This is a genomic window from Cellulophaga sp. 3_MG-2023, from assembly GCF_030546975.1.
Lineage (GTDB): Bacteria > Bacteroidota > Bacteroidia > Flavobacteriales > Flavobacteriaceae > Cellulophaga.
In genome coordinates, this window is the sequence record NZ_JAUOPS010000002.1 from 57672 (window position 1) to 173014 (window position 115343).

General features: G+C 31.7%; 125 protein-coding genes (2 of these 125 cut by a window edge). 19 read left to right on the forward strand and 106 right to left on the reverse strand.

The annotated features are described in order from the left end of the window. From Q4487_RS05080 to Q4487_RS05110, 7 genes are all read right to left on the reverse strand, one after another. Window positions 1-887: the 5' portion of a DNA/RNA non-specific endonuclease gene (locus Q4487_RS05080; protein ID WP_303541175.1), read on the reverse strand. Its footprint begins 529 nt before the window's first position; 887 of the gene's 1416 nt are visible here — the first part of the coding sequence; the start codon lies at window positions 885-887; its stop codon lies off the left edge, out of view. A gap of 174 nt (window positions 888-1061) precedes the next feature. Continuing rightward, window positions 1062-1709, reverse strand: coding sequence for a M23 family metallopeptidase (locus Q4487_RS05085; RefSeq protein WP_303541173.1), 648 nt, complete (start codon window positions 1707-1709; stop codon window positions 1062-1064). 36 nt (window positions 1710-1745) lie between these two features. Next, window positions 1746-2681, reverse strand: coding sequence for a hypothetical protein (locus Q4487_RS05090; RefSeq protein ID WP_303541171.1), 936 nt, complete (start codon window positions 2679-2681; stop codon window positions 1746-1748). 16 nt (window positions 2682-2697) lie between these two features. Further along, window positions 2698-3195, reverse strand: a complete 498-nt coding sequence (locus Q4487_RS05095) for a hypothetical protein (RefSeq protein WP_303541169.1) — start codon at window positions 3193-3195, stop codon at window positions 2698-2700. A gap of 32 nt (window positions 3196-3227) precedes the next feature. Then, window positions 3228-3836, reverse strand: coding sequence for a hypothetical protein (locus tag Q4487_RS05100; protein WP_303541167.1), 609 nt, complete (start codon window positions 3834-3836; stop codon window positions 3228-3230). Window positions 3837-3985: 149 nt separating this feature from the next. Beyond that, window positions 3986-4339 (reverse strand): hypothetical protein, encoded by a 354-nt coding sequence (locus Q4487_RS05105; RefSeq protein ID WP_303541163.1) that lies wholly within the window; start codon window positions 4337-4339, stop codon window positions 3986-3988. Between the two features lie 40 nt (window positions 4340-4379). Further along, on the reverse strand, window positions 4380-6299 hold the full coding sequence (locus Q4487_RS05110; protein WP_303541161.1) for a hypothetical protein: 1920 nt from the start codon (window positions 6297-6299) through the stop codon (window positions 4380-4382). Between the two features lie 338 nt (window positions 6300-6637). On the opposite strand from Q4487_RS05110, the gene Q4487_RS05115 reads away from it, so the two are divergent. Together Q4487_RS05115 and Q4487_RS05120 are read left to right on the forward strand one after the other, a co-directional pair. Beyond that, window positions 6638-7147, forward strand: coding sequence for a LemA family protein (locus Q4487_RS05115; RefSeq protein ID WP_303541159.1), 510 nt, complete (start codon window positions 6638-6640; stop codon window positions 7145-7147). 1 nt (window position 7148) lies between these two features. Then, window positions 7149-8327: a DUF3137 domain-containing protein gene (locus Q4487_RS05120; protein ID WP_303541157.1), complete on the forward strand. Its 1179-nt coding sequence runs from the start codon at window positions 7149-7151 to the stop codon at window positions 8325-8327. Between the two features lie 95 nt (window positions 8328-8422). Here the strand turns inward: Q4487_RS05120 and Q4487_RS05125 are convergent, their stop codons facing one another. The 22 genes from Q4487_RS05125 to Q4487_RS05230 form a co-directional block, all read right to left on the reverse strand. Beyond that, complete coding sequence (locus tag Q4487_RS05125; protein ID WP_303541155.1) at window positions 8423-8992, reverse strand: hypothetical protein; 570 nt, start codon at window positions 8990-8992, stop codon at window positions 8423-8425. A 111-nt stretch (window positions 8993-9103) separates the two neighbouring features. Then, entirely contained in the window at window positions 9104-9796 is a 693-nt protein-coding gene (locus Q4487_RS05130; protein ID WP_303541153.1) for a hypothetical protein, read from the reverse strand. Between the two features lie 20 nt (window positions 9797-9816). Then, window positions 9817-10665 carry a hypothetical protein gene (locus Q4487_RS05135; RefSeq protein ID WP_303541151.1) on the reverse strand — a complete coding sequence of 283 codons (849 nt, stop codon included), beginning with the start codon at window positions 10663-10665 and terminating at the stop codon, window positions 9817-9819. A 199-nt stretch (window positions 10666-10864) separates the two neighbouring features. Continuing rightward, window positions 10865-11413 carry a hypothetical protein gene (locus Q4487_RS05140; protein WP_303541149.1) on the reverse strand — a complete coding sequence of 183 codons (549 nt, stop codon included), beginning with the start codon at window positions 11411-11413 and terminating at the stop codon, window positions 10865-10867. A 95-nt stretch (window positions 11414-11508) separates the two neighbouring features. Next, window positions 11509-12372, reverse strand: a complete 864-nt coding sequence (locus Q4487_RS05145) for a hypothetical protein (protein WP_303541147.1) — start codon at window positions 12370-12372, stop codon at window positions 11509-11511. 260 nt (window positions 12373-12632) lie between these two features. After that, window positions 12633-13799 (reverse strand): hypothetical protein, encoded by a 1167-nt coding sequence (locus Q4487_RS05150; RefSeq protein WP_303541145.1) that lies wholly within the window; start codon window positions 13797-13799, stop codon window positions 12633-12635. Window positions 13800-13880: 81 nt separating this feature from the next. Beyond that, complete coding sequence (locus Q4487_RS05155; RefSeq protein ID WP_303541143.1) at window positions 13881-14600, reverse strand: suppressor of fused domain protein; 720 nt, start codon at window positions 14598-14600, stop codon at window positions 13881-13883. 309 nt (window positions 14601-14909) lie between these two features. After that, on the reverse strand, window positions 14910-16640 hold the full coding sequence (locus Q4487_RS05160; protein ID WP_303541141.1) for an FAD/NAD(P)-binding protein: 1731 nt from the start codon (window positions 16638-16640) through the stop codon (window positions 14910-14912). Window positions 16641-16779: 139 nt separating this feature from the next. Continuing rightward, window positions 16780-17508: a tRNA-uridine aminocarboxypropyltransferase gene (locus Q4487_RS05165; protein ID WP_303541138.1), complete on the reverse strand. Its 729-nt coding sequence runs from the start codon at window positions 17506-17508 to the stop codon at window positions 16780-16782. Between the two features lie 70 nt (window positions 17509-17578). Further along, complete coding sequence (locus Q4487_RS05170; protein ID WP_303541136.1) at window positions 17579-18439, reverse strand: glycerophosphodiester phosphodiesterase family protein; 861 nt, start codon at window positions 18437-18439, stop codon at window positions 17579-17581. 114 nt (window positions 18440-18553) lie between these two features. Then, window positions 18554-19150, reverse strand: a complete 597-nt coding sequence (locus tag Q4487_RS05175; protein WP_100896644.1) for a hypothetical protein — start codon at window positions 19148-19150, stop codon at window positions 18554-18556. A gap of 146 nt (window positions 19151-19296) precedes the next feature. Further along, a complete protein-coding gene (locus Q4487_RS05180; RefSeq protein WP_303541133.1) occupies window positions 19297-20115 on the reverse strand; it encodes a CPBP family intramembrane glutamic endopeptidase in 819 nt (272 codons plus the stop codon). Window positions 20116-20226: 111 nt separating this feature from the next. Beyond that, window positions 20227-20814 (reverse strand): hypothetical protein, encoded by a 588-nt coding sequence (locus tag Q4487_RS05185; RefSeq protein ID WP_303541131.1) that lies wholly within the window; start codon window positions 20812-20814, stop codon window positions 20227-20229. Window positions 20815-21045: 231 nt separating this feature from the next. Next, on the reverse strand, window positions 21046-21609 hold the full coding sequence (locus Q4487_RS05190; RefSeq protein ID WP_303541129.1) for a hypothetical protein: 564 nt from the start codon (window positions 21607-21609) through the stop codon (window positions 21046-21048). Window positions 21610-21848: 239 nt separating this feature from the next. Continuing rightward, the gene (locus Q4487_RS05195) at window positions 21849-22211 is read right to left on the reverse strand and encodes a hypothetical protein (protein WP_303541127.1); all 363 of its coding nucleotides are present in this window, start codon (window positions 22209-22211) and stop codon (window positions 21849-21851) included. Between the two features lie 176 nt (window positions 22212-22387). Then, entirely contained in the window at window positions 22388-22936 is a 549-nt protein-coding gene (locus tag Q4487_RS05200) for a hypothetical protein (RefSeq protein WP_303541126.1), read from the reverse strand. Between the two features lie 126 nt (window positions 22937-23062). Continuing rightward, window positions 23063-23977 (reverse strand): DUF4238 domain-containing protein, encoded by a 915-nt coding sequence (locus Q4487_RS05205; RefSeq protein WP_303541124.1) that lies wholly within the window; start codon window positions 23975-23977, stop codon window positions 23063-23065. Window positions 23978-24179: 202 nt separating this feature from the next. After that, window positions 24180-24683, reverse strand: coding sequence for a hypothetical protein (locus tag Q4487_RS05210; RefSeq protein ID WP_303571880.1), 504 nt, complete (start codon window positions 24681-24683; stop codon window positions 24180-24182). A 411-nt stretch (window positions 24684-25094) separates the two neighbouring features. Next, window positions 25095-25547: a hypothetical protein gene (locus tag Q4487_RS05215; RefSeq protein WP_303541119.1), complete on the reverse strand. Its 453-nt coding sequence runs from the start codon at window positions 25545-25547 to the stop codon at window positions 25095-25097. A 188-nt stretch (window positions 25548-25735) separates the two neighbouring features. After that, window positions 25736-27937 (reverse strand): PepSY domain-containing protein, encoded by a 2202-nt coding sequence (locus tag Q4487_RS05220; protein ID WP_303541117.1) that lies wholly within the window; start codon window positions 27935-27937, stop codon window positions 25736-25738. Window positions 27938-27944: 7 nt separating this feature from the next. Further along, window positions 27945-28430, reverse strand: coding sequence for a DUF2271 domain-containing protein (locus Q4487_RS05225; RefSeq protein ID WP_303541115.1), 486 nt, complete (start codon window positions 28428-28430; stop codon window positions 27945-27947). Window positions 28431-28436: 6 nt separating this feature from the next. Continuing rightward, window positions 28437-29912, reverse strand: a complete 1476-nt coding sequence (locus Q4487_RS05230; RefSeq protein WP_303541113.1) for an ankyrin repeat domain-containing protein — start codon at window positions 29910-29912, stop codon at window positions 28437-28439. Window positions 29913-30130: 218 nt separating this feature from the next. On the opposite strand from Q4487_RS05230, the gene Q4487_RS05235 reads away from it, so the two are divergent. Then, the gene (locus tag Q4487_RS05235; protein ID WP_303541111.1) at window positions 30131-30490 is read left to right on the forward strand and encodes a hypothetical protein; all 360 of its coding nucleotides are present in this window, start codon (window positions 30131-30133) and stop codon (window positions 30488-30490) included. A gap of 3 nt (window positions 30491-30493) precedes the next feature. Here Q4487_RS05235 and Q4487_RS05240 read toward each other — a convergent pair whose 3' ends face one another. Further along, window positions 30494-31471 carry an AraC family transcriptional regulator gene (locus Q4487_RS05240; RefSeq protein WP_303541109.1) on the reverse strand — a complete coding sequence of 326 codons (978 nt, stop codon included), beginning with the start codon at window positions 31469-31471 and terminating at the stop codon, window positions 30494-30496. A gap of 124 nt (window positions 31472-31595) precedes the next feature. Between Q4487_RS05240 and Q4487_RS05245 the strand changes: the two genes are divergently transcribed. Continuing rightward, window positions 31596-34022: a TonB-dependent receptor gene (locus Q4487_RS05245; protein ID WP_303541107.1), complete on the forward strand. Its 2427-nt coding sequence runs from the start codon at window positions 31596-31598 to the stop codon at window positions 34020-34022. 20 nt (window positions 34023-34042) lie between these two features. Next, window positions 34043-35410, forward strand: coding sequence for a hypothetical protein (locus Q4487_RS05250; protein ID WP_303541105.1), 1368 nt, complete (start codon window positions 34043-34045; stop codon window positions 35408-35410). Between the two features lie 78 nt (window positions 35411-35488). On the opposite strand, the gene Q4487_RS05255 is transcribed toward Q4487_RS05250, so the two are convergent. The 12 genes from Q4487_RS05255 to Q4487_RS05310 form a co-directional block, all read right to left on the reverse strand. Next, window positions 35489-36181, reverse strand: coding sequence for a hypothetical protein (locus tag Q4487_RS05255; protein ID WP_303541103.1), 693 nt, complete (start codon window positions 36179-36181; stop codon window positions 35489-35491). A 111-nt stretch (window positions 36182-36292) separates the two neighbouring features. Beyond that, window positions 36293-36625: a hypothetical protein gene (locus Q4487_RS05260; RefSeq protein WP_100896663.1), complete on the reverse strand. Its 333-nt coding sequence runs from the start codon at window positions 36623-36625 to the stop codon at window positions 36293-36295. 451 nt (window positions 36626-37076) lie between these two features. Next, the gene (gene folE, locus Q4487_RS05265) at window positions 37077-37739 is read right to left on the reverse strand and encodes a GTP cyclohydrolase I FolE (RefSeq protein ID WP_198519453.1); all 663 of its coding nucleotides are present in this window, start codon (window positions 37737-37739) and stop codon (window positions 37077-37079) included. Then, the gene (locus Q4487_RS05270) at window positions 37732-38136 is read right to left on the reverse strand and encodes a MerC domain-containing protein (protein ID WP_232732648.1); all 405 of its coding nucleotides are present in this window, start codon (window positions 38134-38136) and stop codon (window positions 37732-37734) included. The genes folE and Q4487_RS05270 overlap by 8 nt, the downstream gene beginning before the upstream one ends. Window positions 38137-38297: 161 nt before the next feature. Further along, window positions 38298-38666, reverse strand: a complete 369-nt coding sequence (locus Q4487_RS05275; RefSeq protein WP_303541098.1) for a hypothetical protein — start codon at window positions 38664-38666, stop codon at window positions 38298-38300. A gap of 233 nt (window positions 38667-38899) precedes the next feature. Further along, complete coding sequence (locus Q4487_RS05280; RefSeq protein ID WP_303541096.1) at window positions 38900-39883, reverse strand: hypothetical protein; 984 nt, start codon at window positions 39881-39883, stop codon at window positions 38900-38902. 26 nt (window positions 39884-39909) lie between these two features. Next, a complete protein-coding gene (locus tag Q4487_RS05285) occupies window positions 39910-40401 on the reverse strand; it encodes a hypothetical protein (protein WP_303541094.1) in 492 nt (163 codons plus the stop codon). A gap of 294 nt (window positions 40402-40695) precedes the next feature. Continuing rightward, window positions 40696-41952 (reverse strand): hypothetical protein, encoded by a 1257-nt coding sequence (locus tag Q4487_RS05290; protein WP_303541092.1) that lies wholly within the window; start codon window positions 41950-41952, stop codon window positions 40696-40698. A 559-nt stretch (window positions 41953-42511) separates the two neighbouring features. Beyond that, complete coding sequence (locus Q4487_RS05295) at window positions 42512-42829, reverse strand: hypothetical protein (protein WP_303541090.1); 318 nt, start codon at window positions 42827-42829, stop codon at window positions 42512-42514. A 40-nt stretch (window positions 42830-42869) separates the two neighbouring features. After that, entirely contained in the window at window positions 42870-43067 is a 198-nt protein-coding gene (locus Q4487_RS05300) for a hypothetical protein (protein ID WP_198519454.1), read from the reverse strand. A gap of 10 nt (window positions 43068-43077) precedes the next feature. After that, entirely contained in the window at window positions 43078-43425 is a 348-nt protein-coding gene (locus Q4487_RS05305) for a hypothetical protein (protein ID WP_303541088.1), read from the reverse strand. Beyond that, window positions 43425-43754 carry a YtxH domain-containing protein gene (locus tag Q4487_RS05310; protein ID WP_100896674.1) on the reverse strand — a complete coding sequence of 110 codons (330 nt, stop codon included), beginning with the start codon at window positions 43752-43754 and terminating at the stop codon, window positions 43425-43427. Before Q4487_RS05310 ends, Q4487_RS05305 begins: the two co-directional genes overlap by 1 nt. Window positions 43755-43935: 181 nt before the next feature. On the opposite strand from Q4487_RS05310, the gene Q4487_RS05315 reads away from it, so the two are divergent. After that, window positions 43936-44112 (forward strand): hypothetical protein, encoded by a 177-nt coding sequence (locus Q4487_RS05315; protein WP_157811150.1) that lies wholly within the window; start codon window positions 43936-43938, stop codon window positions 44110-44112. A gap of 288 nt (window positions 44113-44400) precedes the next feature. Here the strand turns inward: Q4487_RS05315 and Q4487_RS05320 are convergent, their stop codons facing one another. The 10 genes from Q4487_RS05320 to Q4487_RS05365 all read right to left on the reverse strand — a co-directional run bounded on the left by Q4487_RS05320 (window position 44401) and on the right by Q4487_RS05365 (window position 56402). Beyond that, window positions 44401-45219, reverse strand: a complete 819-nt coding sequence (locus Q4487_RS05320) for a universal stress protein (protein ID WP_100896675.1) — start codon at window positions 45217-45219, stop codon at window positions 44401-44403. A gap of 22 nt (window positions 45220-45241) precedes the next feature. Next, a complete protein-coding gene (hemN, locus tag Q4487_RS05325) occupies window positions 45242-46603 on the reverse strand; it encodes an oxygen-independent coproporphyrinogen III oxidase (RefSeq protein ID WP_303541081.1) in 1362 nt (453 codons plus the stop codon). An 86-nt stretch (window positions 46604-46689) separates the two neighbouring features. Further along, entirely contained in the window at window positions 46690-47739 is a 1050-nt protein-coding gene (locus tag Q4487_RS05330) for a lactonase family protein (protein WP_303541079.1), read from the reverse strand. Window positions 47740-47841: 102 nt separating this feature from the next. After that, window positions 47842-49212 carry an L-fucose:H+ symporter permease gene (fucP, locus tag Q4487_RS05335; RefSeq protein ID WP_303541077.1) on the reverse strand — a complete coding sequence of 457 codons (1371 nt, stop codon included), beginning with the start codon at window positions 49210-49212 and terminating at the stop codon, window positions 47842-47844. 192 nt (window positions 49213-49404) lie between these two features. Then, window positions 49405-50814 (reverse strand): rhodanese-like domain-containing protein, encoded by a 1410-nt coding sequence (locus tag Q4487_RS05340; RefSeq protein ID WP_303541075.1) that lies wholly within the window; start codon window positions 50812-50814, stop codon window positions 49405-49407. Between the two features lie 65 nt (window positions 50815-50879). Further along, window positions 50880-52604 carry a SulP family inorganic anion transporter gene (locus Q4487_RS05345; protein ID WP_303541073.1) on the reverse strand — a complete coding sequence of 575 codons (1725 nt, stop codon included), beginning with the start codon at window positions 52602-52604 and terminating at the stop codon, window positions 50880-50882. A gap of 72 nt (window positions 52605-52676) precedes the next feature. Continuing rightward, window positions 52677-53462 (reverse strand): aldose 1-epimerase, encoded by a 786-nt coding sequence (locus Q4487_RS05350; protein WP_303541071.1) that lies wholly within the window; start codon window positions 53460-53462, stop codon window positions 52677-52679. Between the two features lie 26 nt (window positions 53463-53488). Then, window positions 53489-54076 carry a sugar O-acetyltransferase gene (locus Q4487_RS05355; RefSeq protein WP_303541069.1) on the reverse strand — a complete coding sequence of 196 codons (588 nt, stop codon included), beginning with the start codon at window positions 54074-54076 and terminating at the stop codon, window positions 53489-53491. An 11-nt stretch (window positions 54077-54087) separates the two neighbouring features. Further along, window positions 54088-55068 carry a PLP-dependent cysteine synthase family protein gene (locus Q4487_RS05360; protein ID WP_303541067.1) on the reverse strand — a complete coding sequence of 327 codons (981 nt, stop codon included), beginning with the start codon at window positions 55066-55068 and terminating at the stop codon, window positions 54088-54090. Between the two features lie 92 nt (window positions 55069-55160). After that, window positions 55161-56402 carry an ABC transporter permease gene (locus Q4487_RS05365; protein WP_303541065.1) on the reverse strand — a complete coding sequence of 414 codons (1242 nt, stop codon included), beginning with the start codon at window positions 56400-56402 and terminating at the stop codon, window positions 55161-55163. Window positions 56403-56405: 3 nt separating this feature from the next. On the opposite strand from Q4487_RS05365, the gene Q4487_RS05370 reads away from it, so the two are divergent. Further along, window positions 56406-57641 (forward strand): DUF1343 domain-containing protein, encoded by a 1236-nt coding sequence (locus tag Q4487_RS05370; protein ID WP_303541045.1) that lies wholly within the window; start codon window positions 56406-56408, stop codon window positions 57639-57641. Here the strand turns inward: Q4487_RS05370 and Q4487_RS05375 are convergent. The 3 genes from Q4487_RS05375 to Q4487_RS05385 all read right to left on the reverse strand — a co-directional run bounded on the left by Q4487_RS05375 (window position 57638) and on the right by Q4487_RS05385 (window position 59541). Next, entirely contained in the window at window positions 57638-58468 is an 831-nt protein-coding gene (locus tag Q4487_RS05375; protein WP_303541044.1) for a sterol desaturase family protein, read from the reverse strand. The genes Q4487_RS05370 and Q4487_RS05375 overlap by 4 nt on opposite strands. A gap of 63 nt (window positions 58469-58531) precedes the next feature. Beyond that, entirely contained in the window at window positions 58532-59026 is a 495-nt protein-coding gene (locus tag Q4487_RS05380; protein WP_303541300.1) for a YkgJ family cysteine cluster protein, read from the reverse strand. Continuing rightward, window positions 59026-59541, reverse strand: a complete 516-nt coding sequence (locus Q4487_RS05385; RefSeq protein WP_303541043.1) for a DUF2059 domain-containing protein — start codon at window positions 59539-59541, stop codon at window positions 59026-59028. The genes Q4487_RS05380 and Q4487_RS05385 overlap by 1 nt, the downstream gene beginning before the upstream one ends. A gap of 60 nt (window positions 59542-59601) precedes the next feature. Here Q4487_RS05385 and Q4487_RS05390 point away from each other — a divergent pair, with 60 nt between their 5' ends. Then, a complete protein-coding gene (locus tag Q4487_RS05390; protein ID WP_303541042.1) occupies window positions 59602-60318 on the forward strand; it encodes a bifunctional 2-polyprenyl-6-hydroxyphenol methylase/3-demethylubiquinol 3-O-methyltransferase UbiG in 717 nt (238 codons plus the stop codon). A gap of 73 nt (window positions 60319-60391) precedes the next feature. Beyond that, on the forward strand, window positions 60392-61195 hold the full coding sequence (locus Q4487_RS05395; RefSeq protein ID WP_303541041.1) for a hypothetical protein: 804 nt from the start codon (window positions 60392-60394) through the stop codon (window positions 61193-61195). 12 nt (window positions 61196-61207) lie between these two features. Here Q4487_RS05395 and Q4487_RS05400 read toward each other — a convergent pair whose 3' ends face one another. The 5 genes from Q4487_RS05400 to Q4487_RS05420 are packed head-to-tail and all read right to left on the reverse strand — an operon-like array spanning window position 61208 to window position 64987. After that, entirely contained in the window at window positions 61208-61636 is a 429-nt protein-coding gene (locus Q4487_RS05400; protein ID WP_100896691.1) for a VOC family protein, read from the reverse strand. 10 nt (window positions 61637-61646) lie between these two features. After that, window positions 61647-62489: an alpha/beta fold hydrolase gene (locus tag Q4487_RS05405; RefSeq protein WP_303541038.1), complete on the reverse strand. Its 843-nt coding sequence runs from the start codon at window positions 62487-62489 to the stop codon at window positions 61647-61649. Between the two features lie 32 nt (window positions 62490-62521). Beyond that, window positions 62522-62890, reverse strand: coding sequence for a cupin domain-containing protein (locus Q4487_RS05410; protein WP_303541036.1), 369 nt, complete (start codon window positions 62888-62890; stop codon window positions 62522-62524). Window position 62891: 1 nt separating this feature from the next. Continuing rightward, window positions 62892-63437: a hypothetical protein gene (locus Q4487_RS05415; protein ID WP_100896694.1), complete on the reverse strand. Its 546-nt coding sequence runs from the start codon at window positions 63435-63437 to the stop codon at window positions 62892-62894. Window positions 63438-63478: 41 nt separating this feature from the next. After that, on the reverse strand, window positions 63479-64987 hold the full coding sequence (locus Q4487_RS05420) for a helicase HerA-like domain-containing protein (protein ID WP_100896695.1): 1509 nt from the start codon (window positions 64985-64987) through the stop codon (window positions 63479-63481). Window positions 64988-65155: 168 nt separating this feature from the next. On the opposite strand from Q4487_RS05420, the gene Q4487_RS05425 reads away from it, so the two are divergent. After that, the gene (locus Q4487_RS05425) at window positions 65156-65803 is read left to right on the forward strand and encodes a 7-carboxy-7-deazaguanine synthase QueE (RefSeq protein WP_232732649.1); all 648 of its coding nucleotides are present in this window, start codon (window positions 65156-65158) and stop codon (window positions 65801-65803) included. A gap of 66 nt (window positions 65804-65869) precedes the next feature. On the opposite strand, the gene Q4487_RS05430 is transcribed toward Q4487_RS05425, so the two are convergent. The 7 genes from Q4487_RS05430 to Q4487_RS05460 all read right to left on the reverse strand — a co-directional run bounded on the left by Q4487_RS05430 (window position 65870) and on the right by Q4487_RS05460 (window position 73322). Next, window positions 65870-66727: an esterase family protein gene (locus tag Q4487_RS05430; protein WP_303541031.1), complete on the reverse strand. Its 858-nt coding sequence runs from the start codon at window positions 66725-66727 to the stop codon at window positions 65870-65872. A gap of 116 nt (window positions 66728-66843) precedes the next feature. Beyond that, window positions 66844-67305 carry a GyrI-like domain-containing protein gene (locus Q4487_RS05435; RefSeq protein ID WP_303541029.1) on the reverse strand — a complete coding sequence of 154 codons (462 nt, stop codon included), beginning with the start codon at window positions 67303-67305 and terminating at the stop codon, window positions 66844-66846. A 42-nt stretch (window positions 67306-67347) separates the two neighbouring features. Next, a complete protein-coding gene (locus tag Q4487_RS05440) occupies window positions 67348-68073 on the reverse strand; it encodes a YafY family protein (RefSeq protein ID WP_100896700.1) in 726 nt (241 codons plus the stop codon). Then, window positions 68074-69039 (reverse strand): sulfurtransferase, encoded by a 966-nt coding sequence (locus Q4487_RS05445; RefSeq protein ID WP_303541027.1) that lies wholly within the window; start codon window positions 69037-69039, stop codon window positions 68074-68076. A 153-nt stretch (window positions 69040-69192) separates the two neighbouring features. Next, entirely contained in the window at window positions 69193-70080 is an 888-nt protein-coding gene (locus Q4487_RS05450) for a bifunctional 5,10-methylenetetrahydrofolate dehydrogenase/5,10-methenyltetrahydrofolate cyclohydrolase (protein WP_100896702.1), read from the reverse strand. A gap of 49 nt (window positions 70081-70129) precedes the next feature. Then, a complete protein-coding gene (ffh, locus tag Q4487_RS05455) occupies window positions 70130-71470 on the reverse strand; it encodes a signal recognition particle protein (protein WP_100896703.1) in 1341 nt (446 codons plus the stop codon). Between the two features lie 133 nt (window positions 71471-71603). Further along, complete coding sequence (locus Q4487_RS05460; protein WP_303541023.1) at window positions 71604-73322, reverse strand: hypothetical protein; 1719 nt, start codon at window positions 73320-73322, stop codon at window positions 71604-71606. A 116-nt stretch (window positions 73323-73438) separates the two neighbouring features. Here Q4487_RS05460 and Q4487_RS05465 point away from each other — a divergent pair, with 116 nt between their 5' ends. From Q4487_RS05465 to Q4487_RS05475, 3 genes are all read left to right on the forward strand, one after another. Then, a complete protein-coding gene (locus Q4487_RS05465; protein WP_303541021.1) occupies window positions 73439-73951 on the forward strand; it encodes an RNA polymerase sigma factor in 513 nt (170 codons plus the stop codon). Window positions 73952-74046: 95 nt separating this feature from the next. Continuing rightward, window positions 74047-74955 carry a FecR family protein gene (locus tag Q4487_RS05470; RefSeq protein ID WP_303541019.1) on the forward strand — a complete coding sequence of 303 codons (909 nt, stop codon included), beginning with the start codon at window positions 74047-74049 and terminating at the stop codon, window positions 74953-74955. Window positions 74956-75049: 94 nt separating this feature from the next. Beyond that, window positions 75050-77470: a TonB-dependent receptor gene (locus Q4487_RS05475; protein ID WP_303541016.1), complete on the forward strand. Its 2421-nt coding sequence runs from the start codon at window positions 75050-75052 to the stop codon at window positions 77468-77470. On the opposite strand, the gene Q4487_RS05480 is transcribed toward Q4487_RS05475, so the two are convergent. The 39 genes from Q4487_RS05480 to rpsL form a co-directional block, all read right to left on the reverse strand. Next, on the reverse strand, window positions 77467-78279 hold the full coding sequence (locus Q4487_RS05480; RefSeq protein ID WP_303541014.1) for a zinc-dependent peptidase: 813 nt from the start codon (window positions 78277-78279) through the stop codon (window positions 77467-77469). The two genes, Q4487_RS05475 and Q4487_RS05480, sit on opposite strands and share 4 nt — an antisense overlap. 15 nt (window positions 78280-78294) lie before the next feature. Further along, window positions 78295-80067, reverse strand: a complete 1773-nt coding sequence (gene argS / locus Q4487_RS05485) for an arginine--tRNA ligase (RefSeq protein ID WP_303541012.1) — start codon at window positions 80065-80067, stop codon at window positions 78295-78297. Between the two features lie 59 nt (window positions 80068-80126). Further along, window positions 80127-81059, reverse strand: coding sequence for a citrulline utilization hydrolase CtlX (ctlX, locus tag Q4487_RS05490; RefSeq protein WP_303541010.1), 933 nt, complete (start codon window positions 81057-81059; stop codon window positions 80127-80129). A gap of 18 nt (window positions 81060-81077) precedes the next feature. Next, window positions 81078-81989, reverse strand: a complete 912-nt coding sequence (locus tag Q4487_RS05495) for a dimethylarginine dimethylaminohydrolase family protein (protein ID WP_100896711.1) — start codon at window positions 81987-81989, stop codon at window positions 81078-81080. 121 nt (window positions 81990-82110) lie between these two features. Further along, the gene (locus Q4487_RS05500; RefSeq protein ID WP_303541006.1) at window positions 82111-83394 is read right to left on the reverse strand and encodes a citrate synthase; all 1284 of its coding nucleotides are present in this window, start codon (window positions 83392-83394) and stop codon (window positions 82111-82113) included. Between the two features lie 238 nt (window positions 83395-83632). Next, window positions 83633-84925 carry a phosphopyruvate hydratase gene (gene eno, locus Q4487_RS05505; protein ID WP_100896713.1) on the reverse strand — a complete coding sequence of 431 codons (1293 nt, stop codon included), beginning with the start codon at window positions 84923-84925 and terminating at the stop codon, window positions 83633-83635. 136 nt (window positions 84926-85061) lie between these two features. Next, entirely contained in the window at window positions 85062-86168 is a 1107-nt protein-coding gene (gene carA / locus Q4487_RS05510) for a glutamine-hydrolyzing carbamoyl-phosphate synthase small subunit (RefSeq protein WP_303541003.1), read from the reverse strand. Window positions 86169-86278: 110 nt separating this feature from the next. Continuing rightward, complete coding sequence (gene rplQ / locus Q4487_RS05515) at window positions 86279-86767, reverse strand: 50S ribosomal protein L17 (RefSeq protein WP_100896715.1); 489 nt, start codon at window positions 86765-86767, stop codon at window positions 86279-86281. A 36-nt stretch (window positions 86768-86803) separates the two neighbouring features. Continuing rightward, window positions 86804-87796: a DNA-directed RNA polymerase subunit alpha gene (locus tag Q4487_RS05520; protein ID WP_072303176.1), complete on the reverse strand. Its 993-nt coding sequence runs from the start codon at window positions 87794-87796 to the stop codon at window positions 86804-86806. A gap of 16 nt (window positions 87797-87812) precedes the next feature. Next, on the reverse strand, window positions 87813-88418 hold the full coding sequence (gene rpsD, locus Q4487_RS05525) for a 30S ribosomal protein S4 (protein WP_100896716.1): 606 nt from the start codon (window positions 88416-88418) through the stop codon (window positions 87813-87815). A 97-nt stretch (window positions 88419-88515) separates the two neighbouring features. Further along, window positions 88516-88908 (reverse strand): 30S ribosomal protein S11, encoded by a 393-nt coding sequence (gene rpsK / locus Q4487_RS05530; RefSeq protein WP_013621735.1) that lies wholly within the window; start codon window positions 88906-88908, stop codon window positions 88516-88518. Window positions 88909-89007: 99 nt separating this feature from the next. Next, on the reverse strand, window positions 89008-89382 hold the full coding sequence (rpsM, locus tag Q4487_RS05535; RefSeq protein ID WP_013621734.1) for a 30S ribosomal protein S13: 375 nt from the start codon (window positions 89380-89382) through the stop codon (window positions 89008-89010). 2 nt (window positions 89383-89384) lie between these two features. Further along, the gene (ykgO, locus tag Q4487_RS05540) at window positions 89385-89501 is read right to left on the reverse strand and encodes a type B 50S ribosomal protein L36 (protein ID WP_013621733.1); all 117 of its coding nucleotides are present in this window, start codon (window positions 89499-89501) and stop codon (window positions 89385-89387) included. A 1-nt stretch (window position 89502) separates the two neighbouring features. Then, window positions 89503-89718 carry a translation initiation factor IF-1 gene (gene infA / locus Q4487_RS05545; RefSeq protein ID WP_013305172.1) on the reverse strand — a complete coding sequence of 72 codons (216 nt, stop codon included), beginning with the start codon at window positions 89716-89718 and terminating at the stop codon, window positions 89503-89505. 3 nt (window positions 89719-89721) lie between these two features. Further along, window positions 89722-91065 carry a preprotein translocase subunit SecY gene (gene secY, locus Q4487_RS05550; RefSeq protein ID WP_100896717.1) on the reverse strand — a complete coding sequence of 448 codons (1344 nt, stop codon included), beginning with the start codon at window positions 91063-91065 and terminating at the stop codon, window positions 89722-89724. Between the two features lie 14 nt (window positions 91066-91079). Further along, window positions 91080-91532: a 50S ribosomal protein L15 gene (gene rplO, locus Q4487_RS05555; protein WP_100896718.1), complete on the reverse strand. Its 453-nt coding sequence runs from the start codon at window positions 91530-91532 to the stop codon at window positions 91080-91082. 16 nt (window positions 91533-91548) lie between these two features. Beyond that, a complete protein-coding gene (gene rpmD, locus Q4487_RS05560; RefSeq protein WP_013621730.1) occupies window positions 91549-91728 on the reverse strand; it encodes a 50S ribosomal protein L30 in 180 nt (59 codons plus the stop codon). Between the two features lie 10 nt (window positions 91729-91738). Next, a complete protein-coding gene (gene rpsE, locus Q4487_RS05565; protein WP_100896719.1) occupies window positions 91739-92263 on the reverse strand; it encodes a 30S ribosomal protein S5 in 525 nt (174 codons plus the stop codon). A 6-nt stretch (window positions 92264-92269) separates the two neighbouring features. Next, complete coding sequence (gene rplR, locus Q4487_RS05570; RefSeq protein ID WP_100896720.1) at window positions 92270-92623, reverse strand: 50S ribosomal protein L18; 354 nt, start codon at window positions 92621-92623, stop codon at window positions 92270-92272. An 11-nt stretch (window positions 92624-92634) separates the two neighbouring features. Further along, the gene (gene rplF, locus Q4487_RS05575; protein ID WP_100896721.1) at window positions 92635-93177 is read right to left on the reverse strand and encodes a 50S ribosomal protein L6; all 543 of its coding nucleotides are present in this window, start codon (window positions 93175-93177) and stop codon (window positions 92635-92637) included. 19 nt (window positions 93178-93196) lie between these two features. Beyond that, entirely contained in the window at window positions 93197-93595 is a 399-nt protein-coding gene (gene rpsH / locus Q4487_RS05580) for a 30S ribosomal protein S8 (protein ID WP_100896722.1), read from the reverse strand. A gap of 72 nt (window positions 93596-93667) precedes the next feature. Then, window positions 93668-93937, reverse strand: a complete 270-nt coding sequence (rpsN, locus tag Q4487_RS05585; RefSeq protein WP_013621725.1) for a 30S ribosomal protein S14 — start codon at window positions 93935-93937, stop codon at window positions 93668-93670. A gap of 1 nt (window position 93938) precedes the next feature. Further along, window positions 93939-94490 carry a 50S ribosomal protein L5 gene (rplE, locus tag Q4487_RS05590; RefSeq protein ID WP_100896723.1) on the reverse strand — a complete coding sequence of 184 codons (552 nt, stop codon included), beginning with the start codon at window positions 94488-94490 and terminating at the stop codon, window positions 93939-93941. A 2-nt stretch (window positions 94491-94492) separates the two neighbouring features. Next, window positions 94493-94807, reverse strand: a complete 315-nt coding sequence (gene rplX / locus Q4487_RS05595) for a 50S ribosomal protein L24 (protein WP_198519455.1) — start codon at window positions 94805-94807, stop codon at window positions 94493-94495. Window positions 94808-94818: 11 nt separating this feature from the next. Beyond that, complete coding sequence (gene rplN, locus Q4487_RS05600) at window positions 94819-95187, reverse strand: 50S ribosomal protein L14 (protein ID WP_034642780.1); 369 nt, start codon at window positions 95185-95187, stop codon at window positions 94819-94821. A 1-nt stretch (window position 95188) separates the two neighbouring features. Next, window positions 95189-95446 carry a 30S ribosomal protein S17 gene (rpsQ, locus tag Q4487_RS05605; RefSeq protein WP_072303188.1) on the reverse strand — a complete coding sequence of 86 codons (258 nt, stop codon included), beginning with the start codon at window positions 95444-95446 and terminating at the stop codon, window positions 95189-95191. 13 nt (window positions 95447-95459) lie between these two features. Beyond that, window positions 95460-95651 carry a 50S ribosomal protein L29 gene (gene rpmC, locus Q4487_RS05610; protein ID WP_100896725.1) on the reverse strand — a complete coding sequence of 64 codons (192 nt, stop codon included), beginning with the start codon at window positions 95649-95651 and terminating at the stop codon, window positions 95460-95462. An 18-nt stretch (window positions 95652-95669) separates the two neighbouring features. After that, window positions 95670-96089: a 50S ribosomal protein L16 gene (rplP, locus tag Q4487_RS05615; RefSeq protein ID WP_013621719.1), complete on the reverse strand. Its 420-nt coding sequence runs from the start codon at window positions 96087-96089 to the stop codon at window positions 95670-95672. A 20-nt stretch (window positions 96090-96109) separates the two neighbouring features. Next, window positions 96110-96826 (reverse strand): 30S ribosomal protein S3, encoded by a 717-nt coding sequence (rpsC, locus tag Q4487_RS05620; protein ID WP_013621718.1) that lies wholly within the window; start codon window positions 96824-96826, stop codon window positions 96110-96112. 9 nt (window positions 96827-96835) lie between these two features. Beyond that, complete coding sequence (gene rplV / locus Q4487_RS05625; RefSeq protein ID WP_013621717.1) at window positions 96836-97243, reverse strand: 50S ribosomal protein L22; 408 nt, start codon at window positions 97241-97243, stop codon at window positions 96836-96838. 3 nt (window positions 97244-97246) lie between these two features. Next, window positions 97247-97525, reverse strand: a complete 279-nt coding sequence (gene rpsS, locus Q4487_RS05630; protein WP_072303192.1) for a 30S ribosomal protein S19 — start codon at window positions 97523-97525, stop codon at window positions 97247-97249. A 12-nt stretch (window positions 97526-97537) separates the two neighbouring features. Next, window positions 97538-98362: a 50S ribosomal protein L2 gene (gene rplB / locus Q4487_RS05635; RefSeq protein WP_100896726.1), complete on the reverse strand. Its 825-nt coding sequence runs from the start codon at window positions 98360-98362 to the stop codon at window positions 97538-97540. Between the two features lie 9 nt (window positions 98363-98371). After that, complete coding sequence (gene rplW / locus Q4487_RS05640) at window positions 98372-98662, reverse strand: 50S ribosomal protein L23 (protein WP_100896727.1); 291 nt, start codon at window positions 98660-98662, stop codon at window positions 98372-98374. Between the two features lie 7 nt (window positions 98663-98669). Then, on the reverse strand, window positions 98670-99299 hold the full coding sequence (rplD, locus tag Q4487_RS05645; protein WP_100896728.1) for a 50S ribosomal protein L4: 630 nt from the start codon (window positions 99297-99299) through the stop codon (window positions 98670-98672). Next, window positions 99299-99916: a 50S ribosomal protein L3 gene (gene rplC / locus Q4487_RS05650; RefSeq protein WP_100896729.1), complete on the reverse strand. Its 618-nt coding sequence runs from the start codon at window positions 99914-99916 to the stop codon at window positions 99299-99301. Before rplC ends, rplD begins: the two co-directional genes overlap by 1 nt. A 160-nt stretch (window positions 99917-100076) precedes the next feature. Continuing rightward, window positions 100077-100382 carry a 30S ribosomal protein S10 gene (gene rpsJ, locus Q4487_RS05655; RefSeq protein WP_013621711.1) on the reverse strand — a complete coding sequence of 102 codons (306 nt, stop codon included), beginning with the start codon at window positions 100380-100382 and terminating at the stop codon, window positions 100077-100079. Between the two features lie 10 nt (window positions 100383-100392). Beyond that, window positions 100393-102525 (reverse strand): elongation factor G, encoded by a 2133-nt coding sequence (gene fusA, locus Q4487_RS05660; RefSeq protein WP_100896730.1) that lies wholly within the window; start codon window positions 102523-102525, stop codon window positions 100393-100395. A 2-nt stretch (window positions 102526-102527) separates the two neighbouring features. Further along, window positions 102528-103004, reverse strand: a complete 477-nt coding sequence (gene rpsG, locus Q4487_RS05665; RefSeq protein ID WP_072303198.1) for a 30S ribosomal protein S7 — start codon at window positions 103002-103004, stop codon at window positions 102528-102530. A 26-nt stretch (window positions 103005-103030) separates the two neighbouring features. Further along, entirely contained in the window at window positions 103031-103405 is a 375-nt protein-coding gene (gene rpsL, locus Q4487_RS05670) for a 30S ribosomal protein S12 (RefSeq protein WP_013621708.1), read from the reverse strand. Window positions 103406-103709: 304 nt separating this feature from the next. Between rpsL and Q4487_RS05675 the strand changes: the two genes are divergently transcribed. The 6 genes from Q4487_RS05675 to rlmB all read left to right on the forward strand — a co-directional run. Next, window positions 103710-106883 carry a SusC/RagA family TonB-linked outer membrane protein gene (locus tag Q4487_RS05675; RefSeq protein WP_303540981.1) on the forward strand — a complete coding sequence of 1058 codons (3174 nt, stop codon included), beginning with the start codon at window positions 103710-103712 and terminating at the stop codon, window positions 106881-106883. Window positions 106884-106893: 10 nt separating this feature from the next. Next, window positions 106894-108261 (forward strand): SusD/RagB family nutrient-binding outer membrane lipoprotein, encoded by a 1368-nt coding sequence (locus tag Q4487_RS05680; protein WP_303540980.1) that lies wholly within the window; start codon window positions 106894-106896, stop codon window positions 108259-108261. A gap of 379 nt (window positions 108262-108640) precedes the next feature. Next, complete coding sequence (locus tag Q4487_RS05685; RefSeq protein WP_303540978.1) at window positions 108641-111898, forward strand: SusC/RagA family TonB-linked outer membrane protein; 3258 nt, start codon at window positions 108641-108643, stop codon at window positions 111896-111898. An 11-nt stretch (window positions 111899-111909) separates the two neighbouring features. Then, a complete protein-coding gene (locus Q4487_RS05690; protein ID WP_303540976.1) occupies window positions 111910-113337 on the forward strand; it encodes a SusD/RagB family nutrient-binding outer membrane lipoprotein in 1428 nt (475 codons plus the stop codon). A 26-nt stretch (window positions 113338-113363) separates the two neighbouring features. Next, window positions 113364-114521, forward strand: coding sequence for a hypothetical protein (locus tag Q4487_RS05695; RefSeq protein WP_303540974.1), 1158 nt, complete (start codon window positions 113364-113366; stop codon window positions 114519-114521). 178 nt (window positions 114522-114699) lie between these two features. After that, a protein-coding gene (rlmB, locus tag Q4487_RS05700) for a 23S rRNA (guanosine(2251)-2'-O)-methyltransferase RlmB (RefSeq protein ID WP_303540972.1) crosses the window boundary here: on the forward strand, window positions 114700-115343 show its 5' portion. The gene runs 94 nt beyond the window's last position; 644 of the gene's 738 nt are visible here — the first part of the coding sequence; the start codon lies at window positions 114700-114702; the stop codon falls past the right edge of the window.

Here is a 115343-nt window from a genome sequence, read left to right on the forward strand (position 1 = left end):
GTTGCTTTAAAAAAACTACTTGGTAAATCTTGATCTGATTTAAAACAGTTACAACGTGTTGCTGTTCCTGTCCAAGCTGTGCTTAAATGCCAACTAACCCAATTTGGGGTTCCGTTACTATTGTTATATGACAATGCAAAATCTGGTTTAGACAAAAAATAGTTATTGGCTGTACTTGCTGCATTAGATGGGTTACCAAAAGTGATATTACTATCTATATCTGGGTTTGTATTATTTAGTGGAGCTGCATCTATTTCTATATTATCTATATTAATTCTGCTACTACCACCAGATATTTTAAAAATTCCGTAGCGTACACTTGTGGTATCGTTAACCTGAAATGTAACTGTATTTAATGTGGTTGAGTTTGATGTAACTGTTGCTCCTACTAAGTACCAAGAGGCTCCATTATCATAAGACGCCATTAGCCTCCAGTCTGAAGCACCGTTGGTACCATAAACAGCGTGGCGTATACGAACAGTACTTGCGCCATTATCCATATTAAAATTCATTACAGCATAACCATTATTTCTAATGCGTATAGATTTACTACCATATTTTCTGTCGTTTGCTAATGAACCAATAAGCGCATCGTTTAAATACCATATACCAGAAGAAGGTATATTAACAGTATTGGCTGCGTAACTACCCTTAGAGGCAGACTCAAAGGTTTCCATAAAACTCTCTGTTTTTTGAGATTTAGAAATGTGCTTATGAGATCCGTGATTGTCTTGGTTATAACTTTTTACGTCTAGTTCTCCGTTTATAACTATTGTTTGCGGATTGTTAGGCTCATAAACTTGACTAGAATCGTCTGTTGTACAGCTACTAATTAGTAATGATGCTAATACAACTACATAGGTAAACTTAAATTTTGAATGTTTCATTAAAGTAGGTTTTAAATGATTGGGACATCAAATGTAGTCATTTACCTACTTTAAATATGTTTTTACTTATAGTTTAACATTAATATTTTATCATCTTAACATTTAGCATAACACTACATATCAGACATTTACAACAAAAAAGAATTATATATGTAACTGGCAAACAAATTACACTTACCTATTTTTATTTATAAATTTAGTTGGATCTAAATAGCCTTTTTTAGTATTTGAATATCCTGGGCCTACTGGTAAATTTATATCTTCTCTTACCTCTAAATGTAAGTGCGCTAAATATTGACCATCTGCATTGCCAATTGTTGCTATTTTTTGTCCTTTTTTAGCAAACTCCCCTTTTTTAACTATAATAGTATTGCAGTGTGCGTATAACGACTCTACTATTTTACCATCTGCTTTAAGGTGCCATACTCTTATTATTTTTCCCCAACCACCTCCTATATCTTCTGCAAAGTTTACATAGCCATTTGCTATGGAATAAATGGGATCTCCTAGGTCTGTGTTGCCACCAGTAACGGCATTCCAGTCGTCTCCTAAATGGTTATTTTCTCCAAATACTTGCGCATTGTAATACCCTTTTGCATTTGGTTTACCAACAGGGAAATTAAAATTAGTTGCTATATAGTCTGTTTTACTTTTAAATATATTTTTAACCTCTTGCTCTTTACTTAGGATAGGCACAACCTGCTCTTTTACTTGCTCTTGTTTTTGCTTGTTCTGTTCTTGTTTTTCTTGACCTTTAGAAAAAGTACAAGCAGCGCATAGTAGTAATAGTAGTGTATATTTTAGAGGTCTATAATTTATCATATTAAATTAGCCAAGCGGTTCTTATAGGTTTAAATATTATTTTACATCCTTAGATTTTATTACACCGTTTGTGCTCTTATATTTTTTGTATGAGTTAATTTTTCCTGTATCATAAACATATTCATCATAATAATCTTGTGTAATATGATACACAAAATAATGTCCTTGAAACGGTTTATTATTTTTGTATTTACACGTCACAAATTTACCCGTAAACGGATTTAAACTTTTTTTTAGGGTAAGAACATCATTTACAAATGTATTTTCTGTTATTAATTCACCTTCATAAAATATGCTTTGTACTCCGTCTTTTTTTTTGTCCTTGTAATGGGTATGTGTAACTTGTAACCAACTCTTTTTAATATCTAATCCATTTATAGGTTCATTATCTTTATATATACCAAATCCTATTTTATTGCCCTTACTAGTGTACCAATACACGCTATCCTTTTCTTTACCATATACTGTTGTAGCTAAAGGGTAAAAATCGTTTGGTGACAAAAATTCTATTCTCTTGGCCGTTACACCATTTTTATACAAATATTTAACTGTTGCAGCCTTATATATACCATTGTATACATCGCCATTTTTATATTCACTAGTATATTCTATTTTACCGTTTTTTAAATAAACCGTAGTTTTTCCTTCTAATATTCCGTTGACATAGTTAGCTGTATTTGTTTTTCTTCCTTTTTCATCATAAAAGGTAATTTTACCTTCCATAACTTCTTTTTCTAGGTTAGAAAAATGACCGTTCATTTGTAGCACACCATTTATAAAATAGTCTTTTACGTGAAAAAGAGAATCGTTTTTTTTGGTTACAAGCCTATAAAATTCAGCTTTATCCTTGGTTGTTTGTTTCCAATTCTTATCAAAATAAATTTTTGATTGGCTATAGGTATTCTGAAAAAGAAACAAGCATACAAATACCATTACAATTTTTTTTAGACCTCTGGTTTTTATATTATTCATTGTAATTCTTTTTTATTTAAATTGATAGTCCTTCTAAATTTACCTCATCTATAAGTTTCACTAGCTCATACTTTTTAAGCAAGAAAATTAAATACTTCCCCATTTGTTTAGAACAGCTACTTTTATAGTTATTTTTATTTTGAACATCTTCTACATCTATATTTCCTGTAATTGAAGAAATACGTACTTGAGCTGCTATTTTACCTTTGTAATACATTAGAAACACTAAATTGTAATGATGCAACAATGCTCTAGATTGATCGTATGATTCTGGCCTTTTCAGCTTTCTTATAAATATATCTTGGTCTTTTTTACTTAAAAAAGCATAACCTAATTCTTTTTTGTATTCCTTAACTTTTGTTCCTGGAGTAGACATTTCTTTAGACTGTATATTCCAAATTGAAAACTGAATACTATCTACTGCAACGGGTATTAAATTTTGTTTAGGTTTATCTACTTGAGAAAAACAAACTGAAGAAATTAATAACAAACATAAAATTAGTATCTGTTTCATATTTTATAAATTAGTTAAAAACATCTATTTCTTTACTTAAATACCAAACTATCTTGTGGTTTACACTCTTGATATGCTTTAAACATTGTAATATAATTTACAACACCTAATTCATTATAAAGAAACAATATTCTAGTTTTTTTAAAACAATATTCCAATGAATAGTTACTTTCACTAATAGGTTTTCCCAGTTTTTCTTTTACTTCTACTATGTTAGACTTACCTAGTATAATTCCGTTATAAAACTTTGCTTTTGCATTGTCTAATTTTATGTTAGTTAATACTTGCTCTTTAGGTTCTGGTGTACTTTCTACCCAGCTTTTATTAAAATTTAATTCTATACCTAAAGTATCATTTTTAATAGTAGTACTAGAGCTCCACATTGGACTAGAATTTCCACAGCTTAAACTACCATGTTTAGTTTCTGTAAAAGCTACTTGGTTTTTCTTTTTAAAACCTGAGTAGGTTAAAGTGTCAATTTTTAAATAAGATATTGTAAAGTCTTTATTAATTAGTAAAGTATCAGTCAACTTTACACTATAATTAGCTTCTTGTTTTTCTGTTTCTATAACTTCTTCTTTTCCTTTATTACCACAAGAAAGTAATAATAAAAGCAGTATACAAAGTATGCTATTCTTCATTTAACTAATTGTTTTTAAATGTCTAGGGTAACACCTATCAATTCTAATTAAAACAATAATAAGTAGACTTTTTAAGTCAACATAGCGGCAATTAATATTCGTAAGGGTGTGTTGTATATTTAAACTGGTTATTTAAGTCCTTTTGAGTTCTACTCTTTAATAACTCCGCCTAGCAGTATGCCAACCACGCCTGTAATTATATAGAATGGCAATCCTAAAAGTAAAAACACAGAAAAATCTTTCCAATTACTTACAGAGCATATTATTAAAAATAATAGTGTCGAAAAAAAAGGGTAAAAAAAAAGTTTTAGTTTAGATCTATATATACCCGTAGTTGCATAACAAACAGGTATTAAACTTATAATAACAGGTGCAACAAAAGTGAATATAAAGTTCTCAATAGAAACATCAAAACTCTCTTTTAAAACTCTTAAAACAACTCCGTAAAGCACAGCTAAAAGTATACCTGAATAACTTTGTATTTGTATCTTTTTTATAAGCATAGTTCTAAAATTAACTACTTACTCTGCTATAAACTTATTCTTAAAACTGACTAAGCTGCTCCATAAAATACTTTTTTAATGCATACAAACGAGAAGTTAAATTAGTATTTACCTCTTCTGTATTTGATATTTCTGTAATGATATACAAATAAAGCTCTAGATCATTTTTATCTAATTTATTGTTAACCTCATCTCCAAAAATTAATTTTCTTAAGGCTGCTGTTTTGGTAGAAGTTGTACTCTCTTTGTTATTTCTTTTTATACGCTCTAAATTTTCAATAAGATTTTCAACCATAAGATCTCCATTTTTAAAATCTTTTATGGCATACGCATTTTTTGCAATAGATGAAATCATAAAACTAATATCTGCGTAAAGGTCTTTTGGATAAAAATTTGTAAATGCATCTAGCACCTCTTTACATCTTTTAATATCTCCTGTTTCTTTGTAATGATTAGTGAGGGTTTCAAAAGAAGATGTATAATTTATTAAAACAGAAAGCTCAGTTTTTGAGCTATTTTTAGTGTTTTTATGATATTGAAACTCATCTACTAAAATAGCATAGGTTTTATCTGCATCTATACCTGCTACATAATTATCATTTTCTATTTTGTTTTTAGGATTAGCTGTTATTTTATATGCAAAACCAGATTTCTCTAAATAGTTAGACACTACAGGCAACTCATTAAATGTACAGTAAACAGGTCTTGTTTTTATATTTGACGCTATAATATCTAACGCAAGTAATTCTCCCTTAACTATATAATTTGTTTTATACTTAAGTTTTAAGGTATCTTGATTTATAGCAATAGCTATTTTATTTGTAGACAATTTAGCATTCTCTTTTGCTTTTTTATAAACTACAGATGAGTCTTTTGCATTTATTAGTTGTAGTGTACTTTTTAAATCTAAATACTTATTATCATTTTTATCCTTATCGAAAACCACATAAGACAAATTCTCTTTTGCATATGCATCTGGTTTTAGTGTAAGCCTAATTGGTGATGAAGCCAAAACCATATCATCTCTTAAATGGTTTACATAACTATTTTGGTTTAGTAAACTTGTATTTACAATAGCAACGTCTTGGCGGTGTTTTAGCTTTGCTTGTGCGTACATAAACGGAAATGTATCATTATCTCCTGTGGTAAATAAAATAGCATTAGGTTCTAAAGAGTTTAAATAGTTCTTTGCATAATCCATAACAAAATCTGTGTACAAACCATCTGGCAAAAATGCTAAAGCCTCTACCTGGTTTTGGTAAATACTAAGGTTTAAATAAGCATCAACATACTCGTTATCTAATTTATTACAAATGGTACCTACAACTGTTGGATAATCTGGATTTTTTTGACAAAGTATGGTATAATTTTCTATAGCCTTTTCTTCATAATTAATATATGTTTTAAGCTGCTCTTTTGTAAATTGATTTTTACCAGATTCTAAAAATTTAAATTGTTCTTTAGTATCTCCAAATTCATAACTATTGTTTAATAAATGACTTGCACTGGCACTGTATGCTCTTCCTAAAGCATAGTATTCTAAATCTGTTAAGTCCTTTTTGTGCTCTAAAAAAGCAATAACATCTTTAGCCCAACCCACATAACCATAATAAGGCAACACATTAAATCTTTCTTTATAGTAATAAGTTAAATGATAATTAGCATACTCGGCATTTAACGCTTTACCTTTAGGAAAATTTAACTCTTGGTATGTATTGTTAGAAGCACTCCAGAACAAAGTTGTTTTTTTATAATCATTAGTATCATAATTATACTCTTGAATATAGTAACCCTCTTGTTTTTTAACAAATCTAATCTCATCTGTACCCTGCTCCTTCCGTAGATCATAACTTGTAAAGAACGTAGTTACTACATCATCAAAAGAAGGAAATTTATGTTGTGCGCTCTTGCAGCTAACACAAAAAATGAAACACAATAAAAGAATGCTTTTTTTAATCATTTGAGAAATGTATTTTTTTAAATATATTTTTTAACGAATACCAATACTAACAATAGCAAAGCAATTACCAAAATAGCAATTAATATTCGTAAGCGTCTGTTATATATTTAAACAATACTGTTTGCTGCGCTTAATAAAGCTAAAAACAATGTTGCTTAAATTAAAGTTATAATCATAATTGTAGAAGAACTATAATTGTTTATTCTTAACCAAAAAGAAAGAAACTTCTTATAATTATTGTTGTGCAATCTAAGTAGGTTTTATAAATTGACAATTTATTTTAAAACTAAACTAACTGAAAAAATTAAACAGAATAGCACAACTAATATTTTAATATAATGATTTGGACTTACAATAGAATAGTTAAATATAAAAACCACATTAAATTTTCTAAACAAAACATAGACGTACAACTTAAAAAAAGGTTTGAAGCTTTACCCAATATAGCAACTACTGTAAAAAAGTACTTAAGCCACGAAAATGAGATTCATACAAAAATTACTAAGCTAAGAAGCAACTACACCACTACAACTGGTTCTGAAAAAATAGCAGTAGAAAATCAACTTTCTAAATTACTTGGTAATTTATCAATCAGTTTTGAGAATTATCCAGAATTAAAATCTAACGATTCTGTTATTCACTTACAACGATCTATAAATGAGTTTGCAGAACAAATTTCAGCTTCACAAAGAGCATATAACAACTCTGTACTAACCTACAATGACGCTATCTCTACTTTTCCAAGTAATATAATTGCCTCAATTTTTGGGTTTAAAGAAGAAATTTATTTAAAAATTATTTCTGATGAGCAAGAAAGAGAAAACCCTAACATAAACAACCTGTTGTAATATGAACCAATTTACAGAACACTTTAACAAGGTAAAAGCAAAAGCTAAATTTGTTAAACCTCCTTCTAACATTTCAATTATTATACCTATAATTTTAATGCTTTCCTCTGTATTTACTTTTTTTGTATTTATTATCTGTTTGTTAATATATTTAATTGTTTCCATATTAACATTTGACAATGATTTTATAGGAAGTTTGACTTTTATAACTTTTACCTACTCTATAGTAGCTACTGTTATTGCAATAGTAATTTTTAAGTCTTACACTAAACAAAAACAAAGGTTTAAAAACACTAATATCTATCGCAGAGAATTTAAAATAAATATTTTACCACAAATAATTGCGTCTAAATACAGCAATATAAATTACCAGTTTGATGGAATGATTGATGAAGAAAAAATTATAGAATCTTCCTTTTTTTCTCCAAAAGTTTTAGACGATTTAAAAGAAAGATGGTTTTTCGGAGATGATTATTTTTCAGGTAAAATTAAAGATGTAGATTTTGAGTTTTGTGAGTTGTATTACAAATCAGAAGGGATGACTAATTTGGGTTGGGGCATACTTGTTTTAGCTTTAATTTTGCCTGTAGCTCTTTTACCAGAAATTCCGACACCTGTTTTTGATGGACTAGAAAATATGGCTGAATCTATTGAGCCAGTAAACAACTCCAATAACACTCCCAAAACAATAGATAAGACTAAAGTAGATGAGAGGGCATTTTTGTATGGCAAACAAACAAATTTTAGAGGTCTTTTTTTATTTGCTGATTTTCACAAAAATTTTGAAGGTACTGTAAACATTAAAACCAGAAAAAAGTTTAGTAAAAAAATGTTTGCTAAAGACCAACTTAAAACTATTAGAGTAGAAAACAGCGTTATTAACAAAAAGTATAAAATTACCACTACCAATGAACAAATGGCATACTATGTTTTAAGTCCTAAAATTATTGATGCTATAGACCGATTAAACAAAAAATTAGGCGAAAAACTATCTATGACATTAAAAAATGGCAAACTATATTTAATAATGCCAATGAGTAATGATTTGTTTGAGAATATAACTATTAAAGAAAAACATATAAAAGTAAATTCTGTTGAAGAAATACAAAACGAATTAAATATTATTGCCGACTTAATTAATGAACTTGATCTTAATACTAAAATATGGTCTAAAGCATAAATTAGATTTTAAATAAATTCTAAAAAGGTAGTCAACAACAGAAAATTTGTTAAACTACCTTTTTTATTGCTATAACTAATTGCTAAACTTAATTATCAGGCTATTTTAATTACTCTACATTTTTGGCATAATGGGTAACTTTCTAGTAAGGGTTTTATGCGAGTATGCATCTCGTTAAAACTTTCTCCATACAAATAAAGAGCTGTTTCTTTGCCCTCCCAATAACTAGCAATATGTCCTGTTTTAAAATCGCCCAATAAACGCTCTATTTCCTCGTACACATAATTTACATCACAGTTTTGATAAACTTCATCATCTAAATCTGTACTATTTAAATACAGTCCTAAACCTTCTTGTTTTCCTAAAGGAATGTTTTTAACATCCTTATTTTCTTCTTCTGGGTATATAATTAATTTTGATCCAATAGGCGCTAACATAGCTTCAACCGCTTCAATAATTTTTTTTATATTCTCGTCAGAACTATCAGAAATACTTAATTCAATATCACAAGATTCTATTTCTCCGTTTGGAGCTTGTAAAGTACCTCCACCAGTAGTTTCTGCCTTAAAGTCTAACGTATCTAATATTTCTTGTAATGCATCCTCTAAATCATGACGGTGCATTGGCTGTAATTTTGCGTTTAAATTTAATGTCAAATTTGTCATACTGTCTACTATTTATTTAGCCAATAATAGTAATAGTAATCAAACTACTAAAGCGGCAATTAATATTCGTAAGCGTGTATTCTATATTTATAACAAAATTATTTACCACTCTTAATAACTTATCTCCCTAACTTCTAGTTTACCTATATCGTTTTTATTAAGAGAATTTTCAGACAATCTTTTGGTCCAATTACCATTTTTATCAAATGCTAAATACTTGTATTTTATATTAGATATAGTATCCTTATTTTTATTTATGGCTACTTCGTTTTTAATAAATTTATCATCTGTATAATAATAAAAATGTGAATCTATTTTATCTCCGTTTACAAGAGTTACTTTAGAAAACCTATCATTTTGCTTTTCAACTCTAATAGAAAATAATAACTCGCCATTAGTAGCAAAAGATTCCTCTAAAATTAAAGAATCAGACACATACTTTATTATGCTCTTGTTGCGTAAAATATTGTCTTTGCTATAATGAAAAGATTCATAGTTTTTATCTTTAGTATACTTAGTTGTTGTGCTACTAGTTCTGTTATTTTCTGCGTTTAAAGTAATAGATTTTGTAAACCTTCCTAAACTATCAAAACTAACAATTACGGTATTTAACAGACTAAGTTCATCTTCTTTAATTACGCTACTACTAAAATTAGCCTTATATGTTTTTTCTTTTAGAGATTTAGCTATACCTGTAAGTTCAAATCTATTCCATTCACTTGTAGTTTCGACTTGTTTTTGCTGATTTACAAAAGCACAACTTAATAGCAAAATTAAAAGTAACGTAATTAACAACTGCCTCATTATTTGTTTTTAATGTTATATTACTTCTTTTTAAAATGAATGTATTTTTCTCCGCAATCATTTAACTTCACATAATAATTCATTGCATTACCGTAATTCTGAATTGTTAATTCTCCTGGACTATATTGACCCTCTACACCAAGTGTACGCTTGCCTATTTTTTTTAGCGCTGCATACTCTTTTTCTTTTTCGGTATCCTCTTCAGGCAAAGCAACATCAAAATAATCTTCAGCGTATTCAATCTCTGTTAGGTTAATATATAAACCTTCATCCCTATAAAAATTAAGCTTCCCTTTTAAATTTCGTTCTTTAGATTTATAGCTGTAGTAGTACTCGCCTTTAGACTTTGTTAACGTAAGAGTTAGGTTGCACACCTCATTGTAATATTCCCCCAGTATGTCTACTGGTAACGGAGTTACTTTTTTAGCTGCTTGTGTTAAAACTAAAGGGTATTCTTTTTTGTTTTCTGCATTTACCCAAACCCCTTTTATGCCAGAATCTTCAATTTTTCCTTTTAAAATAGCCAGTGTATCATTTTTATAATTTAGCTCGTATGCAAGTAAGCTATCTGCTACAACTGTACCTACTACTTTTATATCTACACCTATTTTTTTGTAATAATAAAACCCATTTATATGGCCTTCCTTATTATCTAAGTTAAAGGCTACCTCTAAATTGTTGTTTATTTTTCCGGTGTAGCTTCCTAAACTTATTTCTTTATTTAGAGGTTTAGATGGTTCTTGTTTTGCATTGGTCTCTTCCGTTTTATTAGAAGTAACTTCTGTAGTTTTAGTGTCTTCAGTTTTTGCTTTTTTGTCTGCACAAGAAACTAAAAATACTGTAAGTGCTGTAAGTAGGATTTTTTTCATTTTAAATAAATATTTAGATTACCGCAATATAAATTATAATTGTATTTATATATTACTATTAATATTATTTTTTAAACAAACTTGCCTTACTATAATAATCTGTATCGTAAATAAAAGATTTAATAATAAATTAAACTAGTATCAATAATAGCATTATTCCTTTATTGTAAATTGCCTTTCATTAAAAAAAGACTGTTAATTACCTTAAAACTCCTCTAGCAAATAAAAAAATACCTATAGCAGTTACACTAAAAGAAACTATACTATTTCCTGCTTTATATATCAATAATAGGCCTATAAGTAATAATACTATACCAACAATTCTGTTGGCTTTAAACTTCTTTTCTGCTTTTTCTACTTTCTCTTTTAATTCTGGTGCAACTTCAAACATATGTTCCTGAAAGTTATTTATCAGATCTACAATGTTATCAGAACTATTTGCAAGTTTATCCTGAAACTCTTTATCGCTTTTTTCTTTTTCATTTAAAGCATCTGTCAATTCGTTTTGCAAACCTCTTATTACTGCTTCATCCTTAAAAACAGTTAACTCTTCTACTGTAAATTTATCTATATTGTAAAGTATTATGCTTAACAAATCTTCCTTAGATAATTGTTTAACTGAGTCTATTACACTTCCCTTTCTTGCATTATTAGCTTCTATAGCATCAGCTAATTGCTCCTCTAGACCTCTTTTATGTATTTCTTCTGTATAGGCTCTGCGCTCATCATTACACAAGTCTCTATGCAATAAGCTACCAAAAAGTACTTCATTAGAAGTTTTTTTAGAATACTTTTAAAATCATTATAGTTCATAAGTAAGAATTGGTTTAGAAAAGTATAAGTCTACTTTACAGATGTAGAATAATACTTTCTAATTTGCGATAATCTAAAGATGCAAAAAACATAAAGAGAAAAGACCCCTAAAACAATTAAAATTGCAATACTATTTAAACTGTTAGAATCATTAAGTATGTATGCAAAAAAAGAAGCAAATACAATGGCATTTATATAGCCAACAGGCTCTAGATACTCTATTATTTTTTTATCGTAAAATTTAGTCTTAACCACTTTTTTTAACATTACTAAATAAACGTAATATGATATTCCACTTAAAAATAATAAAATAACAATTGCCTTAATTGATACATCTTCATATATACTAAAAAGCTTTTCTTTACCCGCCGAAACTGCAATAACAAATGAAGCTGCTGTTAGTAATCTGGTTGTAAAATAAAGAATAAACCATTTTTTTGGTTTATGGCTAAATTTTAAATATTCATTTTTATTCATAGTCCCATTTAGTAATTCACTGTAATGATGCATTAACATATCGTTTGTTAATTTCATTTCATAAATACCTTCCTTGTAGGCACTATTATTAGCATCATTATAATCAGAAACCCAATTTGTTAAGCTACTATCATCAATTTTTAAAAAGGATTGAGCTTGCTTCTCTTTAAGTTCTAGAAAGTCTGACTTTTCTTTAAAATAAAATATAAGACTAATGTTTATAAACGAATAAGAGTCATTAAAATTTAAGCAGATAATTAATGAACTATTTTCTAGATATACACAAGTATCATTAGAATTGTCTATTTTTTTTGCTAGGTTTTGATTAACTGAAAACTTGTACTTTTTAATTACTTCTTTAAAATTTATTTTTACATTTTCAACCAATTTTTTTTTATTGTATTCTATTACCTGCATATATTCTATCCTTAAAAACTAATTAATTTTCCTACAATATAAAACAATTTCTATAGTGTTTTTAGTAAGGTGAAGTTTTTAGATAAAATGCACCAAATCTTTTTATAAAAAAATAGTTCTAATTTTATTTTTAATCCGTTGTATTGGTTGAAAGCAAAAACCAAAAGTTTGTTTTACTAAATAGTCAATGTTAATTTTATCTAGTTTTATTTTTTGATTTTATATTAAAAAATAAAATAGGGTTTGTGAATAAATATAATTTATTTGGCTACAGATTTTAACTCTGCTATATCACTCTTATTAAAAAAGGATTTAATTTTTTTAATAAAACCCATTTTCAGGTTTAAATTAAGCTCTTTTTTACTACGTATTTCTATGTTGTATTTCTTTGATAATTCACTTAAGTATTTATGATAAGTTCTGTTTAAAACTAGAGAATTAGCACCATCTTCATTAGACATAATTATATCTAAATGATTTTGTTTAAAGTGAAAATTACTTAAATCTATATCTTGGATAATGTTAGCTAATAAAAAACGGTTTTTTACCAGTTTAATTCCTTCATCAGTTTCTTGTAACCTTACAATTATTCCTTTTTTTAGTTTACCAATTTTAGTATTAGTTAAAACCAAAATTGATAGGTTTTTCCCGTCTGTTAACTTTGTTTCTTTGCTTTTAAATATATTTAGTATAGGATAAACAATTAAATATTTTGTTTTATTAATTAGCCTTATTGATCGTTTATAAAAAAATAAAGAAATTAAAAACATTACAACTGCTATAATGACCGAAGTTATAGGACTAACAATACTAATAATTATAAAAATTGCTGCAATAGCAATTTTTGCAATCTCTAAAACAGCATCTATAAATGGTATTGGTGATAAAAAAATTAGAATATCTATAAAAAACTTAAACGCCATTACAACTACTAAAAAATATAAAGAGACACCTAAAATTAATAACGTTTTAAAACTAATTGATAAAAACCCTGCCTGGTAAACAACTTCATTATGTACTGGGTCATTAGAAATAAATGTTGGAGCTAAAATAACTATTGCATTAATTATTAAAGCTGCTTTGTTTGAAAGGTATGTGTCTGCTAAACCAATAGTAGCAGTAGCTTTATTGGTTTTAAAAACTGTACCTACTAATGATGTAAAGAAAAATAGTATACCAAATAAGCATAAAACTATCCAACTACTAAAAAAAGGATTTGTTCCTACATAATCGTTATGAAAACCTACTTTTGAGCAAACCGATGTTAAAAAAACGGTTAAATAAGGGTTAACACCCATTGGTGCTAATTGTGCAAACTGCTCTACCAAAGCTGTGTTTTGACTTAATGTTTCTTGCGCATCTAAACTTTCTGTTTGAGCCTGTAGCAACAAAGGAAGCATAATTAAAACTAGTATAATTTTTTTCATATTAATTATCTATTATATCTGTTATATTTTTTTATCGCTTTTTGTATTAAAAAGCACTTTACTTACTCTAATTTTTAGAATTTAAAATATTCCTAATATCTTTTTTCTTTTAGCGGTGTTAGGCCTATCCACACTAACAATATCATTTACTTTAAATTTATCAAACCCATCAAATAATGCTTCAGTTCCTTTTTTAAGCTTGAGGCTTACCTCTTCTTGGTATAAAGGAATTAGTGCATAAAAGTTAATTGATTTATTTTTTAATTTTAATGTAAAAAAGTCATCTCCAAAAATTACAGAAGGCAATAAAATAGTTGTATTCAATTTAGTATTTTCTGCGAAAGGTTTAGCTGGGTTTCCATTAGGAATTGTATGTCCGTAACCTAACCAAGTACTATATTCATGCGGAAATCTTGCTAAATATTTTAGTAGTCTTATTGGCCAATAATTTTTTTCATCTTTAAAGTCTTCCTCTGAAATTTTCCACTCTTGAGGTAAACATATACTCAACTCTGCATATTCACAGTTAGTAACACCCTCCGGAGTTTCCATAGGTTTATCACTCATTCCTGATGTTACTAATGTATGGTAAGGAAACTCTTTTGTTGGCTTAACCCAATGAACATCTATATGAACTTGGTCTGAAACTAATTCATGAAAAACCATATCTATTTTTCCTATGTGTTTTTCTATGTGGTCAGATATTTTATTTATTGAAGATTCTCCGGAAGCTATTTCAAATTCTTTTTTTTGAGATTCATTATACCTATAAATTGGTTGTCCAGATTCTGATTTTTCCATTTCTATTAATTATATATACAAGGCAAATTACAAACTAATTTTCCTACAATATATAACTTTTTTTATAGTACGGATATTCGCTACTGCGTTCTAGGTAAAATTGTAAGAATTATAAAACCCCATAAACAAATATGTTTTTGGGGCTCATGATTTTTAATTAATTATTACTTTAATATTTTGGTTTTTAGATTCTTATTTTAGTTATTTTTTACGCATTTATATTCGTTTTATATAAACCTAAAAGACAAAAACCGTAACTATCCAAAATGTTAACTTTTAAGATATACACACTCTAATACATTTTTTGCTTTATTTTTTTTTAACAGCTGCTTTTGCCCATTCTATAGGTCTATCTCCAAAGCATTCTAATATAGCATCTACGCCTATAACAGTTCCCTTGGCTAACCTACCAAGTAAGGCTATTGGTAATATATTATCTGTGGTTTTTTCTACAAGATAGCCTTCTTTAGTTGTGTGTACTCCAAGATTATCGTTTACTATTTTTATAGACTCGTTATGAAGCAAACTTTTAACTAAGTCAGATTTAACTGCTGTAATATCTGGAGCATCTAATACCGAATTTACCATTATATTGGCAACTATACTTTTATCTTTAGATTTTAAAACCCACCCATTATTAGACAACTCAATTTCGGGATTATTCACAAAATCTAAATTTAAAATACCAGCTTTAACCAACGCCAACATTTGCTGTATACTTTCTACCGGCGGACCATAGGAGTATCTTTTAATTTCTTCATCTAACTTTATAATTTTTGCAAAAACACTATTGCTGCAATTATTATAAGATAACTGCTTATATATTGATGGCTGACAATGCCTCCAAACCTGTCCAACACAAAAGTCTAAACTTATTGCATTTGTAGCTGTAGCCATACCTATATAACTATTAAGTAAGGCCACAATTGGTGTTGCTGTAGGTAATAGTAAGCTATGCTTGTAATTCTGATTCGTTATCCATTTAAATGCGGCTTCTTCAACCTGCTTAAGCGTGTAGTTTTGAGCTTCTAATATATGTGGTAATGAGACATAAATACTTGCAACAATAGGCGCTATAGCAGATACTAAAAAATCTACTCCTGTAGCATTACTTTGCGCTGTTTTATCTCCTATCTCTTTTTCAAAATTATAAATCTGTTCATCAGATGGTTTATATAAATCATCAATGTTTTTATTTAATGGCTTAGGAACTGGAGGCAAACCATCTAAAGAAAAAGGTACTATTACAGTATTTACATTTTTACCTGTATTAAACTGACACTTTTGGGTACGTTCTTCTGTAATTTTAAAAGTACCTTGCTTGGCAACTGCTGCCCTCATCACATCTAACATAGCTAAACCAAAACCTCTAACTCCTACTGTTGTTTTATTTTGTGTATTAGTAACATCTATATAATTTTTAACAGGGTAAGGATCTAAAAAAAGCTTTACGTTGGTATTGTTTTTAAAGTTACTATGCCATTTAACCAATTGTTTTGTAACATAAGTTGGTTGGTGACCTATGGTAAGTAATACCTCATCCAAATTAGTATAGGCTTTATTACGAGTAGTTATACTAACTTTAGCATTATTTTCTATTTGTATTTTGGTTACTTTTTGCTGGTATAAAAAAGCCGTTTTATGAAGTAACAGGGGTGTTATAAATGATGTAAAACGTTGCTTTAAGTACGCTCCTATTTTTGCTCTTGGCGGGTATGTATCTGCTTCGGCACCATCTATTTTATCATCGTTTAAATTTGCCCATTGGTGGTAACAAGAAAAACCTGGAATAGTAATCCCATTGTATACTACCTCATCTCTTTTAGGCAACGTAAGTATACGTTCTGTTATATTTATCCAGTTAGATTTTACTTGCTCTGTATTGTATACTTGTCCGTTTCCAAAATCACCTGTTTCTTCAAACAGTAAAAGTTCTACTAAAGTTGAGCTTTCTGTAATACTTAATTGCGTTATAAAATTTTCTGCAGCATACAACCCTCTAGGACCTACACCAATTATTGCTAATTTTTTCTTATTCACCTTTAACTGTTTACTTGTAGTTGCGTTATTCTTTTTTTTAGTAAGATATCTATAAAAACACTTACATCCTTACTTCTAATAATTTATAACTATTAAATTTAACTCATAAAAAACCAACTAAAGGTAACAATAGAAGAAACTAATCTTCACTTTCAAAAATAATATTTCGCTCAGTGCTTTTCTTGTACATATCTTTAACAATAAGCTTATTACCCATAGTTAAATTGTAGTTTTCACTACTAGGGTTTAGCATATAATCTAGTTGATGCGCTATCATTTTTTCAAAAGGAATAAGAAAACTATCAGTATTACATTCTTCTAAACCACCTTGTTTAAGCAAATTTAAAACGGTGTAGACAGACTCAATAGTACTAAGACAAAGAGATTCTGGCTGCTGTTTAATAATAAATTTTGATTTAATTTTGTTATCAAAACTTACCCTTTTTAGCTCTTGCAAATTTTTACTTAGTTTAAGCATTTTACGGGCACAAGGCCAAGTACCATCTAAAATAAAAATGTATGGAGTATTACCCATAAATGTACTCACATCAGCACTTTTTCTTGTAGATAGGTTAAAACTATCTTTACCAGGATACAGTAAATAAGAAGCACTATTTTCTGTGTTTAGTATTTCATTTACACGTGCATTAGTAGTAAAATCTACACCTACTATAATCTCAGAATTTTTAAGCTGAAGACTAGTCATTAGTCCTGTTCCGTTTTTTTCTTTTTTATACTCCTTAGGGTGCATAAGAATAACAAAACGAGTATTGGTTTGCAATGGGCTAATGTGTGTACAAATACAAGTGCTTTTGGGGTTCATGCACTTGTAACATTGTACTCTTGTTTTTTTTGTTTCTATATGCAAATTGGTTGCTTATTTTTTTAATTTTTGACAAACATTATTAGTTAAACCAAATTTTAAATAACTACTAATGCTACTTTGTAATAGCCTTTTGTACTTCCAATGCTCTATCGGCAGCAAAAATATCAATTCCAAGTTTAGCCCATTCTTTATAAAGATGATCTCCTTTTGCTGCGGCTTGTTTATCTAAGTTACCTAAAGTACCTAACATACACATAACACCTTTTTCATGTAGTTTTTTATATAACAAAGGGTCAGATAACCTTGTTCCTGTAAAAGCAACCATATTTTTCCATGGTATACCAGAATTAGCTGCTCTGTTAAACTCTTCCATATTTCTAATACTAACAGATAGTACTACCTTAGGATTTAGTTTATATAGTTTTTGAGCTGTTTCCATTGAGTAGGTAATTATGACCGACTGATTTAAAGCATTGTTTTCTTCTATAAAATGCAATACCTCTTCAGGGTCTACACTTCGTTTAATATCTACAGTAAGTATGGCATTATCTTTTTTTGCCCAATCTAGTACATCTTTAAATAACGGAATTTTAAAATCTACAATAGAGTCAAAATTATCTTTTAGTTTAAGTTTAGATAGCGCTTCCCAGTTGTTTTGGTCTACCCTACCAGAGCCTGTAGATGTTCTATCTAACGCATTATCATGCATTAATAACAAAACTCCATCTTTACTTTTAGCCACATCAATTTCAAATAGTGCATTAGGTATGTACTTTTTAATGTACTGCATTGTTTCTAAACAATTTTCTGGATAACCTACATAACCTTTTCCTCCACGGTGAGCACTAACTAATAGCTCACGATTCTCTTCATAACTAAAGTAAGTTTGTAACGTTTTCTCCTGTATATTTTTTACTTTACACCCAATTAATAGAAATGAAATTAATAGAATAGGAATTAATAGTTTTTTCATCTTTTTTTTAAATAGTATTAGATTATCTGCCTGTAACAGGTTTTTATTTTTATGCTTGTATTAGAAAAGCATGACTAGTTGTAAACAATACACTTTTAGTGCTACCCTAAAAAACTAATCTTTAACTTTAATAACTATAAAAATATTTTTTTTTTCATCTTTTATAATTTTGTTTTTTGAAAAACGACCAATAATTTCAACCATAGTATTATTTTTAAATAATTCTTCTGTATGTTTTTTTCCTTCTCTAAATTTCACTTTTGATTTTGATAAAGCCAAAACTGTAATATTTTCATTAGAAATATTCACCTCACCAGTTTCATCTTTTAAAATAAAGGGATTACAAATAAATTGATTAGATAAAGTTACATATCTTGGTCTAAAACCACTCATATTACGTTTTAATTTTTCTACTTTATGGTAATAACCAATACATTTTTTTTCTTTTAAGGTAGAATATATAGGTTCTATATATAATGCTTCTCCTTTAACTTTAACCAAACCTTCTTTAAGTTCGTTTATTTTAGAATAATCTAACTGATTACGTATTTTATCTAATTTTATATTTTTAATTAAGAGAAACATAACTAAGTAAATTAGAATAATAAAAAAAGTAGCTATAAAACCAATAATAAAACCAAAATAATCTGTTAGCGAAACTATAAGAACTATTATTAGTATTGAAGATAATATGTTTTTGACATTATTCATAAAGTTAACATTATATATATTATGTTTTTTTAAAAAAATCTAAAAATGCTTTTTTAGAATAACTCAGCGTAAATTTTTCTATTGGTTTATTCTTTTTCTCCAAAACTACCCCAGAGCATCGGTATAAATATATACACACCTTTGGGTTAAGTCCTAATATCCTCATTACATTTAGGTTTTATTAGTTGTCTTATTTTCCTAACACTCATAATAGTTATCAAAATTCCAAAAAGAACCAATGCCCAATACGTAAACCCATAATTCAGGTTATATAACCAATCATAAAACGGTTCACCATAAACTGAATATAATATTGAACAAAAGTTATTAAAAAAATGAATGACTATTAAATAAATAATGTTTTTAGTTTTTATATAAATTAGACAAGCTATTATTCCATAGACGAAAGTTGGAATTAGGTTGCTTGGAGTTTCAAAATGAATTGCAGAAAAGCATAAGCTTGAAATTAGTATTGAAGGCCAAACCTTATTATATTCTAATAGTTTAATAAATAATAATTTTCTAAAAAATAGCTCTTCAAATATCGGTGCAATTATTATTGCTGATAAATTGAAATATAGAAAAAAGGGAGTAAATCCGTAAAATTTATTTGAATGTATATTAATTTCAGAAGTACTGTAGTAATCTATTATTTTATCTAAATCAAATATTGGTTGCCACGTGAAACCAAGTCCAATTACAATAATTAATAGATAAGGAAATATTGCAAAATTCAATTTATTAATATTGAAAACTTTCTTTAATTTTGGTCTTGGTTTCCAAAAAAGATAAAAAATAATAAAGTAGGAAATCAGACTTCCAAAAATTACAACAGAATAAAAATGGTCATTAACCCCTTCTCCAAATAGCTCTGTAAATTTATAAAGTCCAATTAACCCGAGTGAAGGGATATAGCTTATTACGAGAAATAATAGTGTTATTAGTATGGCTTTGGGGATTTTCAATATTCTAGTGGTTTATAAAATTATAGCTAGCCTCGTTGTGTATGATTAGTTGCGTGGTTAAACCCTTTTTTCATAATTAAGTGTTTAATACAATATACATTTATCCGTATCCTATTTTTTAAATTCCACTTCCGAGTTTTCTAAGATGTTAAAGGTAAACTCATAAAAGTTTTTTGTTGTAGAAACTTTTTTATGACTAAATTTATACTCTGATTCTTCTCCTTTTTTAGTAGCTTGAATTGTTATTTCTTGTGTAACACTTTTTTCTTTTTTCCAGTTTTTTGTAGGTCTAATAGAAATACTAGAAATGGTATAATATTCAAATTCGTCATCACTCTCTTTTTTAATATAATTAATAGCATTTGTAAAGGCTACATCTACATCGACGTCTGGTAGTTCTTCCCAAGTTGCTGTGTAGTATAATTTTTCATTTAGAGGCCTTTCTTTTTTTGGTTCTGATAATCCTTCACTATTTAGTTTTTGTGAATAAGTAGTACTATTATCTACATATTGAATTCTAATAGAACTCGGAAAGTCATAGGTTAAATCCCCTGAGGCATCAATAGAAATATCACTAAGCTGTTTGCCTTTAACTACTTCTGCTATCTGTTCATATGTTATCAATTTTGGTTCTGAAGAGCAAGAATGCATAAATAATGCTGCTAAAAATAATGTTGCTAATGTGTTTATTTTTTTCATCTTAAATTGCTTGTTTTGATTATTATTGTTTTTTTATCGATTTATAATTTTTAGTACAACCTGTTTGTATATTAAATTGTTACTAACGGCTCGGCTATGGTCAGTGCGGAATTAAATTAGTATTTATTTTAGGTTTGGCACTGGCTTTAGCAGTTCCAAGTGGATTTGGACATAGTCTCCCGAATTGTAGGGATGCCGTAATTGAGGTTATAAATTGTTGTGTATAGTTTTTTATCCATATTCAAACCAAATTGTTTCTGAATTTCGGTCAATTGCATAGTCAATAAATCTTTTGAAATTCCGCAAGTCTTGTCCAAAATTATTTCCAATATAACCTTCTCCTTTGTCTTTATTGAAGTCCGAAAAATAGTATTTAGAGTTCATTGAGTCAAAATCCGTTTTTATTAATCTTTCGTATAGATTATCAATGTTTTTCAGTTTATTGATTAAATTTTCTACAAGAACTTTTACTTGGTTTATATTTCCATTTAAATCTTCTTTTCTCTTTTCGAAATCAGACTTTAAACGTTCCTTTTCTTCTTCATTTTCCGCAAACTCAATCATATCCACTTCTTCCTCTTCGCTTGGGTATTCTGTCATTTTGTACAAATGAGATATATTGATATTCGTTATTTCTCCAATTTGGTCAAATTCAGGTGTGTGTTCAACTACTCCTGGTCTGCACATTAGATTACAAAATTCCCTGCTCAGAGAATAGATATTTCTATTTTCAAAGTATTCTGACGTGATTACTTCAATATCATTATTTACCCTTAAACTAATGTCTAATCCCATTTTCTCAAATTATGCACAACGTCTCGGCTATGGTTAGTACGGGAATTAAAAAACGATTAATTTCCGATTTAGCACTTAGCCAAAACTTTTTATTTTGTTTTATCTTTTCTTTTTTAAAGCCAAATCAAAAGATTTGGCGGACTTGGTTAAAAGCACTATACTTTGGGTTAAGAACAAACGCCCTATGTTTTTTTTATATATTGTTGTGTGTTTTCGTATTTTTATGACAAATTAATATTCTATAAGTCACATTCAAAATTTTCAGGCTTCCAGATAATTGTTCCGTTTTGAAGAATATTAAATGGGATGTTTTCTTGATCTTTTCCTATAATCCCTATATTTTTTCCAGTACAATCTTTGACAGGAATTACAGAGTTAATCCTAGGATTACAGTTATTGAATATAAAGATAGTTTGATTTTCATATGTATTTTGAACAACTGACTCATATTTCCCAAGTGATTCAATTTCAGATTTTAGCCAATCTAAATCTTCAATAGGGTTTTCAGTAGAGCAAATTAATTCAGTGCTTTTATCATCATCACTATTTGAACAAGAGATGAATAATATTAAACAAAATGATAAATAAATCAATGATTTCATAAATATATAGTTTTCTTTAAGATGTTATTTTTTAAAATGGTTGCGCTAATGAAACACAACTAGTTAGTAACAGCAATTAACTGCATTTATTCAGCCATATTGGAGGCATAAACACATAAAAAAACTATGAACATATTTGCTCATGGGTTTAGTTCTCTTACTTGCTAAGATTTAAATTAGGTACTAGCCTTCTCATTTATATATTCTAAGTAATCTTCTTCTAGCTTATCTATTTCTGCAATCAAAAAATCGTATATGTTACCTTCAAATATTTCAATATCAGTTTCGTCATATTTGTCGTGTTCTATGGTTATAACCCCATTATTTGTGTAAGCTCTATAGCCATTTCCTGTTTTCTTAAAAAACATCTGCCCAAGGGTTTTCTCTTTACACTCTAATGCCTCTTGGTTTTTCTCTTCATAAGTCATCCAATCTGGGGTATCTTCATCCATAGATAAACCGTAAACAAAAAAGCCATACCCAAATTTCCAAGCAGGCATAACGTCATACATTTTTGGCCTTCTCCACACCTCTTCTTTCACCTCAAAAAGTAAGGTTCCAAATGTTATTAAAAAATCTTTTACATCTTCACTAAATACATAACCACTACTTTTTTCGTAAGCTAAAATTTGACCTAAAGTTGAGGGATTCTCTACAGAACCAAGTACTACAAAATCATCATTTAGTTTATTTTTACGCTCCCAAAAAGTTTCTTTAGTTGTCATATATTGATTTTACTTTGTTTAATATAGTTCTTTGTTCCTCAACTTTTTTTAAATTATTCAACTCTAAGTTCAATCGTTCCTTTTATTATTTCACAGTCTTCATAAAGTGTAAGTTGTGTTAATTCTTTATTTTTCTGGAAAAACTCTGTTGATAAATTCGTTTAATGTCTTTTCATTGCTGCAATAAATATTGGCGGTTCTGTTTACAGCTGATCCATAATTTAATTGAAATATTTCCTCAGAATTAATCTTTTGATAGGAAATTCTATTGGCCGCCTCAAAGAATTCAGGGTTATGAAAACCTAAAGCGAGTTTTGGTGAAATTGGAATAAAATGATAAAGATCATCAATATATTTTGTATCAAAGAAAGCTTTGTTTTTATCTACACTGTATCCTGGTGCATCTGTTGTAATAAATATATCTTCTTTTTCTTTTGGACTATAAATAACTATATTGTAATTGACTACTCGATTTAAAACCGACTTAAAAACAACATTATCGTTAGAATGCAGCCTCAGTATTGAATTGTTATGAAGTTCCTTTGGCTTTGGAATACTCGATAAAAGATAATTAATAACTGACTTAGCCCTTCGACTCAATTGAGGATTATCTATTTTTTCTATTTCAGAGCTCAATTCATCAATACTCTTATTATACTGTTCATTAATTTTTTCTTGAGTGTAACCTTTCCTGAATCTAGGATTTCTTGATTTCATACTGAGTAAAAAAAAGGCCAAATCAGGGATTTGCTGGACACTCAATAATTGCTTATCCGCCTTTTCAACAATATCTTCAATAAAGTGTTTTTCATACCAAAAAGCATTACGTTCAATGACATCTATATTTAATTTGTGATAATCGGCTATTCTTGAATCTAAATTATAAAAGTCCCCATAAAAACATATCGAATTGATATGATACTTTTTAGGTTGACTCCATTTATTACCTGCTTCAAAAAATTGTGTCGCGAAAATTTTTTCCGTGCCAGATACAGAGAAATGCTTCAGGTAAGATTTTGGTACATAATGTTGGTTTTCCATTTTGATCTATTTTACCTAACGGTCTTTTTATGAAACGTAGCGTATAAATAAACGCTAACTTTTCGGATTAGCACAGAGCCGAATTCTTATATTTTGTTTTTTCTTTTCCTTGTTAAAGCAAAATTTTTAAGATTTTGCGGGCTTTATAAAAATACACAAACCTTTCGGTTAAACACTTATTAGCTATGTTTTATACACCGTGTTACAAAACGTTTTCTTTGTATTTTTTGCCATTATATTTTAATTGAGTTGATTGAGATGTTACCTTTTCTTTGTAATCACAGTCTCCATTTTCGTTCTCAAAGTTTTTTGTCGTGGTAATTTTGTTTTTTACTAAAATATCATAATAACCGTTTGTTTTATTTGATGATAGAATCAATACTTTGTTTTCATCTATAAATTCTCCAGCACAGTTAGTATCCCATTCACCACCATAATCCATTACATCATAACTGTCTAAAATTTTTATTAACTTGTTTTTAGATTTTATAAATAACGAAATAGTCGTGTTACTATATGGATTAGGTTTAGACATTCCATAATAATTTACTCGTATTCCAAAAGCTCTTTTTTCTTCTGAGATTTGGTAAGGTGCAGTATCTATTATAATTTCTGATAAAACTACAGCATCAGACGTCCAATTATTGGTTTTAGAACTTTCATAATATTGATTTTTAATCTTTCCTGTTTTACTGTCAACTATCAAAATATAACTGTTAAGTTCAAAAAAATAGTCATCTTCGTCTTCATTAGAAATTTCAGGAATGACTACAATAGTTTCAGACTGATTGTTTGGGATAGTTTTATAAGTAAATAATTCCCTTTTAATTTTTGATTTGTCTAAATCGAGTTGTTCGGAAACAATTTTAATGAAATCGATATCTTGAGCAAATGAAAATGTGTTTGTAAAAATAAAGAATGTTAAAATGCAGTATTTCATTTCTTATGTTTTGTAACGGTCTCGTATAACCGTCAGTTACGAGTTAATATGCGTTAATTTTCGGTTTGGTACTGACGTTAGTAATTCTATGTGGATTCGGACGTAGTCGAATCCACCGTAAATGCGGTTATACATTGTTGTAGCCAGTTTTTTGATTAATAATTATCCTTCAAGAAATTATTTTTTTGAAATTTTAAAATCTTTACGATACGTTTCAAATATTGGAGATAAATCAGCTTCCAACATTCTTTCTATTACCCTTCTATCAATTTCTTTATTAATTTCAATGAAGTAAAGATCCAACTCTCCATTGTATTTCTTGAAAAAGGAAAACCATTCAAATGCTTTTTTGGGATTTGGATCAATAGATTCTATAAAATGTTGTTTTGTTCTATCATATATTGATTTAGCCTTACCTACATATAAAATCTTTCCTTGATACTTATAAAGATACAAACCACTAATTTTGGATCCACCTATAATGTCTTTAAGGAATTTATATGTTTTTCGTTTATCTTCATCATTATCCATTAAAACTTTACCATGAATTATTTTTGTATGTTTCCAATAAACCTCTATTGGGTAAATTTTTATTTCTTTAAGAAAATCTGTATATGAATATTCTTTCATAATTAATAATGGAATGGTATTAGTAAGTTTTAATTGGCTACAACTAGTTAATAAACACAATAATTACATTTCTCCTACAATATAAAACATTTTTTGTAGTACAATTATGTAAATGTGTAATTGGGTTTAAAAAGAGTATTAATGGCACAAAAAAACCGTAACATACGGTTACGGGTTTTAATTTGTTTTTAATAGCAGTCCATTAAAATATGGCCTTTGTTTTGGTAGTAACTCAGTGGCTTTTTTAGGTGGTTTTTACAAATGGTATCTAAAACCGTAGTAACTTCTTTTTGCATACCTATAGAGCCGCAAATTAAAATATAGCCTTTGTTATTAATAAGTTGGGCAACTTCTTTACCATTTGCCTCTAACAGGTTTTGTACGTATACTTTTTGGGCTTGTTCTCTAGACAATGCCAAATGTAAAGAGGTTAGTTTGCCTGCCTGCTGTTGTTCTTCTAATTGGTTTTTGTACAGCTCAAAAGATGCTGCTGTACGCCCACCCCAATACAGATGTAATTTTTTGTGTGCTGTGTTTTGGCGTATCATCCCTAAATAAGGACCAATACCTGTACCAGTTGCTATTAACAGGGCTTCTTTTGCTTTTTTAGGCAAATGAAACGCTTTGTTTTTTACTATACCACAGCTTATTTTGTTGCCAACAGCAAGGTTTTGTAACCTATTAGACACACTTCCTTTTTGGTGACGTTTAACGCTTATAACAAGCTCGTTTTTTTCCCACTTACCAATAGAATACAATCGTTCTCTCTGGTCTTTTTCGCCCAAAATAGAGAGTAAATCTCCAGAGGTAAACTTCACTTTTTCTACTGGTTTTAAGTATATACAAAAAGTATCGTCCGGATTATTTTCTGCCTTGGTGTGTTTGGTTACGGTAAAAGTATAGGTTTTACGTTTCTTTTTACCACCAATGGCTTTTGGTAAACTTATATTTAAATTTTCTTGCTTACTCCACGCTAACAACCACTGGTTAAAAGATTCTAAACTTTGGTTGTTTATGGTAAACACATCTGCCAAACGGTTATTGTTGGGGTGTGCTTGCAACATAGTATCTACATCATAAGCAAATTTGCAATAGTCTGGGTATGCTAAAGAGCCAAAACCTACAACCGAGTAGTTAAACTTTGCACCTTGCTGGTGTGTGTTTAAAAGTGCTTTAAACTTTTTGGCATTTGTTGGCGCTTCTCCTGTACCGTAGGTAGAGGTCATTACCACCAAATGCTGCATATTTTTATAGCTTTTATAGCTGTTTAGTTCTGCTAAATATGCTTTTTTACCCAAACGCAGTAACTCCGAGTATAATGCGTTGGCAAAATAAAAGGTGTTTCCGTTTTCAGATCCTATAAGAATAACATAATCACAGTCGTCCTTTTTGTATTTGTTTTTAATTCTAGATTTTCTACGTTGCAACGTTATGCTAAAGCCCGAATACATAAAAAACAAAATACCAATAGAAGCCAATAACAAAACTATACTCCATACTATACTCCCCTGCCCTGTATGAAAAAGTGTGCTGTAATACGTTAATATTACATAAAACGGATAGTTAACCTGACTAACAATATCACCATTAAATTGGTTTACTAAATACTCCTTGTCTGTTAATTGTAGTAAAAAGTAACTTTCTGGAAAAGGCGCAAAAGGATATTCTATTTTACGAACCTGAGATAATTTAGTGTCTTTAAAAACTTTAAAATCTGCTACAGGAATAACTGGTTCTTCTGCAAACAAGGTGTCTTCTTGGTGTACTATTTTGGCAGATGGCAGTACAGAAAATTGTTCTAGAGATAAATACACGCCTGTTAGCGTTATAACTAAAATAGGAATTAGCAACCATTTACCAAAAAGAGTATGGTAATACGGATTAAAATTTTCTTTAACAATAGGTTTAAAAAAGCCTGTAACACCACCTTGCTTTTTTAGAATTAGAAAAATTCCGCTAATGCTTATTAAACATAGTAATAATGAAGACAAGCCTACAAAAAACCTGCCTATACCTTTTAAAAATAAGGAGCGGTGTAATGTGGTTGCAAACTTAAAAACTGCGCTAGACTCTTTAGGTGTGCCTAAACTATCTCCTGTTTTTGGGTCTATGTATATTATTTTATCTGTACCATCTTTATCTATTACAGATGCAGTAACCCAGCTATTTTTATCAATTTCTACAGAGATAACCTCTGCATACTTTTGCTGTAATGTGCTTGTAAATTCTGCAACGGTAACTTGGTCTAAATCTCCCGTAGTATATGGCTGTATGCGATTGCTAATTGGCTCTAACGCTAATACAGAACCCGTTACAGCTGCCAATAAAATAAAAATAGAAGAAGATACAGCCAACACAAGGTGACTGTATCTCCAAACTGATAATGTCATAAATTAATTATTTCTGTGGTAACATACGTATGTAACGGATGTAACCAGTACCATCTACTTTGCTGTTTACACTGGCAGAAGTAAGCTCAAAAGTTACATCGTCCTCCACATATTTTTGATCCTCAACAGCAGTTTCAAAACGTATTTTGTAGCCACTGTTTATTTTATCGTCATCAATTTTAATAACCTTAATAGCACGTTCTCCACCACTAATTGTTGCTCCTGTAATAGCATCTATACTTGGTTTCTTTTTTTCAAAAAAGTTGTACCATTTGGTTAAATCATGGTACCACTCAGGATCATCTCCCAATACATTTAAAGTCTCTACGTATTTACCTTCTGCATCTAATAAAGAAACTACAACGTAAGCACCCTCACCCTCGTAATTTTTTAACTGAATCATACATTTATATTGGCTAGTTTTAGGTGCCGCTGTAAAAGCTGCCATAACAAACAAACCTAGTATTGCTATAATTGCTACTTTAAATTTCATTACTTATTATTTTAAAAATTCAATTTTGTTTTTGTTCAATAATTCGTTCTCAGAAGCTAAGTCGTACACCGTTTCTTCAAACTCTGTTACAGCATCTTTTTTAGCTCCAATACTAATTAAATACTTAATTAAGTCTACATTATTAGTTGTCATAGCTGCCAAATGTAAAGGAGTAAGTCCGTTTGCATTTTTAGCATTAACATCAATCTTTAATGGTGTAATTTTAGCTAATAAATCTTTATTATTTTTAGCAACAGCCAAGTGCAAAATATTGTTTTTACCTTCTTGTACGTGAGCCATATTTAAACCTTTAGCACTTAATAAATTCCACTTTTCTGTAAACGCCTTTTTATTTCTTTTAGAGTAAGAGTTTACCAAGTAGTATGCCAAATTGTTTCCTTTTTCATCTACTACATTAACAGCAGCGCCTTTATCTATTAAATAAGTAACTACATCTGCACCATTATAATCAACAGCATTAGTTAATGCCGTTTTACCATCTTTATTTTTAGCGTCTAAATTTTTAACTCCAAAAAACTTAACTACATCTAAACTGTTGCGTCCAGCTGCATACATTAGCGGAGTATTACCTTTTGCATCTGCTTGGGTTGTGCTAACTCCTTTATCTATAAAGTAATTAAAAATAGCATTGTCTTTGTTACGGCCAGCCAAATTGTGCATTGGAGTAACACCATTGTTATCTGTAACATTTGGGTTAATACCTAAGCTCTCTAAATACTTATAAAACGCTAAACTATTACCAGGACCTCTACCGCCTTCTGTAGCTACTAAAATAGCATTACTACCGTCTGCATTAGTATCTTTATAAGCAACTCCTTTTTTAATTAACTGCTCTATAATTGCTTTGTTACCTATACGTGCAGCATAATCTACAGCGTTATGCCCTTCTTTATCTGTATGGTTTAGGTCTAATCCTTTTTTTAAAAAGTAATTTAAATCTTTAAGATCTTTAGCACCACCAATTAATTTTAAAATAGCATTTGCACCTTTAGGAGAAGTCTCTGTTATTTTAGCGCCATTTGCTAGTAATAAATCATATAATTCAGGATTAGTTTGTCCGCCACCGGCAGCAAAAAGTAATACAGTACTACCTTTATCATCTACAACATCTGTTTTTGCACCAAGTTTAATTAGCTTTTTCATTAACGGCAAATTGCCTTTCATAGCTGTCCAAAATAAGTAAGTACGCCCGTCATGTGTAATTTTATTTACATCATTACCTTTTACACTTAATAGGTAATCTACAACCTCTGCAGATGCACCAGCTAAAATAGCATTTGTAGTAGCATCAAAATTATTAGAGCTTAATGCCGTAGCACTGTTACCTGCAGCCTCTTTTTCTTGCACATCTTTAACTGTAGTATTTGGCTTAAAAAAACCACGAGACCAAAAAACATTTGCGTCTTGTGCGGCAATAGTACCTACAAACAGTAGTAAAACAAGTGTTGTAATTTTTTTCATTTTGATTGTATTTAGATAAATAAAGCTTATTTGTTTATTTAGATTTAGTATTGATAAGGCGCAAATATAAGAACTATTTTTATTTAGAATGATTAAAAATAGATTTTTTATTCAACAATTTTGCAAGGAAGATTACTGTTGTAAAATATGATATTACTTTTAAGTGTTTACATTTGTATACAAACAATAACTTACGGTAAAGCTAAATTATTACGCCTATGAAGATTGAAGAATTACCTGGCACCTATGCTATAATGGGAAACAACCAAAATGCCGAAAAAACAACTTATAAAGGCACACTAGTTTTAGCTTTAGATACAAATAAGCGTATAAAAGCAAAATGGTTAATAGGTAATGAGCAGTACCAATTAGGAACCGGCTTTTTTAAAGACAATATTTTGGTAATTAACTTTAATTACAAAGGCGAAGATAATGCTACCTACAAAGGTGTTGTGGTATACAAATGTATTAGCAAAGATATTTTAGATGGCTTTTGGTCTGAGAAATACGGAAACCCAAATTACTTAGGCGAAGAACGCTGCTTTAGATTAAAAGAAGAACAGGAATTGGTGAATTAGTGGTTACTTAATTAACTTACTTGGTAAATAACCTATAGTTTTTTTAAAAGCTGCCGTAAAATGTTGTGGATTAGAGTAACCTACCTCGTAAGATACCTCTGCAATAGACATACCTTCTTCTTGTATCAATTGTCTGGCTTTGTCCATTCGTAATTGAGTAATATGCTTAAAAATGGTGGTTTTGTATACTTTTTTAAAATCGCTTTTTAGTTTTGTGGTATTAAAACCCGCTATTTGAGATAAGCCAATTATAGTTAATTTGCTTTTTAAATTTAACCTACAATATTCTTCTACCTTTACAATTGCTAAGTAATCTGCTTTTGGTAGTTTTTTGCTTTCTACAACTGGTTTGGTCTTATCCATTAAAAAATCTACAATTAAAATGGCAAGTCTACTTTGTATATAGTTATGTTTTAAATCTCCTACATACGTACAGTTTATAATTTCGTTTATTTGGTTTCTTAATTTTAAAGGTATTCGCTTGCTCTTTTTAAAGTAGCTAAAAAAATGATCTATATTTAATTTGGTATGCAAACCGTCTATATTAGTTTGGTCTGCTTTACCTATTAACTTCTCTAAAGTATTTTTAGTAAAATAAACCTCTAAAGTTTTAGTTTCTCCTTTTGTAAAAATTTCTGCTCCGCTAAGCACAGGAGCATAAAATAAATTACAATAGCCTTGTGGTATTTCTACAGGTGCGTACACACTAGTTGTTGGCATATACACGTAACTACCCTTTAAAGAAAAATGTATTTTAAATAATGGAAAGTCACAAAAAACACTATGTTCTATACGTTTTTTAATAGTAATGTTTTTTGTAAACGCAATAAAGTAATTAGAGTTTAGGCTAATACCTTTGTTTTCTTCATTTACAAAAGTACTAAGGCAATTTTCTTCTAATACATCTGTCAACGCATCATCTACAACAATATGCATACTGCTTGTATTAGAACACGTAAAACTTTTTAATCCTAGACTCATTATTTCTTAATACGTTATTAAAACTTCCGTTTGCGTTATTTGTATCAACAGTTCAAAACTTAGATTTGCAAAACTAAATTAATTTAGACTAAGTCTTAATAAATATAAATATTTTTTTAATAGTATGTTAAAAATAGTGTCGGTTTTAAGCCTGTTATTTACTTTTTCTGTGTTCTCGCAAGCTGCCTATGAGACTAAAACAGGTACTGTTACTGGAGTTATTTCTTTTAAAAATGGAAATCCTGTTGCAGAGGCCACTGTTTTTACAAAAAAACCTATAACACACACATATACTAATGCTAAAGGCTTTTTTACGTTGCAAAATTTACCCTATGGCAATCACACCATTGCCATAAAATACTATGGCAAGGAAATAGAAAAAGTGACTATTGTAGTAAATAAACAAAACATAAAAATTAAGCATACACTTAGCTACAACCAAGATAATGAGCTAAATGAGGTTTTGGTAAACGGAAAAACTAAAGAAACCGAAATTGAGACTCAAGGTTTTGCTGTTAACGTAGTTAAAACAGAAGAAGCTAGCATCAGAAACATACAAACTAACGAGTTACTTAACACTACTGTAGGTGTAAAAATTAGACAAAATGGTGGTTTAGGGTCAGATGTGAGTTATAGTCTTAATGGATTATCTGGTAGCGCTGTACGTATTTTTATAGACGGTATTCCTAGTTCTATGTATGGCTCATCATTTAACTTAAACAGCATACCTCCTTCAATGATAAAAAATATTGAGGTTTATAAAGGTGTTGTTCCTGGTCATTTAGCAGATGATGCCTTAGGTGGTGCCATTAATATTGTATTACATAATAATGCTAAAACAAATTTAAACGCTTCTGTTTCTTACGGTTCTTTTAATACTCTACAAGCAAGCGTTAATGGTTTATATAGGTTTGATGATACTGGCTTTACGGTAAAAACATCGCTTTTTCACAACTATTCAGATAATGATTATAAGGTGTCTGGTAGAAGTGTTGTAGTTACCGGTTTGGGCGGTGTACAAACACCAATAACTGCACGCAGATTTAACGATGCTTACAGGTCTACTGGTGGTATGTTGCAAATAGGTTATACAGATGTAAAGTGGGCAGATCAGTTTTTTGTAGGTGTTACTGGATCTGATGATTACAAAGAGGTGCAACACGGAGCTTTTATGACTATTACGCCATACAAAGACAGGTTTTTAGAATCTAACGCACTACTTGCAAATTTAACATACCAAAAAAAGGATTTATTTACTAAAGGTTTAGATGTAACTGTTAACGGAATTTACGGTAAAAGAAACCGTACTGTTAATGATACTGTTTCTTGGGCTTACAGCTGGAACGGAGAAAGAGCCATAGACTTTAGAGGTGATGAGTACCAATACACCTGGAGGTCTCAGCAAGAAGGCGGACCAACTTTAGCTGCCATAAACAGAAAAGTAGGATCTATTAGAACAGGAGTTTCTTATGCCTTTAATAACCATCATAAAATTTTAGCCAACCACGTATATAGCGGTATAGATCGTGAGGATAGTGATGAGTTACAATCTGTTTTAGAAAACACATTTAAAGGATCTAGAGACTTACATAAAAATATTTTTGCTTTAAGTTATGAGTTGTCTGCTATAGAAAACAGACTAAAAACTAGTGTTTTTGGTAAATTATACCAACAAAAGACTGTAAACATAGATCCAGAAATTGCAGAAGATGAAAATGGCAATTCTGTTATTATTGATGACATAATTAGCAGCAATAAAAAGTTTAATGGTTACGGTTTTGCTGCTTCTTATGCCTTTTCTCCAAACTTTACTCTTTTAACTTCTGCAGAAAAAGCCATAAGATTACCCAATGAAACTGAAGTTTTTGGTAACGATGGTGACAATGTAGTTGCTAACCCAAGTATTAACCCAGAGCAAAGTAATAATTACAACCTAGGTTTTAGGCTTGGAGCATTATCTATTAAAAAACACCAATTTACAATTGGCGCCAATTTATTTACCAGAAATATAAAAGACCGTATTGGTTTGCCTATAGAAACATCTTTAAATATTGATGACGAACTAATAGTTTATGTAAACCAAGGTAGCGGAACATCTAAAGGTATAGATGCACAATTAAATTACACGTTTAACAACAACTTTAATTTAAACTTTAATGCTTCACGTTTTAGCTTAAACATTGTAAATAACGGTGTAGATATAGCTGTACCAAACACACCATTTTTTACTATGAATGGTAATATACGCTACTCTTTTAAAAATGTAATACAACAAAAATCTAGGTTAAACCTTTTTTATACAATGTACTTTACAGATGAGTTCTCTTACCTACCACCACAAGGAAAAAATACTGTTGGTGATGAGTTTTTTAAAGTACCTACACAACTAGTACAAGATTTTGGATTAAGCTACGCTTTTCCTAACAAAAAACTAGTTGCCAGCTTTGACATTAAAAACATTTTTGATGAACCTGTGTACGACAATTTATCGGTACAAAAACCAGGGAGAGCCTTTTACCTAAAATTGAATTACACAATAAATAAATTTTAATTTTTTAAATATTATATAAAATGAAAAGTAACTTAACACATATTAAATCTTTTGCAGTAGCATTTGCTACTTTAGGGTTATTAGCTTCTTGTAGTAGTGATGACAATGGTGGTGACACACCAACAACTCCAGAGCAACCTACCGAAGGCAGATGGATAACTGTTGCTGCTGCCAAAATGGGAGACAATCCTGGAGATGGTAATGGTGGTACTTTAATTTATTCTTTAACTAGTGAAGATGCTAAAGACCCAACTGTATCTATAGCTCCTTTTGATAACGGATTTATTGTACCGTCTAACAGAACAGCAAGGTTACAATCATCTGAAGATGGTAGTACTATGTTTAATATTAGCTATGCTGGTGATACTGGTGGTAACTACACTAAATATACTGTAGAAGGCGGACAAAATTTTACAAAAACAGGTACAGAAGTTAGTATTGCTCCTTATGTTGGTACTGCTCCTAGATGGATTAAGTTGTTTGATGGCGATAAAACAGGTTCTGCTGTTTATGTTTCTACAGAACACCAGTTTGATGACAATGGTACACCTGATGATGCTACAGATGATACATATTTACGTACAGAAGCTACAATGGGTGTTGTTACTTTAGACTTAGAAAACTCTTCTATTAAAAACTTTGAAGAGTCTAGCATACCTTTAACTGCAGAAGAAGAAGCACAAGGATATTACATTTCTAGAATAGATATGCCTACCTTAAACGCTGCTGGAGACAAATTATATATTGGTGCTCGTTTAAGCAAAGTAGACCCTGCAACTGCGGAGTCTGAAAGTGGTTATGAAGTTTTAGGCTCTAAAACTATTGTATTAGATTACCCATCTTTAACAAACCCTAAGGTAATTACGTCTACAGTTGGTAAGGGTAATACAAACGGATACCGTAGTATTAATGCCTTTTTATATAACGGTAGTGTTTATCAAGCAAACCAAAGTGACCCTAATGGCTCTCATATCTTAAAAATTGATGCTGATAATGAGTACGACAATTCTTATGATTTTAATTTAGATGATGCTTTAGGTGTAGAAGGTGCTTATATTTTAGCTTGGAGACCAGCTGCTAACGGAAAAGCTGTTGTTGCTTACCGTCATAATGGTTCTACAGAAGGTGTTGCTGGTTTACAAGGATTTTTTGCTTTAGTAGACTTAAATGCTAAAACTGCAGTTAAGATTGATGCTATACCTTATGATACTGATTTCTACTTATTTCAATACCAAGGTTTTGTTGTAGATGGTGATGATATTTACGTAACACAAGCTCCTGTTGGTAAAAACGGAAACATTTATGTGGTAAACACATTAACTGGTGAAGTTACTAAAGGTGCAGAATTGGTTAACACAACTGGTAGTCACTTTATTGGTGCTTTCTAGTAATAATACAAGCGCAAAAAAAAGTCCCTTGTCTTTAATTAGATAAGGGACTTTTTTTTGCTAGTTAACACAAGCTTATTATATTTTTTTACTGATACCACATTCATTTATAATTTTAAAGTCAACTCTTAAATTAACTTTTTCTTTTGTACTAACTCTTAATAACAGCACTTCTAAATTCCCTTTTAGTAATTGTTTGCCCATTTTATAAAACTCACCATCTTCCTCGTCTGTAAGATCACCTGAAGACTCTATAATTAATTTATTTGCTCCTTCTGGCAGAATAACAAAGTTATCTTCCAGATCATCTAAAATATTAGCGTCAATAGCATTTTGGTAAGATTCCATATCAACTACATTTCCAATAATATCAAAATAAGAAACTAAACCTTCATCAGGAGCCATTAGACCTTTTATAGGGTAAGTTCCTGTATTTAATTTTGGTGAATTAGATTTATTATGCATCATAAGCTCAATATCTAAAGGAGTATTATTATACATTTCCTCCGCTAAACTTATACTAAAAGTGGTTGTAATAAAGCCTTTTTTAAGTGTATTAGAGCTTTTTAGGTCATAACTTAAGGATTCCTTCTCTGTACTACCTATCTGTACTTTACAATATAAATCTGATTGGTCTAAGTTTAAATTTTCTTTTGCTGATGCATCAACAATTTCTTGAGTATCGTTATAACTCTCAGAAGTTTTATTCTCTTTGCAAGAAGTTAAAATAGTAAATATTAATATCAGGAAAGCAATACTTTTTTTAGTCATGATTGTTGGTTTAATTAAAACTTAATATACTTATATAGTGATGATTATAATAAATATATTTAAAATATACAGCAGAAACAAAATTAAGCAGTTATTAGAGAGTAAACTTTGTTAGCGCTCTTCAAAATACAAACCTTCCGTATCATCTTCAAGTATACCTGCTCCCAAAATGTAATTTTTTCCAGCTTCAACAGATATATGTATTTGTGTAGTTTTGGTCTGGTATGTTGCGCCATGAGCAAAAACCTCATAGCCTCCTTCTTCTAGATAAATAATTTCTAATTTACCCGCAAATAAACCCTTTCTCTGTTTGCTATATTCCCAAAAAAAAGTCTCCAGAGGTTTTCCGTTTATAGCATCAATTTTTATGTAATTAAGTACTCTAGCGTACCTTTCTTTATCTGCAGGTACATTTTCTTTTTTCTTTTTGCCAAATAAGCCCATTTTTATTTTTTAAATAGATTTCACTTAAACTGATAACTATAATTAATCAACATCCTTAACATTAAAATTAACAAATAAATTCTTAATAAAAACACAAACTATACTAATATTTAACCTAAGTATAAGTGCATTCTTTTTGGGCTGTAGAATAATCTTAAAAATGTATTAGTAAGTTCAATTATAAACTGATTGAAACTACATATGTAACTTTTGTAATTTCCCTCATAAAAACCACTCGCTATTTTTTTTTGATAAACATCTTTGACTAATTTGCTGCTCAAACGTTATTTTCTTATCACAAGAAACAATTATAAGAAAGAAAAGAATAACTGATAGTGAGTGGTTTGTATTTTGATATTTAAATTTGATGACTTGGTCACAATAATCCCTATACAACAAATAAAAACAAATACAATTATGAAGGCTAATGCTAAAATTTAAAACATAATTATTATAAAGTAGTTTTTTCTATAATTGATAAAAAGTCGTTTCTGGTTTGTTCATTTGCAAAGCAGCCACCATACTCTAATGTTGTAGTGTAACTACTTTTGTCTTTTATTCCTCTAGATGATACACACAAATGCTTGGCGCTAATCATTACAATAACATCTTCTGTTTCTAATGTATTTTGCAAGTCTTTTAATATTTGTAAAGACAGCCTTTCTTGTACCTGAGGCCTGTGCGAATAATAATCTACCAAGCGATTAATTTTAGACAATCCTATAACCTTATCCTTAGGTACATATGCAATATGTGCAAAACCTGTTATTGGTAAAAAATGATGTTCACAAGAGGAGTCTATAGTTATGTTTTGCTCTACCAACATTTTTTTATAGGCATACTTGTTTTCAAAAACCGATAATTTTGGCTTATTCTTAGGGTCTAAACCATAAAAAAGCTCTTTTACATACATTTTAGCAAATCTATACGGTGTACCAGATAAACTATCATCTGTTAGGTCTAAACCTAGCTCTTCCATTATTTTTTTAAAATGATGCTGAATAACTTCTATTTTTTCATCAGCTGTCTTATTAAAAGCATCTGCACGTAAAGGAGTATCTACGCTTGTAGCTATATGGTTGTCTCCTAGTATTTCTTTTTTAGTATTATCCATTATTCACACAACATTTATCGGTTTTACACTGGCAAAATTTTAAATTATAAATATGTAATGCTGCAAGTACAAGCGCAACAACATAGGTTACTGTTTCTGGTAAAGAAAGTAACTGTATTTTTTCATTTACAATTAAAAAAAACAGGCTAAACCAACTTAACCACAACAAGGGTTTCATAAAACTTTTAGATGTATTTTTTGTAGATTGCAATACCGCAAAAAACGAAACAATTAAAAAGATATAATCTAAGCTTTTCCACCACACAGGACTGGTTTCACAGCCACCTGCAGCACAAGTATGGGCTATAAAAATAAAAGGTGTGGCAACGCAATGAATTACACACAACGTACTGGCAACTGCACCAAAAGTATCTGGTTTAATTAAAGTTAATTTCAATATATATTTATTTAATGCGACTAAGTTGCAAATATAAACATACATTTTACTAATGCAACATAGTTGTAATAAATTTCTGTGGTACTAAAAAAACAATATTTGTACGTTTATTCTGTAATTGATGCTATTACTTGTAGAGTGTGATAACAATTAGTTAGTTTTTATTTTTTTTTAAGATAGAACAATAAATTTTGTCGAAATAACAAAACCAACTTATACAGCATAAAGGATGAGAACAACAACAGTATTGGTGATAAAAAATCCCAAGCATCATATTTAGAGCCTTTTTTAATTCCATTAACCTCAAATATAGTATTACCTCCAGTTCCTCTGTAATTAACTTTCACTTTATCTCCAATATCATATCTAGTTTGGCTTCCGCCATAAATGGTATCGGTTCTAACATCTGTAAGTATGGTATTTAAATATGTACCTCTTTCTGCTTCAGATTCGGACCCTTTTCTGTAATCTGTATCTATTATGATGCCGGATTTAGTTTCTCCAAAGTGTTTTAAATTTAGATAAATCACTTTTATACTTGACAGCCATAAAATCAATAAAAGAATTATAAAAATAAACCCCGTGAATATATTAAAGATTTTATGTAGCATTTTTTCATTGATCTATTAATGACAACGGCTGGGTTATAATTAGTACGGCCTAGTAATACCACGGATTTATAGCTACGCTAAGCAAAAGCTTTTGGTTTTAAATCTTTAATCCGTATTACGTTTAGCTATTTTTCCGTTTCAAATACGTTACACTAATCAGAAATAGGTAAATCTAGATCTGTATCTATGTTATAAAGCATTATCCTATTTTTTGTAGGTAAACAAATTATATTTAAATACCTATCCCCTTTACTAGTTTTCACAAATAACCTTATCTCCATATTAGCCTCATATCTGTATTGTTTTTTGTGCCATCTAACCTGTGTTTTTTCAGGTATAATTGACTCTAAAATTTCTAACTTATATAAATCCTTATTTAATTTAGCCTTATTTCCCCGTAAATAATTAGGAAGTTCTCTTGCTGACCACATTGGAGCATCTAATAAATCATATTCTTTTTCCTGAGGGTATTCTTTACTTAATTTTTTGAAATCTTTATTCTTAATTAGATTAAAAATTTTGACGCCATAAGTATAAAAGTCTTCATTTAACTCATTAATAAAGTACGTTTTTTGAGAAGAAATTTTACTAAGTTTATAATTTTCTAATTCTAATTTATTTTTAGAAACCCACTGGTTATTATATCTATGCAATTTATAGTAATAGGGAGAAATGGTAATCAATAAAGAATCTTTTAAGAAATTAAAACTTACGCTAGCTGTTCTCTCATCTGGTTCATTATTTGCATTTGGTTTTATATAATATTTAAATGTATTATAATATTGATTATCAAGTTTTAGATTATACTTTTTTATAGTATCTCTTATATCCCTGTAATTCTTTGCTATTATCTTTTCTTGATTATCTACATAAAGAATAAAATTCTCAAGCATTTTACTTCCTTTATGTGTTTTCTTCAAGTGGTCAATCCTTTTTAATTCACTAGAGTCAAACTGTCTTCTAAATTTTTTAAAATCATTATTTTCTACAGCACTAAAAATACTATCTATATAACTTGAGGGAGTTACAAATGTTTGCTGAGATTTTACAATATAACTTTGTAACATTAGAATAATAAAAAGGAGAAGGAATGTTTGTTTTTTCATCAGTTTTTTTTGAATAATCATTGCTTGCATAATAAGCTAATTTGCCTTAATTATAGTTATAAACCAGTTTGTTCTATCTCTTTTAATTTCACTATCAATTCCTTAATCTGAACTGTTGGTATTTTAATAGCTGATTCTATTTTTTTACTTTCATCCCCTATAACCAATGTTCCTATTTTTTCATCTGCGTATCCTATTTTATTTATAAAAAAATCTATCTTATTAAATTTTATAGTTTTTGTTTGATCCTTAAACCATCCATAATTTGCTTCGTATTTTAATGTTGATGAATTCCAGATAATAGTCTCTTTACCATAAGTATTCCAAAGAGCTATTTTTAAAAGTCTAAACCCTATAAGTCCAAATAAGAATAAACCAATAAAGTACCCTATCTGTAATCCTTTTCCAATTGCAATTGACATAATAGTAGCTACTAATGGTATAAGAAATGATGTAAAAGCAAAAAAGAACATAACAACTCTAATAAAGAGTGGGCTTTTTTTTACCTTAAGTACTATTATCTTTTCATTTAAACTGTACTGTTTCATTTAGCTGTAGTATTTATTTCCCTACCAATCCTAACTCATTTTTTATGTCTGTCCGTTCCAATAGTTTTGTTGGATTAACACTACATTTTTCTGCTATACTCATCACTAACTTTTCTTCCATCAAATAATAACTTTAATATAATGCTTAAATGATGTACAACGTATTTGTATATAGTTAGTGCGTGGTTTAAGCACTAAAGTTAGCAAATAAACCACAGATAGAAAGCCCGCGAGGAATATTCGTAAGTAAGCTAGAACTTGCAATAAATTATATGCGGTGTTAGCACAAGTTTTTTAGTCCTTAAAAGTTTTAATTAGTCTTTTATTTATCTCATCTTTTTCTCTTACAAAATCAAAAATTGGCCATTCTAAATAAGAATCAATAATTAATTTATCAACGATTATTGCTTGAGTAAAAAGTTCTTCTAAATCATCGTATTTATCGCTCAAAATATTGTGAGCAATTTTAAAAATAGGTGTTGCAGTTCCGACTTTTATTTTCTTTAAAACTTTCTTTACCTCGGTATCTTTATTTTGCTTTTTAAGTGAAATGGCATTATTAACCTTAATTCGAAGAATATAATCTTCTTGGTCTTCATTCTTTGGCTCGATTTGTTCGGAATATTTACAAGTTTTACAGACAAGATCATAATTTTTTGCATTTAAGTCCGCGAAAGTTTGAATCATTATCTCATATATTGCATTATCAATGTTGTCCTTGTCCCAATTTCCCCAACAGTTAAAAATTAATAGTTGTCCTGCAAGTTTAAATTGGGACCAAGATTTAAAAAAATAGTCCTTATCAATATGAACTAAATCTCCAATTTTATAATTAAAAGGGTTTTTTGTTCTTGAAATGTATTTTTTGTTTACAACAGAAGAATTGTGAACTATTAAATGTCTTCGTTCCCTGATTTCAATTATTTCATCCCATTTTATTAATTCTTTTTCGAGCGAAATAGAGAGTTTATCTTCAAAATGTTCAAGAATTTCATTAAACGATTTATCGATAATCAAACTTTCTACTTCTTTTACAATTAAATCTTTAGTTGCTTCTTCAATACTATCATATTCATTAAGCTCTTTGAGTGTGAATTTAAATTCCTTTTCGTTAAGAGAGTTTTTAAATTTATTGTAATAGTAACTAAGAAGGTCAGCGATTAAATATTCGAAATAATTATTAAGCATTAGGAAAGAACTTCGAGAAAGTATTTCGTAGTTCCTTGGTGATATTCTTGGCTGTTTTTTTATTTTTCTTGCGAATTTAGTTAGATAAGTTTCAACTTGCTCTTTTGATAAAGTGTTATCCTCTTTATTTTCAACAAATTTCAATTCTTCCTTTATTTCAGATAGTGCTTGGTCAAAAAATTCTTTAGACTTTTCTTTTATAGATTCGTCTTCGCCAGATGCTAAATTTCCAAACTTATTAAAGTATAGTTTGACACTATTAAGATTTTCAAAATAAGTTTCATAAATAGACTCAACATTATAAACTTTTTCTTTCTTTTCTTCCTTTGATGTTGAAACTTTAGAATCTTTTTCTTCTTTCATAAGGTGTTTTTCAAATTTGTGGTAACTACATATAAACTCAAATCATTGCGTTTATTCCGCCAATATGGTTGTATAAACGCACATATTACACTTGTAGCTGTTATTTTTCTTACAATATAAAAACATTTTTTATACCCTAATTACGGATATGTGTGATTGCCCTAAAATAGTTTACCTGTGGTATATTTTTAATGGTAAGTTGCTAAAAACAAAAAAGCAACACTAAAAATAGTGCTGCTCTTTTTAAAAGAGAGGTTCTCTTGGGGAACAGTCTCGACTCTTACAATAAGTTTTAATATCTATAAAATAGGTTAATTGTGTTTATACATTGCATAACTATGTTTAATAAATAAATTAACGTTTAGTAATTTTCTTACAATTTATAACTATTTTTTTTACCCCAATTACGGATATGTGTAATTGTCTTAAAATAATTTATAAATGGTATGTTTTTAGGTGTAATTTACATTTTGCTGTTATTAACAAACTGTATTATACAAAAAAGCAACACCATAATAGTGTTGCTTTTTTTTACTGTGGGGTTGTATTGGGGACAGTCTTAACTTTTATAATTTTGTTTAGGTATGTCTTTAAAAAACTCTGCCGCGTTTAAATTACCTGTTGGGCCATAACCAATTAAGGCTGTACCTTTATTATTGTCTTTTGTTTCTATAACATATAGTATAGACATATCAGACGGGTTACTCATACCCTCGTACCTGTGCTCTTGTACCACAAAAACTTCTTGTGGCGTATATTTGGTTTTCTCTTCTGGATCTACCAATTTGCCATTTACCACGCTAAAGTTACTTTTGTACCCTTGGCTTTGGTATTTTTCTATGTTGTCTCTTTCGTTTTTTGCATATTCATTACTCATAGTATCTGTTTTTTTTGTGTTACAAGGCCAGTAATACTTACTATTTAAATAGTTTTTTTACCAAAAGTAGTGCTCCGTATTTACGGGCTAATTTATACGCCCAGTTTACCCAGTTGTAAGGTTTTAAATCTTCTGCAACTTGGTGTTTTTGTGCTTTTAATTCTTCTACTAAAATTTGTCGTTCTAAACTAAGCCTTTTTAAATCTACCTCTATTTGTCTAAATGATGTGTATTGCATAGTCTGTGGTTTAATCAAAATAAGTCTTAGACATATTTTTAATTAATATTTTATCTATAAACGTTCTTCTGCTATATACCAACAGGCCAAACAGTATAAAAATTCCTCCTACTGCCAAATACCCTAGTGGTACGCTGTTAAACAATTCTCCTAAAGCTATTGCAGCGGATATTGCCATAAACAAAAATGCTAACAATAATAAGCCTCCTATTATAACTGTTTTTACAACATAGGATGATGTACTTGTTAACTGCTGAAAAACTTTTAACTCGTAGTATTTTTTAGTTACATCTACGTATTTTTTTCCAGCCGCTGCAGCTTCAGTTGCCGTTTTGTCTATGGAGTTTATTACACTCATTATGACTTCTGTAATTTTTTGTTCTTAGCTTTTAGCTCTTTTAATTTACCTTCTAATTGGTTAATTACATCGTCTGCTTTGTAACTTGCATCAGAAACTAAGTTTTCTATTTTAGTATCTAACGTTTCTTTATTTGTTGCTACAGTTGCAGCTACTGTGTTTCTTAAGTCTAAAGCACTGTCTGCAATAGATTCTTTTGTTGCTACCGCCTCATCTACAAGCTTTCTTCTTGTGTTTATACCTTTATCTGGTGCAAACAAAATTCCTAATGTTGCTCCTACTGCGGTTCCGGCTAATACTCCTAATAATGTGTTGCTATTGTTACTCATGTCTTTATGTTTTTATTTGTTTGTTATACAAATGTCTTATTTCTTTTACGCTTGTATTGACGTAATTAAACAAAAACTTAACTCATTTAATACAAAGCTTTTGCGCTATTTTTTAAATGATTAGCGCTAATAATTGACTCTAAAATCTTGTATAATTGTGTACAAACAAAAAACAAGAACAATGAAGAAAGATGTAAAACAAGGAGAAGAAGATATTAAGTTTATTAAGGATAAAGAGAAGAAAACAAGTAATTACTTTTTTCAAAACAACAAAATAACTATTGCCGCTTTTGCAATTGTAACTATTATACTTATACTATTACTAATAGCAGTATTTAGTACTAGTACAGCTATTTAAGTTGTACTTTTTTTGTAACCTGATAAATATCATATTATAATTTGTACATAGCTAATACCTTTACAGTATTAAACTTAAATACAACACCAGACTATGAATTTATCTATAATATTATCAAACTTAAATAATGGTAAAATAATGATTGCCATTTTTGCTTTAGTATGTGTTATACTAGTTGCAATAGTTGTAGGTTTTTTAATGAATAGCAATAAGAAGAAACAATGATTAGTGGTTAATGATTGGTTAAAAATTGAAAAAGCAGGTTTTTTACAACCTGCTTTTTTATGCTTATATTTTAAATGTAACTACGGGTACACTTGCGTGGTTGGCAATATCTTCTCCTATACTGCCCATAAAAAAGTGAGATAATCCTTTTCTGCCATGTGTTGCCATTGCAATTAAATCTGCGTTGGTAGTACTGCTGTAATTAAGAATTCCTTTTTCTACCGTATAGTCATTATAAATTTCTACTTCTACTGCTGCGTTGGCTGTAGATATAAACTCTGCTATTCTTGTATATGTATCTTCTGTACTTAAAAAGTTATCTCCTGGTGTGTTTATATAAACATAATTAACCTGTGCTTTTAAAAGATCTGCAAAGGCTTTTACTTTATGAAAAGCTTTAACACCTTCTACCTCAAAATTAGATGCGTATACTATAGACTGTACATCAAAATCTTTTATCTGCTCTTTTATAATTAATACAGGTATGTTTGCATTACGTACCACACGTTCTGTGTTGCTACCTATAAAAATTTCTTCTAAACCATCTACTCCGTGAGACCCCATAACTATTAAATCTGCCTTGTGGTCTTCTGCAACCTCATTAACCTCACTAAAAACCTTGTAATGTTTTATAATAGGTGTTACGGTTATATCTTTTAAAAATGGCTTGTCTAAAAACTCGTTTAACCTTTTTTCTGTTAACTTTAGTAAAAATACAACTTGCTCTTGCGGCATACCTTCAGAAGAAATCATAACAGAGTTAAGCTCTAGCATATGCAAAATAATAATTTCTGCACTATGCGTTTTAGCTAAAGATGCTGCTACTTCTAGCGCATAACTAGATTGATCTGAAAAGTCTACTGGTACAATAATTTTTTTCATAGTTTACATTTATAGGTTATAATTATATTGTCATTGAAAATAGTCTTGTTTGGGGCGCTTTTTTATGCATTAAAACATCAAAAGCCATACATATATTTCTAATAAAGGGTCTACCCTTATCTAATACCGTAAGTTTTGTAGCAGAAATTTCTATAAGACCATCATGTTCCATTTCTTCTAATTTTTTTAAAGTACTTGGTAACAGCTCAAATTCTTCATCATTAGTACTCCAAGAAGTCTCTAGCCTACACATCAAATTTAAAATATGTTTTCTAATTACACGATCTTCTTGTGTTAAAATATGCCCTCTATAAATAGGAATTATATTATTAAATACTAAATGATTGTATTCTTCTAAACTTTTTACATTTTGAGCAAAACTATACCAGCTATCGCTAATACTAGATACACCCAAACCTATCATTACTTGGGTTTTAGATGCTGTATAGCCCATAAAATTTCTATGTAAATTATTGTTTTCCATAGAAGCATATAAGCTATCGGTTTTTAAAGCAAAGTGGTCCATACCAATTTCCTTATACCCTACTTTGGCAAGTAAGTCTTTTCCTTTTTCATACTGTTCTCTTTTTTCTGTAGCAGTTGGTAAATCTTCATCTCTATAACCACGTTGCCCGTTACCTTTTAACCACGGCACGTGTGCGTAACTGTAAAAAGCCAACCTGTCTGGTAACAACTCTTTTGTTTTTAAAATGGTTTCTTCTACGTGTTCTAATGTTTGGTGTGGCAATCCAAAAATAATATCGTGCCCAATAGAGGTATACCCAATTTCTCTAGCCCACTCTGTTACATTTTTTACATTCTCAAAAGACTGTACTCTGTTTATTGCTTTTTGTACCGTACTGTTATAATCTTGCACGCCATAACTTACACGTCTAAAACCTACGTTATATAATGCTTGTAAATGTTCTTTTGTAGTGTTGTTTGGGTGTCCTTCAAAACTAAACTCGTACTCCGCCGCTTTGTCTGCTTTTCTAAAAATACCTTTTATAAGTGCTTGTAAATTTTCTGGAGTAAAAAATGTTGGTGTACCACCACCCAAATGCAATTCTTTTACAATTGGCTTTTCTGGTAACATAGCACAATACAACTGCCATTCTTTTAACACTGCTTGTATATAAGGCGTTTCTACTTCATGACGTTTGGTAATACGCTTATGACAACCACAAAACGTACAAAGGCTTTCACAAAAAGGCAAGTGTATGTATAAACTTATACCCTCTGTAGCGTTACTTTCTTTAAAAGATTTAATTAAAGTGTTCTCCCACTCCTTACCAGAGAACGTATTTATATCCCAATACGGAACTGTTGGGTAACTAGTATATCTTGGACCTGGAATATTGTATTTCTGAACTAAATTGCACATGTATATAGCGTATTTTAGGGTAAAAATACTGGCTATTTTAAGCAACAACTATGACAAATGTCATACTACAAAAAAACAACTTTTAACTAAGCCTTATGCCAAAGTACGCAAGTAGGTGTATTTAGTTCTTTTATTTTGTGTGATAGTGATAGGGTTCCTAAATCCTCATTACGTTTAAAAACAGTAACATCGTCAGAACTTTGCCCTGCTACCAACAACCATTTTTCAGACGGAGATAAGTTAAAATCTCTTGGTACTTTTCCGCCTGCATCTACACGCTCTACCAGTGTTAATTCTCCTGTTTTTTTATCAATTTTAAAAACAATAATTTGACTAGTGGTTCTTTCTGATGCGTATAAAAATTTTCCGTTATCTGTTATTCTGATGGCTGCCGCACCTGGTAAATCTGTAAACGATTCTGGCAATAATTTTATGGTTTGCAACAAACTACTGTCCTTGGTAGAAAACACACTTACAGTACCAAACATTTCGGTTAATACATACACAAAATCTTTTTTAGGATGAAAAACACAATGTCTTGCTCCACTACCAGCTGCTACTTTAAAGTCTAAATTAGCTCTGTTCATAAAACCAGTATTGCTTCCTTTTTCATAGGTTTTAACAGCATCTAACCCTAAATCTGTTACATACATTCTGTTTTTATGATACAAACACATATGCGCGTGCGGTCCTTCTTGCCTGCCTGGATTTACACCTTTACCGGTATGTTGTAAAATTTGAGCGTTTTGTACAAAACCATTTTTTTGTATAGCATAGATCTCTGCGTTTCCTGTACCGTAATTGGCAACAGCAACCTCTTTACCGTTTGGTGATATGGCTATATGGCAAGGATATGCACCGTGAATGTATTTTTCATCTATATTGGTATAACTACCATTACCGTTGTGTTTAAATACTTTTAGTTTTGGAGTATCTTCATAAGCTATTTCTTCAATAACATACAAACAATCATTTTTAGTATTGTACGCAAAATAACTAGGATTTTTTAGTGGTAAGTGCCCTATTTGGGTAGTAGTTCCTTCGTCTTCATTCCAATTTAAAATGTAAATACCTTTACTTTTACCTATTAGGGTTTCAGACATTTTTTCTGTGTAACCACCAACCAATACTATCATAGTTTAAATGCTAATTATTTAAAACCCAAATTACAAATAAAAGAGAAACATTACTTTATATGTAACTTTAAATTTACAACATCACTAAAAATGTTTGTGTAATTAAATTGTTGTTGCCACTTTATTTTCGTGCTTTTTGTACACTAAATACCCATACCAAGCTATGTAGACAAAGCATATTAATGGTAGTACAAAAGAGAAATTAATTTCTGACACACCAGCTATTGTAGTATCTGATACTCCTGTACCTCCCATATCTATAATTAAACCCTGTAAAGGTGGCATTAAAGCACCACCTACAATTGCCATAATTAAACCTGCAGAACCAACTTTAGACTGGTCTTCTGTTAAACCTTCTAAAGCAATACCATAAATTGTTGGGAACATTAAAGACAAACAAAATGATATACCTACTAAGCTATACAAACCAAACATACCATCTATAAAAATAGTACCTAAAACAAATGCAATTGCCAATACTGCAAAGCCAGATAGTAGTTTACCTGCACTCATAAAACGCAACATTGCTGTACCAATAGCTCTACCAACTACAAAAAGTAAAAAAGCTATAATTTGATAATAGAATCCGTCTTTTAAAATTTCTGTTCCAAATATGGTTATGTAACTTCCTTTAAAAACACCAGTGTTTACCAAACCTTCTACGTATTGATAAATATACGTCCAACACATAATTTGTGCACCTACGTATAGTATTTGCGCTAAAACACCCAATGCATATTTTTTATTTTTAGCTAAGTCTTTAAATGTATCTTTTATACTTGGCATTGTACCTTCTGTACTATTTTGGGGCATTTTACTAACCAAAAACAAGATAAAAAAGCCAATTAAAACTAGTCCTAAAATTACATACGGATCTCTAATTACAGCTAAATCTGATGCTGTTATGGCTGCTTTTTTTACGGAGTCTAATGCTGCAAAATTATCAAAATCGTCTGACTGTAATTTTTCGGCAACAAAAAACTTAGCTATTAAAATACCTGCAATTAAACCAACAGGATTAAATGCTTGTGCTAAATTTAAACGCTGTGTAGCTGTTTCCTTGGCTCCCATTGCTAATGCATATGGGTTTGCAGCTGTTTCTAAAAAAGCCAAACCAAAAGTTAAAATATACAAGCCCAAACAAAAAAACCAAAACTGCTCTGTTACTGCTGCCGGGTAAAACAATAATGCTCCTGTTGCAAACAACCCCAAACCAATTAACACCCCTACTTTATATGAGTATTTACGCATAAACATTGCTGCTGGCAATGCCATACAAAAGTAACCACCATAAAAAGCCATTTGCACCATAGATGCTTGCGTATTACTTAACTCTAACACTTTTTTAAACGCAGAAACCATAGGATCTGTAACTGCATTTGCAAAACCCCACAAGGCAAACAAAGAAGTAATTAAAATAAACGGAAGCAACATTTTTTTGGTTACAACAGGTATTTTCTCGGTAGTTTTCATTTAATAGTTTGTTTGGTTGTTGTTAATATACTGTACAATGTATTTAAAACACTTTAACTACGCTATTTTTTTTCGACTAACAGATACTTTTGGGGCAATTATGACGTAGCAACTAATAAAAACAAAAAAGGCTAAAACAACTTGGAAAGTACCAAACTGTTTTAACCTTTTGTAAATTATGTTATTGTACTACTATAATGTAGACGGACAAACGTATTTTGTAATATTCATATCTGCATTACGCATAGCAGCAAAACCACCAGCAATATCTACCAAGTTATGAATTCCTCTGCTTTTTAAAATAGATGCAGCAATTACAGATCTGTAACCACCTGCACAGTGTATGTAAAAAGGTGTTTCTTTAGGAAACTCTGCCAAGTGACTATTTAACATACTAAGTGGTGTGCTTTTAGCATCTACTAAATGCTCTGACTGGTACTCGCCTACTTTACGAACATCAAAAACCTCAGCACTTTTTTCTTTAATTTCTACTTTAGCTTCATCTGCAGATATAGAACGTAAACTATCTATTTCTTTACCTGCCGCTTTCCAAGCTTCTATACCTCCTTTTAAAAAGCCTATAGTATTATCAAAACCAACACGAGATAAACGTGTAATTGCTTCTTTTTCTAAACCTTCTGGTACAACCAAAACAATAGGCTGTTTAACATCTGCAATTAAAGCACCAACCCAAGGAGCAAAACTACCGTTAAGACCAATAAAAATAGATCTTGGTATGTGTTCCTTTACATATTCATTTTGGTGCCTAACATCTAAAACAATTGCACTAGTTTCATTAGCTACAACCTCTAACTCGTCTGGTGATAATGGTCTTGTACCTCTTTCTTGTACAACAGCTATATCATCATACCCTTCTTTATTCATTTTTACATTAAGCGGAAAGTATTTTGGAGGTGGTGCTAAACCATCTGTTACCTCTTTAATAAATTCTTCTTTGGTCATATCTGCACGTAACGCATAGTTCATACCTTTTTGGTTGCCCAACGTATCAACAGTTTCCTTCATCATATTTTTACCACAAGCAGAACCTGCACCGTGAGCTGGGTATACAATAACATCATCTGCTAAAGGCATAATTTTAGTGCGTAAGCTATCAAACAAAAAGCCAGCTAAATCTTTTTCTGTAATTTCACCTGCCTTTTGTGCTAAATCTGGTCTACCAACATCGCCTAAAAACAACGTATCTCCAGAAAAAATAGCATGATCTTTACCGTTTTCATCACGTAGTAAATACGTAGTACTCTCCATTGTATGTCCTGGTGTATGCAACACTACTATAGTTACATTACCAACTTTAAACTCTTGTAAATCTTTAGCTATAAGAGCGTCAAACCCAGTAACAGCATTAGGTCCAAAAACTATTGGTGCGCCTGTTGCTTTAGATAAAGAAACGTGCCCACTAACAAAATCTGCATGAAAATGAGTTTCAAAAATATACTTTATAGTTGCATTGTCTGCTGTTGCTCTTTTAATATAAGGATCTATTTCTCTTAAAGGATCTATAATTGCAACCTCACCGTTACTCTCTATATAATAGGCGCCCTGTGCCAAGCATCCTGTATAAATTTGTTCTATATTCATAATCATTTTCAATTTTGTAAACGCGTAAAACTACGTTAATTATTTTTTTTAGATACTGATATTTATCAGTTAAAGTTTTTTTGGTGTGCTACCTTAGCTCTTAATATTGATATTTCCTTGGGTTCATCAAAATAAGTAACCGCTTCGGAAGTTTTTACAAATAAAAACTCTCTATGCAGCTCCGTTATAATTCCGCTTGTAAAAATAATATCTCTTGCAGGGCCAATAGCACCAGCTACATAAAACTGTATGTTTTTTTCGTGAATTTCTCTTATTACTTTTTCTAACATTTGTGCAGCACTAGAATCTATATAATTAATAGCTTCTGCATTTAAAATTACACCTTTTAGAGCAGGTCCTTTCTTTTCTATATGCTTGTATAATTCTGACTTAAAAAAACTAGAGTTACCAAAATACAATTGCGCATCAAACCTAACAATTAATAAATCTTCTCTTGTAATAACTTCTGATCCAAACCTGCTTACATTTTTGTAATAATCTGAGTCTTTTACATTACCTAACACGGCAAAATGTGGTTTAGATGTTCTGTACACCATTAACAATAAAGAAAATAAAACACCTACTAATATACCTTCTTTTATACCTATAAAAACAGTACAAATAAATGTGGCTAGTAAAACTAATAGTTCATCTTTACGGTGTTTCCATAATTCTTTAGGATAAGCTACATCTATTAATCCAAATACAGAAACCATTATTATAGACGCTAATATTGCTTTAGGTAGATAGAAAAATAATGGCGTTAAAAAGAGTAATACTACCACCACCATTATAACACTAAATAAAGATGCTAAATTTGTTTTTGCACCAGCTTCATAATTTATAGCAGACCTAGAAAAACTTGCTGTAACAGGAAAAGAACTAAAAAAAGACCCTACCATATTAGCAGATCCAATAGCCTTTAATTCCTGATTTGGATTTATGGTTTCTTCACCACTTTTTTCTTCTAGCGCCTTACCTATAGATATAGCTTCTAAATACCCAACAAATGCTAATGTTACTGCAATTGGCCAAATATCTAATATATTTTTAATAGTTATGTTTGGTACTCCAAAAGAAGGTAAACCATCTGGAATAGCACCTACTATTTTTACTCCATACTGATCTAACTTAAAAAAGTACACAGACAATATACCTAGCACTACCACAAATAAAATTGTGGGTAATTTTTTATTTACCTTTTTAAATACTACTATTAAAATTATGCCCACCAAACCAATTGCAAAGTCGTACATATTGGTTTCTCCTATTTTAGAAAATACATTTTTTAGTAACTGTATAAATTTGCTACTGCCCTCTATATTTGCACCAAGTAAGTGTTTAAGCTGACTAAACATTATTATAATTGCCGCACCAGAAGTAAAGCCACTAATTACAGGTTTAGACATAAAATTAACCAAAAACCCCATTCTAAAAAGTCCTAGGAGAAACTGAGTAGCACCAACCAAAAAAGCAAGTACAATTGCCATAGCAATATAGTCTTCTGTAGTAGCAAGTGATAATGCTCCTAACCCAGCAGCTACAAGTAAAGAATCCATAGCAACAGGACCAACAGCCAATTGCCTAGATGTACCTAAAAACACATACATAAAAGTAGGAAACAAAGCTGCATACAAACCATATACGGGTGGTAAACCCGCAATCATAGCATACGCCATACCCTGAGGAATTAAAATAATACCAACTGTAAAACCAGCTAGTAAATCTTTTATAAAATCTCCTTTTTTATAGGTTTTAAGCCACGCAAGTATGGGAAAGAAATTCTGCATTAAACAAATTTACTATTATTGTTAATAGTAGCAATAAAAAAAATAAAATTGGGTCAAAAACATCTTATTAAATTACAAACTACTAGGCTTTAAAAACACTTTATATTCTGCTGGCAATTTGCCCATATTGCTATATCCTTTAAACAATTTGTCTTGGGCAACATCATAAGGGTAAAATGTAATAGGCTCTACACACAACATAGTATCTACCTCTGTCCATAACATTAACTCTTTAAAACCTTGGGTTTCTATAGTAATGGCATTTGTATTTTGTAATTCTGCCTTAGTGATATCTCTTAAAGGATAAGCTACACTACCTGCAGCTTTAATGTCTTTTACAGTAGCTTTAGCATTTTCTCCGTAACTAACTTCTGTAACGTTACTTTCTGTTTTAAAAGCTGGGTGATAGCCTAACATATACGGCATACCTTCTTCTGCAGTAATTAAAAAAGTAATTTCTACACCTGTGGTAGTTAATTCAAACTTTTTTTGAAATTTAAAATCATACGGCCAGTACAATTCACTTACGGTAGATTTATTTGGGTATTTAGAATTAGCTACTTTATTATTTGCCTTGTATTCCTTTTGAAAAACTGCAGTAGTACTATCTGCACTTAACAACGTATAAGTTAACTCTCTTAACAAACCGTGTTGGTCTTGTATAGCATCACCTTTTGGTGTCCAAACCTTAAAACCTGCTTCTGCAGTTGGGCCAATAAGCGGAAACATTTCTGTGTCTGCATTACGCCATCCTGGATCTCCTTTTTGGTGTATATATTCAACCTTATCTACAAGGTAATTTACAAGTTCACCTTTATCAATCTTAACAATTTGGTTTGCTAATTCTAGTATTATCATGCTAAAAAATTATAACACACAAGTTACTATTTTATATCAAAATAGACTTTATCTTCTTGGGTAATTTGTCTTTTAACCACACAAGGATTTCCTACGGCTACTACATTACTTGTAATATCTTTGGTAACAACGCTACCAGAACCAATAACCGTATTATCTCCAATGGTTACCCCTGGATTAATAACCACGTTACCACCAATCCAAACATTATTGCCAATAGTTATTGGCAAAGCGTGCTCATACAATCTATTTCTAATGCTATGGTGTATTGGGTGGGCTGCGGTATACAATGCTACGTTAGGCCCCAACATTACATTGTCTCCTATAGTTACCTTGGCACAGTCTAGTATAACAAGGTTATAGTTAGAAAAAAAGTTAGCACCAATTTCTATGTTATAACCATAATCGCACCTAAAAGGCGGCTCTATATAGAACCGCTTAGGTGTTTTATTTAAAAGCTGAATTATATCTTGCTTTTTTTCTTTTTCTTCTAGTGGAGAGCGAGTGTTAAATTTAAAAACAATTTCCTTTGCTTTAAACCGATCTTTAGCCAATTGTTTATCATAAGGCGAATATGGTTTACCAGAAAGCATTTTGTCTTTTTCACTCTGCATAGGCTTTATTTTTATTCGATAAAATTTTGTTCTCTCATCCAATCATCATTAAACATTTTACCCACATACCTACTTCCGTGGTCGTGAAAAAGAACCACAACTACATCGTCTTTTGTAAAATGTTCTTTTAACTGCAATACACCTTTTATGGCTGCACCAGCGCTGTTTCCTAAAAACATACCTTCTTCTTTAGCCAAGCGTTGTGTATAAACAGCAGCATCTTTATCGGTTACTTTTGTAAAACCATCAATAATACTAAAGTCAACATTCTTAGGTAAAATATCTTCACCAATACCCTCTGTTATGTATGGGTAAATCTCGTTTTCATCAAACTCACCTGTCTCATGATATTTTTTAAATACAGAACCATAGGTATCTACTCCCCAAACTTTTACATCAGGATTTTTAGACTTTAAGTATTTACCAACACCAGATATAGTACCACCTGTACCAACACCAACAACAAAGTGTGTTATTTTGCCTTCTGTCTGTTCCCAAATTTCTGGACCAGTACTTAAAAAGTGTGCTTTAGCGTTAGACGGGTTATCGTATTGGTTTACATACCAAGAGTTAGGTGTTTCTTCTCCTAGTCTTTTAGAAACTGAGTAGTATGATCTTGGATCGTCTGGTTCTACTGCAGTAGGACAAACAACAACCTCTGCTCCTACAGCTTTTAATATATCTACTTTTTCTTTAGACTGTTTGTCTGCCATTACAAAAATACATTTGTATCCTTTTATAATAGCCGCCAATGCCAAGCCCATTCCTGTATTACCAGAAGTACCTTCAATAATAGTTCCGCCTGGTTTTAATCTTCCGTCTGCTTCTGCATCTTCAATCATCTGTAAAGCCATACGATCTTTTACAGAATTTCCAGGGTTAAAAGTTTCGTATTTAGACAATACCAAACAAGGTAATTCTTCTGTTAGTTTATTTAATTTAACCAATGGTGTATTACCAATAGTCTCTAAAATATTCTCTGCGTAATTCATTTAAATAATTTCTATTTAAGTGCAAAGATAAATTAATGATATAGAAAAATAACTAAACCTGTTGTTATTGTTAGATTATGTAAGTTGTTAGCCTACTCAAACTTAATAGACTTAACAGGGCTTATTCTTGTAATTATGTATGATGGTAGTAACAACATAAGCAAGCAAAGCAGCATTACACCTATGTTTAACACCAGTACTGTTACAAAACTTATATGCACAGGTATATACTCTATGTAATATTCTTTTGGATCTGCAAATTTTAAAAATTTAAACTTGTCTTGTAACCACAATAAGCCCAGGCCTATTAAATTACCCCAAAAAAGGCCAATTGCAATTAGGTAAACGGCATTGTATAAAAACACTTTACGCACACTCCAATTTGCAGCACCAAGGGCTTTTAAAATGCCTATCATTTGGGTACGCTCTAGAATTAAAACTAAAAGTGCAGTAATCATATTAATACCACCAACAATTATCATTATTCCTATAATAAGCGTCACATTAAAATCAAACAAGCCAATCCACTCAAAAATGCTACGGTATTTATCTTTTATATTGCTAGAATCTAATGTAGAAACCGTAGTACCGTAAATTTCTTTACTTTTTTGGTCTATAGCATCAAAACTATTTAAAAAGACTTCAAAACTACCTACTTGGTCTTTGTTCCATTTATTAATACGTTGTATATGGCGTATGTCTACAAAAACATACGTACCATCAAATTCTTCAAAACCGCTATCATACAAACCAACAATAGTAAAGTTTCTTCGGTTTGGTGTTTGTGACGGATTATTATCTTTTAAGAAAAAAGTAGAAAAAGTATCACCTACCTTTAAATTTAACCTATTTGCAATTAAAGAAGAAACCAAAACTTCTTCATTTAATTTATCTTTATAATTAGGTAATTTACCAGCAACCAAGTACTCTCTAAAAACATCCCAATTATAATCTTTACCAACTCCTTTGGCTATTACACCTTCAAAAGTATCATCTGTAATAATTATACCTCCCTTATTGGCAATAGCTTGCACGTGTGTAATGCCATCTACATTTTTAAACTCTGGGTAAAACTCTTGATTTATGGATACTGGCACAACAGAAACATCTGACGTATTATTATCGTAATTAAAAATTTGAATGTGACCATTAAAAGCAGCAACTTTTTCTCTTACCTTCTCTTTAAGTCCTTCTCCTGTGGCAATAGCAAAAAGCATCATAATAACGCTCAACGCAATTGCTACAATGGCAATTTTTATAATTGGAGCAGATATACTACTTTTATTCTCCTTACCTTTAATTAGGCGTTTAGTAATAAAAAATTCTAAGTTCAATTTATGTCTATTTTATCCGGTTTCAAAAGTACAGTTTTATTATGGTTTTTAATACTTTCTGCGTGCGGAAACGCCCCAAAAGCTAATTTTACAGCCAATATAGAAGAAAAAGCAAAAGCTATTACTCCTAAAAAAATTGTAGTTGCGGCTAATAAAACTAACGACTATTTGCCGTTATTAAAAGGTAAAAAAGTTGCTATTGTTGCCAACCAAACCAGTGTTATATTTAAGACTGATGATACGTATACCCATATAGTAGACTCTCTACAAACACTAAATGTAGATATTAAAAAAGTTTTTGCTCCAGAACACGGTTTTAGAGGTAAGGTTGATGCTGGTGAACACGTAAAAGATGGTGTAGACACTAAAACTGGTTTGCCTTTAATATCATTATACGGTAAAAATAGAAAGCCAAATAACGCACAATTAAAAGATATTGATGTGGTGCTTTTTGATATACAAGATGTTGGTGTGCGTTTTTACACTTACATAGCTACATTGCAGCTGGTAATGGAAGCTTGTGCAGAAAACAATATTAAAGTTGTTGTGCTAGACAGGCCAAACCCAAACGGACATTATGTAGACGGACCAACTATGGAAACTGAACATAGAGGTTTTTTAGGAATGACAAATATTCCGTTAGTATACGGAATGACTATTGCAGAATATGCAACAATGATAAATGAAGAAGGCTGGTTAAATGGTGATAAAAAAACAGATTTAACTGTGGTAAAACTTGATAATTATGAGCATAACAGCGATTACAACTTACCTATTAGACCTTCTCCTAACTTGCCAAACAATACCGCAATTACATTATACCCAAGTTTAGGGTTGTTTGAGGGAATGGATATTAACGCTGGTCGTGGTACAGAATTTCAGTTTCAGCGTTATGGAGCACCTTTTTTAGACAGCACAAAATATAGTTTTACATACACACCACAACCAAACTTTGGTTCTAAATACCCAAAACACAAAGGAAAAATTTGTTATGGTAACGATTTGTCTAGCATAGAAAGAATGAATAGTATGACATTAAAATGGATTATTGATGCATACACAAACAGTACAGATAAAAGCAAAGTGTTTTTAACAAGTGGTTTTACAAAACACGCTGGTACAAGTAAGTTACAAAAACAGATAGTAGAAGGTATGTCTGAAGCTGAAATTAAAAAAACGTGGCAACCAGCTATTGAAGAGTTTAAAAAAATAAGATCAAAATATCTTATGTATAACTAAACTTCTGTTGTCGGTTTTCTGTACTTATGAAAAGGTTGTTTTAGCAACCCTTTTATACTTGTATTTTCTACCTCATCAGGAAAAGTGTCTACACCGTACACAATACTATCACGATCTAGTTTCATAAACGTACCAAACAACCTATCCCATACCGAGAAAATATTTCCGTAGTTAGAGTCTGTGTAAGGTAACACATAATGGTGGTGTACTTTGTGCATATCTGGAGACACTAAAAAATAACTTATAACCTCATCTACTTTTTTAGGTAATTTAATATTTGCGTGTCCAAATTGGGTTGCTACCAAAGATAAAGACTGGTATAACATAACCACTCCCATAGGTGCCCCAACTATAAAAACACCAGCCAAAGTAAACACAAAGCGTATAACACTCTCTAATGGATGATGCCTGTTTGCTGTAGTTGTATCTACATTATGGTCTGTATGATGAACCAAATGCACCATCCATAAAGGCTTTACTTTATGCTCTGTAAAATGAGCCAGGTAAGCTCCAAAAAAATCTAATAGCATAACACCTATTGTCACATACAACCATAGCGGCATTTGTGGTAGCCAGTTTATTATTCCAAAATTATGTACAACTGTCCAGTCACTAGTTTTTAGTAATAAAAAAGCGAGTAAAAAGTTAATTACAATAGTAGTAAACGTAAAAAATAAATTAGGCAATGCATGTCGCCATTTTTTATACGTAATACGTTGTAGTGGTAAAACGCCTTCTAAAAGCCAAAAAAACGTTATACCGCCAATTAAAATTAAACTCCTATGTGCAGACGGTATGGTTTCAAAATATGTAATAATACTTTCCATCTTCTAAATATAAAAAAAACCGTTAACTTTTTGGTTAACGGTTTGTATATAAAAATAGAAATACTATACTTTAATTCTCTTTTTCATTTCTTCAACAATGTTGTAAGCAGCCGGACAAATAGCTACATTTTTCATTGTTAAATTACTTATCTGCTGAAACTTTTTACGATCTGTATGCGGAAACTCTCTACACGCCTTTGGCCTTACATCATAAATAGAACAATAATTATCTTCACCTAAAAAGGTACAAGGCACACTTTGCAGAACATAATCGTTTTCATCATCTACACGTAAATAGTTTTTTATAAACTGCTGTGGTTTTTGCCTAAAAGATTTTGCTATACGCTCTACATCTGCATTTGTAAATAATGGTCCTGTTGTTTTACAGCAGTTGGCACACGTTAAACAATCAGTTTTTTCAAACTCATCTTCGTGTAACTCTTGCATTACGTAATCTAAATTCTTGGGTGGCTTCTTTTTTAATTTGGTAAAAAACTTCTTGTTTTCAGTTTGTTTTTCTTTCGCCTTTTTAGGCAGTTCTTTTAAAATTTCTTCCATCATTTTAACAAGCTCATAGCTGTTTCATACAAATCTCTACTCCAAGCTTCAGACGCCGCACCAATTTCTTGGCTAAGTACTTGCTGCTTAGATATTATTTTTTTACCAACTTCAGAGTTGTAGTAAGCATTTAACTGTTGCTTTTGCTCTTCAGTCATTTTTGTTCTGTCTTTAAGCATTTGCTTTGCAGCCTCGCCTCTATAAAACCCTAACATTTCATTAATGTCTTCCTTTGTAAAATGTTTTGTATAAACAACACCTAAAGAATCTAAAATTTCATCTACTGCTTTACTTTTATTATCGTTTAAGTATTTATAAGCATCTGTATTTGCTGTTGTTTTAGGATGATTTTTATATAACATTGTTAGCAATTGGTCGTATGCATACTCATACTGTGCAGCAGAACCATTTGCTTTTAAATACGTATTAATTAAACTAGTGTCCTTTTTTGTTTGTGCAATACCATTTGTTGCAAAAAAAAGAACTAAAACCAATGCTATACCAAGTTGTTTCATATAAAATACTTTCTAATGTTGTTAAAAAATGCCACTTTTGTTGGCTAAAATACAAATAAAATGGGAAGCGATATTTTTGGTGCTGCAATGTTAGATTATCTTAACAAAACTTACAAAGAAGACATTGTTACGCTTTCATCTATTTCTGAAGATGATACAATTCCTGTGCCATATCTTTTTAGAGACTATACAGAAATGCCAATTATAGAGCAAAAAGCACTACAACTAAGCAAAGGAAAAGTTTTAGATATTGGTTGTGGAGCCGGAAGCCATAGCTTGTATTTACAAGAAAAAAATATAGCTGTTACTGCATTAGACTCATCTAAAGGAGCTATTGAAACTTGCAAAAAAAGAGGTGTAACCAAAACTGTTAACGCTAAAATACTAGAGTATAAAGACGTTACTTTTGACACACTTTTACTTTTAATGAACGGTATTGGAATTGTTGGCAACCTTAACAAACTAGGTGACTATTTACAACATTTAAAATCTCTTTTAAATGCAGACGGACAGTTACTACTAGATTCTAGCGACATTATTTATATGTTTGATGAGGATGAAGATGGAGGTTATTGGATTCCTCCGGGAAAAGAATATTACGGTGAAGTAGATTATGTTATGCAATATAAGCAACAAAAAAGCGATTCTTTTCCTTGGCTTTATTTAGATTATAATACACTGCAACGTGCTGCAATTTTAAATGGCTTTAATTGTGAGTTGATAGTTGAAGGCGAACATTACGACTATTTAGCTAAACTTACACTTGCAAAGCAATAGAGCAGCTACTTTTTACGTTAAATAGTAGGGTTTTGTGACAATCAATTGTTAGTTATAAAAAAGAAAGAGGTTTATGAAGAATTTTAGCGTTTTATTACTTGCTACTTTATTTTTAATTGGTTGTTCTAGCACAGATGATTCTGATTCATCGGAAAAAGGAGGAAGTAAAACAGCCAACTTACAAGGCTCTGGAGATTCTGCTAATGATATTTTATCTAATACAAAATTCTCTAAACTAGCATTAGAAATTGCTTACGTTGAAGGTTTTAGACCCAACGAAGAATCCTTATCTGCATTTTCTGATTTTATAAATGATATTAGTTTTAAAGATGAAATAACTGTTACTTATAAGCAGGTTTCCTCTCCTAATGAAGAAGATTTAACAATTGAAGAAGTAGCAAAATTAGAAACCGAAAACAGAACTGTTTACAACTCTGATGATACTTTAGCTATTTATATTTATTTTGCAGATGCACCGTCTAACAATGATGACGTAGAAAAAAACTCTGTTACACTTGGTGCTGTTTACCGCAACACATCTATGATCATATATGAGTCTACAATTAAAGATTTAGCTGCTAAAAGTGCTTTAGTATCTGAAAAATCTATAGAAACAGCAACATTACAACATGAGCTTGGCCACTTAATAGGCTTGGTTAATTTAGGGTCAGAAATGGTTCATCCGCATGAAGGCGAAGCTACAAATGATGACGGAGAAATTATAGGCAGTAACCACTGTAATGTAGACAACTGTTTGATGAACGCCGAATTAGAGTTTGGAGCCGGAATGAAAAAAATGCTTATTGCAAGTAAAAACGGATTACCTACTTTAGATGCTGAGTGTATAGCAGACTTAAAAGCTAATGGAGGCAGATAATCAAAAACTGCACTACTTAGCAAACAATTGGTGTACATCTTTAAACGCTTTAAACTCTAAAGCATTACCTGCAGGATCTAAAAAAAACATAGTTGCTTGCTCTCCTACTTCTCCTTTAAACCTAACATAAGGTTCTATTACAAAATTAACTCCCTTATCTTTTAATTCTTTAGAAAAGGTCTCAAAAGTTTCCCAAGGCAATACAACACCATAATGCGGTACTGGTACATTTTTACCATCTACAGAATTGGTGTGTAAATCTTCTGCTGTAGTTTTCTCTTTGTAATGTATTACTAACTGATGACCAAATAAGTTAAAATCTACCCAATGGTCACTACTTCTTCCTTCTGGGCAACCTATTACGTCTTTGTAAAATGTTCTACACTCCTCTAAATTATGAACAGGAATTGCGATATGAAAAGGTGCTATTGGATATTTCATAGTTGTATTTTTAATCTTCTTTTAAAAATGATATTACTGCATTACTAACCTCATCTTGGTGTAGTGAATGTCCGTAACCTTTAGTTGTTATTAATTTACTGTTAGTCCAATTTTTATGTACTAACTCTGAGTCGGAACAAGGTGCAATAAAATCTAACTTATCATGCACAAGTAAACCCTTCTTTTTATTCTTTTTTACATATTCCGATATAGAAAAATCTTCAGCCTTAAAACCAAATTGCTCTATTATAAATTTCTTTAACTCATTAAAGACCTTATTATTAAACTTAAGCATATTTTGGTAGTTAAGCAAAATAGTATAAAATTCTGATGGCGCACCAAGAATTACAAGTTTATCTACACTAGGGTTACTGTATTTGTAATTATTGTACAAGGTTGTCATACCACCAACACTATGTCCTATAATATGCTTTGGTTGGTATTTGGTAATTAGAGTTTGTGTTACTTCTGTATAAATGGGCACATGTAATACTTGCCCTTTAGAGTTACCATGTGCAGGCGCATCAAAAGCAATAATATTATACCCTTCTTCTTTTAAAAAAGAAATTAAATTACGCCACCTAAACACATTACTTTCCCAGCCGTGTAAAAGTAAAATAGTTTCTTTTTCGCCAGTCCACTCGTACACCTGTAAATCTATATTATTACTATGTACAACCTCTTTTTTTGCTTTATTTAAAAATTCTGACTGAAAGGGTAGCACTTTTCCTTTTCTAGGCGTACAAAAAAGATAAAATGCTTTTTTTGCAGCTTTCTTTTTAGAAAACACAGAAAGCACATTAAAATATGCACCATAAACTTTGGGGATAATTTTACTTAGCATTTTTTTCATAAAATGAGGTGTAGGATACTATAAAATAAGGGTTAATCTTCTTCTCTATGTACTGTATCTATAGAAAAAGCTGGTGTACAAATAGATATATACTCACAAGGAACATCAAAAGGATTTGCATATTGTACGCGTGTATTTTTCTCTATGCGTATAGATTGTCCTTGTTCTAAAACAACAACTTCATCATCTATAATAAATTGTTTTTTACCCTTTATTACATAAGTGTACTCTGTAAACTCTGGTGTCTGAAAAGGCTCTGACCAACCCGGAGGTGCAACCATATGAGCTATACTTAACTCTTGTTGCTTGTTAGTTGCCCCACCAAAGTGTTCTTCTATTAATTTACCATCTGTAGTAGGTACCACAAAAGGTTGTGTTTGTATGGTATACTTCTTTTTCATACTACTCCCAATCTATCATTAAATACTTAATTTTAGCAGCATCTGGTATTTGTATTGCTTCAATTTTTGTAGTGTTGCTATAGCGTAAGTTTTCTGGTAGTTCTTTTTTATCAATTGTAAAATAAACATCACTATCTTTTATAAACAACACAACATTGTTCATAGAAGTTAATACTTTACTAATGGTATAATTATCTTTAATATCTTTAAAAGTACTAAGTAAGTTAACACCTTTATCTGTTGTATAGCGCGCATCTAAAACCCTAATATTATCTATAATAGAGTCATTACTAATACTTACTGTAAACAAAGGTTTACCTCCTTTTTCGTATATATGCTCTTTACGCATATTAGCACTTAATTGTACTGCATTATCTTTTACTATAGAGTCTGTTGCGTATATGGTTTCTATATCACTAGCCAGGTTTTCTTTGGTTAGTTTACCAAAACCATTTGCAGAAATTAAAAAATCTGCATCTGTACTTTTTGCACATTGCGTTAATAATGTTGCAGCTGCAACTATACAGGTAATTGTAATTTTCTTCATTTAAAATATGTAGTTAGTAAATAGATTTGGTTTTAATTTGCTTAGCGTAGTACTTTTTTAAGTACACCCAACATACCTCTAATAAAAGTAGCACTGGTTAACACTTTTACAATTGGGTTTTGTCTTGTGCTTTTAGAACGACTACTCGTACGTTTTGCCGCTGGTTTTTCTTTTTCTTTTGCTGCTATTTGCTCTGCCTTTTCAATTTTCTTATTCAGCATTTCATAAGCACTTTCCCTATCTATAATATCATTATATTTTTTAACTAAAGAAGAAGCGTCTATTACTTCCTTTAATTCTTTGTCTGTTAAAATATCCATACGGCTCATAGGTGCACGTAACATAGTAGCTGCTAAAGGCGTTGGTCTTCCTTTTTCATCTAAAGCAGAAATTAAAGCTTCTCCAATACCCAAAGAAGTTAACACATCTTCTGTGTCATAATACTCACTATCTGGGTAATTTTGTGCCGCTAATTTAATAGCTTTTCTATCTTTAGCTGTAAATGCACGTAATGCGTGTTGCACTTTTAATCCTAATTGAGCCAAAACATCTTCTGGAACATCGGCAGGGTTTTGTGTTACAAAGTATACACCAATACCTTTAGAACGTATTAATTTTACAATACTTTCTATTTGATTTAATAAAGCCTTAGATGCTTCATCAAAAATTAAGTGAGCCTCATCTATAAACAACACCAACTCTGGCTTGTCACTATCTCCTTGCTCAGGAAAAGTATCATAAATTTCAGCTAAAAGACTCAACATAAAAGTTGAAAACAATTTAGGTCTGTCTTGTATATCTGTTAATCTTAAAATATTAATGTAGCCTCTTCCGTTTTCATCAATCCTGGTTAAGTCATCAACATCAAAAGATTTTTCACCAAAAAATAAATCGGCTCCTTGCTGTTCTAGTTCTATTACTTTTCTAAGAATAGTACCTGTAGATGCAGAAGAAATTCTTCCGTAGCTCTCTTTAAATTCGGCCTTACCTTCATCTGTTGCATATTGCAGTACCTTTTTAAAATCTTTAAGATCTAAAAGCGGTAATTTATTATCATCACAATACTTAAAAATAACAGCAACAATACCTTCTTGTGTTACGGTTAAGTCTAAAATTCTAGAAAGTAATACTGGTCCAAATTCTGATACTGTAGCTCTTAATTTTACTCCATCTTGCTCAGACAAAGACAAAATTTCTACAGGAAAACTTTTAGCTTCAAAAGGCAAACCAATTTGAGCATGGCGTTCGTCAATTTTAGGATGTCCTGCACTTGGTTGCGCTATACCACTTAAATCACCTTTTAAATCCATTAGCATTACTGGCACACCTTTATCAGATAAATTCTCTGCCAACACCTGCAATGTTTTTGTTTTTCCGGTACCTGTTGCACCAGCAATTAAACCGTGACGGTTAAGAGTTTTTAAAGGTATTTTTACAAATGCATTAGTAACGGTTTCCCCTTCTACTATACCAGCACCCATAGTTATAAAGTCTCCTTTTGTAGTATACCCTTTTTCTATGTCTGCTAAAAATTTTTCCTTGGTGCTCATTTCTTAAAATTTTGATAAAAATAGCTTAAATTTAAACAACTAAAAAGAGAAGTTTTACTGTAAACACAATAAAACTCTAAGTTATTGATGCTATTTTTTTATTTTTTTTGACGAACAAGTTAACCAGCTGCTATCTTTTACTTAAAGTTAGATAGTAAAAAACAAAAAATGTATCTTTGCATAATGGTTAAAAATGAGGTATTAGCATTAGTAGACAAAGGAGAAATGCTTCCATTAATGGAAGAATTTTATACCATACAAGGAGAAGGTTTCCATAAAGGAACCGCTGCATATTTTATACGTGTAGGTGGTTGCGATGTTGGTTGCCATTGGTGTGATGTTAAGGAGAGTTGGAACGCTGCTACGCACCCACCAACAACTATAGACGCTATTGTAGATAACGCTGCAAAATACTCTAACACAATTGTTGTTACTGGTGGCGAGCCTTTAACTTGGAATATGGCTCCGCTTACAGAGGCTTTAAAGGCTAAAAATTTACAAACACATATAGAGACATCTGGCGCATACACTTTAACAGGTATTTGGGACTGGATTTGCTTATCTCCTAAAAAAAATAAATTACCACAAGGTATTATTTATGATAAGGCAGATGAGTTAAAAATGATAATTTATAATAAAAACGATTTTAAATTTGCTGAAGAACAAGCAGCTAAAGTAAATAAAGATTGTATTTTATATTTACAACCAGAATGGAGTGTTAAAGATAAAATGACTCCGTTAATTGTAGACTTTGTAATGAAAAATCCGCAATGGAAAGTATCATTACAAACACACAAGTATTTAAATATACCATAAAAACATAAAAAAGAAGCTAGTATAAATTATACTAGCTTTTTTAGTTTATAGCTTTTGTATGCGTAGCTAATGCTGATGAAAAGCTGCCGACACAAATTTTAAAACCTCTGGTAAAGATTCCCTCCAGTACGTCCAATTATGTGCTCCATCACGAACTCTGTATTCGTGTGGTATTTTCTTTTTCATCATAGAAATATGAACTAAGCTATTGCCTTCAAACAAAAAATCTTCATCACCACAATCTATAAACCAACGCACAGATTTTACATCACTTAAAGGTATAGTATCTAATAAAGAAATAACCGAGTGTTTCTCAAAATACTTTCGCATTTTATCAATAGACTTATTTTCGCTTTCTGCAAAATCTTTTATTTTTACTGTGTCTTGTGGCAACATACCTACAGAAGCACTAAGTGGACAAGCAGAAGAAAACAACTCTGGCCTATGCAAAGCATACATAAAAGTACCGCCACCACCCATTGATAGTCCAGATATAGCGCGGTATCTTTTTTCACCTTTAATTCTGTATTTACCCTCTACATAAGGCATTAACTCATTAAAAAAGAAATCTTCATAAAGCCAATCATCAGTATTAAAATACCCACGTTTGCCTGTGTTAGCATCTGGCATTACAATAATCATTGGTGTTGCTTTACCTACCTTAATGGCTTTGTCTGCTATATGTAAAACCTCTCCAAATTGAACCCATCCAGTATGGTCATCCCCTGCTCCGTGCAGTAAATACAACACAGGGTAATCTCTTTTAGAAGTTTCGTAATCTGGTGGAAGGTAAATAGAGAAGTTACGATCGCTTTTTAAAATTTCACTAGTAACTTTTAGGTTATCAAAAACCTTACCTGTTTGCGCTTTGGTTATAAAACCAAACAACAAACAAAAGCAAATAGTAGGTATTAACTTTTTCATAAAACAATATTTAAGTAGGCTAATGCTTCTTAAATATAAAAAATGTAGTCCTGTTTTGGACTACATTCTCTTTAAAGCTTGTAATATATTGGTTAAGATACTATTTAATGCTACTACTATTCTCTTACTGCTATAAAAATGGGAACCTCTGCATTTTCTGGATTACTTGCTGCTTCACCATAAATTTCAAAGTCCGAAGTATATAAACGAGCTTCTTTTGCTTCCCAAATTTCTAACCACTTATTATACACTACGTTTTTAGACAAGTCTCCTTTTGCTATGCATTTTTTATAGGTTGATGCCTTAACAGTATGTGCTACCATACCATTTGGAACCTCATCTACACTAGCAACTTTACATCCTAAAATAGTATCATACGGCTTTGTATAATCGCCCTCATAATTGGTATAAATTGAAAAAATTTCGGTACTTATTTTATTAGGAATTTTGTCTAAAATTTGCTCAGACATAAAAGTATTCCATAATACAACAATATCTTTTGCTGCTTGTGCATTTTCATTTGTAGTACGCACTTTAATACCTATTACATTAAAAGATGCTAGAGTTTCAGTTTTCATAATTCTTATTTTATATTGATTTTCATCAAAAATAAACCAGCTCTATGTCATAGGTATGTCAGGGGTATTTTCCCATTTTTTTCTTTCAATGTCAAAATACTCTTGCAATGTAATTTTATGGGGCTCAAAAGAACTTGGCAACATTGCTAGTTGCTGAATACAATCTACCCTAAATGCTCTAAAATCTTCACGTAACCTACAAAAGGCTATTAATACCCAATTGTCATTGTTATGTATAAGCGCAAAAGGCTCTATTATTCTTGTAGTCTTATTACGTTCTAACGATAAATAATCTATTTGTAATAACTTATAATTAGTTAACGCTATTTGCAACTGCATTAAATAGTTGCTTGTAATTTTTTGCTCTAAATTTGTTCTAATATCTATACGCTCTGTTAGTAAAGACGATTTATCTCTTTGAGAATATCTTAAAACCGATTTTATTTTTTCTACAGCACTACTATATTTTTCTACAAAGGAGATGTCTTTATTTCTACTAACAATTTGTTCTGCAGTAATTAATGCATTTGCCTCTTCCTCTGTAAACATAACAGGTGGTAACTTATAACCGTCTACTAAAGAATAGCCTTTACCTTCTTCTGTATAAATAGGAATCCCAGATTGTTCTAAAGTTCGTATATCCCTATAAATAGTTCTAACACTAACTTTATGCTTGGCAGACAATTCTGTTGCTGTAACAACTTTTTTTGTTTGTAACTGCGTAACAATTGCTGTAAGTCTAACCAATCTAGGCTTCCCTTTTTCCATTTACTCTTCTTCTTCTCTGCTTACCTCTTCATTATCAAAATCTTCATCATCGTTTAATTTCTCTGCTTTACTAGCTTCTTCTTGATTAGTTTCACCTAAAACCTCATCTTTTGTTTCTGAGTCTCCTTCTTCTTCATCTGTTTCCTCTTTATACAACTGTACCCACTCTGTCCAAGAACCATCATATACAGATGTATCTTTAGTATCATCTACCAATTTACTTGCTAATAATATAACGCAAGCTGTTAAACCAGAACCACAACTAAAAACCAACGGTTTATCTTCTGCAAAAATTGGCTCTAAAATAACCTTTAATTCTTCTTTTGATTTAAATTTACCATCCTCTAAAACATCTGTAAAAGGAAGATTAACAGAACCTGGTATACTGCCACTAGCCAATTCTGCTCTAGGTTCAGGCTCTGTACCATTAAACCTGCCTGCAGAGCGAGCATCTACAACCAAAGCAGTGGTGCTCTCTGTGTTTTCTTTAACCATTGAAAAATTTACAACAGCAAACTCTTTTTGATTTGCTATAAAATTACCCAATGGCACCCTTTTTTTAGCTGTTTCTTCTGTTGGTAAACCTTGAGCTACCCACTCTGGCAAGCCACCATCTAAAACTGTTACAGCACTATGACCAAATGTAGTAAACAACCACCAAACTCTTGGTGATGTGTACACACCTAAATTATCATACACTACAATTTTACTTGTTTTTTTTATGCCCAATTTACGTGCTTCTTCCTGAAACTGTTTTGCACTTGGTATTGTATTAGGAAAGTCACTAGATGCATCACTAAAATTAGCTTTAATATTAAATTTACGAGCTCCTTTTATTTGCAAATTTTCTAGGTCACTACTTAATCCTGATACGTTTGTAGCCGGACTAGCATCTAAAATTATAATGTTGGTTTCATCTACCAATAAGGCTTCTAATTCTTTAGCCGAGATAAGGGGTGTTTTCATTTTTATATATTTATGCGGCCTTAAAATTACCCAATTAATTGGTTGGTTTGGCGCTAACTTATTAACATAAAAAAAACCATTACACAGAATGTAATGGTTTTATATAATTACTAAGAATAGCTAAATTTATTAAGCTAAAATTCTATTTTATTTTTATCTATTAGCGTTTCTATGACGTTCTCTTGCTAGTAATGTATTTTTTAACAACATAGCAATTGTCATTGGTCCAACACCACCAGGAACAGGTGTTATAAAAGAGGCTTTTTTACTTACGTTTTCAAAATCTACATCACCAGTAATATAATATCCTTTTGGTTTTGTTTCGTCTACTACACGTGTAATACCAACATCTATAACTACAGCATCATCTTTTACCATTTCTGCCTTTAAAAAATTAGGCACTCCTAATGCAGAGATAACAATATCTGCCTGAGAAATAATTTGTGTAATATTTTTTGTTGCACTATGCGTTAAGGTTACCGTAGAATTTCCTGGCCAACCTTTACGCCCCATTAAAATACTCATTGGTCTACCAACAATATGACTACGACCTATAACTACAGTATGTTTTCCTTTAGTATCTACTTTGTAACGCTCTAACAACTCTAAAATACCAAATGGAGTTGCTGGTATAAATGTACTCATATCTAAAGCCATTTTACCAAAGTTAGTTGGGTGAAAACCATCTACATCCTTGTCTGGATCTACCGCTAAAAGTACTTTTTGTGTATCAATTTGTGGTGGCAAAGGTAACTGTACTATAAAGCCATCAATTTCATCATCTTGGTTAAGCTCTTCAATTTTACGAAGCAATTCTATTTCACTAGTTGTACTTGGCATTTGCACCAAAGTAGACTCAAAACCAACACGCTCACAAGAACGTACTTTACTACCAACATACGTTAAGCTAGCCCCATCACTACCAACAATAATTGCTGCTAGGTGTGGTACTTTTTCTCCACGCTCTCTCATTTTGGTTACCTCAACGGTAATTTCCTCTTTAATTTGGTTTGATACTTTTTTCCCGTCTAGTAATTCCATTATCAGATTGTTAGTTTGATGGTTTTATATTGAAAATATTTTTATATAATTATGGGCGCATTCCTTTCATACCACCCATCATTTGCATCATTTTTTTGCCGCCACCGCCTTGCATCATCTTCATCATTTTACTCATCTGGTCAAACTGCTTTAGTAATTGGTTTACCTCTTGCACAGTTCTACCACTACCTTTTGCTATTCTCTTTTTACGACTAGCATTAAGCATTGTTGGAGTTTCTCTCTCCACAGGAGTCATAGAATGTATAATTGCTTCTACGTGTTTAAACGCATCATCATCTATATCCATACCTTTTAATGCTTTACCAGCACCAGGTATCATACCCATTAAATCTTTAAGGCTACCCATTTTCTTAATTTGCTGAATTTGCTTTAAGAAATCATCGAACCCAAATTTATTTTTGGCAATCTTCTTTTGTATTTTACGGGCTTCTTCCTCATCAAACTGCTCTTGAGCACGTTCTACTAAAGACACAACATCTCCCATACCTAGGATACGTTCTGCCATACGAGAAGGATGAAAAACGTCTATTGCATCCATTTTTTCACCTGTACCAATAAATTTAATTGGTTTAGTTACTACAGATTTAATAGATATTGCTGCACCACCACGAGTATCACCATCTAATTTTGTTAGTATTACACCATCAAAATTTAAAACATCATTAAAGGCTTTTGCAGTGTTAACAGCATCTTGCCCTGTCATAGAATCTACAACAAACAATGTCTCTTGTGGTTTAATTGCTTTGTGTACGTTAGCAATCTCGGTCATCATTTCTTCATCTACAGCTAAACGACCAGCGGTATCTATAATAACCACATTATGTCCGTTTGCTTTTGCATGTGCTATACCAGCTTCTGCAATTGCAACAGGATTTGTGTTTCCACGATCTGAAAATACATCTACCCCTATTTGCTCACCAACTACATGTAACTGGTCTATAGCCGCAGGACGATAAACATCACAAGCTACCAATAGTGGATTTTTAGTTTTTTTGGTTTTTAAATAATTTGCAAGTTTACCAGAAAAAGTTGTTTTACCAGAACCTTGCAAACCAGACATTAATATTATAGACGGTGTACCAGAAAGGTTTATACCTTCTGCGTCGCCCCCCATAAGCTCTGTAAGCTCATCTTTTACCAACTTAACCATTAACTGGCCAGGCTGTAATGTTGTTAGTACATTTTGACCTAGTGCTTTTTCCTTTACTCTATTTGTAAATTCTTTTGCAATTTTAAAGTTAACATCGGCGTCTAATAAAGCCCTACGAACTTCTTTTAAAGTTTCGGCAACATTAATTTCTGTTATTTGTCCGTGTCCTTTTAAGACGTGGAACGCTTTATCTAACTTTTCACTTAAATTATTGAACATAAGTCTACTTTTTTCTGGAATTGCAAATTTAATAATTACATTGGGAAGTGTGTGGTTTAAGCCAAAAAATATAGTATAAAAAAAGGGCTACTTAAAAAAAGTAGCCCTTTAGCATAATTATTATGTACTATTACTAGTCACATACTTTGGTTAAGACAATAATTTCTTCTCCTTTTTCTAACTTAAATGAATCTGTACCACATTCTATTACTTTCCATTCTCCATTATAGTTACCTAATTTTAAGCTTAAGGCTAAAAAACTTAACACCCCGCTTTGTAAAGACCAAGCACCTTCATCTGCTATTGTATTGTTAGCATCGTAAGCGTGAATATTGCTGTTAGAAAAATCTATTAACAACTCTTCAGAAAAAGTACCATCTACATTTGTGATTTTAAATTTACAACCTCCCGATAAAGCTTCATTTATATCAGCATCACTGCAAGCACCTGCATCATCACAATTTCTTTCTAATACATTTTGGTATATTCTCTCATCTTCATTGTAGATATCTACAAACATTTGATTTTCTGAGTATGATGCTATTTTCCATTTTTCAGAAATCATCTCTTGATTAATATTGTAAAAAACAATAATGTTACCCTCTAAAGCCCAAGTTGAAAAAGTATCTATAGTAAAAACACTTCCGTTATCATCTACAAACCTAACATCTCCGTTTTCTAAAAACTTAACATTATAATACCCAATAGAAGAACTACTTGGCACAACAAAATTCCACTTACAACCGTATAACAAATTCTTAAGCTCTTCACTTGACCCATTATCAGATAACTCACAGTGTTTTTCCAATATAATTTTATCACTTCCGTTATTTGCTAATAATTTTATCTTGTTATCATTTAACTCATAAACGTACCAATCTAAGTTAAAATCTGTCATAGTTTCAAACTCCATTTTTAACTCAACTCTATTGCTATTGGTATTAACAACTGTAGACCAAGTACCTTCTACATAATTACCTTGATTGTTTTTAGTAACTACACTTCCGTTTTCATTAAAGTCCATTACAAACTCTAAATACTGCTCTGTTTGCTCTTGATTGTTTCTAAAAATTTCTTGTATCAACCAAGGACAATCAATTAAAAATGTATCTAATCTCTCTTTTGTAAAATCGTCATCATTATAATCATTGTCATCATCTTCATCACACATATCTTTAGCGTTTTCTAACACAGCAGCCAATTCTGCATTGCTATTTACAACAACTTTAGTGTTATCGTATTTTTCTAAAGTGATAGGAAAATCTAATCCAACAATATCATTATCTCCTAAATTTGCAAAAAACAATCTAAATTCTTTGTCGCTTTTAACTGTTGTTGTACTAGTAATTTCTAAATTAGTATTAAAGCTAAAAACATCTATTGGGTATACAAAATCTATACATTCAATATCATCATCTTCACCACCTTCTACACACTCTTCAGCTTTAGCCATTAACTCTTCTTTACTGTTTATAGTTAATTCTGTGTAATTAGATAAAGTAATTTTTATAGGAAAAGTAATTTGTAAGTTGTAATCATCAGAATCTATTTCATCTAAAATTTCTTCAATTAATTTTAAATCATCAGTAGAATCTATTGTAATGTCTAACCCGTTTACACTAACGGTGTAAGGAAATTGTATTGCAAAACAACTAGCGCCATCAACTATATTATCATAAGAACCGTCTTTTGAGGATGTTCCTTTAATTAAAGATGCTGTTGCAGAAGTAGATTCAATAGCTTTACCATCGTTATTGTTTGGTAATTCTTCAAACTCTTCTTGACAAGAGGTTAGACTAAATGTTCCCATAAGTAGGATTGCGAACATAAATTTTGCGAAAACTTTTTTCATAATAATTTGGTTTATTTTTTGTTTTTATAACCCTATAACAATTCAATTAAAAAAAACCCTACCAACAAAATATCATTTTTTTAAAATACCTTTGAAAAAAATAAACCTATCTAGTTTTGAATATAGAGAATGACACTAACGTTTGCGAAGAAAAGGTATACAACCAAATCTTTACCACCAATTCTAAAACGGTATTTAATTACATATATTATAAGTTTGGGAATGAAGAAAAGGCTTATGATGCGGTACAAGAAGCTTTTGTAAAATTATGGGAAAATTGCGCTAAGGTATTACCTTCCAAAGCAAAATCTTATGTTTACACGATAGCCAATAATTTATATTTAAATATGATTAAGGCTGATAAAGTAAGGTTAAAATATGCACACCTAAATACAGATGTTACTAATGAAACTCCAGAATTTTTACTTGAAGAAAAAGAATTTCAAACAAAATTAGATAACGCCCTTGCTAGTTTACCCGAAAACCAACGAACTACTTTTTTATTAAATAGAATTGACAAAAAGAAATATGCAGAAATTGCAGAATTAGAAGGTGTTAGTGTTAAAGCTATAGAAAAAAGAATGCATTTGGCTCTAAAATCACTTAGAGAACATATAGATGGAATTTAATATATTGATTCATAATTATATAAATTGATAAAAATTTAAAATATAAAGTAGGGTTTTTTACTTATTGATTGTTATACCTACGTAAAGCAAAAGTTATGCAAGAGAATTACCTAGCTAAATGGCTAAATAACGAATTAACAGAAGAGGAAATTATTCAGTTTAAAAAAACCGAAGAATATACCACTTACCAAAAAATAATAGCTACATCTAATAAGATGCAGGTCCCAGAGTTTAACCAAGATAAAGCTTTACAGGCAATTAACAATAAACGTAATGCTGCTAAAGAAACTAAGGTTGTTAAATTAAATCCGTTTAAAAAATACATAAGTATAGCTGCTGCTGTAGTACTAATTTGCGGTTTAGGCTATTTTTACACCACTACTTTAGACCAAACCATAAGTACAGATTACGCCCAAAATAACGAACTTACTTTACCAGACAACTCCGAGGTTTTTTTAAATGCCGAGTCTAAAATAGCTTACAATAAAAACAGTTGGGATAACAAAAGAGATGTTTCTTTAGAAGGTGAAGCCTTTTTTAAAGTTGCTAAAGGAGAAAAATTTACAGTAACTACAAACCACGGAACCATTAGTGTTTTAGGAACACAATTTAACGTAGAAACTAGAGCCAACTTTTTTGAAGTTACTTGTTATGAAGGGCTTGTAAATGTAAACTACAACGGTACAGACTACAAAGTACCTGGTGGCACTTCTTTTATGGTTATTAATGGTAAAGTAGCACCACTTAGCCATGTTAAAACACTAGTACCATCTTGGACGTTAAACGAAAGTACATTTAAAAGTATACCATTAGAATTTGTTTTAAACGAACTACAAAGGCAATTTAACTTAACCGTAACTACCAAAAACGTAAATACAGAACAACTATATACAGGATCTTTTAACAACAAGGATTTAAATCTTGCGTTAAAGAGTATAAGTATACCCTCTAAAATAAGTTATACATTAGAAGAGGATAAGGTGTTGTTTTATGTTGAGGAATAACTGTCTAAAAATTACTTACTGTTGTTTGTTTTTTGCCTTTAGTTTTATAACTAATGCGCAAAAAACTAATAACACCTTACCTTTAACTAAGTATTTGCATCAAATAGAGGAGCAATTTAATATTAGAATATCTTTTGCAAATAAAGATACAGACACTATAACTATTACACCTGCTACAACAAATAATTTAGAAAGCATTCTAAATTTTGTAGCAGAGAAAACATCTTTAACCTTAACTAAGTTAAATAAACGGTACTATGCATTATCTAAAGACAACACCATTAGTATACACGGTAAATTTTTAGATAATTACGAGCAAAACACTGTAAATGGCGCTACAATTGAAGTGTTAGATAATAAACTTGCAACAGTTACAGACTCTACTGGGTATTTTTTATTAAATAATGTACCACAAGACGCTATAATAAAAGTGCGTTTTATTGGCTATAAGACTATGCATTTTAATGCATTGGAATTAAATAAAAACAAACCTGTTAAAACTTTTTTACTACGTGAACATTATGTAGAATTAAAAGAGATAATACTTTCTAAATTTTTAACTACAGGATTAAACAAATCTTTAGATGAGAGTATTGTTTTAAAAACAAATAATTTTGGCATATTACCAGGACTTATAGAGCCAGACGTGTTGCAAACAGTACAAGCATTACCTGGTATAAAAAGTAGTAACGAAACAGTCTCTGACATTAATGTACGTGGTGGTACAAACGACCAAAATCTTGTTTTATGGGAAGATATCAAAATGTACCAATCTGGACATTTTTTTGGTTTAATATCTGCTTTTAATCCATATTTAACTAATAGTGTTACTATAACTAAAAACGGAACAAGTCCGCAATATGGCGATGGTATTAGTAGCGTTATAGATATGCGAACTAATAATAACATAGACGATTCTTTTTTTGGCACAGGTTTTAATATGATAAGCGCAGATATTTATGCACAAGTACCTATCACAAACAAAGGAGCTTTTCAATTTTCTGCAAGAAGATCTGTAACAGATTTTTTAAACTCCCCTACATACAACAGATATTTTGATAAAACTTTTCAGGATAGCGATATAGAAAACGATACAAAAGACACTGAAATAACCAGAAAAGAAGATTTTTATTTTTATGACATTACCGCTAAAGCAATGTATAACTTAAATAAAAATCACAAATTGCGTTTTAGTTTTATACAAATGAACAACGCATTAAAATATGCAGAAACAAGTACTAACGAGGAAAATAGTAATAGTAGTTTAGATCAAAAAAACACTTCTTTTGGAGGTAGTATGGAAAGTACTTGGAACAACAAGCTAAGTACAAAAGTTAATGCGTACCGCACATATTACAATTTAAATACGTTAGCAGTTTCTAACAAACAAGAACTACAACAAAACAACAAAGTATTAGAAAGTGGTTTAAAACTAAACATAAACTACAAGTTAAATAATAACATTAATGTTTTAAGTGGCTACCAACTTATAGAAACCGGTATCTTAAACCTAACCAACGTATCACAACCACCTTATAGAAAAAACATTAAAGGCGTTATTAGAACAAATGCTATTTTTAGCGAGATAAATTACAACACAACCAAACTAAAAGCTAAAGCAGGTGCAAGATTAAATTACATAGAAAATTTAAACACCTTTAAAAGATGGATTTTAGAACCACGTTTAAATGTAAACTACAACATTGCCAAAAATTTAAACGCATCAATATTAGGAGAGTACAAAAGCCAGTCTACTAACCAAATTATAGATTTAGAACAAAACTTTTTAGGAATAGAAAAAAGAAGATGGATTTTAGCTGATGAGGACGAGTTGCCAATAACTACTAGCAAACAGTTATCTGTTGGACTTAATTACGACAAAAATAGCATCTACATTGGTATTGAAGCTTTTTACAAAAATGTAGAAGGTATAAGTACACTAACACAAGGTTTCCAAAACCAAGACCAGTTTAATGGCGAAATAGGAAAATACAACATTAAAGGCATTGAGTTTTTAATTAATAAAAAAACCACAAATTATAGTACTTGGTTAAGCTATACCTATAATTTAAATAATTACACTTATAATGACATTAGTCCAACAACATTTCCTAACAATCTAGATATTAGACACACTGTTACTTTTGCTGGCACATACAACTACAAAGATTTTAAACTTGGTATAGGCTTAAATTACAACTCTGGAAAGCCTTATACAGAACCAGAAGAAGGTGAAAACGCTTTAAACATATTAAGCTTTCCTGCAAAAATAAATTACAAAGAACCAAACAGTAGTAGGCTACCCAATTATGTTAGAGCAGATATCTCTGCACTATATAACTTTAAAATTGGTAGTACATGTAAGGCCACTTTTGGCGCATCAATCTTAAATATTTTAAACAAAGAGAATATTTTAAATAGATATTACAGAGTTACTAATGATGATGAAATAGAAACTGTAGAAAGCGTATCCTTAGGAATAACACCAAATGCTAGTTTTAGAATTAGCTTTTAAAGTTTATGGTGAAAGCTAAACTCTTCAAAATTTAACATACGAGTTATTATATTATACAGCTCCGGAAAAGTAGCTACAAAATCCGATGGAGTTTCTACATAATTCTCTAATGTTACCGCAAAAAACTCATGAATATTTGTTGTTGCGTACGGTCTAAAGTATTTTGTTCTTTCTACACGTTCTAAAAAAGCCTTATCATTTAAAAGCTTTTCCATTTTAGCCATTCCTTTTCTAAACTTAACAGCAGTATATTTTAAGTCTTTTTTAAAATGAAAAGCTAACGCATGCGCAAACTCATGCACTCCTAAGTTTAAATTATCTGTAGCGTCTTCAAAACCACTTAGTACATGTTCTGCAGAAAAAACCAATGTTTTTAATTGCGGGTTATATTCTCCTAAATGATTTTGTTTTGTTATTGTAGAAAAATAAGCTGAAGGATAAATAAGTATTTTATGAATAGTTGCTATTCTGTAATCCTTAAAGCCAAGCATTAAAAAAGCTGCCGTTGCAGACAATAGCAGCTTAATTTCTTCATCTTTAGAGCTCTTTTCTGAGAAAATAAATGTTTTATTTGCTCTAAACCTAGATACTCTATTTCTAAACTTTTGTTTTTGTTTTGGAGATAATAAAGAATATGCTGGTAAATACTTTACTATTAAATGCTCATCTGCAGCAGATAGTTTAATATTCTTTTTAGAAGGTGTAAAAAAGTATAAATCTGCTATGTAATATAAAATATAAATAAAATATCCAAAAACACACGCTAAAGCAACAATACCAAAAATACTAACTCCTAAATCATCATTCATTTAATATCTTTATAATTACATACGGTTAGGCACCTCTATACCCAACAAGGCAAATGCAGATTTAATAATCTCACCTACTTTTTTAGACAACTGCACTCTAAATATTTTCTTTTGTAAGTCTTCTTCTGGTAAAATTGGTACATTTTGGTAAAAAGAATTAAACTCTTTAACCAAGTCATAGGTGTAATTTGCTATTAAAGCAGGACTAAAACTCTGTGCTGCATTTTGAACAACAGAAGGGAACATTTGCATTTGCTTTAATAACTCCTTTTCTTTTTCATGCAAGTCACCAGCCTTTACAATTGCCGTATAATCAAAATCAGACTTTCTTAAAATAGACTGTATTCTTGCATAGGTGTACTGTATAAAGGGTCCTGTATTACCTTGGAATTCTACAGATTCTTCAGGATTAAACAAAATGCGTTTTTTAGGATCTACTTTTAGTATATAGTATTTTAAAGCCCCTAAACCAATTACCCTGTAAAGCTCTTCTTTTTCAGTATCTGTGTAACCGTCTAACTTTCCTAATTCTTCAGAAATGCTAGCTGCTGTAGCTGTCATATCTTTCATTAAATCATCAGCATCTACAACAGTTCCTTCTCTACTTTTCATTTTTCCGCTAGGTAAATCTACCATACCATAACTTAAATGATACAATTGTTCTGCCCAAGAAAAGCCTAATTTTTTAAGTATTAAAAACAATACATTAAAGTGGTAATCTTGCTCGTTACCAACAGTATAAACCATACCATTTACATCTGGATGATCTTTAGTACGCTGTATTGCAGTACCAATATCTTGCGTCATATAAACTGCTGTACCATCTGCACGTAATACAATTTTTTCATCTAAACCTTCGTCAGACAAATCTATCCAAACACTACCATCTTCTTTTCTGTAGAAAACACCTTTTTCTAGACCTTCATCTACAATATCTTTACCTAAAAGGTAGGTATTACTCTCATAGTAATATGAGTCAAAATCTACTCCTAAATTTTTATAAGTAACCTCAAAACCACTATAAACCCATTGGTTCATCATTTTCCAAAGTGAAACCACTTCTTCATCACCAGCTTCCCACTTACGTAGCATTTCTTGTGCCTCTAATAAAAGTGGCGCTTGCTTTTCTGCTTCTTTTGCATCTGTACCAGCAGCAACTAAATCTGCTATTTGTACTTTATACTCTTTATCAAACTTAACATAGTAATTACCTACTAACTTATCACCTTTAAGACCAGTACTTTCTGGAGTTTCACCGTTACCAAAAAGTTTCCAAGCCAACATACTTTTACAAATATGTATACCACGATCGTTAATAATCTGGGTTTTGTATACTTTTTTACCAGATGCTTTTAAAATTTCTGCAACAGAATAACCTAATAAGTTATTTCTAATATGCCCTAAATGCAATGGTTTATTAGTATTGGGAGAAGAATATTCTACCATAACAGCATCTGCCGTTTCTGCTACAAAACCATAGTTTTCTGTGTCTTTAATACTATTGAAAAAGTTTACATAAAAGGCATCACTAATTACAATGTTTAAAAAACCTTTAACTACATTAAAGTTTTCTACTTCTTCTACATTTTCTTTTAAATACAATCCTATTTGTTCTCCAATTTGTGCAGGATTACCTTTTACAAAGCGTAGAATAGGAAAAACAACTACAGTTATATCACCTTCAAAATCTTTTCTTGTTGGCTGAAATTCTACTGTTGGCAGCTCTATTTTATAAATAGATAAAACCGCATCTTTTACCTTTTGCGTTAACACTTCTTGGATATTCATTATAAATTGTATTTAAGCCTGTAAAATTACGGCTTTTATCTTTTTCTATAAGATAGATTTTAGTTTGTTTTTGGTAAAAATACTTCTGCCATCATACATCTTGCACTACCACCACCACAAGTTTCTATAGTTTCTAAAGAACTATGTATAATTTCTGATGTTTTTTCTATTGCTTCAATTTGCTTTTCTGTTAAACTATGGTATGCTGCAGAACTCATTACCAGGTAACGTTTACCTTCAGCTCCCATTACCTGAAGCATATTACCTGCAAAAGAATGCATTTGCTTTTCTGTAATAGCTATAACTTCTTTACCATCTTCTTTTAAATGCTTAACTACATTTTTACGCTCTTTTTTATCGTCTATAGTATCTAAACAAATTACAGAAAAATCTTCTGCCAAGCACATCATAACATTGGTATGGTATATAGGTAAACGCTTACCTTCTACAGATTGGTTTGCAGTAAATATAACTGGAGTATACTCAAAATCTTCACAGAATTCTATAAATAAATCTTCATCTGCTCTTACAGATAGTGCGCAGTACGCTTTTTTATTTACTCTATCCAATAAAATACTACCTGTACCTTCTAAATAAAGCTCTTCATCTTCTGCACTAGTATAATCTATAGTATGGTCTATACTAAAACCTTTTTCCTCTAATATGTCTAAAATATCTTCTCTACGTTCATTTCTTCTATTCTCTGCATACATAGGGTATAAACCTACAGTACCATTTTTATGAAAAGAAACCCAGTTATTAGGAAAAATAGAATCTGGTGTATCTGGTTCTTTAGTATCATCTACAACAACCACATCTACTCCTTTAAAACGTAATTGTGTAACAAAAGCATCAAACTCTGCCTGAGCTTTTTTGTTTATTTCTGCATTTTTAATGTCAAGGTCTTCTTGAAAATAATTGTTTACAGCTGTTTGTTCGTTTTTACGAAAACCAACCGGTCTTATCATTAAAATTGTATTAGTAACCTGCATAGTAATATTATAAATATATTATTCTCTTAATAATGGTAATGTGCTACAACGTAACAAACCTTCTTGTTTAGAAATTTCTGAGTATGGCACCTCTTCTACCGTAAAACCTTGTGCTCTTAACCAATCATTTAATCTTGTAAAGTTTTTTTCTGATACAATAACCTCTTCAGAGATTGAAAAAATGTTACTAAACATATTGTACATTTCATCACTTGTAATTTCAAACACATTTTCTTTACCAAAAAAGTCTACCAACCACTGGTATTCTTCTTCTACTAAAAAACCGTTTTTATGAAGAATAGCTTTGCCTTTACCAATTGGCTGAAAACAACAGTCTAAATGCAGTGCATTTTCTCTTGCATTGGTAGATTTACGTAGCTCAAAAGACTTTACTGTTTTATTAGGAAAAAGCTTTGTTATATGATCTACTGCTAATTTATTTGTTCTGGCAGTTATATGGTGAGAGTAATTTTCTGCGGTATATGTACCAATAAAAATATGGTCGTTCCAAGGCATAACATCACCGCCTTCTATATGTGCTTCTTCAGGTAGTTCTATAACCTTATCAGGATTTATTTGATCTACAATGTATTGTATTGCTAAATATTCTTCCTCCCTATCTGGTAAAATATTTGCTCTAAAAAAAACATCGTCAATAACAAAAGCTATATCTCTAGAAAAAATCTGATTACAATCTTTTAGCAGTTTTGGCCTTAATACTTCTACATTGTATTTTTTAAGAACAGCCTCAAAAGCATTCATCTCTGTAACCATATCTTTTTCTACCGGATATGTACCCGCTAAAATATGCTCTAAAGATTTAGGATCATAAGCTTCTTCTGCTGTGGGCGTAGATCCACAACTCTCTGCGGTTCCCAAAACAACTGTTTTTAACCTAGAAGTTTCGTTTTTCACATTTATTTGACGCATAAACTAATTTTTATGCAAATATGAAACGAATTTTTCTAAATAAAAATAAGAATCCCTAAAATAATAAAAGCCCTTTTGAAATATCAAAAAGGCTTTTACAAACAATGTATGTTATTACAGTTTATCTTTTGTTTACTTCTACAAAAGATCTGTAATTTTCACCAACGTAAACCTGTCTTGGCCTACCAATTGGTTCGTTATTTAATCTCATTTCTCTCCATTGAGCTATCCAACCTGGTAATCTTCCTAATGCAAACATAACTGTAAACATTTCAGTAGGTATACCTAATGCTCTGTAAATAATACCTGAATAGAAATCTACATTAGGATATAATTTACGATCTACAAAATAAGGATCTTCTAAAGCCTCTTTTTCTAAACCTTTAGCGATATCTAAAATTGGATCGTTAATACCTAAATCATTTAAGACTTCATCAGCAGCTACTTTTATAATTTTAGCTCTAGGATCAAAGTTTTTGTATACTCTATGTCCAAAGCCCATTAATCTAAAAGGATCATTTTTATCCTTAGCTTTAGCCATATATTTTTTAGTATCTCCACCATCAGCTTCTATAGCTTCTAGCATTTCTAATACTGCTTGGTTTGCACCACCATGTAATGGACCCCAAAGAGCAGAAATACCCGCAGATAAAGATGCAAATAAACCTGCATGAGAAGAACCAACAATTCTTACAGTAGATGTAGAACAATTTTGTTCATGATCTGCGTGTAAAATTAATAATTTATCTAAAGCATCTATAACAACTTTATTTGACTTGTACTCTTCACTAGGTCTCTTAAACATCATTTTATGAATGTTTTCTACGTAACCTAAAGAATCATCTCCGTAATCTAACGGAAGACCTTTTTTCTTTCTTAATGTCCAAGCAACTAAAACAGGGAATTTTGCTAAAATTCTTACTATTGCGTGGTACATATCATTTTCTGAAGTAACATTTACAGAAGATGGGTTAAATGCAATTAAAGCACTTGTTAAAGATGATAACACGCCCATTGGGTGTGCAGACTTAGGAAAACCATCTAAAATCTTTTTCATCTCCTCATCTACGTGAGACTCCTTTTTTATATCTGAGTGAAATTTAGCTAACTGCTCTGCGTTAGGTAATTCTCCAAAAATTAATAAATAAGCTACTTCTAAAAAGTCTGCTTTTTCAGCTAACTCTTCAATAGAATATCCACGGTATCTTAAAATACCCTTTTCACCATCTAAAAATGTAATAGCACTCTCACAAGAGCCTGTATTTTTATATCCTGGATCTATTGTTGTTAAACCGGTTGCAGAACGTAATGTTTTTATATCTATGGCCTGTTCTTTCTCTGTGCCCTCTACTACTGGGAAATCATATTTATTCCCGTTAAATTCTAAAGTAACTTTATCTGACATTGGTATAATTTACTAATATTATTAATCGAACTGTAAATTTAAGAAAAAGACACTAGTTTATCAATTAGTTAGCACTATTTATACATTTAATAACATTAAATCTTTTAAAAATATAAGCCTAAAAATAGGTTTACAATAAAAAGAGAATTGAATTTGCTATATATTATATTAATTTGACAATTAAGCACAAAAAAGCCGCTCTTATACAGAGCGGCTCAATAAACTAAAACTAGTTTTTTTATTTTATTTTAAAGGCATCCATTTGCGGGTAGTATGCAACAGTACCTAATTCCTCTTCAATACGCAATAATTGGTTGTATTTAGCCATACGGTCAGATCTAGAAGCAGAACCTGTTTTAATTTGCCCTGTGTTTAATGCAACTGCTAAATCTGCAATTGTATTATCTTCTGTCTCTCCAGAACGGTGAGACATTACAGATGTATAACCTGCATTTTTAGCCATAGTTACAGCTGCTATAGTCTCTGTAAGCGTACCTATTTGATTTACTTTAATTAAGATAGAATTTGCTATATTATTCTTAATCCCTTTAGATAAACGCTCTACGTTTGTAACAAATAAATCATCACCAACTAATTGCACTTTATCGCCAACTTTTTCAGTTAAAGATTTCCAGCCATCCCAATCATTCTCATCCATACCATCTTCAATAGAAATAATAGGATATTTAGCAGACAAATCTGCCAAATACTGTGCTTGCTCTTCAGATGATCTAATTACACCTTTATCGCCTTCAAACTTTGTGTAATCATATTTACCATCAACAAAAAATTCTGCAGCAGCACAATCTAAAGCAATCATAATTTCATCACCCAACTTATAACCTGCATTAGAAACAGCTTTTGCAATAGTATCTAAAGCATCTTCTGTACCACCTGCTAAATTTGGAGCAAAACCACCTTCATCACCAACAGCTGTACTTAAACCTCTATCATGTAATACTTTTTTTAAGTGGTGAAAAATCTCAGTTCCCATTTGCATAGCATGCGTAAAGTTTTTAGCTTTTACAGGCATTACCATGAATTCCTGAAAAGCTATTGGCGCATCTGAGTGAGAACCTCCGTTAATAATATTCATCATAGGAACAGGCAACGTATTTGCACTTACACCACCAACGTATCTGTATAATGGCATTCCCATTTCATTAGCTGCAGCCTTAGCAACCGCTAAAGAAACACCTAAAATTGCATTAGCACCTAATTTAGATTTATTTGGCGTACCATCTAAATCTATCATTGTTTGGTCTACTAGGTTTTGTTCAAAAACAGACATCCCAATAATTTCTTCAGCTATAGTAGTATTTACATTTGCAACGGCATTTAAAACACCTTTACCCATAAAAATATCTCCACCATCTCTTAACTCAACAGCTTCATGTTCACCCGTAGAAGCACCAGAAGGAACTGCGGCTCTACCTAAAACACCATTTTCTGTATATACGTCTACTTCTACAGTAGGGTTACCTCTTGAATCTAATATTTGCCTTGCATGCACATTTATGATAATACTCATAGAATTTTTTATTTTTTAGGTTGATATAATCTTCTCGTAAAGATACAAAAGTGTACCATTACCCGTGAGTTTTACGCCATAACTATACCAATAATTAACTATAATTTAAACGAAAACGATATCGTATTATTTAGTTCTAACTGTTTTTAATTAATTCGAAAAAATTATCAAACAAATAATTAGAATCGTTAGGACCTGGACTTGCTTCTGGGTGATACTGTACAGAAAAAACATTTTTATTCTTCATTCTTATACCAGCAACAGTGTTATCGTTTAAGTGTTTGTGTGTAATTTCTAAATCAGTATTAGCCTCTGCTTCATCTCTATTAATAGCAAAACCGTGGTTTTGAGAAGTAATTTCACCTTTACCAGTAGTTATGTTCATAACCGGATGATTAATTCCTCTATGTCCATTATGCATTTTATATGTAGAAACTCCGTTTGCTAGAGCAATCACTTGATGACCTAAACAAATACCAAATAAAGTTTTATTGTTAGCAATGATATCCTTAGCTGTTTGTATAGCATCAGTTAAAGGTTCTGGATCACCAGGCCCATTAGAAATAAAATAACCATCAGGATTAAAAGAACTTAACTCACTATAAGATGCGTTGTAAGGAAACACTTTTATATAAGCATCTCTTTTAGCTAGATTACGCAATATATTTTTTTTAATTCCTATATCTAAGGCTGCAATTTTATACTTTGCATTTTCATCTCCATAAAAATAAGGTTCTTTAGTAGAAACTTTAGAGGATAACTCTAAACCTTCCATACTAGGAACATTTGCCAATTGCTCTTTTAAACTCTCTATATTATCTACATCTGTAGAAATTACCGCATTCATAGCACCATTATCTCTAATATAGCTAACCAAAGCTCTTGTATCTACATCAGAAATAGCAAAAAGGTTACTGTTATTTAGAAACTCTTGTAAACTAGCATCCGCATCTACTCTAGAATAATCATAACTAAAATTTTTACAAACCAGCCCAGAAATCTTAACAGAATTAGACTCTACCTCTTCTTTATTGGTACCGTAATTACCAATATGTGCATTGGTAGTAACCATAATTTGCCCAAAATAAGATGGATCTGTAAAAATTTCCTGATACCCTGTCATACCAGTATTAAAACAAACTTCACCAAATGCTGTACCATCTGCATCACCAACAGCTTTACCGTGAAAAATTGTACCGTCTGCTAATAATATTAGCGCTTTTTTTCTTGCTTGATATTTCACCCTATAAAAATTTAATCCTTAATATTTCTACTATACAAATTTAACATAAAAAAAAGGGACAGACTATAAGTCTATCCCTTTTGAATATTTAAAAAAATAAAATCATTATTTTATTCTTCTGAATCATCTGATTTTGTTTCTGCTACAGGCGCTACAGCCTTTTTGCTTCTACCTCTTCTAGATTTCTTCTTCTCTTTTGGTTTACCAGCGTTATAAACTTCATTAAAGTCTACTAACTCTATTAAAGCCATATCAGCATTATCACCTAACCTGTTACCAAGCTTAATAATTCTTGTATAACCACCTGGTCTATCTCCTACTTTAGAAGAAACCTCACCAAATAAAGTTGTTACTGCGTACTTATCTCTTAAGTTTTTAAACACTATACGTCTGTTGTGAGTACCTTTCTCTACAGACTGGTTGTTTTCTGCCTTTGATTTAGTAATTAAAGGCTCTACAAATTGTTTTAAAGCTTTAGCTTTAGCAACAGTAGTGTTAATTCTTTTGTGCTCAATTAAAGAACAAGCCATATTTGCTAACATAGCTTTTCTATGCGCTGCTTTTCTTCCTAAATGATTAACTTTTTTACCGTGTCTCATTATATTATCTTATATATCTCCTTAGTGGAAATAAAATTAATCTTTATCCAATTTATATTTTGACAAGTCCATTCCAAAACTCAATCCTTTATTAATCACTAATTCTTCTAATTCTGTTAATGATTTTTTACCGAAGTTTCTAAACTTCATAAGATCGTTTTTGTTGAAAGAAACTAAGTCTCCTAATGTATCTACTTCTGCTGCTTTTAAACAATTTAGTGCACGAACCGAAAGATCCATATCTACTAATTTTGTTTTAAGCAACTGACGCATATGTAATGATTCCTCATCATAAGTCTCAGTCTGAGCTATTTCATCAGCTTCTAATGTAATACGCTCATCAGAGAATAACATAAAGTGATGAATTAAAACCTTTGCAGCTTCAGTTAAAGCATCTTTAGGATTTATTGATCCATCGCTACTAATTTCAAAAACTAATTTTTCATAATCAGTTTTTTGTTCAACACGATAGTTCTCAATACTATACTTTACGTTTTTAATTGGCGTAAAGATAGAATCTATTGGAATAGTTCCTATAGCAGCACCAGGCTTTTTATTCTCTTCTGCTGGTACGTATCCTCTTCCTTTCTCAATAACAATTTCCATATTAATGCTAACTTTAGCATCCATATTACAAATTACTAAATCAGGATTTAATACTTGGTACCCAGAAATAAATTTCTGAAAATCACCCGCAGTTAACTGATTTTTACCACTTACAGAAATTGAAACAGTTTCAGTTTCAACATCTTCTATTTGTCTCTTAAAACGAACTTGTTTTAAGTTTAGAATCATTTCTGTAACGTCTTCAACAACACCAGGAATAACAGAGAACTCATGTTCTACTTTATCCATTCTTACAGAAGTAATTGCAAAACCTTCTAATGCAGAAAGCAATACTCTTCTTAATGCGTTTCCAACAGTCAATCCATAACCAGGCTCTAAAGGACGAAATTCAAATTTCCCTTCAAAATCTGTAGAATCGATCATTATAACTTTATCGGGCTTCTGAAAATTTAATAATGCCATAGTTGAATTAGGTTGTTTATTTAGAGTATAACTCGACGATTAGTTGTTCCTTGATATTCTCTGGAATCTGAACTCTTTCTGGAATTGATACATAAGTACCTTCGTTTTTCTCAGAATTCCAAGTAATCCACTCGTATACTCGACTGTTAGCAGCCAATGCATCTTGTATAGCAGATAATGATTTAGACTTTTCTCTAACACCTACAACATCACCTGGCTTTAAAGAATAAGATGGTATGTTTACCAATTGACCGTTAACTGTAATGTGACGGTGAGAAACTAATTGTCTTGCTCCTCTTCTTGAATTAGAAACACCCATTCTGTAAACAACGTTATCCAAACGAGATTCACATAATTGAAGTAAAACTTCACCAGTAACACCTTTACTGCTGTTTGCTTTAGCAAATAAGTTTCTAAATTGTTTTTCTAAAATTCCGTAAGAATATTTAGCTTTTTGCTTTTCCATTAACTGGACAGCATATTCAGATTTTTTACCACGACGTCTATTGTTACCGTGTTGTCCTGGAGGGTAATTCTTTTTTTCAAAAGACTTATCTTCTCCAAATATCGCTTCTCCGAATTTACGTGCGATTTTAGTTTTAGGTCCTGTATATCTTGCCATTTTCTATTATTTTGAAAGTGAGATTATGAATTAAGGCTTATCCTTCGATAATCGTAACTACACTTTCTGTGAAACGCCCATAGGGCTATTAAATTAATTAAACTCTTCTTCTTTTTGGAGGTCTACAACCGTTGTGTGGTAATGGAGTAACATCAATAATTTCTGTTACTTCAATTCCTGAGTTGTGAATTGCACGTATTGCAGATTCTCTACCGTTACCAGGTCCTTTTACATAAACTTTAACTTTTCTAAGTCCTGCTTCATGCGCAACTTTAGCACAATCTTCAGATGCTACTTGCGCAGCATAAGGTGTATTCTTCTTAGATCCTCTAAAGCCCATTTTACCGGCAGATGACCAAGAGATTACATCTCCTTTTTTGTTTGTTAAAGAAATAATAATGTTGTTAAAAGAAGCTGTTACGTGTGCTTCTCCAACTGATTCAACTATAACTTTACGTTTTTTAGCTGTTTTTGTATTTGACTTTGCCATATTTTTCTAGTTTTTAGTTGTTAGTTGTTAGTATTAGAATCCTAAACTTTAACATTTCAGACAGATTCAATCCAACTTCTAAATACTAATGACTTTTAATTATTTAGTTGCTTTCTTCTTGTTAGCAACAGTTTTTCTCTTACCTTTTCTAGTTCTAGAGTTGTTCTTAGTTCTTTGACCTCTTAAAGGTAAACCTGACCTATGGCGAATTCCTCTGTAACATCCGATATCCATTAAACGTTTGATGCTTAATTGAATTTCTGAACGTAATTCACCTTCAATAGTAAACTCAGATACAGCATCACGAATACGACCTATTTCGTCATCATTCCAATCTGATACTTTTGTATCTTCACTAACTTGGGCTTTAGCTAAAATTTCTTTAGCTCTACTTCTACCTACACCAAATATGTACGTTAAAGCTATAACTCCTCTTTTCTGTTTTGGTATATCTACACCTGCAATTCTTGCCATAATTACCCTTGTCTTTGTTTAAATCTAGGATTCTTTTTATTAATTACGTACAACCGTCCTTTTCTGCGCACTATTTTGCACTCGGCACTTCTCTTTTTTATTGATGCTCTTACTTTCATCTTAATATCTATATGTAATTCTTGCTTTAGTCAAGTCATAAGGGCTCATTTCTAATTTCACCTTATCACCTGGTAATAATTTAATATAATGCATTCTCATCTTTCCAGATATATGCGCTGTAACCACGTGTCCGTTTTCTAACTCTACGCGAAACATTGCATTAGATAATGCTTCAATTATAGATCCGTCTTGCTCTATCGCTGCTTGTTTAGCCATAACTTATGCTACTTTTCTATTTTTACCACTTTTCATTAAGCCATCATAATGTCTATTTAACAAATATGAATTCACTTGTTGAACCGTATCAATTGCTACACCCACCATAATTAGTAGTGATGTTCCACCATAAAACATTGCCCAATTTCCTGTAATTCCCAATAGCTGAACAACAATAGCTGGTAAAACAGCCAGCAAAGCTAAGAAAATAGATCCGGGTAACGTAATTAATGACATAATTTTATCTAAAAAATCTGCAGTTTCTTTCCCAGGCCTTGTTCCTGGTACAAATCCACCACTTCTTTTTAAGTCATCTGCCATTTTATTTGTTGGTACAGTAATAGCAGTATAAAAATATGTGAATATTATAATTAGAAAAGCAAATAATAAATTATATGCTAATCCAAAGGGATCTTGAAAATTAACCTCAAACCATGAACCTACTGCAGAAGTATTAAAATACTTACCAATCATACCTGGCAAAAACATTAAAGCTTGTGCAAATATTATTGGCATAACACCAGATGCATTTAACTTAAGAGGAATATACTGTCTAGATCCAGTAATGTTTTTCTCATAACCACCAGATGCGGTTCTTCTTGCATACTGAACAGGTATTTGACGTGTAGCTAATACTATTAGTACAGATGCCAAAATAACTAAGAACCATAAAATAACTTCAACAAGGATAAACATTGGTCCACCAACATTGTCACCTGTTCTAGAAGCTACTTCCTGAATAAATGCTTGAGGCATAGTAGCAATAATACCAATCATAATTAATAATGAAATACCATTACCAATACCCTTATCAGTTATTTTTTCTCCTAACCACATTGCAAACACAGTACCTGTAACTAATATAATTACAGCTGGAATCATAAAATCTAGTCCTTTACCTAATACAAAAGCACTATCTGGAACTCCAAATGCACCTAAACCTAAAAGATAAGCAGGAGCCTGTACAATACATATTGCAATAGTCAACCATCTTGTAATTTGGTTAATTGTTTTTCTACCGCTCTCACCTTCTTTTTGTAATTTTTGAAGGTAAGGGATAGCAATACCCATTAATTGCACTACAATAGATGCAGAAATATAAGGCATAATACCCAATGCAAAAACAGATGCCTTGGCAAAAGCCCCACCTGTAAATGCATTTAATAAACCAAATATACCTTGTTCTGTACCTGTTTGTAAATTACCCAATTCCTGAGAATCAATCCCTGGTAGTGCAATTTGAGCACCAAAACGGTATACTAATAGTAAAGTAAGCGTAATAATTATTCTGTTTCTTAACTCTTCTATTTTCCAAATATTGGATATGGTATCAAAAAATTTCTTCATCTTCTGTTTAGTGATTAAAGACTTATTGCTTCTCCTCCAGCAGCCTCAATAGCTTGCTTTGCAGACGCAGTAAATTTGTGAGCAGAAATTTTAAGAGTAGCTTTTAATTCACCACCACCTAAAATCTTAACCAAATCATTTTTTCTTACTAATCTATTCTCTAAAAGAGTTTCAAAAGTAACTACATCTTTTATAGCTCCTTTATCAACTAACTCTTGTAGTTTCTCTAAATTAATTCCTTGGTAATCTTTTCTATTGATATTTGTAAAACCAAACTTAGGCACACGTCTTTGCAACGGCATCTGTCCACCTTCAAAACCAATTTTCTTAGAGTAACCAGATCTAGATTTAGCACCTTTGTGCCCTCTAGTAGCAGTACCACCTTTACCAGAACCTTGTCCTCTACCTACGATTTTACCTGCCTTATTGACAGCACCTTCTGCAGGTGTTAAATTACTTAAATTCATCTTGATAAATTTATAATTAAGCTTCTTCAGTAGAAACTAAATGTTCAACTTTATTTACCATACCAAGGATATTTGGCGTAGCCTCATGCTCAACAACTTGACCAATTTTTCTAAGCCCAAGAGCCTCTAAGGTTCTTTTTTGTCTTTGAGTCTGTTTAATATTACTCTTAACTTGCTTTACTTTAATCTTTCCCATTGTATCCTATTTATCCTTTAAATACTTTTTCTAAAGATACTCCTCTTTGATCTGCAATTGTTTTTGCATCCCTAATTTGCAATAAAGCATCAAAAGTTGCTTTAACTACGTTATGAGGGTTAGAAGAACCTTGTGACTTTGATAATACATCATGTACACCAACTGCTTCCAATACAGCTCTTACAGCTCCACCAGCAATTACACCTGTACCGTGAGATGCAGGTTGGATATATACACGAGCACCACCAAATTTACCTTTTTGTTCGTGAGGTATAGTTCCTTTGATTAGAGGGATTCTAATTAAATTCTTTTTTGCGTCTTCAACAGCTTTTGCAATAGCAGTAGCTACATCTTTAGATTTACCTAAACCGTGTCCAACAACACCGTTTTCATCTCCTACAACTACTATAGCAGAAAAACCAAAAGCTCTACCACCTTTTGTTACCTTAGTAACCCTTTGTACACCAACCAAACGATCTTTCAAATCTAATCCACCTGGTTTAACTGTTTCTACGTTTTTATATCTTTGGTACATAATATATTAGAATTTAAGTCCGCCTTCTCTAGCACCTTCTGCTAATGATTTAATTCTTCCGTGGTACAAGTTACCACCTCTATCAAAAGCAATAGTTTCTATACCAGCCTTTAAAGCCTTTTCAGCGATAGCTTTACCTACTTGGTTAGCTATTTCTATTTTAGTTCCTTTTGCATCTAGCCCGTTATCTCTTGAAGATGCTGAAACTAATGTAGTTCCTGCATTATCATCAATAATTTGAGCATAAATCTCTTTGTTACTTCTAAATACAGCTAATCTTGGTTTAGTTGCAGTTCCAAATGAAACTTTTCTAATCCTTCTTTTAATTCTGTATCTTCTTTCAGTCTTTGATAATCCCATATTGCTAATTATTAAGCTGATTTACCTGCTTTTCTTCTTAATACTTCTCCAACAAACTTAATACCTTTTCCTTTGTAAGGCTCTGGCTTACGAAAAGCTCTAATTTTAGCCGCTACTTGACCAACTAATTGCTTGTCAAAAGATGTTAATTTTACAATTGGATTCTTTCCTTTCTCAGAAACTGTTTCCACTTTTACCTCTGGAGCTATATCCAAAACTATGTTATGTGAAAAACCTACAGCCAAATCTAATTTTTGTCCTTGGTTGCTAGCTCTATAACCAACACCAACCAATTCTAATTCTTTAGTCCAACCTTTAGAAACTCCTTCTATCATATTAAAAAATAAAGCTCTATACAAACCGTGCTTTGCTTTATCTTGTTTATGCTCAGAATTTCTCTTTACAATGATTGACCCTTCTTCTATTTCTACCGAAACTCCTGAAAACTCTTGAGTTAATTCACCCAATTTACCTTTCATTGTAACTACATTATCGTTAACCTCTACGGTTACACCCTCAGGAATTGTTACTGGATTATTACCTATTCTAGACATTATTCTTATTCTTTATAGATTAATAAACGTAGCATAAAACTTCACCACCAACTTTTTCTAACTTAGCTTGCTTGCTAGTCATAACTCCATGAGAAGTAGAAACTATAGCGATACCTAAACCGTTAAGTACTCTTGGCAAGTCTGAAGAACCAGCATACTTACGTAAACCTGGCTTACTTACTCGTTGTATTTTTTTTATTACAGGCTCTTTAGTTGCTTTATTGTATTTCAAAGCAATTTTGATTGAACCTTGTACTGCGTCTTCAATGACTTTATAACTTAAAATATATCCTTGATCGAACAATATTTTAGTTATCTCTGTTTTTAGATTTGAAGCAGGAATCTCTACCACTCTGTGACCTGCACGACTGGCATTTCTAACTCTTGTTAAATAATCTGCTATAGGATCTGTTACCATTTAAAATAATTTGCGGTGACGGTTTTTAACTTTTAGCTAAACCTGAAACCAATTTATATTGATTGTTTATTTTTACCAACTTGCTTTTTTAACCCCAGGGATTAAACCATTGTTAGCCATTTCTCTAAATGTTACCCTAGAAATTCCAAAAGTTCTCATATAACCCTTTGGTCTTCCAGTTAACTTACATCTGTTATGCATACGAACAGGTGAAGCATTTTTTGGTAATTTTTGTAAAGCTTCATAATCTCCAGCTTCTTTTAAAGCTTTCCTTTTTTCAGCATATTTTGCAACTGTTGCGGCTCTTTTTCTTTCGCGGGCCTTCATTGATTCTTTAGCCATACTAATTCTTTTTAAAAGGTAATCCTAGTTGAGTTAATAATGATTTAGCTTCTTTATCAGTTTCAGCTGTAGTTACAAAAGTAATATCCATACCATTGATTCTATTAATCTTATCAATGTTAATTTCTGGGAATATTATTTGCTCAGTAACACCTAAGTTATAGTTTCCACGACCATCAAAACCTGTAGCTTTAATACCTTGAAAATCTCTAACACGTGGCAAAGCACTTGTAATTAACCTATCTAAAAACTCATACATTCTTTCACCTCTTAACGTAACTTTAGCACCAATTGGCATACCCTTACGTAATTTAAAAGAAGCAACATCCTTTTTAGACATTGTAGAAACTGCTTTCTGACCTGTTATAAGTGTTAACTCATCCATTGCATGGTCAATAAGCTTCTTATCTGCAACTGCAGCACCAACACCTCTACTTAAAACTATTTTAGTAAGTTTTGGCACCTGCATAACGTTCTTATATTCAAACTCCTCTGTAAGAGCAGAAACAATACGTTCTTTATATTCTTGTTTTAATCTTGGAGTGTAAGTCATAATTAAATTACTTCATTAGATTTTTTAGAAAATCTCACTTTCTTACCATCTCTTACTTCATAACCTACCTTTGTTACTTCTCCAGATTTTGGATCAATTAAAGATAAATTTGAAATGTGTAATGGAGCTTCCTTTTTAACGATTCCTCCTTGAGGATTGTTTGCGCTAGGCTTCTCATGCTTAGATACCATATTAGCACCTTCAACAATTGCCTTATTCTTTTCACGGTCAACACTAACAACTTTACCTTCTGTACCTTTATGGTCTCCGGCAATAATTCTTACTGTATCTCCTGTTTTAATTTTTAACTTCATCATTTTTCTGAATATTAAAGTACCTCAGGGGCTAATGAAACAATCTTCATGAATTGCTTATCACGAAGCTCTCTTGCAACAGGTCCAAAAACACGTGTACCTCTCATTTCACCCGTTGGGTTTAATAATACACACGCATTATCATCAAAACGAATGTAAGATCCATCTTGTCTTCTTACTTCTTTTTTAGTTCTTACAACTACTGCAGTAGAAACAGCACCTTTTTTAATACCTCCGTTTGGAGTAGCATCTTTAACAGACACTACTATTTTATCTCCAACTGATGCATATCTTCTTTTGGTACCGCCCAATACACGTATAGTCAAAACTTCTTTTGCCCCTGTATTGTCTGCCACTTTTAGTCTAGATTCTTGCTGTAACATATTATTTAGCTCTTTCTAAAATTTCCACCAATCTCCAACACTTAGTTCTACTCAATGGACGTGTCTCCATTATTTTTACTGTATCACCAATATTGCAATCGTTTGTTTCGTCGTGCGCAACATATTTCTTTGTCTTTAACACGAACTTACCGTACATAGGGTGCTTAACACGCTTAACTTCTGAAACCACAATTGATTTCTCCATTTTGTTGCTAGTTACAACTCCTATTCTCTCTTTTCTTAAATTTCTTTTTTCCATAAAGCAGAACCAATTATTGGTTATCCCTTTTAGTTAATTCAGTTGCTAGTCTAGCCACCGTTCTTCTCGTCTTTCTGATTTGAAGTGGATTCTCCAAAGGCGTAACAGAGTGGGCTAATTTTAAATCCCCATACTGCTTTTTAAACTCAGCTAATTTATTTTTTAAATCTTCAACTGATAATTCTTTTACTTCTGATTGTTTCATGATTCCTTAAATTATAAATTAAGCTGAATAATCTCTAGCAACAATAAATTTAGTCTTTACCGGTAATTTTTGAGCCGCAAGACGTAAAGCCTCTTTAGCTATGTCCATAGGAACACCCGCTATCTCAAACATAATTCTACCTGGTTTCACAACAGCAACAAAATATTCTGGCGCACCTTTACCTTTACCCATACGTACTTCTAATGGTTTTTTAGTAATAGGCTTGTCTGGAAATATTTTTATCCATAACTGTCCTTCTCTCTTCATATATCTAGTAGCAGCAATACGAGCCGCCTCTATCTGACGTGAAGTAATAAACTTAGAATCTAAAGATTTTATACCGAACATACCGTTAGAAAGCTGGTGCCCTCTTTGCGAAAGTCCTTTCATACGGCCTTTCTGCGCTTTACGAAATTTGGTTCTTTTTGGTTGTAACATTTCTCTATCTCTTTAAATAATTACTTTCTACGACGTTGTTTCTTAGGCCCTTCGTTTCTTCCACCTTTGCCTTGCCCTTTAGACATACCAACTAATGGAGAAAGCTCTCTTTTACCATAAACTTCGCCTTTCATAATCCACACCTTAATACCTAATCTTCCATAAGTAGTATGAGCTTCATTTAATGCATAGTCTATATCTGCTCTAAAAGTAGATAACGGAATTCTACCATCTTTGTAAGCTTCAGAACGAGCCATTTCAGCACCGTTTAATCTTCCAGAGATTTGAATTTTTATACCTTCTGCATTCATTCTCATTGCAGCAGCAATTGCCATCTTAATAGCTCTTCTGTAAGAAATTCTATTTTCAATTTGACGAGCAACACTAGCAGCTACAAGATTAGCATCTACTTCTGGTCTCTTAATTTCAAATATATTAATCTGAACTTCCTTACTTGTAATTTTCTTAAGCTCTTCTTTCAACTTATCAACTTCCTGACCACCTTTACCGATAATAATACCAGGTCTAGCAGTAGTAATAGTTACAGTTACAAGCTTTAAAGTACGCTCTATAATAACTCTAGAAACACTAGCTTTTGCTAAACGAGCATGAACATACTTACGTATTTTATCATCCTCTGCTAATTTGTCTCCGTAATCATTTCCACCATACCAGTTAGATTCCCAACCTCTTATGATACCTAGACGATTCCCGATTGGATTTGTTTTTTGTCCCATAGTAATGTCTTAGCTTTGAGTTTTATTGTTAGATTCTAAAACCAATGTTACGTGGTTAGAACGTTTTCTAATTCTATGTGCTCTTCCTTGTGGTGCTGGTCTCAACCTTTTTAACATTGCACCACTATCAACTCTTATTTCCTTAACAATAAGATCTGCCTCTTCAATATCTGCATCTTCATTTTTAGACTGCCAGTTAGCAATAGCAGAAAGCAACAACTTCTCTACTCTTCTTGAAGCTTCTTTTTGACTAAACTTTAATATAGCCAAAGCCTTCTCTACCTGTACACCTCTAATTAAATCTGCAACAAGACGCATTTTTCTTGGTGAAGTTGGACAATTGTTCAACTTCGCAAAAGCAATCTTCTTCTTTTCAGCCTTAATTCTTTCGGCCATCTGTTTTTTACGAACTCCCATAGCTTACTTTTTTCCTTTGTTCTTCGCACCCGCATGACCTCTAAAAGATCTAGTTGGTGAAAATTCTCCTAATTTATGCCCTACCATATTCTCTGTTACATAAACAGGAACAAATTGTCTACCGTTGTGTACTGCTATAGTTTGACCAACAAAATCAGGAGTAATCATAGAAGCTCTAGACCAAGTCTTAATAACTGCTTTTTTACCCGACTCAACATTTTGCTGAACTTTCTTATCTAAACTATAATGAACGTAAGGTCCTTTCTTTAGTGAACGTGCCATTTTTTTCTAATTTTATTTCTTTCTACGTTCTAATATATATCTATTTGTATCCTTAGTTTTAGAACGAGTTCTAAATCCTTTAGCAGGTATACCATTTCTTGATCTTGGATGACCACCTGAAGCTCTACCTTCACCACCACCCATTGGGTGATCCACAGGGTTCATTGCTACTGGTCTTGTTCTTGGTCTTCTACCCAACCATCTACTTCTACCTGCTTTACCAGATACTAATAATTGGTGATCAGAATTTGATACTGCACCTATAGTAGCCATACAACCCGCTAAAACTAACCTAGTCTCACCAGATGGCAACTTAACAGTTACAAATTTTCCATCCTTTGCCATTAATTGAGCAAAAGTACCTGCACTTCTAGCCATTACAGCTCCTTGTCCAGGACGTAGTTCTATACAAGAAATAATTGTTCCCAAAGGAATTGCACTTAACGGTAAAGCATTACCAACTTCCGGAGAAGCCGTTTCACCAGAAGAAATCTTCTGACCTACTTCCAAACCATTTTGAGCAACAATATATCTCTTTTCACCATCAGCATACTCCGCCAATGCAATAAATGCTGTTCTGTTAGGATCGTACTGAATAGACTCAATAGTCGCAACAACACCTTGCTTATCACGCTTAAAATCTATTACACGATACCTTCTTTTATGACCTCCACCTTTTTGGCGCATTGTCATTTTACCCTGACTGTTTCTACCTCCAGACTTTTTTAACGGAGCAAGCAAGCTTTTCTCCGGCTTATCAGTAGTAATCGCGTCAAATCCGTTTACTACTCTAAATCGCTGTCCTGGAGTGATTGGTTTTAATTTTCTAACTGACATGTTTTGTCTTTATAGATTATTATAAAAATCAATTATATCCCCTTCTACCACGTCAATAATAGCTTTTTTATAACTATTAGTTTTTCCGTGCTGCACACCTGTCTTAGTGTGACGTGTTTTACGTTTTGGTCCGTAAATCATTGTTCGAACATTTTTTACCGAAACCCCATAAGCCTGCTCTACAGCATCCTTAATTTGGATTTTATTGGCTTTTAAATCCACAACGAAACCATAACGATTATACAACTCGCTATCAGCGGTCATTTTTTCCGTAATTATTGGCTTAACTATTATACTCATTGCTTTTTTATTTGTTTAAGTTCGATACAATTCCCTCTAATGCACCCTCAAATAACACTACACTAGAAGCATTAAGTATTTTGTAAGTGCTTAATTCTGAGTTAATTACAACTTCGGAACGCTTTAAATTGCGCGATGACAAATATACATTATTATTTGAATCACCCAACACAATTAAAGATTTTTTATTTTCAATACCCAATGACTTAAGAACTTCTTTAAATTCTTTAGTTTTTGGAGCATCAAAATTAAAGTCTTCAACTACTAAAATTGCTTTCTCATTTTGCTTAATACTAAAAGCAGATTTTCTTGCCAAACGCTTAACGTTCTTATTTAATTTCTGCTTATAATCTTTAGGACGCGGGCCAAAAATACGACCACCACCTCTAAAAACCGGAGATTTAATACTACCCGCACGAGCAGTACCTGTTCCCTTTTGTTTCTTTATTTTTCTTGTACTACCAGCAATCTCAGCTCTTTCCTTTGATTTATGGTTTCCTTGCCTCTGATGTGCCAAATACTGCTTTACATCTAAATATACAGCATGGTTATTAGGCTCTATTGCGAATACCGAGTCAGTAAGGTCTACCTTTCTACCCGTATCTTTTCCTTTACTATCTAAAACTGCTACTTTCATTACTTCTGAATAGTTACGTAAGCGTTTTTATGACCAGGAACACAACCTTTTACTACTAAAAGATTTTTTTCTGGAACTACTTTATAAACTCTAAGGTTTTGAACAGTGACTCTTTCACCACCCATTCTACCTGCCATCTTCATACCCTTAAAAACTCTTGCAGGATAAGAAGCTGCACCAATAGAACCCGGAGCTCTTAATCTATTATGCTGACCATGCGTAGCCTGACCAACACCTCCAAAGCCATGTCTTTTAACAACACCTTGAAAACCTTTACCTTTTGACGTACCTACTACATCAACAAATTCACCTTCTTTAAACTGATCAACACTTATAGAGTCACCAAGCTTAAATTCACCATCAAAACCTTGAAATTCAACGACTTTCTTTTTAGGAGAAGTACCTGCCTTTTTAAAATGACCCGATTGAGCCTTATTAGCACGCTTTTCTGCCTTGTCATCGAAACCTAGTTGAAGAGCACTATACCCATCAACCTCCTCAGTTCTGACTTGGGTAACAACACATGGCCCAGCTTCGATTACTGTACATGGAATATTCTTTCCATTTTCATCAAAGATGCTGGTCATGCCAATCTTTCTTCCAATTAACCCAGACATATTTATTAATTATTAATTATTAATTACTTATTTATTACTTAACTTTTTGACAAAAAAACAGGGTCAAAAATAACTCAACCCTGAATTTATTTTTTCCGTCTTTCCTTCGCGAAACGCTTAGGACATGTCATCTACCCCTATCAGAGGCAGACATAGATACTTAAACTTTAATCTCTACTTCTACACCACTTGGCAACTCTAACTTCATTAGAGCGTCAATAGTTTTTGAAGAAGAACTATAAATATCTAATAATCTTTTATAAGAACTTAACTGAAACTGCTCTCTAGATTTTTTATTTACGTGCGGTGAACGCAATACTGTAAATATCTTCTTGTGAGTTGGTAACGGAATTGGTCCAGTTATAACCGCTCCAGTAGTCTTAACAGTCTTAACAATTTTCTCAGCAGATTTATCTACTAAATTGTGATCGTAAGATTTTAATTTTATTCTAATTTTTTGACTCATTTTACTAAATTTAAGCGGTTGCTCCTTTTGCTGCCTTAATTACTTCTTCAGATATGTTAGATGGAGTTTCTGCATAATGAGAAAATTCCATTGTAGATGTTGCTCTACCAGAAGACAATGTTCTTAACGATGTTACATATCCAAACATTTCCGATAAAGGAACTTCACCTTTAACAACCTTAGCACCAGCTCTGTCATCCATACTACTGATAACACCTCTTCTTCTGTTAAGATCACCAACTATATCACCCATATTTTCTTCTGGAGTTAACACCTCCATTTTCATTATAGGCTCCATTATAACAGCTCCAGCAGCTTTACCCGCAGCCTTATAACCCATTTTTGCAGCTAATTCAAAAGATAAAGCATCAGAATCCACAGGGTGGAAAGATCCATCTTTTAACACAACTTTCATTGTATCCATTTCATAACCAGCTAAAGGACCATTTCTCATAGCGACATCAAATCCTTTCTGTACAGCAGGTATAAACTCTTTAGGAATACGCCCACCTTTAATCTCATCAACAAACTGAAGACCTTCACCTTCGAAATCTGAATCCGCAGGACCCATTTCAAATACGATGTCACCAAATTTACCACGACCACCAGATTGCTTCTTATAAGTCTCTCTGTGAGATGCAGTTTTTGTTAACGCTTCTTTATATTCAACTTGAGGCTCACCTTCGTTCACTTCAACTTTAAACTCTCTTCTTAAACGATCCACAATGATATCCAAGTGAAGCTCACCCATTCCAGAAATAATAGTCTGTCCTGAAGCTTCATCTGTTTTCACCTGAAAAGTTGGATCTTCTTCAGCTAATTTAGCCAAAGCCATACCTAACTTATCAACATCTGCTTTAGTTTTTGGCTCAACTGCAATACCAATTACTGGATCAGGAAAGTCCATACTTTCTAAAACAATAGGATGCTTTTCATCAGACATAGTATCACCAGTCTTAATATCTTTAAAACCTACTGCAGCTCCAATATCTCCTGCTTCGATATAATCAATAGCATTTTGCTTATTAGAATGCATTTGGTAAATACGAGATATACGCTCTTTTTTACCAGATCTATTATTCAATATATAAGAACCAGCATCTAAACGACCTGAATATGTTCTAAAGAATGCCAAACGACCAACAAAAGGATCTGTAGCAATCTTAAATGCTAATGCAGAAAACGGCTCCTTAACATCTGGCTTACGAGTTTCCTCTTCACCTGTATCAGGATTTGTTCCTACGATATCATCCTTATCCACAGGAGAAGGCAAATACCTACAAACAGCATCTAATAAAAACTGAACACCTTTATTCTTAAATGAAGAACCACAAATCATTGGAATAATAGCTCTATCCATAACAGCAGCTCTTAAAGCAGCATGTACTTCATCTTCAGTAATAGAATCCTCATCCTCAAAGAACTTCTCCATTAGATTTTCATCGTACTCAGCAACAGCTTCAATCAAAGCAGCTCTATACTCATGCACTTCAGCCTTCATTTCCTCAGGAATCTCAACTACATCAAAAGTAGCTCCAAAACCCTCATCATGCCATACAATAGCTCTATTCTTTGCTAAATCAACAATACCTTTAAAATCAGCCTCATCACCTATTGGCAATACGATTGGAACCGCATTAGAACCCAACATTGTTTTAACCTGCTTACAAACCATTAAAAAGTTTGATCCCTGACGGTCCATTTTATTAACAAAACCAATACGAGGAACTTTATAGTTATCAGCCAATCTCCAGTTAGTTTCTGATTGAGGCTCAACACCATCAACAGCACTAAATAAGAAAACCAAACCATCAAGAACACGTAAAGACCTATTTACCTCTACAGTAAAATCTACGTGACCCGGAGTATCTATAATATTAAAATGATATCCTTTTGCACCTTCTGTAGGCTGACCGTTTTCCATAGGAAACTGCCACGTACAAGTAGTTGCAGCAGAAGTAATTGTAATACCTCTTTCCTGCTCTTGCTCCATCCAGTCCATAGTTGCAGCGCCATCATGCACTTCACCTATTTTATGACTAACACCCGTATAAAACAAAATACGTTCAGTTGTTGTCGTCTTACCTGCATCAATGTGCGCAGCAATACCAATATTTCTTGTATATCTTAAATCTCTACCCATATCTAGAATCTAAAATGTGAGAATGCTTTATTTGCTTCAGCCATCTTGTGAGTATCAACTCTTTTCTTAACCGCCGCACCTTCTTCTTTAGCCGCAGCTAAAACCTCCGCCGCTAATTTCTGAGCCATTGACTTTTCATTTCTCTTACGAGAATAACTAATCAACCACTTCATAGCAGTAGAAATTTTACGATCTGGTCTAATCTGCATCGGAATCTGAAATGTAGCTCCACCCACTCTACGACTACGTACTTCTACGTGAGGCATAACATTGGATAACGCTTCCTTCCACAACTCTAAAGCTGACTTCTCTTCATCAGTGTTCTTCTCCTCTACAATAGCAATTGCATCATAGAAAACCTTAAAGGCTACAGATTTTTTACCATCCCACATCATCATATTAACGAAACGCGTCACTAATTGATCATTAAATTTTGGATCCGGTAAAAGAGGCCTTTTTTTCGCCTGTTTTTTTCTCATCTCTTCTCTTTGTAAGTGTTAGTTAATTACTTCTTAGGGCGTTTTGCTCCATACTTAGATCTACGCTGAGTTCTCCCAGCAACACCTGCCGTATCTAAAGCACCTCTAACGATGTGGTACCTAACACCTGGTAAATCTTTTACTCTTCCGCCTCTTACTAATACTATCGAGTGCTCTTGTAAATTGTGACCCTCTCCTGGGATGTAAGCATTTACTTCTTTTCCATTTGTCAACCTAACCCTTGCAACTTTACGCATTGCAGAGTTTGGTTTCTTTGGAGTAGTTGTGTAAACACGTGTACAAACCCCTCTTCTTTGAGGACACGAATCCAAAGCAGCCGATTTACTCTTCTTAGTAATTGAGACCCTTCCTTTTCGTACTAATTGTGAAATTGTTGGCATACTATATTTATATGTATATAAATTTTTTCCCTTCTTTTAAGGGCGGCAAATGTAGTAATTATTTATTAAAATTCAAATAGTTACACATTAATTTTCTCTTTTTTAATAAATCTACAGATTAAACTCTAAAAAAAATCAGGACAAAACACTGTCTGTATTCATTTTAAAAAACCAAACACTAACAATAAAATAACAATTGTTAATTTATAATTATTCCTTATTAACTTAAATTATATTGTTAATTATTTTTTTAATTAACATAATTTTTTGATTTTTGACATCGACTAATTCAAATTTTAAGAAAATGAAAACAAAACAAAGAGGAATCTTAACGCTGTTATTAGCGTTTATTGTGCACTTATCATTTGCACAACAAAAAACGATTTCGGGTACGGTAACCGACAAAGATGGGTTACCATTACCAGGAGTCAACATCCTTGTTAAAGGAACAACCAATGGCACACAAACTGGATTTGATGGCGAATACAGTATTTCTGGAAATGTTGGACAAATTTTAATCTACACTTATTTAGGTCAGAAGAGCACCAACAGAACTATTGGTGCAAATTCTACTATAAATGTTCAAATGGAAGAAGACGCTGAAGCACTACAAGAAGTTGTTGTTACAGCACTAGGCATTAAATCTAAACCCAGGGAACTTTCATACTCAGTACAGTCAGTAGATGCTGAACAAATAGAAAACTCTAATGAAGTTAATATTGCAAGCGCACTTTCTTCTAAGGCAGCTGGCGTACAGGTAACTGCATCTTCAGGTTCAGTAGGTGCTTCTGCAAATATTAGGGTTCGTGGTAGTACTTCAATTAACAGAAACAATAGCCCACTTTTTGTAGTAGATGGTGTTCCTATAGACAACAGTTCATCTGGTAATGGAACTGGAGGTACGGACAACTCCAACAGAGGTATAGACATTAATCAAAATGATATTGCTTCTATAAACATTTTAAAAGGTGTTGCTGCACAAACATTATATGGATTAAGAGCAGCTAACGGAGTAATTATCATAACCACAAAATCTGGAAAGTCTGGAAAACCAAAAGTAACTATTACTTCTAATGTTGCTTTCACAAACGCTAGTAATTTCCCTGAACTGCAAAAGAAATATGCACAAGGTAGGCCCGATGGAGGTGCTCCCATTTGGAGGGGACCAGATACCTTTGAAGGTTTTAGTTGGGGTCCAGAAATTTCTTCATTAGAATTTGATGGTTCTGATTATCCTTATGACCAAGGAGGCAGACTTGTTCCAGCAGGAACAGGAAATGGTATCCCTGCTAAAGCATACGACAACTTAACTTTCTTTAAGACAGGAATACTTTCTGACATTAATGTTTCTGTTAGCGGTGGTACTGAAAAAATAAAGTATTTCGTTTCCGGCGGTAAACTAGATCAAACAGGTATTTCACCTACAGAAAAATTCGGAAGAAAATCTTTTAGATCTAACATATCTGCTGATTTAAGCGAAAAAGTTACATTATCTGCAAGTGGTACTTTTGTTAACTCTGGAGGCAGAAGAGTACAAAGAGGATCTAATATATCTGGTATTATGTTAGGTTTACTTAGAACTACTCCTACTTTTAATAACGGAAACGGGTTAACAGCAGGTGAAGCAGCAAGTGAAGAATCAACATATGTTGCTCCTGATGGATCTCAAAGAAGTTATAGAGCTGGTATATACGATAACCCTTACTGGACAGTTGCTAAAAACCCATCATTTGACGATGTAAATCGTTTTATAGGTAACATCCAATTAGATTACGATGTTAATGATTGGTTAACACTAAGAGGTTCTTATGGATATGATAGATTTACTGATTCAAGAACACTAGGTGTTGATATAGGCTCAGCTTCAGATGCAAACGGAAACGTTGTAACCAGAGATGAAAGTAATGAAGATATTTCTGCTCAGTTCCTTGCTCTTATAAATACAGAAATAAATGAAAAAGTAACATTTGGAGCCACTTTGGGTGTAGATCAATATAGAAACAGAGGAAAAGTAAGAAGAACAGATGGATTTGGACTAACAATACCTGGATTCTTCCACGTATCAAACTCTGCTTCACAAACAAATCAAGAAATTTTTAGTCAAAAGGAACTAAAAGCCTTTTTAAGCCAAGTAACATTTGGATATGATAATATATTATTTGCTAATGCTGCTTTTAGAAATGATTGGTCTTCAACACTACCTAAAGATGATAATAGTTTTCAAAGTTACAGTATAGGTACAAGTTTTGTATTCTCTGAACTAATAAACGAAAGCAACTGGTTTAACTATGGTAAACTAAGAGCTTCATGGGGTGTAACTGGTAATGATGCTAATATTTTTGCAACAGATACATACTATCAAGCAGGATCAATAGGTGGTGATGGTTTTATAGACAACAATGTTTTTCCTTTATTTTCTAGTGTAGCTTTTGAAAGATCTAGCTTACTAGGTAACAACGGATTAAAACCAGAAAAAACTACCGAGTGGGAAGTTGGTGCTGAGTTTAAATTCTTTAATAACAGGCTAACTTTAGATGTAACTTATTATGACAAAGAAACTAAAGACCAAATTATTCAAGTAAGTCAACCTGCCACAACAGGATTCACTAATCGTACAGTAAATGCAGGTGTAATTTCTAACAATGGATGGGAAATATCTTCTACAATAAATCCGATTAGATCAGAAAATTTTAATTGGGATATGAATGTAAACTTCACTAAGTATGAAAATGTTGTTGAGGAACTAGTAGAAGGTATAGAACCGATTTTATTAAATGGATTCACCTCTACATCTTCTAGAGCAGTACCAGGAGAATCTTATGGCGCAATATTTGGGTCTAGATGGTTAAGAGATGAAAATGGAAATCAACTCGTTGATGATAATGGATTAGCAATAGCAGACCCCACAAGTGGTGTGATTGGTGACCCTATCCCTGATTTCACATTAGGAATTAGAAATACGTTTTCTTACAAAAACTTAAGCTTAACAGCATTAGTAGATTACCGAAAAGGTGGTGATGTTTGGTGCGGAACTTGTGGTATTCTAGATTATTTTGGTGTCTCTAAAAATACAGGCGAATTAAGAGATCAGTCTTATGTAGTACAAGGCGTGAGACAATCTGACGGACAACCAAACACAACATCTGTACCTTACGCAGATCCAGCCGGAGGCCTAGGAGCTAATAGATGGGTTCGTTACGGTTTTGGAGGAGTTGCTGAAGACTATGTTTATGATGGTTCTTTTATAAAGCTAAGAGAAATTGCATTAACGTACTCAATTCCTACGGAGATTATATCAAAAATAGGATTAGATTCTTTTTCTCTTACTGCAGCAGGTAGAAACTTATGGGTAAATACTGACTACCCAGGCATTGACCCAGAAACAAACTTAACTGGTGATTCTAATGGTATAGGCTTAGATTACTTTAACCAACCACAGACACAGAGCTACTCACTAGCTATTAAAGTATCATTTTAAAAAAAAACAAATGAAAAAATATTTAAAATTAATAATCCCTGTATTTGCAAGTATAACACTTGCATCATGTGATGAATTTGGAGATACTAATTTAGATCCAGGAAGGCCAGGAGGTGAAAACGTAAGTCTAGTTGCAATTACACCTTCTATGCAAACACAAACACATAAAAATTTAGTTGCCTCAGCAGGTAGATTATCAGCTATTATAACTCAGCAATATGTTGGTTTTGATGCACAACAAGTAGCATTTACTCAGTATGCAATTCCAGAAGGCACATTAGCAAATTTTTGGGAATTCGGTTTATACACAGGATCTATGAGAGATTGTGCCGATATGATAGAAAGAGCTAATGCTTCAGGAGAAAATATTCATACTAGAGGCTTAGCTAAAATATATATGGCTGTAAATTTAGGAATTGCAACAAACTGCTTTGGAGATGTGCCTTACTCAGAAGCTTTTTTAGGCTCTGAAAACTTAGCTCCTTCTTATGATTCTCAAGAACAAGTGTATACAACCATACACAATTTACTAGATGAAGCTATTGCTGATTTTGGACAAGTAGACCCACAGGGGCCTCTAGGAGACCTTGTTGGATCTAGTGACTGGATAGCCGTAGCACACGCATTAAAGGCAAGGTTTTATATGCAATTAACAAAGAGAGACGCAAATGCATCTAACAAAGCTCTTTCTGAAATAGCATTAGCATTTAGCAGTAATGATGACTCTCCTATTTTTGAATTTGAAAATACTACTAATGGCGGTAATCCTTTAGCTAATTTTGGTATTCAAAGACCTAACACATTAATCATTGACCCATTTTTTGATAATTTAATGAATGGAGATCCTAGAAAAGCCAAATATATGGTAGCAAATGTGGATGGAGATCAATTGTATTTTGAGAATGGAAATACAGATTTGTTCTGGGCTCAATTTGGATCACCAAGTCCGTTAATCTCATTTTCTGAACTTAAATTTATTGAAGCAGAGGCAATACAGAGAACAGGTGGCGATCCAACAAATGCTATGCAAGATGCTATACGTGCTAATATGGAATTTATAGGTATACCAGCAGGAGATATTGACACTTATTTAGCAACAGTTACCGAAACTGATTTAGAGACTATTATAGTTGAAAAGTACAAAGCTATGTTTGGTTCTGCTCCTATTGAAATATGGAACGACTACAGAAGAACTGGTTTCCCTGAACTTACAGCAAATACAGAAGGTGCTAACGGAAGTAATCCTAGCGGAGTTATACCTAGAAGATTTCTATATCCTGATTCAGAAAGACTATCTAATACAGCCGCTTATGAAGCTGCCATTAGTAACCAAGGAGGACACCTATTAGATAATGATCTGTGGGCTTTTAAAAATTAATAAAAACAAATACTTATTTAATCTATTGACATTTAAAATATAAATATTAAGATAGATTAATATTTTTGATTAGTACCTAAATGCCTTTGAAGAAATTCAAAGGCATTTCTTTTTAGCAAAAAAAACAAAACCTAAAAATTACACAATAAAACAATTAACAATTTAAGTATTTCGTATTTCAATAGTGAACTGAAAATTAACCAAAGACAATAATAAAACAAACAGTAAATCATTTCTAAATAACAAATGTTAATTTTTAAACTATTACTTATTAACTATGTTGTATTTTACTACTTATTTAGAAAGATAAACTTAAAATTAGTTTGCTTATTAACAAATATTTTTGATTTTTGAATCGACTAATTCAAATATTTCAAAAATGAAAACAAAACAAAGAGGAATCTTAACGCTACTATTGGCGTTTATTGTGCACTTAACATTTGCACAACAAAAAACGGTTTCTGGTACCGTTACAGACCAAGAAGGTGTGCCATTACCAGGAGTAAACATCCTTGTAGAAGGTACAACTACAGGGACTCAAACAGATTTTGATGGAAAGTACTCAATTTCAGCATCTAATGGTCAAATCCTTTTATTTACTTACTTAGGACAAAAACCTGTATCCAAAACAGTTACAGAAGTAAGTACTATTAACGTTCAAATGCAAGAAGATTCTGAAGCTCTAGAAGAAGTTGTTGTTACAGCTCTAGGTATCAAAAGAAGTAAAAAATCTCTTGGCTATGCCACTCAAAAGGTGTCTGCTGAAGAAATTTCAACAATAAAAGAGTCTAATGTGCTTAACCAACTTTCAGGAAAAGTAGCAGGTTTATCTGTACAGAGAACAAACAACTTAGGAGGTTCTACTAACGTTGTCATTAGGGGTCAGACTTCTTTAACGGGAAGTAACCAAGCACTATTTGTTATTGATGGTGTTCCTGTTTCTAACAGAAACACTAATACAGGAACTCAATCACAAGGTGCAACTGGTTACGATTACGGAAATCCAATCTCTGATATAAATCCTGATGACATTGAGTCTATGAACGTACTAAAAGGTGCAGCGGCAACTGCCCTATACGGTTCAAGAGCATCAAACGGTGTTATAGTTATTACAACTAAAAAAGGAACAAGAGCAAATACCAAAGATTATACAATTACTTTATCTTCAAATGCTAGTATAGGAAGTATAGATAAAAGTACTTTCCCTAAATTTCAACAAGGGTATGGTGCTGGTTATGGAGGAAATGATTTTAACTTTGCGCCATCAGATTTTAATGGTGACGGTACTATAGATAGTTATGCTAACTATAATGATGATGCATCATTTGGTCCAGCGTTTGACTCTAACTTAATGTTGTTACAGTGGGATGCTTTATATCCACAATTAACAGATACATATGGTGTAGCAAGACCTTGGGAAGCTGCCAAAAATGGTCCATTAACATTTTTTAATACACCAACTACATTTACAAATTCTGTATCTGTAGCAAAGAGGTTTGATAATGATGGATCTTTTAGACTTTCATATTCTAATTTTGACGCTAAAGGAATATTACCAAATAGCTCTCAAAAGAAAAATACTTTTTCTTTAGCCACTACAGCTAAATTAACAGATAAATTAGAAGCTACTGGCTTTGTAACCTATATAAACTCTAAAACAGTTGGTAGAAACTCCACTGGTTACAATGATAACATTGTAGGTTTTATGCGTCAATGGGGACAAAACAATGTAGATTTTAAAAGACAAAAAGATGCTTATTTCCAAACAGGAGACAACATTACTTGGAACCCTAAATCTCCAACAGATTTAACTCCTGCTTATTGGGATAATCCTTACTGGACACGCTATGAAAACTACCAAAATGATGGTAGAAATAGGTTTACTGGATACGCACAATTAAAGTATCAAATAGCAGAAAACCTATCTTTAACAGGAAAAGCTGCAGTAGATCAATACAGTGAAATACAAGAAGAAAGAAGGGCTGTAGGCTCTGTACCAACTGCTTTTGGCATTAATGAAGGACCTGATGGTAGTTACAACAGAAGTGACCAGCAATCTGGATACCTTAGGAGAAATATAAACTCAAGAGAAACTAACTTGGATTTATTAATTAACTATTCTAAAGACATTACAGAAAATTTAAGTTTTAGCTCTTTTATTGGAGGAAATGTTAGAAATTCAACTCTAAATATGATTACTGCTGCAACTAATGGTGGTTTAAAAGTACCAGGAGTATATTCACTACAAAATACTACAGATGCATTACCAAACCCTAAAGAGAGAGACGAAACAATTGAAGTACAGAGCTTTTTTGCTGGTGCAACTTTTGGCTACAAAGACTTTTTATTTTTAGAAGGTACATTACGTAGAGATAAATCATCAACTTTACCTGCTTCAGATAATTCTTATTACTATCCTGCTGTATCTGGATCATATTTATTTTCTAAAAACTTAAATGTTCCTTTTATAAAATTTGCAAAATTAAGAGCCAACTGGGCACAGATTGGTAATGATACTGGTTTTGATCAAATTAATGATACCTATACAAGTTTAACGTCTTTTCAAGGAAATGCAGCTGCTGCAGTTAGTAACTCTAAGAAAAACCCAACTTTAAAACCAGAGATATCTACTTCTTATGAATTAGGTCTTGAAATGAGGTTTTTAGAAAAAGCAAACCTTGGTTTTGATATAGCTTACTACAAAACAAATACAACAGATCAAATTGTACCTGTATCAGTAAGTGAAACAACAGGTTATACAAGTAAAGTAATCAACGCAGGAGAATTAGAAAACAAAGGTATAGAGTTTTCTGCATTTTCTGAATTTGACATTAGTAATGATTTTAAATGGAAACTAAATGTAAACTGGTCTAAAAATGAAAGTGAAGTAATTTCTTTGGCGGAAGGATTAGACGAGTTATTAATTGGTTCTTTTGGTGTTCAGGTTGTAGCTAAGCCAGGTGAAGCATACGGTGCTTTAAAAGGTACAGATTACACATACAATGCTAATGGGCAAAGAATAATTGGAGCTGACGGTAAACCTGTTTGGAGTGATGCTGATCAAATTATTGGTAACGGTAACCCAGATTGGTTAGCTGGTGTTAGAAATACATTTACATATAAAAACCTAGCTTTAAGTGTATTTGTTGATATTAGAAGTGGAGGAGATATGTACTCATTAGATCAACGATATGGACAAGCTACAGGTGTTTTAGGTAGTACTTCATATATTAATGACTTAGGCAACCCAGTAAGAAATACTTTAGCTAACGGAGGAGGTTTTATATACAAAGGAGTTTTAGCTGATGGTACACCAAATACAAAAAGATTGGATGCTAGTGGTTTTGGAAACACAGGTTACCAAGCACTTCCTTTAAGTGAGTTTGTATATGATGCGTCTTTTGTAAAGCTTCGTGAAGTTAGTTTATCTTATAATTTTGCTAAAGATGTTGTTTCAAAGTTAAACTTAGATAATTTATCTTTAACACTTGTTGGTTCTAACTTATGGATTATACATAAAAATATACCTGGAGCAGATCCTGAAACTGGTTTTGGTTCTGGCAATATTCAAGGGATTTCTTCAGGGTCTTTACCAACAACGAAGAACGTTGCCCTTAACCTTAAACTTCAATTTTAATACATAGAAAAATGAAAAAAAATATAATAATAGTTCTACTTGCGTTAGTTACATTTTCTTGTACTAATGATTTGGAAGAACTTAACGTAAATAAAAAAGATTTTGCACAAACTACTGATGCATCTCTTTTTACAAGCGCACAGTACAAGTTATTTAATCAAATGACTGAAACAAGTGTGAATGAGAATATCTTTAGGCTTATTGTTCAAAACTGGACAGAAACAACATATACAGATGAAGCAAACTACGATTTAAAAACAAGAAATATAGATGAACACCACTGGGAAACATTATACCGTGATGTACTAAAAAACTTGAAAGAATCTAAAAGCTTAGTTTCTGGTTCAGAAGATATCAAAACAAATAAAACTGCTATAATAGAACTTTATGAAATATATACATATTACGTTCTTGTTACATCATTTGGTGATATTCCATATACTGAAGCTCTAGATATTGAAGCTTTAAATCCTGTTTTTGATAAACAAGATGTAATATTTGCTGATTTATTAAACAGGTTAGACGAAAATGTTATTTCTAAAATAATAACTGACGAAGTAGGTTTTTCTGCTTCAGAAGATATAGTTTATCATGGTGATACAGAACAATGGAAGAAATTTGCAAATTCATTAAAATTACAAATGGGAATGTTAATTGCAGACTCTGACCCAGCCAAATCTGAAACAGTTGTAAGTCAAGCTGTAGATAGTGGTGTATTCACATCTTCTAGTGATGATATGAAAATAGCCTTTGAAAGTGCAGCTCCATATACAAACCCAGTATATGCTGCATTGGTATTATCTGGTCGTGATGATTATGTTCCTACAAACACAATTGTTAATATGATGAACTCTGTGAATGACCCTCGTAGAGATGATTATTTTACTCTATACAAAAATGAGTACAAAGGAGGTATTCCTGGTGAATTAAATACATTTGGAGTTTACTCTCACGTGTCTGACAAGATAGGTAAAGACCCTACTCTTGAAGCTCCATTGATGACATATTATGAAGTAGAATTTTTACTAGCAGAAGCTGTAGAAAGAGGTTTTATTGCAGGTGATGCAGAAACACACTACAACAATGCTGTTACTGCATCAATAAAATACTGGGGAGGAACAGATGCTGAAGCTATAACTTATTTAGGTGAAACTAATGTTTCTTATACGTCTGCCGCAGGTGATTATAAGCAAAAAATAGGTACCCAGAAATGGTTAGCATTATATAATAGAGGTTTTGAATCATGGACAGAATGGAGAAGATTAGATTACCCAGTTTTAGTTGCTCCTGAAGATGCTAAAACTACAAATGATCTTCCTCCTTTTAGAATGACGTATCCTGATGTAGAACTTACATTAAATGAAGTAAACCTAAAAGCTGCTATTACAAGTATTGGTGGTGATGAGTTAGAAACTAAACTATTCTGGGATAAGAACTAAATAAAAACATTTATAAAATATAAATTATGAAAAAATTTAAAATACTTTTTATTTTACCCATATTCGTTTTGTTTTCATGCAACGAAGATGATAGTGAAATTACAAACTATGACTTAGGTGCTAATATTATTCTAAATACAAATAGCATAAGTAACCTTGATGTTAATAATACAATGGAAATTTCTATTATTACAGCAGATGGCGTTTCTGTTTCTAGTATACAAGTAATAAAAGGAGACGATAACGTAGATGCTTCTATTTCTGGAAATACAGCAACATTTAATTCTTCTCTATTAGGAACTTTAATTGGTCAAGAAGAAGACGGAATAGACATAAACACTATTACAACTCTTTCTAATGAAAAGCCTTATACTAAAAGTTTTAATATTAACATTACAAAGGCTTTGGCTTTTGATAAGGAATTAGATGCTATTACCTATAATACAACTGTAGAAGATACTCTATCATTTAGTGCTTCTACAAAATCTGCTATAATAGATAACATTTCTTTAGAATGGAAAAAAGGCAGTGAAGGAACGTATGCTTCTACTGAGCCACTTGGTGCTGCATTAAATGTTGATGGCGAAGAAATTATTTTTTCAAACTTTACAGATGCTTCTTATGGATATAATTTAGCAGTAAAAGACACTCTCTATTATAGATTTATAGCTACCAGTGGTTCGTTAAAAGATACTATCATTACAAGTATGCCAATAATTAGCCAAACTTTTGAAAATAGTAATGCCGTTGTATTAAGCTCAGATATTACTAAGAATAAACTTAATTTAGATACAGCAACATCATACACTGATTCTGAGACAGAATTAGCAGAAATTAAATTTAAAAGTCCATCTGGTTTTGAAAAAGCAGGTAGTACTGATATTGATTTTGTAAAAGTTGGTGATTTATCTGGAGAAAGCGAGTATTACAACACCGTAGAAAAACTTTTTTCAGAAAAAGATTTATTAGTAGCTAAAAGACTATACGAAGCAGGCGCAAAAGAAACCGAATTTAGCTCTACTGCTCAAGGTGATTTATACATCTATAAAGTTACAAGACTTAATGAAGATGGAGACAGTATTACAGAGTATGGTATGATTAAAATTGGAGACATTATCACCACAAATGGTGGAACTACTTTAACAGACATAAATATTGAGTTTGGAGAAGGAGAAATAAAGTAAACTTTAATTTTTAAATTAATTAAAAGTGAGATTATCCTAGATAGTCTCACTTTTTTTTATGTGAACATAACAATTCGTTTTTTTAAATACTTGAATAAGATTATTTCATTTCTAATATCAATAAAAATAAAAAACATTTGCTCGCATTTTTAATTTTCCTTTTTTATACCTTTGCCAAATGGAAAAAACTACCCAAATTTATGGTATTAGAGCAATTATAGAAGCTATAAATGCTAATGAAGCTCTAGATAAAATTTTTGTTCAAAAAGGATTAAAAGGAGATCTTTTTAGAGAACTTGAAAATTTAGCCAGAAAAAAAGGAATTAGTATTTCTTATGTACCTGTTGAAAAACTAAACAGACTAACAAGAAATAACCACCAAGGTGTAGTTGCTAACATATCTCCTATTACGTTTCATAATTTTGAAGAATTAGTAGAAGCTGTAATTGAAAAAAAAGAAAACCCTCTTTTTTTACTGCTAGACCAACTGTCTGATGTACGTAACTTTGGTGCAATCATAAGAACTGCAGAATGTACTGGTGTAGATGGTATTATTATTCAGAAAAAAGGTGCTGCTCCTGTAACTGCAGATACCATAAAAACTTCTGCCGGTGCTGCTTTTAAAGTGCCAATTGCAAAAGTTAACCATATTAAAGACGCTGTACATTATCTACAAGCTTCTGGAGTTAAAATTATTGCTGCATCAGAAAAAACAGAAAATACAATTTACGATGTTTCTTTTAAAGAAGCTTCTGCAATAATTATGGGTTCTGAAGATGTAGGTATATCTCCATCAATATTAAAAGCCGCAGACCATACTGC

Excerpts from the sequence above, each read along its gene's own strand:
- Q4487_RS05085 (WP_303541173.1), bottom strand. The coding sequence starts at position 1,709 with ATGATAAATTATAGACCTCTAAAATATACACTACTATTACTACTATGC.
- Q4487_RS05090 (WP_303541171.1), bottom strand. The coding sequence starts at position 2,681 with ATGAATAATATAAAAACCAGAGGTCTAAAAAAAATTGTAATGGTATTT.
- Q4487_RS05095 (WP_303541169.1), bottom strand. The coding sequence starts at position 3,195 with ATGAAACAGATACTAATTTTATGTTTGTTATTAATTTCTTCAGTTTGT.
- Q4487_RS05100 (WP_303541167.1), bottom strand. The coding sequence starts at position 3,836 with ATGAAGAATAGCATACTTTGTATACTGCTTTTATTATTACTTTCTTGT.
- Q4487_RS05105 (WP_303541163.1), bottom strand. The coding sequence starts at position 4,339 with ATGCTTATAAAAAAGATACAAATACAAAGTTATTCAGGTATACTTTTA.
- Q4487_RS05110 (WP_303541161.1), bottom strand. The coding sequence starts at position 6,299 with ATGATTAAAAAAAGCATTCTTTTATTGTGTTTCATTTTTTGTGTTAGC.
- Q4487_RS05115 (WP_303541159.1), top strand. The coding sequence starts at position 6,638 with ATGATTTGGACTTACAATAGAATAGTTAAATATAAAAACCACATTAAA.
- Q4487_RS05120 (WP_303541157.1), top strand. The coding sequence starts at position 7,149 with ATGAACCAATTTACAGAACACTTTAACAAGGTAAAAGCAAAAGCTAAA.
- Q4487_RS05125 (WP_303541155.1), bottom strand. The coding sequence starts at position 8,992 with ATGACAAATTTGACATTAAATTTAAACGCAAAATTACAGCCAATGCAC.
- Q4487_RS05130 (WP_303541153.1), bottom strand. The coding sequence starts at position 9,796 with ATGAGGCAGTTGTTAATTACGTTACTTTTAATTTTGCTATTAAGTTGT.
- Q4487_RS05135 (WP_303541151.1), bottom strand. The coding sequence starts at position 10,665 with ATGAAAAAAATCCTACTTACAGCACTTACAGTATTTTTAGTTTCTTGT.
- Q4487_RS05145 (WP_303541147.1), bottom strand. The coding sequence starts at position 12,372 with ATGCAGGTAATAGAATACAATAAAAAAAAATTGGTTGAAAATGTAAAA.
- Q4487_RS05150 (WP_303541145.1), bottom strand. The coding sequence starts at position 13,799 with ATGAAAAAAATTATACTAGTTTTAATTATGCTTCCTTTGTTGCTACAG.
- Q4487_RS05155 (WP_303541143.1), bottom strand. The coding sequence starts at position 14,600 with ATGGAAAAATCAGAATCTGGACAACCAATTTATAGGTATAATGAATCT.
- Q4487_RS05170 (WP_303541136.1), bottom strand. The coding sequence starts at position 18,439 with ATGAAAAAACTATTAATTCCTATTCTATTAATTTCATTTCTATTAATT.
- Q4487_RS05175 (WP_100896644.1), bottom strand. The coding sequence starts at position 19,150 with ATGAATAATGTCAAAAACATATTATCTTCAATACTAATAATAGTTCTT.
- Q4487_RS05185 (WP_303541131.1), bottom strand. The coding sequence starts at position 20,814 with ATGAAAAAAATAAACACATTAGCAACATTATTTTTAGCAGCATTATTT.
- Q4487_RS05190 (WP_303541129.1), bottom strand. The coding sequence starts at position 21,609 with ATGGGATTAGACATTAGTTTAAGGGTAAATAATGATATTGAAGTAATC.
- Q4487_RS05195 (WP_303541127.1), bottom strand. The coding sequence starts at position 22,211 with ATGAAATCATTGATTTATTTATCATTTTGTTTAATATTATTCATCTCT.
- Q4487_RS05200 (WP_303541126.1), bottom strand. The coding sequence starts at position 22,936 with ATGACAACTAAAGAAACTTTTTGGGAGCGTAAAAATAAACTAAATGAT.
- Q4487_RS05205 (WP_303541124.1), bottom strand. The coding sequence starts at position 23,977 with ATGGAAAACCAACATTATGTACCAAAATCTTACCTGAAGCATTTCTCT.
- Q4487_RS05215 (WP_303541119.1), bottom strand. The coding sequence starts at position 25,547 with ATGAAAGAATATTCATATACAGATTTTCTTAAAGAAATAAAAATTTAC.
- Q4487_RS05220 (WP_303541117.1), bottom strand. The coding sequence starts at position 27,937 with ATGACATTATCAGTTTGGAGATACAGTCACCTTGTGTTGGCTGTATCT.
- Q4487_RS05225 (WP_303541115.1), bottom strand. The coding sequence starts at position 28,430 with ATGAAATTTAAAGTAGCAATTATAGCAATACTAGGTTTGTTTGTTATG.
- Q4487_RS05230 (WP_303541113.1), bottom strand. The coding sequence starts at position 29,912 with ATGAAAAAAATTACAACACTTGTTTTACTACTGTTTGTAGGTACTATT.
- Q4487_RS05235 (WP_303541111.1), top strand. The coding sequence starts at position 30,131 with ATGAAGATTGAAGAATTACCTGGCACCTATGCTATAATGGGAAACAAC.
- Q4487_RS05240 (WP_303541109.1), bottom strand. The coding sequence starts at position 31,471 with ATGAGTCTAGGATTAAAAAGTTTTACGTGTTCTAATACAAGCAGTATG.
- Q4487_RS05245 (WP_303541107.1), top strand. The coding sequence starts at position 31,596 with ATGTTAAAAATAGTGTCGGTTTTAAGCCTGTTATTTACTTTTTCTGTG.
- Q4487_RS05250 (WP_303541105.1), top strand. The coding sequence starts at position 34,043 with ATGAAAAGTAACTTAACACATATTAAATCTTTTGCAGTAGCATTTGCT.
- Q4487_RS05255 (WP_303541103.1), bottom strand. The coding sequence starts at position 36,181 with ATGACTAAAAAAAGTATTGCTTTCCTGATATTAATATTTACTATTTTA.
- Q4487_RS05260 (WP_100896663.1), bottom strand. The coding sequence starts at position 36,625 with ATGGGCTTATTTGGCAAAAAGAAAAAAGAAAATGTACCTGCAGATAAA.
- folE (WP_198519453.1), bottom strand. The coding sequence starts at position 37,739 with ATGGATAATACTAAAAAAGAAATACTAGGAGACAACCATATAGCTACA.
- Q4487_RS05280 (WP_303541096.1), bottom strand. The coding sequence starts at position 39,883 with ATGCAAGCAATGATTATTCAAAAAAAACTGATGAAAAAACAAACATTC.
- Q4487_RS05285 (WP_303541094.1), bottom strand. The coding sequence starts at position 40,401 with ATGAAACAGTACAGTTTAAATGAAAAGATAATAGTACTTAAGGTAAAA.
- Q4487_RS05290 (WP_303541092.1), bottom strand. The coding sequence starts at position 41,952 with ATGAAAGAAGAAAAAGATTCTAAAGTTTCAACATCAAAGGAAGAAAAG.
- Q4487_RS05295 (WP_303541090.1), bottom strand. The coding sequence starts at position 42,829 with ATGAGTAATGAATATGCAAAAAACGAAAGAGACAACATAGAAAAATAC.
- Q4487_RS05300 (WP_198519454.1), bottom strand. The coding sequence starts at position 43,067 with ATGCAATACACATCATTTAGACAAATAGAGGTAGATTTAAAAAGGCTT.
- Q4487_RS05305 (WP_303541088.1), bottom strand. The coding sequence starts at position 43,425 with ATGAGTGTAATAAACTCCATAGACAAAACGGCAACTGAAGCTGCAGCG.
- Q4487_RS05310 (WP_100896674.1), bottom strand. The coding sequence starts at position 43,754 with ATGAGTAACAATAGCAACACATTATTAGGAGTATTAGCCGGAACCGCA.
- Q4487_RS05315 (WP_157811150.1), top strand. The coding sequence starts at position 43,936 with ATGAAGAAAGATGTAAAACAAGGAGAAGAAGATATTAAGTTTATTAAG.
- Q4487_RS05320 (WP_100896675.1), bottom strand. The coding sequence starts at position 45,219 with ATGAAAAAAATTATTGTACCAGTAGACTTTTCAGATCAATCTAGTTAT.
- hemN (WP_303541081.1), bottom strand. The coding sequence starts at position 46,603 with ATGTGCAATTTAGTTCAGAAATACAATATTCCAGGTCCAAGATATACT.
- Q4487_RS05330 (WP_303541079.1), bottom strand. The coding sequence starts at position 47,739 with ATGATAGTATTGGTTGGTGGTTACACAGAAAAAATGTCTGAAACCCTA.
- fucP (WP_303541077.1), bottom strand. The coding sequence starts at position 49,212 with ATGAAAACTACCGAGAAAATACCTGTTGTAACCAAAAAAATGTTGCTT.
- Q4487_RS05340 (WP_303541075.1), bottom strand. The coding sequence starts at position 50,814 with ATGAATATAGAACAAATTTATACAGGATGCTTGGCACAGGGCGCCTAT.
- Q4487_RS05345 (WP_303541073.1), bottom strand. The coding sequence starts at position 52,604 with ATGCAGAATTTCTTTCCCATACTTGCGTGGCTTAAAACCTATAAAAAA.
- Q4487_RS05350 (WP_303541071.1), bottom strand. The coding sequence starts at position 53,462 with ATGATAATACTAGAATTAGCAAACCAAATTGTTAAGATTGATAAAGGT.
- Q4487_RS05355 (WP_303541069.1), bottom strand. The coding sequence starts at position 54,076 with ATGCAGAGTGAAAAAGACAAAATGCTTTCTGGTAAACCATATTCGCCT.
- Q4487_RS05360 (WP_303541067.1), bottom strand. The coding sequence starts at position 55,068 with ATGAATTACGCAGAGAATATTTTAGAGACTATTGGTAATACACCATTG.
- Q4487_RS05370 (WP_303541045.1), top strand. The coding sequence starts at position 56,406 with ATGTCTATTTTATCCGGTTTCAAAAGTACAGTTTTATTATGGTTTTTA.
- Q4487_RS05375 (WP_303541044.1), bottom strand. The coding sequence starts at position 58,468 with ATGGAAAGTATTATTACATATTTTGAAACCATACCGTCTGCACATAGG.
- Q4487_RS05380 (WP_303541300.1), bottom strand. The coding sequence starts at position 59,026 with ATGGAAGAAATTTTAAAAGAACTGCCTAAAAAGGCGAAAGAAAAACAA.
- Q4487_RS05385 (WP_303541043.1), bottom strand. The coding sequence starts at position 59,541 with ATGAAACAACTTGGTATAGCATTGGTTTTAGTTCTTTTTTTTGCAACA.
- Q4487_RS05390 (WP_303541042.1), top strand. The coding sequence starts at position 59,602 with ATGGGAAGCGATATTTTTGGTGCTGCAATGTTAGATTATCTTAACAAA.
- Q4487_RS05395 (WP_303541041.1), top strand. The coding sequence starts at position 60,392 with ATGAAGAATTTTAGCGTTTTATTACTTGCTACTTTATTTTTAATTGGT.
- Q4487_RS05400 (WP_100896691.1), bottom strand. The coding sequence starts at position 61,636 with ATGAAATATCCAATAGCACCTTTTCATATCGCAATTCCTGTTCATAAT.
- Q4487_RS05405 (WP_303541038.1), bottom strand. The coding sequence starts at position 62,489 with ATGAAAAAAATGCTAAGTAAAATTATCCCCAAAGTTTATGGTGCATAT.
- Q4487_RS05410 (WP_303541036.1), bottom strand. The coding sequence starts at position 62,890 with ATGAAAAAGAAGTATACCATACAAACACAACCTTTTGTGGTACCTACT.
- Q4487_RS05415 (WP_100896694.1), bottom strand. The coding sequence starts at position 63,437 with ATGAAGAAAATTACAATTACCTGTATAGTTGCAGCTGCAACATTATTA.
- Q4487_RS05420 (WP_100896695.1), bottom strand. The coding sequence starts at position 64,987 with ATGAGCACCAAGGAAAAATTTTTAGCAGACATAGAAAAAGGGTATACT.
- Q4487_RS05425 (WP_232732649.1), top strand. The coding sequence starts at position 65,156 with ATGTATCTTTGCATAATGGTTAAAAATGAGGTATTAGCATTAGTAGAC.
- Q4487_RS05430 (WP_303541031.1), bottom strand. The coding sequence starts at position 66,727 with ATGAAAAAGTTAATACCTACTATTTGCTTTTGTTTGTTGTTTGGTTTT.
- Q4487_RS05435 (WP_303541029.1), bottom strand. The coding sequence starts at position 67,305 with ATGAAAACTGAAACTCTAGCATCTTTTAATGTAATAGGTATTAAAGTG.
- Q4487_RS05440 (WP_100896700.1), bottom strand. The coding sequence starts at position 68,073 with ATGGAAAAAGGGAAGCCTAGATTGGTTAGACTTACAGCAATTGTTACG.
- Q4487_RS05445 (WP_303541027.1), bottom strand. The coding sequence starts at position 69,039 with ATGAAAACACCCCTTATCTCGGCTAAAGAATTAGAAGCCTTATTGGTA.
- Q4487_RS05450 (WP_100896702.1), bottom strand. The coding sequence starts at position 70,080 with ATGGAATTACTAGACGGGAAAAAAGTATCAAACCAAATTAAAGAGGAA.
- ffh (WP_100896703.1), bottom strand. The coding sequence starts at position 71,470 with ATGTTCAATAATTTAAGTGAAAAGTTAGATAAAGCGTTCCACGTCTTA.
- Q4487_RS05460 (WP_303541023.1), bottom strand. The coding sequence starts at position 73,322 with ATGAAAAAAGTTTTCGCAAAATTTATGTTCGCAATCCTACTTATGGGA.
- Q4487_RS05470 (WP_303541019.1), top strand. The coding sequence starts at position 74,047 with ATGCAAGAGAATTACCTAGCTAAATGGCTAAATAACGAATTAACAGAA.
- Q4487_RS05480 (WP_303541014.1), bottom strand. The coding sequence starts at position 78,279 with ATGAATGATGATTTAGGAGTTAGTATTTTTGGTATTGTTGCTTTAGCG.
- argS (WP_303541012.1), bottom strand. The coding sequence starts at position 80,067 with ATGAATATCCAAGAAGTGTTAACGCAAAAGGTAAAAGATGCGGTTTTA.
- ctlX (WP_303541010.1), bottom strand. The coding sequence starts at position 81,059 with ATGCAGGTTACTAATACAATTTTAATGATAAGACCGGTTGGTTTTCGT.
- Q4487_RS05495 (WP_100896711.1), bottom strand. The coding sequence starts at position 81,989 with ATGCGTCAAATAAATGTGAAAAACGAAACTTCTAGGTTAAAAACAGTT.
- Q4487_RS05500 (WP_303541006.1), bottom strand. The coding sequence starts at position 83,394 with ATGTCAGATAAAGTTACTTTAGAATTTAACGGGAATAAATATGATTTC.
- eno (WP_100896713.1), bottom strand. The coding sequence starts at position 84,925 with ATGAGTATTATCATAAATGTGCATGCAAGGCAAATATTAGATTCAAGA.
- rplQ (WP_100896715.1), bottom strand. The coding sequence starts at position 86,767 with ATGAGACACGGTAAAAAAGTTAATCATTTAGGAAGAAAAGCAGCGCAT.
- Q4487_RS05520 (WP_072303176.1), bottom strand. The coding sequence starts at position 87,796 with ATGGCATTATTAAATTTTCAGAAGCCCGATAAAGTTATAATGATCGAT.
- rpsD (WP_100896716.1), bottom strand. The coding sequence starts at position 88,418 with ATGGCAAGATATACAGGACCTAAAACTAAAATCGCACGTAAATTCGGA.
- rpsK (WP_013621735.1), bottom strand. The coding sequence starts at position 88,908 with ATGGCAAAGTCAAATACAAAAACAGCTAAAAAACGTAAAGTTATAGTT.
- rpsM (WP_013621734.1), bottom strand. The coding sequence starts at position 89,382 with ATGGCAAGAATTGCAGGTGTAGATATACCAAAACAGAAAAGAGGAGTT.
- ykgO (WP_013621733.1), bottom strand. The coding sequence starts at position 89,501 with ATGAAAGTAAGAGCATCAATAAAAAAGAGAAGTGCCGAGTGCAAAATA.
- infA (WP_013305172.1), bottom strand. The coding sequence starts at position 89,718 with ATGGCTAAACAAGCAGCGATAGAGCAAGACGGATCTATAATTGAAGCA.
- secY (WP_100896717.1), bottom strand. The coding sequence starts at position 91,065 with ATGAAGAAATTTTTTGATACCATATCCAATATTTGGAAAATAGAAGAG.
- rplO (WP_100896718.1), bottom strand. The coding sequence starts at position 91,532 with ATGAATTTAAGTAATTTAACACCTGCAGAAGGTGCTGTCAATAAGGCA.
- rpmD (WP_013621730.1), bottom strand. The coding sequence starts at position 91,728 with ATGGGAAAGATTAAAGTAAAGCAAGTTAAGAGTAATATTAAACAGACT.
- rpsE (WP_100896719.1), bottom strand. The coding sequence starts at position 92,263 with ATGTACCAAAGATATAAAAACGTAGAAACAGTTAAACCAGGTGGATTA.
- rplR (WP_100896720.1), bottom strand. The coding sequence starts at position 92,623 with ATGGGATTATCAAAGACTGAAAGAAGATACAGAATTAAAAGAAGGATT.
- rplF (WP_100896721.1), bottom strand. The coding sequence starts at position 93,177 with ATGTCTAGAATAGGTAATAATCCAGTAACAATTCCTGAGGGTGTAACC.
- rpsH (WP_100896722.1), bottom strand. The coding sequence starts at position 93,595 with ATGGTAACAGATCCTATAGCAGATTATTTAACAAGAGTTAGAAATGCC.
- rpsN (WP_013621725.1), bottom strand. The coding sequence starts at position 93,937 with ATGGCTAAAGAATCAATGAAGGCCCGCGAAAGAAAAAGAGCCGCAACA.
- rplE (WP_100896723.1), bottom strand. The coding sequence starts at position 94,490 with ATGACTTACACTCCAAGATTAAAACAAGAATATAAAGAACGTATTGTT.
- rplX (WP_198519455.1), bottom strand. The coding sequence starts at position 94,807 with ATGATGAAGTTAAAAATTAAAACAGGAGATACAGTAAGAATTATTGCC.
- rplN (WP_034642780.1), bottom strand. The coding sequence starts at position 95,187 with ATGTTACAGCAAGAATCTAGACTAAAAGTGGCAGACAATACAGGGGCA.
- rpsQ (WP_072303188.1), bottom strand. The coding sequence starts at position 95,446 with ATGGAAAAAAGAAATTTAAGAAAAGAGAGAATAGGAGTTGTAACTAGC.
- rpmC (WP_100896725.1), bottom strand. The coding sequence starts at position 95,651 with ATGAAACAATCAGAAGTAAAAGAATTATCAGTTGAAGATTTAAAAAAT.
- rplP (WP_013621719.1), bottom strand. The coding sequence starts at position 96,089 with ATGTTACAACCAAAAAGAACCAAATTTCGTAAAGCGCAGAAAGGCCGT.
- rpsC (WP_013621718.1), bottom strand. The coding sequence starts at position 96,826 with ATGGGACAAAAAACAAATCCAATCGGGAATCGTCTAGGTATCATAAGA.
- rplV (WP_013621717.1), bottom strand. The coding sequence starts at position 97,243 with ATGGGAGTTCGTAAAAAACAGATGGCCGAAAGAATTAAGGCTGAAAAG.
- rpsS (WP_072303192.1), bottom strand. The coding sequence starts at position 97,525 with ATGGCACGTTCACTAAAGAAAGGACCTTACGTTCATTATAGTTTAGAT.
- rplB (WP_100896726.1), bottom strand. The coding sequence starts at position 98,362 with ATGTCAGTTAGAAAATTAAAACCAATCACTCCAGGACAGCGATTTAGA.
- rplW (WP_100896727.1), bottom strand. The coding sequence starts at position 98,662 with ATGAGTATAATAGTTAAGCCAATAATTACGGAAAAAATGACCGCTGAT.
- rplD (WP_100896728.1), bottom strand. The coding sequence starts at position 99,299 with ATGAAAGTAGCAGTTTTAGATAGTAAAGGAAAAGATACGGGTAGAAAG.
- rplC (WP_100896729.1), bottom strand. The coding sequence starts at position 99,916 with ATGTCTGGGTTAATTGGAAGAAAGATTGGCATGACCAGCATCTTTGAT.
- rpsJ (WP_013621711.1), bottom strand. The coding sequence starts at position 100,382 with ATGAGTCAAAAAATTAGAATAAAATTAAAATCTTACGATCACAATTTA.
- fusA (WP_100896730.1), bottom strand. The coding sequence starts at position 102,525 with ATGGGTAGAGATTTAAGATATACAAGAAATATTGGTATTGCTGCGCAC.
- rpsG (WP_072303198.1), bottom strand. The coding sequence starts at position 103,004 with ATGAGAAAAAAACAGGCGAAAAAAAGGCCTCTTTTACCGGATCCAAAA.
- rpsL (WP_013621708.1), bottom strand. The coding sequence starts at position 103,405 with ATGCCAACAATTTCACAATTAGTACGAAAAGGAAGGGTCTCAATTACT.
- Q4487_RS05675 (WP_303540981.1), top strand. The coding sequence starts at position 103,710 with ATGAAAACAAAACAAAGAGGAATCTTAACGCTGTTATTAGCGTTTATT.
- Q4487_RS05680 (WP_303540980.1), top strand. The coding sequence starts at position 106,894 with ATGAAAAAATATTTAAAATTAATAATCCCTGTATTTGCAAGTATAACA.
- Q4487_RS05685 (WP_303540978.1), top strand. The coding sequence starts at position 108,641 with ATGAAAACAAAACAAAGAGGAATCTTAACGCTACTATTGGCGTTTATT.
- Q4487_RS05690 (WP_303540976.1), top strand. The coding sequence starts at position 111,910 with ATGAAAAAAAATATAATAATAGTTCTACTTGCGTTAGTTACATTTTCT.
- Q4487_RS05695 (WP_303540974.1), top strand. The coding sequence starts at position 113,364 with ATGAAAAAATTTAAAATACTTTTTATTTTACCCATATTCGTTTTGTTT.